The sequence below is a fragment of the Streptomyces sp. NPDC058751 genome (genome assembly GCF_042746485.1).
Classification (GTDB): domain Bacteria; phylum Actinomycetota; class Actinomycetes; order Streptomycetales; family Streptomycetaceae; genus Streptomyces.
This window is the reverse complement of record NZ_JBHYPZ010000009.1, coordinates 57,672-172,341: the sequence shown is the minus strand read 5'-3', so window position 1 is coordinate 172,341 and position 114,670 is coordinate 57,672. Positions and strand designations below refer to the sequence as shown.

The 114,670-nt window shown below is 71.3% G+C and carries 93 protein-coding genes and 5 pseudogenes (2 of these 98 only partly in view); 44 read left to right on the top strand and 54 right to left on the bottom strand.

The window, feature by feature from the left end; genetic code table 11:
- A protein-coding gene (locus ACFW6B_RS11615) for a hypothetical protein (RefSeq protein ID WP_386594570.1) crosses the window boundary here: on the top strand, positions 1–98 show its final stretch. It extends 466 nt beyond the left edge of the window; 98 of the gene's 564 nt are visible here — the last part of the coding sequence; its start codon lies beyond the left edge, outside the window; the stop codon is at positions 96–98.
- An 86-nt stretch (positions 99–184) separates the two neighbouring features.
- Here ACFW6B_RS11615 and ACFW6B_RS11610 read toward each other — a convergent pair whose 3' ends face one another.
- The 6 genes from ACFW6B_RS11610 to ACFW6B_RS11585 all read right to left on the bottom strand — a co-directional run bounded on the left by ACFW6B_RS11610 (position 185) and on the right by ACFW6B_RS11585 (position 6,425).
- Positions 185–730 (bottom strand): PadR family transcriptional regulator, encoded by a 546-nt coding sequence (locus tag ACFW6B_RS11610; protein WP_386594567.1) that lies wholly within the window; start codon positions 728–730, stop codon positions 185–187.
- Between the two features lie 172 nt (positions 731–902).
- On the bottom strand, positions 903–1,352 hold the full coding sequence (locus tag ACFW6B_RS11605) for a spore-associated protein (RefSeq protein WP_386594565.1): 450 nt from the start codon (positions 1,350–1,352) through the stop codon (positions 903–905).
- Between the two features lie 105 nt (positions 1,353–1,457).
- The gene (locus tag ACFW6B_RS11600) at positions 1,458–3,473 is read right to left on the bottom strand and encodes an FAD-dependent oxidoreductase (protein WP_386594563.1); all 2,016 of its coding nucleotides are present in this window, start codon (positions 3,471–3,473) and stop codon (positions 1,458–1,460) included.
- 143 nt (positions 3,474–3,616) lie between these two features.
- Positions 3,617–4,420: an alpha/beta fold hydrolase gene (locus ACFW6B_RS11595; protein WP_386594561.1), complete on the bottom strand. Its 804-nt coding sequence runs from the start codon at positions 4,418–4,420 to the stop codon at positions 3,617–3,619.
- A gap of 111 nt (positions 4,421–4,531) precedes the next feature.
- Entirely contained in the window at positions 4,532–5,326 is a 795-nt protein-coding gene (locus ACFW6B_RS11590) for a putative protein N(5)-glutamine methyltransferase (protein WP_386594559.1), read from the bottom strand.
- 379 nt (positions 5,327–5,705) lie between these two features.
- Positions 5,706–6,425 (bottom strand): GNAT family N-acetyltransferase, encoded by a 720-nt coding sequence (locus tag ACFW6B_RS11585; protein WP_386594662.1) that lies wholly within the window; start codon positions 6,423–6,425, stop codon positions 5,706–5,708.
- Positions 6,426–6,825: 400 nt separating this feature from the next.
- Between ACFW6B_RS11585 and ACFW6B_RS11580 the strand changes: the two genes are divergently transcribed.
- The 4 genes from ACFW6B_RS11580 (at position 6,826) to ACFW6B_RS11565 (ending at position 10,372) form a co-directional block, all read left to right on the top strand.
- Entirely contained in the window at positions 6,826–7,431 is a 606-nt protein-coding gene (locus ACFW6B_RS11580) for a sulfite oxidase-like oxidoreductase (RefSeq protein ID WP_386594557.1), read from the top strand.
- Positions 7,424–8,191, top strand: a complete 768-nt coding sequence (locus ACFW6B_RS11575) for a ferredoxin reductase (protein ID WP_386594554.1) — start codon at positions 7,424–7,426, stop codon at positions 8,189–8,191. The genes ACFW6B_RS11580 and ACFW6B_RS11575 overlap by 8 nt, the downstream gene beginning before the upstream one ends.
- A 104-nt stretch (positions 8,192–8,295) precedes the next feature.
- Complete coding sequence (locus ACFW6B_RS11570) at positions 8,296–9,261, top strand: acetylxylan esterase (protein WP_386594552.1); 966 nt, start codon at positions 8,296–8,298, stop codon at positions 9,259–9,261.
- Between the two features lie 385 nt (positions 9,262–9,646).
- Positions 9,647–10,372 carry a GntR family transcriptional regulator gene (locus ACFW6B_RS11565; protein WP_386594551.1) on the top strand — a complete coding sequence of 242 codons (726 nt, stop codon included), beginning with the start codon at positions 9,647–9,649 and terminating at the stop codon, positions 10,370–10,372.
- On the opposite strand, the gene ACFW6B_RS11560 is transcribed toward ACFW6B_RS11565, so the two are convergent.
- The 6 genes from ACFW6B_RS11560 to ACFW6B_RS11535 all read right to left on the bottom strand — a co-directional run bounded on the left by ACFW6B_RS11560 (position 10,350) and on the right by ACFW6B_RS11535 (position 16,505).
- Positions 10,350–11,135: a class I SAM-dependent methyltransferase gene (locus ACFW6B_RS11560; RefSeq protein WP_386594549.1), complete on the bottom strand. Its 786-nt coding sequence runs from the start codon at positions 11,133–11,135 to the stop codon at positions 10,350–10,352. The genes ACFW6B_RS11565 and ACFW6B_RS11560 overlap by 23 nt on opposite strands.
- Before the next feature lie 47 nt (positions 11,136–11,182).
- Complete coding sequence (locus ACFW6B_RS11555; protein WP_386594547.1) at positions 11,183–11,626, bottom strand: ankyrin repeat domain-containing protein; 444 nt, start codon at positions 11,624–11,626, stop codon at positions 11,183–11,185.
- A gap of 83 nt (positions 11,627–11,709) precedes the next feature.
- The gene (locus ACFW6B_RS11550) at positions 11,710–12,816 is read right to left on the bottom strand and encodes an XdhC family protein (protein WP_386594545.1); all 1,107 of its coding nucleotides are present in this window, start codon (positions 12,814–12,816) and stop codon (positions 11,710–11,712) included.
- Entirely contained in the window at positions 12,809–14,935 is a 2,127-nt protein-coding gene (locus ACFW6B_RS11545) for a xanthine dehydrogenase family protein molybdopterin-binding subunit (protein ID WP_386594543.1), read from the bottom strand. Before ACFW6B_RS11545 ends, ACFW6B_RS11550 begins: the two co-directional genes overlap by 8 nt.
- Positions 14,932–15,924 carry an FAD binding domain-containing protein gene (locus ACFW6B_RS11540; protein WP_386594541.1) on the bottom strand — a complete coding sequence of 331 codons (993 nt, stop codon included), beginning with the start codon at positions 15,922–15,924 and terminating at the stop codon, positions 14,932–14,934. Before ACFW6B_RS11540 ends, ACFW6B_RS11545 begins: the two co-directional genes overlap by 4 nt.
- Positions 15,921–16,505 (bottom strand): (2Fe-2S)-binding protein, encoded by a 585-nt coding sequence (locus tag ACFW6B_RS11535; RefSeq protein ID WP_386594539.1) that lies wholly within the window; start codon positions 16,503–16,505, stop codon positions 15,921–15,923. The genes ACFW6B_RS11540 and ACFW6B_RS11535 overlap by 4 nt, the downstream gene beginning before the upstream one ends.
- A gap of 335 nt (positions 16,506–16,840) precedes the next feature.
- Here ACFW6B_RS11535 and ACFW6B_RS11530 point away from each other — a divergent pair, with 335 nt between their 5' ends.
- Positions 16,841–17,452, top strand: coding sequence for a TetR/AcrR family transcriptional regulator (locus ACFW6B_RS11530; protein WP_386594537.1), 612 nt, complete (start codon positions 16,841–16,843; stop codon positions 17,450–17,452).
- A gap of 67 nt (positions 17,453–17,519) precedes the next feature.
- On the opposite strand, the gene ACFW6B_RS11525 is transcribed toward ACFW6B_RS11530, so the two are convergent.
- A complete protein-coding gene (locus ACFW6B_RS11525) occupies positions 17,520–18,245 on the bottom strand; it encodes a carbon-nitrogen hydrolase family protein (protein ID WP_386594535.1) in 726 nt (241 codons plus the stop codon).
- A gap of 171 nt (positions 18,246–18,416) precedes the next feature.
- Here ACFW6B_RS11525 and ACFW6B_RS11520 point away from each other — a divergent pair, with 171 nt between their 5' ends.
- Positions 18,417–20,036 (top strand): alpha-amylase family glycosyl hydrolase, encoded by a 1,620-nt coding sequence (locus ACFW6B_RS11520; protein ID WP_386594533.1) that lies wholly within the window; start codon positions 18,417–18,419, stop codon positions 20,034–20,036.
- Here the strand turns inward: ACFW6B_RS11520 and ACFW6B_RS11515 are convergent.
- Together ACFW6B_RS11515 and ACFW6B_RS11510 are read right to left on the bottom strand one after the other, a co-directional pair.
- A complete protein-coding gene (locus ACFW6B_RS11515) occupies positions 20,019–20,324 on the bottom strand; it encodes a sulfurtransferase TusA family protein (RefSeq protein WP_386594660.1) in 306 nt (101 codons plus the stop codon). The two genes, ACFW6B_RS11520 and ACFW6B_RS11515, sit on opposite strands and share 18 nt — an antisense overlap.
- 1 nt (position 20,325) lies before the next feature.
- Positions 20,326–21,020, bottom strand: a pseudogene (locus ACFW6B_RS11510) (MFS transporter); the annotation flags it as partial.
- 554 nt (positions 21,021–21,574) lie between these two features.
- On the opposite strand from ACFW6B_RS11510, the gene ACFW6B_RS11505 reads away from it, so the two are divergent.
- The 8 genes and pseudogenes from ACFW6B_RS11505 to ACFW6B_RS11470 form a co-directional block, all read left to right on the top strand.
- Entirely contained in the window at positions 21,575–21,997 is a 423-nt protein-coding gene (locus ACFW6B_RS11505; RefSeq protein ID WP_386594531.1) for a DUF6153 family protein, read from the top strand.
- A 102-nt stretch (positions 21,998–22,099) separates the two neighbouring features.
- Positions 22,100–22,768, top strand: coding sequence for a DUF305 domain-containing protein (locus tag ACFW6B_RS11500; RefSeq protein ID WP_386594529.1), 669 nt, complete (start codon positions 22,100–22,102; stop codon positions 22,766–22,768).
- A gap of 171 nt (positions 22,769–22,939) precedes the next feature.
- Positions 22,940–23,449 carry a DUF4396 domain-containing protein gene (locus tag ACFW6B_RS11495; RefSeq protein ID WP_386594527.1) on the top strand — a complete coding sequence of 170 codons (510 nt, stop codon included), beginning with the start codon at positions 22,940–22,942 and terminating at the stop codon, positions 23,447–23,449.
- A gap of 269 nt (positions 23,450–23,718) precedes the next feature.
- Positions 23,719–24,126 carry a hypothetical protein gene (locus ACFW6B_RS11490; protein WP_386594525.1) on the top strand — a complete coding sequence of 136 codons (408 nt, stop codon included), beginning with the start codon at positions 23,719–23,721 and terminating at the stop codon, positions 24,124–24,126.
- Between the two features lie 224 nt (positions 24,127–24,350).
- The gene (locus ACFW6B_RS11485) at positions 24,351–24,824 is read left to right on the top strand and encodes a hypothetical protein (protein WP_386594524.1); all 474 of its coding nucleotides are present in this window, start codon (positions 24,351–24,353) and stop codon (positions 24,822–24,824) included.
- Positions 24,821–25,276 carry an SUKH-4 family immunity protein gene (locus tag ACFW6B_RS11480; protein WP_386594522.1) on the top strand — a complete coding sequence of 152 codons (456 nt, stop codon included), beginning with the start codon at positions 24,821–24,823 and terminating at the stop codon, positions 25,274–25,276. The genes ACFW6B_RS11485 and ACFW6B_RS11480 overlap by 4 nt, the downstream gene beginning before the upstream one ends.
- Positions 25,277–25,391: 115 nt before the next feature.
- Positions 25,392–25,898: a DinB family protein gene (locus tag ACFW6B_RS11475; protein WP_386594520.1), complete on the top strand. Its 507-nt coding sequence runs from the start codon at positions 25,392–25,394 to the stop codon at positions 25,896–25,898.
- Positions 25,899–26,230: 332 nt separating this feature from the next.
- Positions 26,231–26,395 (top strand): annotated as a pseudogene (locus ACFW6B_RS11470) (IS256 family transposase); the annotation flags it as partial.
- 139 nt (positions 26,396–26,534) lie between these two features.
- Here the strand turns inward: ACFW6B_RS11470 and ACFW6B_RS11465 are convergent.
- Positions 26,535–27,428 carry a hypothetical protein gene (locus ACFW6B_RS11465; protein ID WP_386594518.1) on the bottom strand — a complete coding sequence of 298 codons (894 nt, stop codon included), beginning with the start codon at positions 27,426–27,428 and terminating at the stop codon, positions 26,535–26,537.
- A 113-nt stretch (positions 27,429–27,541) separates the two neighbouring features.
- On the opposite strand from ACFW6B_RS11465, the gene ACFW6B_RS11460 reads away from it, so the two are divergent.
- Positions 27,542–27,763 carry a hypothetical protein gene (locus ACFW6B_RS11460; protein ID WP_386594516.1) on the top strand — a complete coding sequence of 74 codons (222 nt, stop codon included), beginning with the start codon at positions 27,542–27,544 and terminating at the stop codon, positions 27,761–27,763.
- A gap of 127 nt (positions 27,764–27,890) precedes the next feature.
- Here ACFW6B_RS11460 and aac(3) read toward each other — a convergent pair whose 3' ends face one another.
- Positions 27,891–28,739, bottom strand: a complete 849-nt coding sequence (aac(3), locus tag ACFW6B_RS11455; protein ID WP_386594515.1) for an aminoglycoside 3-N-acetyltransferase — start codon at positions 28,737–28,739, stop codon at positions 27,891–27,893.
- 208 nt (positions 28,740–28,947) lie between these two features.
- On the opposite strand from aac(3), the gene ACFW6B_RS11450 reads away from it, so the two are divergent.
- Entirely contained in the window at positions 28,948–29,484 is a 537-nt protein-coding gene (locus tag ACFW6B_RS11450) for a hypothetical protein (protein ID WP_386594513.1), read from the top strand.
- Between the two features lie 55 nt (positions 29,485–29,539).
- On the opposite strand, the gene ACFW6B_RS11445 is transcribed toward ACFW6B_RS11450, so the two are convergent.
- The gene (locus ACFW6B_RS11445; protein ID WP_386594511.1) at positions 29,540–29,794 is read right to left on the bottom strand and encodes a hypothetical protein; all 255 of its coding nucleotides are present in this window, start codon (positions 29,792–29,794) and stop codon (positions 29,540–29,542) included.
- Between the two features lie 515 nt (positions 29,795–30,309).
- Between ACFW6B_RS11445 and ACFW6B_RS11440 the strand changes: the two genes are divergently transcribed.
- Together ACFW6B_RS11440 and ACFW6B_RS11435 are read left to right on the top strand one after the other, a co-directional pair.
- Entirely contained in the window at positions 30,310–31,500 is a 1,191-nt protein-coding gene (locus ACFW6B_RS11440; RefSeq protein ID WP_386594509.1) for a LuxR C-terminal-related transcriptional regulator, read from the top strand.
- Between the two features lie 236 nt (positions 31,501–31,736).
- Positions 31,737–32,708, top strand: coding sequence for an RICIN domain-containing protein (locus tag ACFW6B_RS11435; RefSeq protein WP_386594507.1), 972 nt, complete (start codon positions 31,737–31,739; stop codon positions 32,706–32,708).
- 745 nt (positions 32,709–33,453) lie between these two features.
- Here ACFW6B_RS11435 and ACFW6B_RS11430 read toward each other — a convergent pair.
- Both ACFW6B_RS11430 and ACFW6B_RS11425 read right to left on the bottom strand, forming a co-directional pair.
- Positions 33,454–34,572, bottom strand: coding sequence for a fatty acid desaturase family protein (locus tag ACFW6B_RS11430; protein WP_386594505.1), 1,119 nt, complete (start codon positions 34,570–34,572; stop codon positions 33,454–33,456).
- A 7-nt stretch (positions 34,573–34,579) separates the two neighbouring features.
- Positions 34,580–35,635, bottom strand: coding sequence for a ferredoxin reductase (locus ACFW6B_RS11425; protein ID WP_386594503.1), 1,056 nt, complete (start codon positions 35,633–35,635; stop codon positions 34,580–34,582).
- 86 nt (positions 35,636–35,721) lie between these two features.
- Here ACFW6B_RS11425 and ACFW6B_RS11420 point away from each other — a divergent pair, with 86 nt between their 5' ends.
- Positions 35,722–36,861: a PucR family transcriptional regulator gene (locus ACFW6B_RS11420; protein ID WP_386594501.1), complete on the top strand. Its 1,140-nt coding sequence runs from the start codon at positions 35,722–35,724 to the stop codon at positions 36,859–36,861.
- 434 nt (positions 36,862–37,295) lie between these two features.
- Entirely contained in the window at positions 37,296–38,846 is a 1,551-nt protein-coding gene (locus tag ACFW6B_RS11415) for an alpha/beta hydrolase (RefSeq protein ID WP_386594499.1), read from the top strand.
- A gap of 242 nt (positions 38,847–39,088) precedes the next feature.
- Here the strand turns inward: ACFW6B_RS11415 and ACFW6B_RS11410 are convergent, their stop codons facing one another.
- From ACFW6B_RS11410 to ACFW6B_RS11390, 5 genes are all read right to left on the bottom strand, one after another.
- A complete protein-coding gene (locus tag ACFW6B_RS11410; RefSeq protein WP_386594497.1) occupies positions 39,089–41,248 on the bottom strand; it encodes a permease in 2,160 nt (719 codons plus the stop codon).
- On the bottom strand, positions 41,248–41,931 hold the full coding sequence (locus tag ACFW6B_RS11405; RefSeq protein ID WP_386594495.1) for an ABC transporter ATP-binding protein: 684 nt from the start codon (positions 41,929–41,931) through the stop codon (positions 41,248–41,250). The genes ACFW6B_RS11410 and ACFW6B_RS11405 overlap by 1 nt, the downstream gene beginning before the upstream one ends.
- An 86-nt stretch (positions 41,932–42,017) precedes the next feature.
- Positions 42,018–42,362: a hypothetical protein gene (locus ACFW6B_RS11400; RefSeq protein WP_386594493.1), complete on the bottom strand. Its 345-nt coding sequence runs from the start codon at positions 42,360–42,362 to the stop codon at positions 42,018–42,020.
- Positions 42,363–43,041: 679 nt separating this feature from the next.
- Positions 43,042–43,704, bottom strand: a complete 663-nt coding sequence (locus tag ACFW6B_RS11395) for a fasciclin domain-containing protein (RefSeq protein ID WP_386594658.1) — start codon at positions 43,702–43,704, stop codon at positions 43,042–43,044.
- The gene (locus ACFW6B_RS11390; RefSeq protein WP_386594491.1) at positions 43,704–44,423 is read right to left on the bottom strand and encodes a hypothetical protein; all 720 of its coding nucleotides are present in this window, start codon (positions 44,421–44,423) and stop codon (positions 43,704–43,706) included. The genes ACFW6B_RS11395 and ACFW6B_RS11390 overlap by 1 nt, the downstream gene beginning before the upstream one ends.
- Positions 44,424–45,180: 757 nt before the next feature.
- Here ACFW6B_RS11390 and ACFW6B_RS11385 point away from each other — a divergent pair.
- On the top strand, positions 45,181–45,543 hold the full coding sequence (locus tag ACFW6B_RS11385) for a hypothetical protein (protein WP_386594490.1): 363 nt from the start codon (positions 45,181–45,183) through the stop codon (positions 45,541–45,543).
- Between the two features lie 307 nt (positions 45,544–45,850).
- Here ACFW6B_RS11385 and ACFW6B_RS11380 read toward each other — a convergent pair whose 3' ends face one another.
- The 3 genes from ACFW6B_RS11380 to ACFW6B_RS11370 all read right to left on the bottom strand — a co-directional run bounded on the left by ACFW6B_RS11380 (position 45,851) and on the right by ACFW6B_RS11370 (position 48,199).
- The gene (locus ACFW6B_RS11380; RefSeq protein WP_386594488.1) at positions 45,851–46,855 is read right to left on the bottom strand and encodes a nucleotidyl transferase AbiEii/AbiGii toxin family protein; all 1,005 of its coding nucleotides are present in this window, start codon (positions 46,853–46,855) and stop codon (positions 45,851–45,853) included.
- Entirely contained in the window at positions 46,852–47,475 is a 624-nt protein-coding gene (locus ACFW6B_RS11375) for a hypothetical protein (RefSeq protein ID WP_386594486.1), read from the bottom strand. Before ACFW6B_RS11375 ends, ACFW6B_RS11380 begins: the two co-directional genes overlap by 4 nt.
- A 265-nt stretch (positions 47,476–47,740) precedes the next feature.
- Complete coding sequence (locus ACFW6B_RS11370) at positions 47,741–48,199, bottom strand: hypothetical protein (RefSeq protein WP_386594484.1); 459 nt, start codon at positions 48,197–48,199, stop codon at positions 47,741–47,743.
- Between the two features lie 329 nt (positions 48,200–48,528).
- Here ACFW6B_RS11370 and ACFW6B_RS11365 point away from each other — a divergent pair, with 329 nt between their 5' ends.
- The 5 genes and pseudogenes from ACFW6B_RS11365 to ACFW6B_RS11345 all read left to right on the top strand — a co-directional run.
- The gene (locus ACFW6B_RS11365) at positions 48,529–49,299 is read left to right on the top strand and encodes a hypothetical protein (protein ID WP_386594482.1); all 771 of its coding nucleotides are present in this window, start codon (positions 48,529–48,531) and stop codon (positions 49,297–49,299) included.
- A gap of 157 nt (positions 49,300–49,456) precedes the next feature.
- The gene (locus ACFW6B_RS11360) at positions 49,457–50,203 is read left to right on the top strand and encodes a hypothetical protein (protein ID WP_386594480.1); all 747 of its coding nucleotides are present in this window, start codon (positions 49,457–49,459) and stop codon (positions 50,201–50,203) included.
- 579 nt (positions 50,204–50,782) lie between these two features.
- Positions 50,783–50,923: a hypothetical protein gene (locus tag ACFW6B_RS11355; protein ID WP_386594478.1), complete on the top strand. Its 141-nt coding sequence runs from the start codon at positions 50,783–50,785 to the stop codon at positions 50,921–50,923.
- A 706-nt stretch (positions 50,924–51,629) separates the two neighbouring features.
- Positions 51,630–52,253 carry a hypothetical protein gene (locus tag ACFW6B_RS11350; protein ID WP_386594476.1) on the top strand — a complete coding sequence of 208 codons (624 nt, stop codon included), beginning with the start codon at positions 51,630–51,632 and terminating at the stop codon, positions 52,251–52,253.
- 409 nt (positions 52,254–52,662) lie between these two features.
- A pseudogene (locus ACFW6B_RS11345) lies at positions 52,663–52,912 on the top strand (transposase); the annotation flags it as partial.
- A 14-nt stretch (positions 52,913–52,926) separates the two neighbouring features.
- On the opposite strand, the gene ACFW6B_RS11340 reads toward ACFW6B_RS11345, so the two are convergent.
- Both ACFW6B_RS11340 and ACFW6B_RS11335 read right to left on the bottom strand, forming a co-directional pair.
- Positions 52,927–54,477 carry an esterase/lipase family protein gene (locus tag ACFW6B_RS11340; protein WP_386594474.1) on the bottom strand — a complete coding sequence of 517 codons (1,551 nt, stop codon included), beginning with the start codon at positions 54,475–54,477 and terminating at the stop codon, positions 52,927–52,929.
- The gene (locus ACFW6B_RS11335; protein WP_386594472.1) at positions 54,470–57,256 is read right to left on the bottom strand and encodes a CHAT domain-containing protein; all 2,787 of its coding nucleotides are present in this window, start codon (positions 57,254–57,256) and stop codon (positions 54,470–54,472) included. The genes ACFW6B_RS11340 and ACFW6B_RS11335 overlap by 8 nt, the downstream gene beginning before the upstream one ends.
- A 189-nt stretch (positions 57,257–57,445) precedes the next feature.
- Between ACFW6B_RS11335 and ACFW6B_RS11330 the strand changes: the two genes are divergently transcribed.
- The 3 genes and pseudogenes from ACFW6B_RS11330 to ACFW6B_RS11320 all read left to right on the top strand — a co-directional run bounded on the left by ACFW6B_RS11330 (position 57,446) and on the right by ACFW6B_RS11320 (position 61,777).
- On the top strand, positions 57,446–57,925 hold the full coding sequence (locus ACFW6B_RS11330; RefSeq protein ID WP_386594470.1) for a hypothetical protein: 480 nt from the start codon (positions 57,446–57,448) through the stop codon (positions 57,923–57,925).
- Positions 57,926–58,820: 895 nt separating this feature from the next.
- Positions 58,821–59,395, top strand: a pseudogene (locus tag ACFW6B_RS11325) (transposase); the annotation flags it as partial.
- Between the two features lie 153 nt (positions 59,396–59,548).
- Entirely contained in the window at positions 59,549–61,777 is a 2,229-nt protein-coding gene (locus tag ACFW6B_RS11320; protein WP_386594468.1) for an endonuclease, read from the top strand.
- Between the two features lie 241 nt (positions 61,778–62,018).
- Here the strand turns inward: ACFW6B_RS11320 and ACFW6B_RS11315 are convergent.
- The 8 genes from ACFW6B_RS11315 to ACFW6B_RS11280 form a co-directional block, all read right to left on the bottom strand.
- Positions 62,019–63,229, bottom strand: a protein-coding gene (locus ACFW6B_RS11315) for an IS3 family transposase (protein WP_386594466.1) whose coding sequence is annotated in 2 segments (ribosomal slippage) — positions 62,019–63,004 and positions 63,004–63,229 — 1,212 coding nt in all. Because the reading frame shifts where the segments join, the coding sequence is not laid out codon by codon here.
- 388 nt (positions 63,230–63,617) lie between these two features.
- Positions 63,618–64,052: a hypothetical protein gene (locus ACFW6B_RS11310; protein ID WP_386594464.1), complete on the bottom strand. Its 435-nt coding sequence runs from the start codon at positions 64,050–64,052 to the stop codon at positions 63,618–63,620.
- A gap of 176 nt (positions 64,053–64,228) precedes the next feature.
- Positions 64,229–67,483 (bottom strand): S8 family serine peptidase, encoded by a 3,255-nt coding sequence (locus ACFW6B_RS11305; protein ID WP_386594656.1) that lies wholly within the window; start codon positions 67,481–67,483, stop codon positions 64,229–64,231.
- Between the two features lie 535 nt (positions 67,484–68,018).
- Positions 68,019–68,300 (bottom strand): hypothetical protein, encoded by a 282-nt coding sequence (locus ACFW6B_RS11300; RefSeq protein ID WP_386594462.1) that lies wholly within the window; start codon positions 68,298–68,300, stop codon positions 68,019–68,021.
- A gap of 92 nt (positions 68,301–68,392) precedes the next feature.
- Positions 68,393–69,685: an RNA polymerase sigma factor gene (locus ACFW6B_RS11295; RefSeq protein WP_386594654.1), complete on the bottom strand. Its 1,293-nt coding sequence runs from the start codon at positions 69,683–69,685 to the stop codon at positions 68,393–68,395.
- Positions 69,676–70,017 (bottom strand): YciI family protein, encoded by a 342-nt coding sequence (locus tag ACFW6B_RS11290; RefSeq protein ID WP_386594461.1) that lies wholly within the window; start codon positions 70,015–70,017, stop codon positions 69,676–69,678. Before ACFW6B_RS11290 ends, ACFW6B_RS11295 begins: the two co-directional genes overlap by 10 nt.
- Positions 70,018–70,068: 51 nt before the next feature.
- Positions 70,069–70,815: a nuclear transport factor 2 family protein gene (locus tag ACFW6B_RS11285; protein WP_386594459.1), complete on the bottom strand. Its 747-nt coding sequence runs from the start codon at positions 70,813–70,815 to the stop codon at positions 70,069–70,071.
- Between the two features lie 92 nt (positions 70,816–70,907).
- Positions 70,908–72,131, bottom strand: coding sequence for a cytochrome P450 (locus ACFW6B_RS11280; protein WP_386594652.1), 1,224 nt, complete (start codon positions 72,129–72,131; stop codon positions 70,908–70,910).
- A gap of 392 nt (positions 72,132–72,523) precedes the next feature.
- Between ACFW6B_RS11280 and ACFW6B_RS11275 the strand changes: the two genes are divergently transcribed.
- From ACFW6B_RS11275 to ACFW6B_RS11265, 3 genes and pseudogenes are all read left to right on the top strand, one after another.
- Positions 72,524–73,321 carry a nitrilase-related carbon-nitrogen hydrolase gene (locus tag ACFW6B_RS11275; protein WP_386594457.1) on the top strand — a complete coding sequence of 266 codons (798 nt, stop codon included), beginning with the start codon at positions 72,524–72,526 and terminating at the stop codon, positions 73,319–73,321.
- A 732-nt stretch (positions 73,322–74,053) separates the two neighbouring features.
- Positions 74,054–75,193 carry a transcription termination factor Rho gene (rho, locus tag ACFW6B_RS11270; protein WP_386594454.1) on the top strand — a complete coding sequence of 380 codons (1,140 nt, stop codon included), beginning with the start codon at positions 74,054–74,056 and terminating at the stop codon, positions 75,191–75,193.
- A gap of 188 nt (positions 75,194–75,381) precedes the next feature.
- Positions 75,382–76,242, top strand: a pseudogene (locus ACFW6B_RS11265) (D-alanyl-D-alanine carboxypeptidase family protein); the annotation flags it as partial.
- A 59-nt stretch (positions 76,243–76,301) separates the two neighbouring features.
- On the opposite strand, the gene ACFW6B_RS11260 reads toward ACFW6B_RS11265, so the two are convergent.
- The 11 genes from ACFW6B_RS11260 to ACFW6B_RS11210 all read right to left on the bottom strand — a co-directional run bounded on the left by ACFW6B_RS11260 (position 76,302) and on the right by ACFW6B_RS11210 (position 88,325).
- Positions 76,302–77,996 (bottom strand): glycosyltransferase 87 family protein, encoded by a 1,695-nt coding sequence (locus ACFW6B_RS11260; RefSeq protein WP_386594452.1) that lies wholly within the window; start codon positions 77,994–77,996, stop codon positions 76,302–76,304.
- A complete protein-coding gene (gene mptB, locus ACFW6B_RS11255) occupies positions 77,993–79,399 on the bottom strand; it encodes a polyprenol phosphomannose-dependent alpha 1,6 mannosyltransferase MptB (RefSeq protein WP_386594450.1) in 1,407 nt (468 codons plus the stop codon). The genes ACFW6B_RS11260 and mptB overlap by 4 nt, the downstream gene beginning before the upstream one ends.
- 101 nt (positions 79,400–79,500) lie before the next feature.
- Positions 79,501–80,442 carry a glutaminase gene (locus ACFW6B_RS11250; protein WP_386594448.1) on the bottom strand — a complete coding sequence of 314 codons (942 nt, stop codon included), beginning with the start codon at positions 80,440–80,442 and terminating at the stop codon, positions 79,501–79,503.
- 72 nt (positions 80,443–80,514) lie between these two features.
- Positions 80,515–81,348, bottom strand: a complete 834-nt coding sequence (locus tag ACFW6B_RS11245; protein WP_386594446.1) for an undecaprenyl-diphosphate phosphatase — start codon at positions 81,346–81,348, stop codon at positions 80,515–80,517.
- An 83-nt stretch (positions 81,349–81,431) separates the two neighbouring features.
- On the bottom strand, positions 81,432–81,806 hold the full coding sequence (gene crcB, locus ACFW6B_RS11240; RefSeq protein ID WP_386594444.1) for a fluoride efflux transporter CrcB: 375 nt from the start codon (positions 81,804–81,806) through the stop codon (positions 81,432–81,434).
- Positions 81,803–82,243 carry a DUF190 domain-containing protein gene (locus tag ACFW6B_RS11235; RefSeq protein WP_386594443.1) on the bottom strand — a complete coding sequence of 147 codons (441 nt, stop codon included), beginning with the start codon at positions 82,241–82,243 and terminating at the stop codon, positions 81,803–81,805. The genes crcB (ACFW6B_RS11240) and ACFW6B_RS11235 overlap by 4 nt, the downstream gene beginning before the upstream one ends.
- Complete coding sequence (gene crcB / locus ACFW6B_RS11230; protein ID WP_386594441.1) at positions 82,240–82,710, bottom strand: fluoride efflux transporter CrcB; 471 nt, start codon at positions 82,708–82,710, stop codon at positions 82,240–82,242. Before crcB (ACFW6B_RS11230) ends, ACFW6B_RS11235 begins: the two co-directional genes overlap by 4 nt.
- Before the next feature lie 210 nt (positions 82,711–82,920).
- On the bottom strand, positions 82,921–83,895 hold the full coding sequence (locus ACFW6B_RS11225) for an SMP-30/gluconolactonase/LRE family protein (protein WP_386594439.1): 975 nt from the start codon (positions 83,893–83,895) through the stop codon (positions 82,921–82,923).
- Positions 83,896–83,900: 5 nt separating this feature from the next.
- Positions 83,901–84,188, bottom strand: a complete 288-nt coding sequence (locus ACFW6B_RS11220; protein WP_386594437.1) for an ArsR/SmtB family transcription factor — start codon at positions 84,186–84,188, stop codon at positions 83,901–83,903.
- 190 nt (positions 84,189–84,378) lie between these two features.
- Positions 84,379–85,938 (bottom strand): arabinogalactan endo-beta-1,4-galactanase, encoded by a 1,560-nt coding sequence (locus ACFW6B_RS11215; RefSeq protein WP_386594650.1) that lies wholly within the window; start codon positions 85,936–85,938, stop codon positions 84,379–84,381.
- Between the two features lie 365 nt (positions 85,939–86,303).
- Positions 86,304–88,325, bottom strand: coding sequence for a beta-galactosidase (locus ACFW6B_RS11210; protein WP_386594435.1), 2,022 nt, complete (start codon positions 88,323–88,325; stop codon positions 86,304–86,306).
- A 309-nt stretch (positions 88,326–88,634) separates the two neighbouring features.
- Between ACFW6B_RS11210 and ACFW6B_RS11205 the strand changes: the two genes are divergently transcribed.
- The 6 genes from ACFW6B_RS11205 to ACFW6B_RS11180 all read left to right on the top strand — a co-directional run bounded on the left by ACFW6B_RS11205 (position 88,635) and on the right by ACFW6B_RS11180 (position 93,888).
- Positions 88,635–89,957: an ABC transporter substrate-binding protein gene (locus ACFW6B_RS11205; protein WP_386594433.1), complete on the top strand. Its 1,323-nt coding sequence runs from the start codon at positions 88,635–88,637 to the stop codon at positions 89,955–89,957.
- Positions 89,954–90,928, top strand: a complete 975-nt coding sequence (locus ACFW6B_RS11200; protein ID WP_386594431.1) for a carbohydrate ABC transporter permease — start codon at positions 89,954–89,956, stop codon at positions 90,926–90,928. Before ACFW6B_RS11205 ends, ACFW6B_RS11200 begins: the two co-directional genes overlap by 4 nt.
- Complete coding sequence (locus ACFW6B_RS11195) at positions 90,925–91,830, top strand: carbohydrate ABC transporter permease (RefSeq protein ID WP_386594429.1); 906 nt, start codon at positions 90,925–90,927, stop codon at positions 91,828–91,830. Before ACFW6B_RS11200 ends, ACFW6B_RS11195 begins: the two co-directional genes overlap by 4 nt.
- Positions 91,827–92,858 (top strand): LacI family DNA-binding transcriptional regulator, encoded by a 1,032-nt coding sequence (locus ACFW6B_RS11190; RefSeq protein WP_386594427.1) that lies wholly within the window; start codon positions 91,827–91,829, stop codon positions 92,856–92,858. The genes ACFW6B_RS11195 and ACFW6B_RS11190 overlap by 4 nt, the downstream gene beginning before the upstream one ends.
- A 141-nt stretch (positions 92,859–92,999) precedes the next feature.
- Positions 93,000–93,350 (top strand): VOC family protein, encoded by a 351-nt coding sequence (locus tag ACFW6B_RS11185; RefSeq protein ID WP_386594425.1) that lies wholly within the window; start codon positions 93,000–93,002, stop codon positions 93,348–93,350.
- A gap of 145 nt (positions 93,351–93,495) precedes the next feature.
- Entirely contained in the window at positions 93,496–93,888 is a 393-nt protein-coding gene (locus tag ACFW6B_RS11180) for a MarR family winged helix-turn-helix transcriptional regulator (RefSeq protein ID WP_386594423.1), read from the top strand.
- A gap of 76 nt (positions 93,889–93,964) precedes the next feature.
- Here the strand turns inward: ACFW6B_RS11180 and pqqB are convergent, their stop codons facing one another.
- The 3 genes from pqqB to ACFW6B_RS11165 form a co-directional block, all read right to left on the bottom strand.
- Positions 93,965–94,846 (bottom strand): pyrroloquinoline quinone biosynthesis protein PqqB, encoded by an 882-nt coding sequence (gene pqqB / locus ACFW6B_RS11175; RefSeq protein ID WP_386594421.1) that lies wholly within the window; start codon positions 94,844–94,846, stop codon positions 93,965–93,967.
- Positions 94,847–95,023: 177 nt separating this feature from the next.
- Positions 95,024–95,479, bottom strand: coding sequence for an SseB family protein (locus tag ACFW6B_RS11170; protein ID WP_386594419.1), 456 nt, complete (start codon positions 95,477–95,479; stop codon positions 95,024–95,026).
- A gap of 209 nt (positions 95,480–95,688) precedes the next feature.
- Positions 95,689–98,595 carry a carbohydrate binding domain-containing protein gene (locus ACFW6B_RS11165; RefSeq protein ID WP_386594648.1) on the bottom strand — a complete coding sequence of 969 codons (2,907 nt, stop codon included), beginning with the start codon at positions 98,593–98,595 and terminating at the stop codon, positions 95,689–95,691.
- 402 nt (positions 98,596–98,997) lie between these two features.
- Between ACFW6B_RS11165 and ACFW6B_RS11160 the strand changes: the two genes are divergently transcribed.
- Both ACFW6B_RS11160 and ACFW6B_RS11155 read left to right on the top strand, forming a co-directional pair.
- Positions 98,998–100,008 (top strand): permease, encoded by a 1,011-nt coding sequence (locus ACFW6B_RS11160; protein ID WP_386594417.1) that lies wholly within the window; start codon positions 98,998–99,000, stop codon positions 100,006–100,008.
- Positions 100,005–100,838 (top strand): TIGR03943 family putative permease subunit, encoded by an 834-nt coding sequence (locus ACFW6B_RS11155; protein ID WP_386594414.1) that lies wholly within the window; start codon positions 100,005–100,007, stop codon positions 100,836–100,838. Before ACFW6B_RS11160 ends, ACFW6B_RS11155 begins: the two co-directional genes overlap by 4 nt.
- Positions 100,839–100,880: 42 nt before the next feature.
- Here the strand turns inward: ACFW6B_RS11155 and ACFW6B_RS11150 are convergent, their stop codons facing one another.
- Positions 100,881–101,651 carry a TetR/AcrR family transcriptional regulator gene (locus tag ACFW6B_RS11150; protein ID WP_386594413.1) on the bottom strand — a complete coding sequence of 257 codons (771 nt, stop codon included), beginning with the start codon at positions 101,649–101,651 and terminating at the stop codon, positions 100,881–100,883.
- Positions 101,652–101,924: 273 nt separating this feature from the next.
- On the opposite strand from ACFW6B_RS11150, the gene ACFW6B_RS11145 reads away from it, so the two are divergent.
- The 3 genes from ACFW6B_RS11145 to ACFW6B_RS11135 all read left to right on the top strand — a co-directional run bounded on the left by ACFW6B_RS11145 (position 101,925) and on the right by ACFW6B_RS11135 (position 106,733).
- The gene (locus ACFW6B_RS11145) at positions 101,925–103,637 is read left to right on the top strand and encodes an MFS transporter (protein ID WP_386594411.1); all 1,713 of its coding nucleotides are present in this window, start codon (positions 101,925–101,927) and stop codon (positions 103,635–103,637) included.
- A 313-nt stretch (positions 103,638–103,950) separates the two neighbouring features.
- The gene (locus ACFW6B_RS11140; RefSeq protein ID WP_386594409.1) at positions 103,951–105,063 is read left to right on the top strand and encodes an aminotransferase class V-fold PLP-dependent enzyme; all 1,113 of its coding nucleotides are present in this window, start codon (positions 103,951–103,953) and stop codon (positions 105,061–105,063) included.
- A 158-nt stretch (positions 105,064–105,221) separates the two neighbouring features.
- Positions 105,222–106,733 (top strand): DUF4246 domain-containing protein, encoded by a 1,512-nt coding sequence (locus ACFW6B_RS11135; protein WP_386594407.1) that lies wholly within the window; start codon positions 105,222–105,224, stop codon positions 106,731–106,733.
- 10 nt (positions 106,734–106,743) lie between these two features.
- Here the strand turns inward: ACFW6B_RS11135 and ACFW6B_RS11130 are convergent, their stop codons facing one another.
- Positions 106,744–114,670, bottom strand: partial view of an amino acid adenylation domain-containing protein gene (locus ACFW6B_RS11130; RefSeq protein ID WP_386594405.1) — the 3' portion only. It continues 3,509 nt past the right edge of the window; only the last 7,927 of its 11,436 coding nucleotides appear in the window; its start codon lies beyond the right edge, outside the window; its stop codon occupies positions 106,744–106,746.

Sequence of the window (114,670 nt, the reverse complement as noted above, 5' to 3'; positions counted from 1 at the left end):
GCACGGCCACGGTCGTCGGCGGCGGGGCCCTGGTCGTGACCGGCACGGTGGCCGCGGTCTGGTTCCTGCGCCGCCGCTCCAAGCCCCACCGGCTCTGATCCGGGAGTCCGTCGCGGGGGACGGCCGTTTCACCGGCTCCGGCCGGGGACGGCCGCCTTGTGCCGGGTTCGGCCCCGCGCGCCGCTCAGTCGTCCGCCCGCATGCTCTCGAACTCAGCCAGGGCGTGGGTCAGCCACTGGGTCCAGAAGGTCTCCAGGTCGATGCCTGCGCGCAGGACGAGGTGGCGCAGCCGGTCCTCGGGCGTGCTCTTCCCCGGCGGGAAGTCCCGGTCCTGGATCTCCTCGTACTCGGCCAACTGGTGCCGGTGCAGCGCCAGATGGCGGCGCAGATCGGCCTCGACGCCCTCGGTGCCGACGACGGCCGCGGCACGCAGGCGCAGCAGCATCGTGTCGCGCAGCGGTTTCGGGTCCTGCGAGGCGGCGGTCCAGCGCGCGAGTTCGGCGCGGCCGGCGGGCAGGACTTCGTAGCTCTTCTTCTGGCCCCGGGCGTGCTGCTCGGGGGGCAGGGCCCTGATGTATCCCTCGGTCTCCAGTTTTCCCAGCTCGCGATAGATCTGCTGGTGCGTCGCCGACCAGAAGTAGCCGATCGACTTGTCGAACCGCCGGGTCAGTTCGAGGCCCGACGAGGGCTTCTCGAGCAGGGCGGTGAGGATCGCGTGCGGGAGTGACATGAGGTCATCCTAGGGAGCGTCACGGGAGCCGCCCGGTGAGCGGCCGCACCCCGCGGGACCCGCGGCGGGGACACTCGCCCCGGCGGAACTCGGTGAGTCCGCCGGGGCGAGCCGGGTCAGGCGTCTCCGCGCGTCCGCCGGACGGCTCCCGGCGGTCTTACGGAGCGGCGGGTCAGCGGGTGAAGGTCACCCGCTGCTCCTTGAAGGCGCCGCAGTTCGATCCGGACACCTGCGTGTACACGTTCTTGATCTGGCCGCCCCAGTCCACGCAGTGGCCCTTGCCGTACACGTACGTCGGTCCCGCGTACGACGTGTACAGGCCGAAGTCGTCGTCGTTCAGGCCGGTGTCAGGGATGTAGACCCATGCGGACATCTCCACGGCGGTGCCCGGGCTGTTGCGGATGGTCGTGACGCAGTTCTTGCCGTTCGAGGAGTTGTACGTGAGGTAGACGGTGCCCAGGGAGCCGACGGGCGCCGAGTTCACGGTCTTGTAGGCACTGCCACAGACCTTCTGCGGAGTGGTGTTGGGTGCGGCCGAGGCGGGCGCCGCCAGCGCGGCGGTGGCGCCCACCAACAGGGCGGCGAAGGTGCCGGCCATCAGGGCGGAACGGTTGAATCCCATATTTCCCCCTTGTGATCTTTGGAGGCGTTTGCTCCTGCCTGATGTGACACGCGACACAGCGAAACGGTTGTACTCCGCCGCGGAAGACGCGTCCGGCGCCGGACGTCAGAGCGCCGCCGCGAGCTCCGTGCCCTGCTTGATGGCTCGCTTGGCGTCCAGTTCGGCGGCCACGTCGGCGCCGCCGATGAGGTGGACGCTCCGGCCCGTGGCGCGCAGCGCCTCGTACAGGTCGCGGCGCGGCTCCTGTCCGGTGCACAGCACGATCGTGTCGACCTCCAGGACCTGGCTGTGCCCGTCGACGGTGACGTGCAGTCCGGCGTCGTCGATCCGGTCGTACTGGACACCGGGAACCATGGTGACGCCCCGGTGCTTGAGCTCGGTGCGGTGGATCCAGCCGGTGGTCTTGCCGAGTCCGGCGCCGACCTTGGACGCCTTGCGCTGGAGGAGGTGCACCGTGCGCGGCGGGGTGGGCTGTTCGGGAGCGCCGAGACCGCCGGGTGCCCGGTAGTCCATGTCGACGCCCCAGCTCCGGAAGTACGTCGCCGGGTCCTCGCTCGCCTTGTCGCCGCTGTCGGTGAGGAACTCGGCGACGTCGAAGCCGATGCCGCCGGCGCCGAGGACGGCGACGCGGTCGCCGACCGGGGCTCCGTCGCGCAGCACGTCGAGGTAGCCGACGACGCTCGGGTGGTCGACGCCCTCGATCTCCGGAGTGCGCGGGGTGACGCCCGTGGCGACGACGACCTCGTCGTACGTCTCCAGCGTCTCCACGGTGGCCGGGGTGTTCAACCGGACGTCCACGCCGTGCTGTTCGAGCTGGGTGCGGAAGTAGCGGATCGTCTCGTCGAACTCCTGCTTGCCGGGGACCTTGCGGGCCACGTTGAGCTGGCCGCCGATGTCGTCCGCGGCGTCGAACAGCGTGACGTCGTGGCCGCGTTCGGCCGCGCTGACGGCGCAGGCGAGTCCGGCGGGACCCGCGCCCACGACGGCGACGGTCTTGCGCAGCCGGGTCGGGGCGAGGACGAGTTCGGTCTCGTGGCAGGCCCGCGGGTTGACCAGGCAGGAGGTGATCTTGCCGCTGAAGGTGTGGTCGAGGCATGCCTGGTTGCACCCGATGCAGGTGTTGATGGCCTCCGGGCGTCCGGCCTCGGCCTTGGCGACGAAGTCGGGGTCGGCGAGCATCGGCCGGGCGAGGGAAACCATGTCGGCGTGCCCGTCGGCGAGCAACTGCTCGGCGATCTCGGGGGTGTTGATGCGGTTGGTGGTCACCAGCGGGATCGAGACGGAGCCCATGACCTTCTTGGTCACCCAGGCGTAGGCGCCGCGCGGCACCGAGGTCGCGATGGTGGGGATGCGGGCCTCGTGCCAGCCGATGCCGGTGTTGATGATCGTCGCTCCGGCGGCCTCGACGGCCTTGGCGAGCGTGATCACCTCGTCGAGCGAGGAGCCGCCGGGCACCAGGTCGAGCATCGACAGGCGGTAGATGATGATGAAGTCGTCTCCGACGGCCTCGCGGACGCGGCGGACGATCTCTACGGGGAAGCGCATCCGGTTCTCGTACGAGCCGCCCCAGCGGTCGTCGCGCCGGTTGGTCTGCAGGGCGATGAACTCGTTGATGAGGTAGCCCTCGGAGCCCATGATCTCGACGCCGTCGTAACCGGCCCGCCGGGCGAGACGGGCGGCGCGCGCGTAGTCCTCGATGGTCTGCTCGACCTCGGCGTCGCTGAGCTCGTTCGGCACGAAGGGGCTGATCGGGGCCTGCAGCGCGCTGGGGGCGACCAGGTCCCGGTGGTAGGCGTACCGGCCGAAGTGCAGGATCTGCATCGCGATCTTCCCGCCCTCGCGGTGCACCGCGGCGGTGATCTCGGCGTGCTGCTCGGCCTCGGCCTCGGTGGTCAGCTTGGCGCCGCCCTCGTACGGGCGTCCGGCGTCGTTGGGCGCGATGCCGCCGGTGACGATCAGGCCCACGCCGCCTCGCGCGCGGGTGGCGTAGAACTCCGCCATGCGCTCGAAGCCGCGCTCGGCCTCCTCCAGGCCCACGTGCATGGAGCCCATGAGCACGCGGTTGGGCAGGGTGGTGAAGCCCAGGTCGAGCGGGTTCAGCAGGTGCGGGTAACGGCTCATCGGGCCCTCCGTGCGCGGTGTCGTACGTCTGTTGTAGACGACGGGCCGCGCGTTATGCAACTAGTTGCACAATGAGGAGGATCACTCGGCCGGGAGCGCGGGAAAGGCCCAGCGCGACCGGCCGTGGCCGGCTGGGAGGCGGGTCAGCCGAGGGCCACCCGGGTCACGAGGGCGGCGACCGCCTCCGGCTGGTCGACCATCACCACATGGCCCGCGTCGCGGACCGCGACCATCGTCACGTCGGGGGCGGCCTCCAGCCCGGCCCGCTCCTCGTCCGTGAGGCCGACCTCGTCCCGGTCGCCGCGCACGACCCAGGCGGGCACACCCGCGTCACGGAGCCGGGGGACCAGGTTCCCGTACCGGTCCAGGTAGTCGAAGTAGTGCCGGATCACGTGGCGGCAGAACTCCGGATCGTTCTTCGCCAGGTCGGCACCCAGCGCCTCGCGGCGGTCCGGGGGCAGCATCTGCCCCACGACCCGCGGTGTCGCCCTGACCATGCCGATCCAGGTCAGCGCCCCGATGCCCGGCACTCTCCCGAGGCCGTTGGCGATCGTGAGCGCCTTGTCCTCGTCGGACGCCGAGAACGTCGGGGACAGCAGGACGAGGGGTCCGGTGAAATGCCCTCCGGCCGCCATCTCCAGGGCGACATTGGCGCCGAAGCTGTGGCCGACCACGACACCGCAGCCCCGCTCCGCGGCCAGGGCGCCCGCCAGCGCCGCGTAGTTCTCCATGGAGAGATCGCGCGGCGGCGTGGTGCCCGCGTGCCCCGGAAGGGTCGCGGCCACCAGCCGCACCGGCGCGGCGGCAAGCGGCTGCGCGGCCATCAGGTCGTCGTAGAACGCCGTTCCGCACATCGCGCCGGGCAGCAGCAGGACGCGGCTGTCCGCGTCGGCGGGCCCCGACTCCTTGATGTCCCACGCGTCGAACTTCTCGGGGGTGCTGCTCATGTCCGGGCCTCCCTCTGACACCTGCGGTCGGTCGGAGTGTGGCGCGCGGGGCGGGGCGATCGGCCGACCTGGGGCCGAACGCGGCATGTCGCCCGCGTCCGGCCCGCCGGGTCAGGGCTTCACGCCGATCACCACGTTGGCGTACCTCTCCTCCGGGACGGCGAGCCGCGCGATCAGTCCGGCGCGGGCGAAGGCCTCGACGGCCGTGGGTGCCTGGCGCTCGCTCGTCTCGACGAGGAGGCAGCCGCCGCGGGCCAGCCAGCGCGGCGCCTCGTCGGCGACGCGGCGCACGAGGTCGAGTCCGTCCGCGCCACCGTCGAGGGCGGCCAGGGGTTCGTGGTCCCGGGCCTCCGACGGCAGCAGGCCGACCTCGCCGGTCGGGACGTACGGCACGTTGGCGGCCAGGACGTCGACCCGGCCGCGCAGCGTGGTGGGCAGTGCCGCGAAGAGGTCCCCCTCGTGGACCCGGCCCGCGAACGGCGCGACATTGCGGCGGGCGCAGCGCACCGCGGCCGGGTCGATGTCGGCGGCGTGCAGTTCGGGGCCGCCGAGGGAAGCGGCCAGGGCGGCACCGACCGCGCCCGAGCCGCAGCACAGGTCCACCACGAGGGACGCGCCGTGCGCGAGCGCGACGGCCTGTTCGACCAGGAACTCAGTACGGCGGCGCGGCACGAAGACGCCGGGGTCGAGGCTGATGCGCAGACCGTGGAACTCGGCCCAGCCGAGGACGTGTTCGAGGGGCAGTCCCGCGACGCGCCGGTCCACCATCGCGGCGGCCTCGTCCGGGGTGCGGGCGGTCGAGCGGATCAGTTCCGCCTCGTCCTCGGCGAAGACACAGCCGGCGGAACGGAGCGCGGCGACCACGGGGTCCACCGCGCCGGGAACATCAGGAGAGAGAGGAGGCATGAAGCCGAGGGCCTTTCGACGATCCGAAGGGCGCTCCCACGACCGCCGTCAGACGGCGGCCGCGTGGCCTGGAGAGGAGAGCACCCGACCTGACACAGCGGTAATGGGTCTCACCTCCTCGGCTACGCGTCGGCCGAGTCGGTCCTCGGCCGGGACGGCCACCCTACAGGAACGATCAGCGGACGGGGCCGGGCGGACGGCCGCCGCGCGACCACGCGCCGGGCAGGTCCACGGGGAGCCGCCGGGCGGCGGCGCCGGAGCGGACCGGTCCGACCAAGGCCGGTCCGATCGGAGCGGACCGGTCGGACCGGTCCGACCAAGCCGGTCCGATCGTGCGGCGCACCCGTGCGGCACCCCCGTTCGGCACTCCCGCGCGATGTCAGCCCGCGTCCGCGGTCCTGTCGGCGCCCAGGTGCTCGGGCACCCGCGCGGCCATGAAGCGGACCGTGCGGCGCAGCCGGAATCCCAGCGACTCGTAGAGGCGGACGGCGCCGGTGTTGCTCGCGGCGGTGTGCAGGAACGGGGTCTCACCGCGCTCCCTGATCCCGTGGGCGACGGCCAGGACCAGCCTGGTGGCCAGTCCCTCGCCGCGGTGGCCCGGGTCCGTGCAGACCGCGCTGATCTCGGTCCAGCCCGGCGGGTGGAGGCGCTCGCCGGCCATGGCGACCAGGGCGCCGTTCCGGCGGATCCCGAGGTACGTGCCGAGCTCGACGGTGCGCTGTTCGAAGGGCCCCGGCCGGGTCCGTTCCACCAGGTCCAGCATCTCCGGCACGTCGGCGGGCCCGAGCCGTACCGCCTCGGCGTCGGGCGCCGCGTCCAGCCCGTCGTCCACGAGCTGGACACCGGCGAGGTCGAGGACCATCTCCCAGCCGTCCGGGAACGGCCCGTCGAAACCGGCCAGCGGAGCGGCGCCTCCGGGGCCCACCAGAGCCGCGAGGTCCGCCCAGTCGGCGGCACCTGGGTCGTGGGGCAGCGCCAGCCACGGGGACACGTCCACGGGGTAGCGCAGCACGCGTCCGCGTCGTTCGGCGAAGTGCGCGTGGGGCCCGGTGAGGGAGGCGAGCGCCGGGTTGTCGAGAGGGTGACGGCCGAAGGACATCTCCTGTGTCTCCGGGCCCTCGAACCGTGTGGAGACGTACGCCTCGGTCATCTGCTCCCTCGCTCTCCCTCACCGGGTCACCCCTCACGGTGACACCGCTCACCGGTTGCGCGTGCACTGCCCACCGGAGTCGCCTCCAAGATCAAGGAGGACCGGGGCGCGGCTATTCCCGGACCGCGGGAGAGTTCATACGTACGCAATGGCCGGCGCCGGGCATCGGCTCGGAGCACGATCCACGGGCGCGTACCGTTGAATGGTCAAGCAGCGGTGCGCGCCCGGGACACCGGCCCGTGTCCGTACCCGTACCTGTACCCGTCGCCCTCGATCAGCGGGCCGTCGTCCTGGCGACCACGCTCGATCCGCGGGCCGTCGTCCCCGCGGTCCTGGAGGCACCACCCGTATGAACGTCACGCGAGGCTTCACCGGCCGCCCGCGCGTCCACAACGCCGGACTGCCGCCCGGCCAGTACGACGCCGGCGACGACTGGCCCGTCCTGTCCGCCGAGGTGACCCCCGACCTGGCGCCCGCCGACTGGACCCTGCGGATCGACGGCCTGGTGGCCGAGCCGCGGGCCTGGGACTGGGAGCAGGCGCATTCGCTGCCGCCCTCGTCGTACGCGGGTGACATCCACTGCGTGACGAGCTGGTCCAAGTTCGGGGTGCGGTTCGGGGGTGTGTCCCTGGACACCTTCCTGGAGGCCGTACGGCCGGACCCGGCCGCCACCCACGCGGTCGCGTACGCGCACACCGGGTACACCGCGAACCTCCCGCTGGCCGACCTCACCGGTGGCCGCGCCTGGATCGTGTGGGAGTACGACGGCCGCCCGCTGCCCGCCGAGCACGGCGGTCCGGCGCGGCTGATCGTGCCCCACCTGTACTTCTGGAAGAGCGTCAAGTGGATCGCGGGCATCCGCGTCCTCGACCACGACGAGCCGGGATTCTGGGAGCAGAACGGCTACCACGCCCGCGGCAACCCCTGGGAAGAGCAGCGTTACTCCGGTGACTGAGACCACGACCACGACCTTCGTGCCGCCGACGCGGTTCGCCGTGCCCGGACGCATCGCGGTGACCACGCGGACGGCCACCGTCTGGCAGACCGCCACGCTCACCGAGATCCGCCGGGAGACCCCGCAGGCGGCGACGTTCCGGTTCGCCGTGCCCGCGTGGGAGGGGCATCTGCCCGGCCAGCATCTGATGCTGCGGCTCACCGCCGGGGACGGGTACGTGGCGCAGCGCCACTACTCCATCGCGTCCGCGCCCGACGACACCGGCCACATCGAACTGACCCTGGACCACGTCGACGGCGGTGAGGTCTCGGGCTGGTTCCACACCGTGGCCAGACCCGGCGACTCCGTCGAGGTCCGCGGCCCGAACAGCGGTTTCTTCGCCTGGCCCGGGGACCGGCCGGCGCTGCTCGTCGGCGCCGGTTCCGGTGTCGTACCGCTGATGGCGATGCTGCGGCACCACCGCGCGCGCTCCCTCGACGTGCCGTTGCACCTGCTGGTGTCCGCGCGCAGCCCCGAGGAGCTCATCTACGCGCGGGAGTACGGCGACGAGACCACCACTGTGTTCACCCGTGCGGCCCCGGAGGGTGTGCCCGTCGGACGTATGACCGCCGCACATGTGGCGGCCCTCCTGGCCGAGCAGCCGCCCGGTGGATGGGAGGCCTATGTCTGCGGTTCCAACGGATTCGCCGAGCACGCCTCACGCCTGCTGGTGGAGGCCGGGCAGCCGGTGGACAGGATCCGGATCGAGCGGTTCGGGTAGGGGTGCCGGCCGGGGGTCTCGCCGTTCCCGGCGCGGCCTTGGCGGGTCCCCGGGCGCGGGTACGGTGTGATCGCCCGCGTCCGTGTGCCGAAAGGTGGTCCCCGATGGCCCTGTTCGACCTCCCGCTCGACGAACTCCGCACCTATCGCAGCGCGTCCGCCGAGCCCGAGGACTTCGACGCCTTCTGGGCCAAGACCCTCCAGGAGGCCCGCGAGCACGACCTCGCCGCCCGCTTCGAGCCGGCCGGGACCCCGCTGAAGACCGTCACGGTCCACGACGTCACGTTCGCCGGGTTCGGCGGGCATCCGATCAAGGGCTGGCTGACCGTGCCGGCCCGGGCGAACTCACCGCTGCCCACGGTCGTCGAGTTCATCGGGTACGGCGGCGGACGCGGGCTCCCGCACACGCACCTGCTGTGGGCGTCGGCCGGCTTCGCGCACTTCGTGATGGACACGCGCGGCCAGGCGAGCGCGTGGGGCGGCGGCGAGACCCCGGACCCGGTGGGCAGCGCGCCCGCCTTCCCCGGGTTCATGACACGGGGGATCGAGGACCCGGAAACCTACTACTACCGGCGGCTGTTCACGGACGCGGTGCGCGCGGTGGAGGCGGCGCGCTCGCATCCGCTGGTGGACGCGGGGCGCGTCGCGGCGCTCGGCGGAAGCCAGGGCGGCGGTATCACCCTCGCCGTCGGCGGTCTGGTGCCCGACCTGGCGGCGATCGCCCCCGACGTGCCGTTCCTGTGCGACTTCCCGCGCGCCATGGTCCTCACGGACCGCGCCCCGTACCGGGAGATCGGCAACTACCTCAAGACCCACCGCGGCCGCGCGGAACAGGTGCGGCGCACGCTCTCCTACTTCGACGGGGTGCACTTCGCGGCGCGCGGCCGGGCACCCGCCCTGTTCTCCGCGGGCCTGGAGGACCAGACCTGCCCGCCGTCGACGGTCTTCGCGGCCTTCAACGCCTGGGCGAACGAGGACAAGGAGATCGAGGTGTACGACTTCAACGACCACGAGGGCGGCGGCCCTTACCAGCAGGCCGCGCAGTTGCGCTGGCTGCCCGCCCGGGTCTGAGGTCCGCGACGGACACGACCGACGTCCGCTTCTCCGTACCCCTCTCCGGCCGAGCGCACGGGCCGACGGCTCGTATACACAGGCCGAGAACTTTCGGACACGGCGGGTCCGGCGGGTCTCACGATCCGGGCGGCCCGGAAACACGGTCCGGTCGAGGTGGGCGACGAGCCGCGCGGGTCCGCGCATCGCAGTCGGCCCAAGGGAGTCGGCACCCGTCGGCACCCGGGCCCGCACGCCCCGGTCCCGGCCCGCGCCGGGCGGGAGCGCGGACCGGAATCGGCCGAAGTCTCCGAACACCCTTTCCTGCTGGTTTAGACCAATGCTAGATGTGGTGGCGCACCGAGCTCACACGGCTACTTTTTGTCACCATCCAGGAGGCGCGGTCATGGCCCGCACCACCCATCCGTCCGACCACGAACCGCTCTACGCGCGGATCGCCGCACAGCTGCTCGGCGAGCTGCGCGACGGGACCATTCCGCCCGGCGAACGCCTGCCGGGGGAACGCGAGTTGGCCACGCGTTTCGGCGTCAGCCGGGAGACCGTACGGCAGGCGCTGAACATGCTGCGGCGCGACGGCCAGGTCTCCACCGACCGGCGGGGCAGTCACGCGACGCTGTCCGGCACCGGCGCCGAGCACGTCCCGTCCCTCGACTTCCCCGTCGGCGCGCACACCGGCGAACCCGACGGATGCCGGCGGGCCACCGTGACCTGGGAGACGCCCTCGCCGGAGCACGCCGAGGCCCTCGGACTCTCCCCGCTGCGGGCGACACTGGTCCACCGCTACGAGTCCGCCGCGGCCGACGGCAGCGGACTGCGCTCGGCCGTGACATCGTTTTCCGCTGTCGCCGTGACCGAGGTGGAGGAGCTCGCCCGCTACCGCGACCGCGCGAACGGCCACTCCTCGGCGCAGCTGTCACGCGCCTACGACTGGATGCGCAAGGCGGGCCTGACCCTGCACCACCGGGACGCCATCACCAGGCTCCCCCAGTCGGTGCGGGTCACCCGGCGCGTGCACGACCAGTACGACCGGCCCCTGGAGATCACCGACCTGACCGTGGACGCCCGGCAGGACGCGCTGGTCTACGAGTTCACGCTGCCGGCGGCGACGTAGGGTCCGGGCGGTCCGCGCGCGTGGCCACGACCATCCGGGCCCGCGGACTGCCGTCCCGCCCGCGGCCGAACCCGGTCAGCGCGTGCAGTTCCGTCCGGAACCCGGCCCGCGTCAGCTCCCGCTCCACGTCACCGAGCCGGAACGTGCGGTAGTACATGACGAAGGTCGGGCGCCGGACGGCGTTGCGCACCCGCATCACCGTGTCGAAGCCCAGCAGGGCCCAGTACCCGGGCGAACCGGGCCGCGGCGGGGCCATGACCGGGAAGGCGAAGCGTCCACCGGGGCGCAGGACGTCATGGACGCCGGAGAACAGGCCGGGCAGCTCGCGCGGCAGGAAGTGGCCGAAGGCGCCGAAGCTCACGACCAGGTCGAACACCGGCCCGAAGGGCAGGGCGCGGGCGTCCGCGCGTACGAGGGCGACCGACGGTGCGGGGTCCCCGCCCGCCGGGGACGGCGAACCGGCGCCCCCGAGCCGCGAGCGTCCGACCGTGAGCATGCCCGTGCTGATGTCGACACCGGTGACGCTCTCCCGGCACAGCTCCCGCAGGACCTCCGTGCCCGCGCCGGTACCGCAGCAGAGATCGAGCCCCGTGGCGAACGGCCCCATCGGCGCGAGTGCCTTCCCCACCGCCTCGAGGATCGCGTCCGGGGTCCGGAACGGCGTGTGGTCGAACTTGGGCGCGAGCAGGTCGTAGCCGTGCTCGATCGACGAGAGGGCCTGCACGGTCAGTTCGCGGAGGGTGGGACCTTGCGGGGTGAACACCTCGCCGAGCTTAGACCGTGGCGGGGGTGAGGTTCGGGTCTCATCGCCTACGGAGCCGGATCGGCTCTCGGTGTTCCGTGTGCTCCTGCCGCCCTGAGGACTTCGACGGTGTCGAGGTGGGCGCCGTTCTCGGCCCAGTCCAGTGGGGACCAGCCCGCGCCGTCGTCCTCGCGCAGGTCGGGATCGGCGCCGTGCGCCAACAGTTCCCGGACCGTTTCGGTGTGCCCCCAGCAGGCGGCCGCGCACAGCGGTGTGCCTTCCGAGCCGGGGCCGCTGCTTTCCGTGTCGGGGAGAGCAGCGGCCTCCATGAGCAGACGAGCCACCTCGGCCTCTCCCTGTACCGACGCCAGGTAGAGGGGCGTGGTGCCGTAGCTGTTCCTCCTCTGCGGACTCGCTCCGCCGCGCAGCAGCGCCTTCACGCTCCTGGCGTCACCGGACAGGATCGCCTCGAAGAGACGGTGGGAGAGTTTCTTCTGCCGCCGCTGTTTCATGGTCGGCGAGGCTAACGATCACGGGACCGCCCGAGCCACTCGATTTCGTCCGTCGATCGCACGGCCGGGGCAGTGGCACGGGATCAGTGGATCGGGGTTCCCGCTCCTGTCAGGGGGCGGCCCGTTCCGCCTCTGTGGACCGCGACGATCTCCGCCGCGATCGACAGGGCGGTCTCCTCGGACGTACGGCCCTTGAGGTCGAGCCCGATGGGCGACCTGAGCCGCGCCAACTCCTCCGTACGTAAGCCCACTTCACGCAGCCTGCGGTTTCGGTCGGCGTGGGTGCGACGTGAACCCATCGCGCCCACGAAGGCGACCGGCAGCCGCAGCGCCACCTCCAGCAGGGGGACGTCGAACTTGGCGTCGTGCGTCAGGACGCACAGCACGGTCCGTTCGTCGGTCCGGGTCTCCCGCAGATAGCGGTGCGGCCAGTCCACGACGACCTCGTCCGCTTCGGGAAAACGGGCCCGCGTGGTGAAGACCGGCCGGGCGTCGCACACCGTGACGTGGTAGCCCAGGAACTTCCCGGCCCGCACGAGAGCCGCGGCGAAGTCGATCGCGCCGAACACGATCATCCGTGGTGGCGGCGTACGGGCCTCCACGAGCAGGGTGGGTCCGCCGGGGCGGTGCGATCCGTCCGGCGACAGGCCGGCCGTACCCGTGCGGCCCGCGTCGAGCGCGGCCCGGGCCTGCGCCGCGGCCGTGCGGTCGAGGTCCTCGTGGATCCCGAGGCCGCCTTCGGTGGAGCCGTCGCCGTGGACGAGCAGGGCGGCGCCGAGGTGTTCGGGCCGCCCGTCGACCACTCGGGCCAGGGCGACCGGCTCGCCCCTCTCCACGGCGTTCGACGCGGATCGCAGCAGTGCCCTGACCGGCGTGCCGGCGAACACAGGGGTGACCATCACGTCGAGGACGCCGCCGCAGGTCAGGCCCACGGCGAAGGCGTCCTCGTCGCTGTAGCCGAACCGCTCCACGACGCTCTGCCCGGTCTCCAGCGCCTGAGTGCACAGCTCGTGGACCGCGCCCTCGACGCAGCCGCCCGACACCGAGCCGATGACGGTGCCGGCCCGGTCCACGGCGAGGGCGGCACCGGGACCGCGTGGTGCGCTGCCGCTGACGGACACGACGGTGGCGACGGCGACGTCACGGCCGTCGTCGAGCCAGTCCTTCAGTTCCGGGAGCAGGTCAAGCATCGTCGCCCGCCGCCGTGAGGACGCGGTCCGGGCGGATGGGCAGGTGGCGCTGCCGTACGCCCGTGGCGTGCCAGACCGCGTTGGCGACGGCGGCCGCGGCACCGACGATGCCCACCTCGCCGATGCCCTTGATGCCGACCGGGTCGTCGGGGTCGGCGTCGTCCACCCAGTCCGCCTCGATGCGCGGGACGTCGGCGTGTGTGGCCACGTGATAGCCGGCCAGGTCGGCGCCGACCGGGCCGCCGAACGCCGGATCGCGCACGGCCTCCTCGTGCAGGGCCATGGAGATGCCCCAGATCATTCCGCCGGTGAACTGGCCGCGCGCGGTCAGCGGGTTGACGATGCGGCCCGCGGCGAAGACGCCGAGCATGCGGCGCACGCGCACCTCGCCCGTGGCCGGGTCCACGGCGACCTCGGCGAACTGGGCGCCGTAGGAGTGCCGTTCCATGTTCGTGAGCGCCGCGATCTGGGCGGTGGTGTCCGAACGCACGGTGATTCCCTCGGCGGGGATCACCGCGCCGGGAACGAGGCGCTCCCGCAGGGTGGCGGCGGCCGCGGTGACGGCCAGGGACCAGGAGCGGGTGCCCATCGAACCGCCGGCGATCATCGCGAAGCCGAAGTCGCTGTCCCCGATCCGCACGGTCACCCGGTCGGGTGTGACGTCGAGGGCGTCGGCGGCGACGAGGGTGAGCGCGGTCCGGGCGCCCGTTCCGATGTCGGCGGCCGATATCCGCACGGTGAAGCGGCCGTCGGCCTCGGCGGTGATGGCGGCCGTGGAGGGGGCTGTGCCCGCGGGGAAGGACGCGGCGGCGGTGCCGGTGCCCAGCAGCCAGCGGCCGTCGCGCCGCGCACGGGGGCGGGGATCGCGCCGGTCCCAGCCGAAGCGGCGGGCGCCCTCGTCGAAGCAGGCCCGCAGGTTGCGGCCGGCGAAGGGCAGGCCCGAGACGGGGCCCTTGTCGGGCTCGTTGCGCAGGCGCAGTTCGATCGGGTCGATCCCGCACTTCTCGGCGAGTTCGTCGAGCGCGGACTCCAGGGCGAAGGCTCCCGGCGCCTCACCGGGCGCGCGCATGAAGGTGGGGCTGGGTACGTCGAGCCGTACGACGCGGTTCTCGGTGTGGTGGGCGTCGGCGTCGTACATCGTCCGTGCCACACCGGCGCTCGGCTCGACGAACTCGTAGACCGTGGCGGTCCGGCTCACCGAGCGGTGGTCCAGGGCGCGCAGCCGCCCGTCGGCGTCGGCTCCGAGCCTGATCCGCTGGACCGTGGGGCTGCGGTGGCCGGCCAGGGCGAACATCTGGGACCGGGTCAGGGCCACGCGCACCGGCCGGCCGAGGACCGTGGCGGCCATCACGGCCGCCACCTGGTGGGCGCGTACGCCCTTGCTGCCGAATCCGCCGCCGACGTGCTCCGAACGCACGCGCACCGACGCGGGATCCAGTGAGAACAGGTTGGCCAGTTCGCCGACCACCCAGGTGGCGCCCTGGTTGGAGTCGACCACTTCCAGGCGGCCGTCCTCCCAGCGGGCGGTCGCGGCGTGGGGCTCCATGGGGTGGTGGTGTTCTTCCGGGGTGGTGTACTCCTCGTCCACGACGGCGGCCGACGCGGCCAGTTCGGCTTCCAGGTCGCCCTTGTCCGTCACCCCGGGCATGTGACCGTCCGCGGGGTAGGAGTCCGGGTGGTCCCCGTGGAAGTCGGTGTCGTGCGGCAGCACCTCGTAGTCGACGACCAGGGCTTCGGCCGCTTCCCGTGCCTGCTCGGGCGTCTCCGCGACGACGAGGGCCACCGGCCAGCCCAGGTGGGGCACGGTGTCGTTCTGGAAGACGGCGCAGGTGGGGTCGGGCCTGATGCCCATCAGGCCGGCGTAGTCGGTGTTCAGGCGTGGGGCGCCGCGGTGGTCCAGGACGGTGAGGACACCGGGCATCCCGAGGACGGGTGCGCTCGCGATGTCACGGATGCGGCCCCGCGCGACGGTGGACAGCACCAGCCATCCGTGGCCGAGTCCGGTGAAGGGGACGTCACCCGCGTAGCGGGCGGCGCCGGTGACCTTGTCCCGCCCTTCCACCCGCACGTGGGCGGTGCCGACCGCCCGTACGGCGGTCTTCCGTACGGTGGTGGTCATCGTGCGGCCTCCTCGCCGAGCTCACTGAGCACGGCCACGGTCAGGTTGCGCATCAAGGTCACCTTGTATCCGTTGTGCGGCAGCGGCCGGGCCGCCTCCAGTTCGGCCTCGGCGGCGGCCGCGTACGTCTCGGCGGTCGCGGGCGCCCCGATCAGGGTCCGCTCGGCTGTCCGGGCGCGCCAGGGCCGGGAGGCGACCGCGCCGAACGCGAGGCGTGCGTCGCGCACGATCCCGTCGCGGATGTCGAGCGCGGCGGCGACGGAGCCGATCGCGAAGGCGTAGGAGGCCCGTTCGCGTACCTTGCGGTACCGGGAGCGGGCCGCGACCGGCAGCGGCGGCAGTGAGACACCGGTGATCAGCGCGCCCGCCGGCAGGGCCGTCTCGCGGTCCGGTGCGTCGGCGACGGGCAGGTACAGCTGCTCCAGCGGCAACTCGCCCCGCCCATCGGCGGTTTCGTAGTGCACGACGGCGTCGAGGGCGGCCAGGGCGACGGCCATGTCCGAGGGGTGCACGGCCACGCAGCTCTCGGAGGCGCCGAGGATGGCGTGGTTGCGGTGCTCGCCGCCGAGGGCCGGACAGCCGCTGCCGGGGTCGCGTTTGTTGCACGGCTTGGCCGTGTCGGTGAAGTAGGCGCAGCGGGTGCGCTGGAGGAGGTTGCCGCCGACCGTGGCCATGTTGCGCAGCTGGCCGGAGGCACCGGCGAGCACGGCCTGGGTCAGCATCGGACAGCGGCTGCGGATGTCGGGGTGGGCGGCGAGATCGCCGTTGGTGACGGTCGCGCCGACGAGAAGTCCGCCGTCCGGGGTCGACTCGACGCGGTCCAGGGGCAGTTGTCGTACGTCGACGAGACGGGAGGGGCGCTCCACGCCGCTCTTCATCAGGTCGACCAGGTTGGTGCCGCCGGCGAGGTAGCGCGCGTCCGGATCGGCGTCGAGGAGGGCGACGGCACCCGGAACGTCGGGAGCCTTGCGGTAGTCGAACTCCTTCACGCTGCGGCCTCCCCGGACCGCGCCGACGTGTCCGCCGCCGACGGGGCGCCGACGGCGGCGTCGGCGGCTCGTGCGACGGCCTCGACGATCGACGTGTACGCGCTGCACCGGCACAGGTTGCCGCTCATCCGCTCACGGATCTCCTCGGGGGTCAGCGGTGCCGGGCCGGCTGCCGGACGTACGTCCCCGGAAGCGGCGCTCGGCCATCCGGCGGCGTGTTCCGCGAGCATGCCGATCGCCGAACAGATCTGCCCGGGCGTGCAGTAGCCGCACTGGTAGCCGTCGAGATCGAGGAACGCCTGCTGGACCGGGTGCAGCCGGCCGCCGGTCGCCACGCCTTCGACGGTGGTGATCTCACGCCCTTCGGCCGCGACCGCGAACTGCAGGCAGGCCACTGTCCTGCGGCCGTCGACCAGAACGGTGCAGGCACCGCACTGGCCTTGGTCGCAGCCCTTCTTCGTGCCGGTCAGGTCGAGCCGCTCGCGCAGGGCGTCGAGCAGGGTGGTGCGGTGGTCGACGGGCAGCGTGTGCTTCTCGCCGTTGACGTGCAGGGTGATGACGCTGGACGTCGATAAACCCATGAGCAACTTCTTTCAGGTGTGCCGTACTTGGGGTGTGCCGGCCTCGGTACCGAGGCCGGGTGGCTTCTTGGCGTGCGCCTGCAGCGATGGCAGCGTCGCCAACAGCGCGACACCGCAGGCGACATGGAGTGCGTGAGGGAGTGAGGCGTTCGGGTGGAACGAACGCGGCAGGGCCACCCATGAGCAGCCCCGACGGCCTCGGCGGGCTGACGTGCGGACCGTGGCTGCGGCTAGGCTGGGCCCGAACCGGACAGCCGTCCACTACCCGGAAACGTAACGGACAGCTGTCCGCTTATCAAGGACGCTATCCGGCCACATGACTTGAGGAGCGACGAGTGCGGCACGAGAAGGACCCCCCTCTGCGCTCGGACGCGCAACGCAACCGCGAACGCATCCTCCGCATCGCCCTGCACGAGCTGACACAGCGTCCGGACGCACCGCTCAGCGCCATCGCCAAGAAGGCCGGTGTCGGCCAGGGCACGCTCTACCGGAACTTCCCCAACCGCGAGACCCTCGTCCTGGAGATCTACCGCCACGAGATGCGGCAGGTCGCCGACAGCGCGCCCCGGCTCCTCCAGGAGTTCCCACCGCACCAGGCCCTGCGCGTCTGGATGGACCGGCTGGCCGAGTTCGCCATGACCAAAGCCGGTCTGGCCGACGCGATCCGCCTCGCCACCAGTGCGCCCGGAGGCCCCTCGAGGCCCTCTCCCACGCCGGTGACCGAGGCGGCCGAACTCCTGCTGCGCGCCGGCGAGGAGGCGGGCACCATCCGCCCCGGGGTCACCGCCGACGACTTCGTCCTCGCCATCGCGGGCCTGTGGCAGATGACGCCGGAAGAGGGCTGGCGGCCGCGCGCCACCCGCCTCCTCGACCTCGTCATGGACGGGTTGCGGGCAGGCGCCCCCCGGCCGCACCCCATCGTCGAGCAGCACGGACACCCGGGCTGAGCGCATCCGGCCGTGGACGCCGACGGCGGTGCGACGCCGGCCGGGCGGGCGGGGATCGAACCGCCCGTCAGTCGAGCAGGGCCGCCGTGATCTCGCCCGCGTCACAACCGGCCTGGGCGACCAGCTCTCCGCTCCGCCCCCAGACGCCCGAGCCGCCGGAGGTCCGCGCGTAGGAGCCGCTGGGGCCGGCTGCGGTGGAGAGAACGACCCAGACGCCGTGGGCGGCGGCGCGCTCCCGCACATGGGCGTCCCGGCGGGCCGCGGAGTCGGGTCCAGGCCCGTAGAGGGTGCTCGCCACGTAGGCGTCGATGCCGAGCGCCGCCGTGTCGGCGGCGTGCTCGGGCACGGCGGCGTCGTAGCAGATGGCCAGTCCGAGCCTCCAGCCGTCGACGGTGATCACCGCCGGTTTCCCGCCGGGGCTGAACCGGTCGAACTCGGCCCCGTGCAACCACATCTTCCGGTACACCACCGTCACGCCGTCACCGGTCACGGCCAGAGTGGCGATGTGGTCGCGACCGTCCTCGTCACTGACCGGCGCGCCGACCAGCGCCACCGAGCCGACGGCACGGCAAGCGTCCACCAAGGGCCCGAGACGACCGTCGTCCACGGCCAGCGAGGGCGCGTCGAGGTCGTATCCGGTGAGGGAGAACTCGGGGAAGACCACCAGTCGCGCGTTCGCCCGCCCGACGGCCCGCGCGTGTTCCCCGACGTTCGCCGGGACATCCGCTCCGGCCCACACCGGCTGGACGGCGGCCACCGCCAGCGGCTCCCTCTTCGTTCCACTCGTCTCCACACCATGGATTGTCCAGGCCCCGGCCGCACCGTCCGGAACCGGCCCGCCGGACGGAACAGGCGCTTTCCCGGGCCAGGTCCCGCACCCGCGCCCGCGGCACGATGGCCGACGGCGGCCGAACGGCGACCCGCGGGGCAGCGGACACCCGGTGCGCTGATCTATCGTCCCGGTATGACCTCGTTCCGCCCCGCCCCCGCATGGCTGGCCGACGCCGTCTTCTACCAGATCTATCCGCAGTCGTTCGCCGACTCCGACGGCGACGGCATCGGCGACTTCGACGGAATCACCGAGCGCCTCGACCACCTCGCGTGGCTGGGCGTCAACGCCGTATGGCTCAACCCGTGTTTCGTGTCCCCGTTCGGCGACGCCGGGTACGACGTCGCCGACTACCTGCGCGTCGCACCCCGCTACGGCTCCTCCGACGGCCTCGCCCGCCTCGTCGACGCGGCGGGCCGCCGCGGCATCCGCGTGCTCCTCGACCTCGTGGCGGGCCACACCTCCGACCAGCACCCCTGGTTCCGGGCCGCGATGGACGATCCGGCCGACGACCGGTACATCTGGGCACCCGAGGGACACGCGCCGGACGGATTCGTCCCCTCCCCCGGGACCCGCCAGGGGTCGTACCTGCCGAACTTCTTCGCCTTCCAGCCCGCCCTCAACTTCGGTTACGGGCGCGCCCGTCCGGACGAGCCCTGGCGGCTGCCGGTCGACGCGCCGGGCCCGCGCGCCAACCGCGCCGCGCTGCGCACGGTGATGGACCACTGGCTGGGGCTCGGAGTGGCCGGCTTCCGCGTGGACATGGCCGCCTCGCTCGTGAAGGACGACCCGGACAAGCGGGAGACTGCCGCGATCTGGAGGGAGTTGAGGCACTGGCTGGACGGCGCGCACCCGGAGGCCGTGCTGCTCGCTGAGTGGGGCGACCCCGAGGTGTCCGTCCCGGCGGGGTTCCACGCGGACTTCTTCCTCCAGTTCGGCGGCCCCTCCGACGGGCTCGCCCTGCGCTCGTTGTGGAGCAACGGCGAGGGCACGGTCAACGAGGCCTGGGATCCGCTCGACTGCTTCTTCGACGCCGGGGGCCGCGGCTCACCGCGCCCGTTCCTGGACGCCTGGCGCGGTGCGGCCGACGCGCTCGGCGAGCGGGGGTTCATCTCGCTGCCGACCGCCAACCACGACTTCTCCCGCCTCAACTGCGGTCCGCGCACGGCCGGTCAGCTGCCCGTCGCCTTCGTCTTCCAGCTCACCTGGCCGACGCTCCCGGCGATCTACTACGGCGACGAGATCGGCATGCGCTACGTCCCCGGGCTGCCCGAGAAGGAGGGAAGCGTGCTGGGCCCGCGCTACAACCGCGCGGGTTCCCGTACGCCGATGCAGTGGGACGAGGGCCCCAACGCCGGTTTCTCCACGGCCCCCGCCGACCGCCTGTACCTGCCCCTCGACCCGGCCCCGGACCGCCCGACGGTGGCCGCCCAACGGGCCGACGAAACCTCGCTCCTGCACCTCGTACGCCGTCTGGTCGCGTTGCGCACCGGCGCGCCGGAGCTGGGACCGGCCGGCTCGGTCGAGGTGGTGCACGCCGGGTACCCGTTCGTGTACGTGCGGGGCGGCAGGTATCTCGTCGTGGTCAACCCACGCCGGGAGCAGGCGAGTTGTTCGGTGGAGCGGGTCACCGGCGTCCGCGTCCTGGAGTCGGACGGCGTCGGGATCGACGTCGGTACGGTGAGCGCCCGGGGATTCGGCTACGGCGTCTTCGAACTCGTCGGCACGCGGGGCGGGTCAGCTCCCCAGGCGTAGCCCGGCGAGCCGGACGTCCGGAGTGTTCGGGACGGCTTCGGCACGCGGGGACACCGGCGCGGTGCCCGGACCGGTGGCGGGGTGCCATGGCGCGTCGGCCCGGGTGGGCGGTGTGTCGGCGGCCGGTCGGAGCGGGGCGGCCGGGTCGGTGGTGATGACGTGGACGACGGTGCCCGGTCGGGCACCGTCGATCTCCTCGCGCAGGCGCAGCAGGAGGGTGACGCGGAGCAGGCCGGTGCCGTCGACGGTGAGACAGGGCGATGGAGTCGCAGGATTGGCGGGGTTCATCGGCGGTCGCGGCGACGGCGGGCAGGAGGGCGAGGGAGAGGATGCCGCCGGTGAGGGCGAGGGCGGGGTAGCTGGTGGCGGCGACCATGATGCCGGAGGTGATGCCGCCCATGGCTCCGGCGATGGCGATGGAGACGTCGACCAGGCCCTGGGTCTTGGCCCGGGTGGCGAGCGGGACGGTGTCGGTGATGATCGCGGTGCCGGAGACGAGACCGAGGTTCCAGCCGAGGCCGAGCAGGGCGAGCGCGAGCGCGAGCAGGGCGACGGAGTCGTCGGGGGCTGCGGCGGCAAGGAGGGTGATGCCGGAGGCGGCGGCGATCTTCATGCGGCCGTGGCGGTCGACGAGCCGGCCGGTGAGGGGTGAGGGCAGGTACATGGCGCCGATGTGGACGGCGATGACGAGGCCGGAGGCTGCGGTGCCGTGGCCGTGGTCGTGCATGTGGACCGGCGTCATCGTCATGATCGCGACCATGACGAGCTGGTGAGGACCATGACCAGCGCGCCGAGGACCACGCCTCCGCGGCCCTCGCCGGTGTCATCGGTGCCGGCGGCGGCCGGGTCGGTGGCGGCGGCTTCCTCGGCCTGGGCGAGGGTACGGGCCAGCAGCAGCGGGTCGGGGCGCAACCAGAGGGCGAGGACGAGTGCGGCCAGCGCGTAGGCGGCGCCGGAGAGGATGAAGGGCCCGGCGTACAGGGGCCCGGCCGGAGTGAGCACGGCAAGGCGGCTCCCGTCGTCCGGGTGGACGGCGGTGACGGGTGTGTTCAGCCGCAGAGTGCCGGTGGGCAGGGCAGGGGCTGCGGCCAGGCCGGAGGCGCCCGCGCCGATCACGATCACGTCGTGGGTGTCCCGGAGGGGCATGCGACGTCCATCAGGTCCTCCACGGCTTTGAGACCGCGGCCGACGCCGAGGCACACCTGCTCAGCGGCCTGTTCACCCGCGACGTGGTCGGCGGCCTGCCACCGCTGCCGGAGACGGATTCCCGCCACCGGACACGCCCTCTTCCCGATCCGCTCGGCGGCTCAGCGGGGTGTCGCCCCCTCATGTCCTGCGGGAGCTCGGTCCGCCTCCGTTCGAGCGGAGGCGGACCGAGCTCCTCCAGGGCGACGGTGCCCCCGCCCGGGCGAGCGGCGCGCCCGGGGATTCGGTCACGGCGTCTTCGAACTCTCCGGCGCACGAGACGGATTGAACGACCGCCGTTCCCTGCGGAGCGTTTGGCTGCCGGACCGGAGAAGATCTTCTACGATGAGCTCATGATCTCCAGCGCCCGCACCGGTTCCGGGGCGAGCTCCGTGCGCTGGATGTGGCTGGTCCTGGCCCTGGTCGCGGGGGTGCTGGGCATGCACGCCCTGTCCCCCGCCGGTATGCCGGCTGCGGGCCGGCACGACGTGATGATGTCGGCCGAGTCCCCCGGGCACCGCCCCGCACCCGTCCATGTCGCCGGAGCGGACTGCCGTCATCTGTCCGACGCGCACGACGGCGGCATGACCATGGACCACGCCGGCGGGACATGCGCGGCGGGCGGTACGTCCACCGCTTACGTTCCGCCCGCCCTGACGCCCGGCCTGGCCGTTCGTGTCGGATCCGTCGCGGCCGTCGGAGGCGGCCCGGCCGCCGGACCCGTCGACGGCCGCGCACCGCCCGATCTTTCCGAGTTGCAGCTCCTGCGGATCTAGAGGCTCCCGCACGCCACCCTCCTGACGGGGTGGCGCGCTCCGGCCTGCATGCATCCGTTTTCCCGCGCGTGGGCGCGGGCACTTCAAGGAGTTGCACCTCTCATGGCACCTCGCCGTTCCCTCTTCCGCCGGACTGCCGTATCGGCCGCCATCGCAACCGCAGCGACGGTGCTGGCCGCCTGCAGCAGCAGCGGTTCCTCCTCCCCGTCGTCGGAGCACACGGGCCACAGCAGGGAGGCGATGTCCACCGCCACCCCCTCGAGCACCGCGTCCGCCGCGCAGGGCGGCCACAACGCACAGGACGTCTCCTTCGCCCAAGGGATGATCCCGCACCACCGGCAGGCCGTGGCCATGGCCGAACTGGCAGCCTCGCGGGCGAAGTCACAGCAGGTGAAGGACCTGGCCGACAAGATCGAGCAGGCGCAGGATCCGGAGATCGACACCATGTCCGAATGGCTGAGGACCTGGGGCGCGAAGGTCCCGGACGCCGGCATGGAAGGCATGGAGGGCATGGAGGGCATGGATCACTCCGGCTCTCCGATGCCGGGCATGATGTCGGACGATGAGATGGACAAGCTGAAAGGCTCGTCCGGTGACGCCTTCGACAAGGCGTTCCTGCAGATGATGATCGACCATCACGAAGGCGCGATCGCGATGGCGAAGGCCGAGCGTGCCAAGGGCGCCTACGGCCCCGCCACGACGATGGCGAAGTCGATCGTCACCTCGCAGTCGTCCGAGATCACCGGCATGGACAAGATGCTCGGCGAGTAGCGGAGCACTCGACCTGCGGGCTCGGAACCGTGGCAGAACAGCCGCCCCGGGCCCGCAGGCCGACCACCCCGGCCCGAGGCGTTCACGTGAACTCGTTCCACCCACACCGGAATACCCCCAGGGGGTATACGGTTAGGAGGGTGACACGATCCGGCGAAGGGGAGGCCGACGATGGACCACACCGTGCACCAGCACCAGCACCAGCACCAGCACCAGCACCAGCACCAGCACCAGCACGATGGTTCCGGGACGTCCTGGAGCACCGCCGCCCGGGCGACGCTGCACTGCCTGACGGGCTGCGCCATCGGTGAAGTCCTCGGCATGGTCATCGGTACCGCCGCGGGCCTGCACGACGTGACCACCGTCGTCATCTCCGTCGCGCTCGCCTTCGTCTTCGGTTACGCGCTGACCATGCGCGGCGTGCTGCGTGCCGGGCTGCCGGTCCGTCAGGCGCTCAAGGTCGCGCTGGCCGCGGACACCGTGTCCATCGCCGTCATGGAAATCATCGACAACACCGTCATCGTGAGCGTGCCCGGCGCGATGGACGCCGGCCTCGACCAGTTCCTCTTCTGGGCCGCGCTCGCGTTTTCCCTGGCCGTGGCTTTCGTGCTCACCACACCGCTCAACCGGTGGATGATCAGCCGAGGCAAGGGACACGCCGTCGTACACGCCTACCACTGACACCGCCGTCCACCGCCCGGCCCGGACCTCATGGTCCGGGCCGGGCACTGGGCGGCTTCGTCCCTCCGGTGAACCGATCGGCACCACGTTCCGGCCGACCGGGTCTCGGCGAGATCGCTCATGACGTTCTCCGGAAGAGGCAACCGCAGGGTGTCCGTGCCGTCGACTCCGGGCATGGTTTCCCTCACGAGCCAGACGGGGGGGCAGTCGTGGCAGGTCATTCCTTTCCCGCAGATCACTCTGATCTCGACGGGCCGGAAGAACGAAGGATGCAGTACATCACGGCGTTGATCGAGATGGCCGGTGAAGACGCGAAGCACGTCAACATGTACGTGACTGTCTCCCTCACGGCCATCCTGGTGACCCTGACGCAGCTCCCGTTCCCGCGGCTGCTCGGCCTTGCCCTGGCTCTGCGGATCGTCTTGGCGCTGGGCGTCGCCGTGGCTCTGAGCGGGACCACGCTCTTCTTCAGGTACGTACAGGCCATACATCGAACCCGGATGGGGTTGGTCAGGTGCCTCGCATCAGGTGATGCCAAGCATGCTCGCGAGCTCTGGGCCGGCAGCATGGGTGTGTGGGCACGCCACAGAGGTCAGTACATGTGGGGAATGCGCCTGACCGTGACCGGACATGCATTCGTCGCCTTCGCCGTCACCTGGTTGTTCCTTGCCGGTTGACGGGTCTGGGGGCTGAGGCCGTAGGACCGCCCGCGTGATCAACAAAGTTCGGACGGCCAGGGCAGGCCAAGAGCCCGCGCTCCTCTCTTCAGGACGGCCTCGAGCGAGGCTGCCGTGGTGTTGCGTCCCGTGATGTGAACCGGCCGGGAGCCGGAGTGGAAGGTGAGAGGTCGGTACGCGGTGGGGCCTGCTGTACGATCTCGCCCAATTACCCAAGGGGGGAAGTGCAACAGGACCAGAATGCCGACACGGACGACCTCACGCGCGGAAGAGCATCCTTCCGAACCTGGCTGACAAGAGGAAAGTACCTCCTCTTGGAACTGGGAGCGCTGGTTCTGGCACTCGGCTTCCCTGGGTACATCACGCTGCTGCTGTCCGCATTCCCGTGCATGGCGCCCGGCCAGGATGAAACTGAAGGACGTCCGTTCGTCGTCCATCCCGCGGACTTCGACCCTGTCGTGCCTTTCGCGGTCATGGTGCTCATGGCGCTGGCCGGCATCGCGGTGTGGGGCGCCTACCGCGCGAAACCGATGGTGTGGAAGACCCAGGCAGTACTTGCTTTGGTCACTGTCGTCGCGGCGTTCGCTCTTCATGACCCTCACCCGACGTGTACGCGCTACAGCGGCGCCAGTGCTGTGACCACATGGTTTCACCAGCTTGGTGGAGTGTCGGCGGGGCGGGCTACGTTCTCGGCATGAACGATGCCGATGTCGCTTCACTCCTGGCCGGATGCGTTTGCTGCCCGTACCACGGGGTGTGGCAGGCCCCTCCTTTTGCGGAACGCACGATCAACGGCGTGCGGCACGCCCTGGTCGCGGTCGACCCGGGGTTGAGCGCGCTCGCCCTGCGGCGTGACGACGGCTCGCTGTGGTTTCTGCCCGAAGGCGATGCTCCCCGACTGGTGAACTCCGGCGTGGAGGCGTTCGTCGCCTTCAACCGCGCTTACGAGGAAGCCACCGCCGAGGCCGACGCGTACGAGGGCCCCGGCGACGACCTGAGCGAGGACGAGACCGTGGACCTGATCGAGCAGGCCGGCGACGCGCTCACCGAAGCATTGCTGGAACGGTTCAGGACACTTGACGCCGAAGCCGTCGCCGACGAGAACTCCTTCTGGCACATCGGGGCCGAGGAACTCGGCTACAGCATTTAGCGGCCACGCAGAACACCAGGGCAGGCAGCGCGACTACGAGGGGCGTCCGCCCCGCAACTGGAACGGCGTCTAAATGCCTCGACATCGGTTGCGGTGATCGGGGACGCTTCGCACGATGACCAGAATCGACGACACGCCGCCCGCGTGGGACGAGCGCACCCAGCTCACCACGTTCCTCGACTACGCCCGTGACACCGCCCGCGCCAAGTGCGACGGCGTCTCCGAGGAGAACGCCCGCAAGGCCCTCCTGCCGGGCTCACCGCTGATGACGATGAGCGGAGTGATCAATCACCTCCGCTGGGTCGAGTACTACTGGTTCCAGGTGGTCTTCCTCGGCGAGGAGGACCAGGGCCCCTGGACCGAGGAGGACCCCGACCGCGAGATGCGTATCGCCGTCGACTTCCCGCTCACGCAGTTGCTCGGCGAATACGCCGAACAAAGCGCCGGCTACCGCGAGCTGGTCGCCGGGAGCGGCCTGGACGACCGGGCCGAGCGGGCCGTCCGCGACGGCCTCCACGTCGACCTGCGCTGGATCCTCCTCCACCTCACCGAGGAGACGGCCCGCCACAACGGCCACCTGGACATCCTGCGCGAGATGCTCGACGGCACGACCGGCGACTAGGAGCTGTCCAGGCGATCACGGGCGAAGCCAGAGTCGGATCAGGGACTGTAAGACGTTCGGTGTAACTCCCGATCATGGAAGATGCATCGATGACCAGTGAGAACGTGTCCGAGTCCGGAGCCGTCGAGCCCTCGAAGGCTGTGTCGGTGAAGGCCGTGGATGACCAGTTGATCGACGAGCTGGTGCACCGGGCCCAGGCGGAGGGACTGCGGCTGACCGGTGAGGGCGGGCTGCTCCAGCAGCTGACCAAGCGGCTGCTGGAGTCCGCCCTGGAGGGCGAGATCACCGGCCACCTCGGCTACGGCAAGCACGACCCGGCGGGCAAGGACGGCGGCAACTCCCGCAACGAGCAGGCCGCGTTGAAGTGCGTCTACATGGCGATCATGTCGCTCGATCCCACCGGCAGGGGTCAGGCCCGCTGGACCATGCGCTGGAAGACCGCACTGAACGCCTTCGACATCACCTTCGACGGCCGCCTCTCAGCCGCCCGCCAGTAACCCTCGACCACCCCAGTTACACCACTCGTTTGAAAGTCCCATCCAGCGCCGTCTCCTTCGCTGTCGAGCGGCCGGTCGTCCTTCCTCACGTCCGGCGCTCATGTGGTTGAGCCAGCGTTCGTGCCCGTCAATGACGTCGTCATACGGTGTCGGCCTGCCATCTTTTGGCGCGTGGCAAAGGCACGGCACGACGTGGTCGGTCTCGGGGGCGTTCAAACACGGGAGTGGCGTTCGCGTCGTACGCCAGGGTGGAGATCACGTCGGCGTAGCCCCGGTCCAGCGCCTGCCGTTCACGGGCAGTGCGTGGGCTCGCCGGGCGCTCGGCCAGTCGCGCCACTCGTTCCTCGTGCGCCTCGGTGATCTCCTCGGCGGTCGCCCGCCAGTCGGCGTCGTCCGGTACGCGGACCAGCTCCACGCAGGCCGGTTGCGCGCCCTCGGCCAGAGCGGCGGCAGCCCGGGCATGACCGTCGAGGAGCAACCAACCGTCCAGGAAGGACACCCACCACAGCAGGACCGGGGCGAGGGTGCCCTCCCGGACGTGCTTGCGGTACGCCTTCACGCGCGAGGCGTCCGGTGCCGACAGCGGACGCAGCGGCAGGACACCGTGCCAGCCACCCCCGCAGAGCAGTTCGAGGGTGGCGTCCGGCCAGTCCTGAACGAGGTCATGATCCCAGATGCCCGGAGCGAAAGTGGAGCGCGGAGTCAGCAGCCAGCGCCCGTGGTGCAGTGGGCCGAGCCCCGTCTCCTCCAGCCACAGCGCGTATCGGTGCGGCCAGTCGGCCCCGGTCCGCATCACCGCGGCGGTCAGAGGCGGCAGTGGGGAGCGGTGGCCGGGAAGGCGGCGCAGGTGGAGGTCACGGCAGCAGCCGTCGCCCTCCGATCGGGCCTGGATCAGCGGTCGTTCGCCCTGCCGGAGGATCCACTCGCGGTCCGCGGCCCGCTCAAAGCGCAGTGAGGGCGGGCCTGACAGCCCGTCCGGTACGGCGAGGACGACACCGCCTCCCGGTAGAGGTTCCCTCGTCGCCCTGGCCATGGGATCAGTGTCGGCACGAGGGCCCCTTCCCGGCAAGGGATTACTCCGAGACCGTACGCCGAATCCCCGTTCTCCTCCGCCGTGGTCGGCCGTATCCAGTAACAGTGCTGGTCATGGAGACCGATGCGGTGTTCTGGGACTCGCTGGTGTTCGACGGGATCGACGACGTGGGCACAGAGGCGGTGACCGCCGCCTTCTGCCCGGTGCCGTACAGGAGCCGGTCGGGTCCAAGTGGCTTGGCCGGCCGGGGCCCGAGGAAGCCGTTCAGCGCCGCACTGCGCACCGACGGGCAGACCGTCTGGTTCACCGGGCACGGTCCGGGCGAACGGTGGTGAGGTTCGCCTCCGTTCGAGCGGAGGCGAACCAGTCTCACGTCGGCGTGGCGGTCCGCCGTCGAGGTGCTTCCGGGCTTCCGGGCTTCCGGCAAGAGATCACGGATGGGCGGATTCCTCTGCAGCGCGCCTACCCGCCCAGTTCGTCTTCCATCCAGGTGGTGGCGAAGTCGATGACTTCCGCGGCCTCGAACAGATGGCTGTCGGCAGCGCCGACCCTGCCCCGCCGGCCGATTCCCCCGGCGAGCATGTCCCGGGCGATGACTTCGAACGGTTCCTCCCCTTCGGGCACCGCGGCCGAGTAGTCGAAGGCCCCGTTCTCCGAGTCGATGTCGTGGAAGCGGCGCCAGACCCGTCGGCCCTGCACGAGGACGGGCTGTTCGTAGTCCACGAACCGTTTGCCGGGGACTTCGGCGAGCGCCTCGGCGTGGTGCAACAGCGTCATGGCGTCCAGGGGAGCGCCGAGCAGCAGGACCCGGCCGCCGTGGGCGACCAGCCGGGCGAGGGGGCTGTCGGGGCCATGGGGATCGTCCCAGGGGTGGTCGGTCATCAGCTCGGCCGCCGCCGCTCCAAGGGCCGCGAAACTGACGTCCGGGTGACGGCTGCGGACGGCTCCGGGCCGGCGGCGCAGCGCCTCCGGGAGGCGGCCGTTGTTGTGGTCGGCCTCGCTGAGGACCGGGTCGTAGGCGGGATGTTCCGCGCGCAGGGCGTCCTGCCAGTCCTGCGGCCAGGTGACGAAGTCATACGGGGGTGCGTCGTTCCAGCCGCAGGTCACCATGAGGGTTCCCCGCGTTCCGACGACGTCCTGGAGGGCGCCGATGACGGTCTGCGGTCCGCCCGCCACGTAGCCGATGGCGGACATGCGGGTGTGGAACATGACGACGTCGCCGTCTCCGAGACCGAGCGCGGCCAGGTCACGGCTGATCCGGCTTCGGGTCACGGGACCGCTGGAACGCTCGAGCAAGTCCATTTCGCCCATGGTCACGAACCTATCCCCGGGCCACGGACCCCGGGCAACCGAATTGACTCCTTTTGACGTCGTCCACTCGTCTTGACGTCGTCCACTCGTCGTCGGTGATCGGCCTGCCGGAGACCCCGGAGAGGAAGAACCGGGTTTCCCGGCCCGGGGGTGGACCCCCTCTCCCGGCTGCCCCATGATCAGTTCATGACGACCCGACGAAAGGCCAGTGCCGCGTAGACGGCCCGGCGCCCTGCGCGCCCGACGCTTCAGGCCCCCGCCCGCCGGCGTTCCGCCCTGGGTGGACCGGATCGACCGCCTCAGCCCGCGGACGGTGTCCGCCGTCCACCGGGCGGAGTGCCTCCACGCGGAGTCCCCGGGCCTGCTCGACCCGGACCTCCACGCCGGACATCGGCAACAGACCCCGTACACCGACCGGCTCGTGTCACCGGGGACCACCAGGGACGCTCTCGCCTCGCTGCGCCGGTTCCTCTCCGCCCCGGGCCGGTACCTGTACATGCGCCGCAACTACTGTTCCTGCACGCGCTGCGACCTGGAGTGCGATCCCGCCGTGGCCCGCGACGTCCTCGACGGGATACTCCCGCTGCTCCCCCGGTACGCCCGGCGCGACCTGGAGCACCTGCTCGCGGAACTCGACCGGGAACTGCTGCGCAGGACCCTGCCGGACGTGTTCGCGCACCGCGAGCCCTGGCGCAGGGGCGCCTGGTGGCACGAACGTCTGTACGACACGAGCGATCTGATGTGAATCCCCGGCCAGGGACGGTGCGGTCATACGGTGCCGGGCCTTCCCCTGCCGGGCGTCAACGTCGGGCCGTGCGACGGCGGACCAGCACTACCGCGCCCGCACCGGCGGCGAGGGACGCGGCGGCCGCGCCCGCCCGGGACACCGTCTCGTCGACGCGCAGAGTGAAGGCGAAGGCGAAGGCGTCGGTGGGGTTCTCGTTGACGAAGCAGTACTTGCGGGCAACGCAGTTGTAGCCGCCGGAGCCGGTCTCCTTGCACGAGCGGTCCGCCTTGGCCACCGTCGTTCCGGCGGGCAGCTCGACCAGCCTCACCGCGGGTCCGGTTCCGGGCGTGCAGGCAGCACCGGACTCGACTCCAGGAGGGGGCGTGCGCAGATGCCGTCGAGGCGTCGGCCCGGAGCCGGCAGGATCGCGAGCGGACGGCCCCGGCCGTCGCGGGCGAGGTGGATCTTTGCGGTCAGGCCCCTCGGGATCGGCCGAGGGTGTGATCGTCCGGTTCGCAGGTTGTCGCCGCGGTGGAGGAGCGCAACGGCGGCTGCCGACGGCCGTGGAGGCCCGTGGGCTGGGGCATGGCGGGGTCCGGGGCGACGCCCGCGCCCCGGCACGGCGCACGGCGCCCGCCGCCGGAAGCCGGGCGTGGAGGGCGGGAATCCGGGACCGTGCCGCCCGCCGCGCGACGCTCTCGGGACCGGCCGTCGCCGGGAAGGCCGTCCTCCCGACGTGGTGCAGTGGTGCGTACCGTACGGCGGTGCGCACCGCGCTCGAGGAAACGGTTGGACATGTGCGTGTCACTGTCGATGCGCCGTGGCCGTCGTTACCCTGATCCCATGTCCGAGGACGGGGGGCGAGTCGGGCGGGCCCGGAGGGCGGCCGTGCGCGCGGCGACGGCCGCGCGGAGTGTCGAGGAGTTCTTCGACGTGGTCATGACCGCGCTGGCCCCGCTGCTCCCGTTCGACATCTGGGCCGGTGTCACCGTCGACCCCGCGACCCTGATGAACACCGGCGGCAACTACCGCAACGCCGTGCCCGAGTCGCTGATGCCGCGGATGCTGGACATCGAGTACCGCGAAGGCGATGTCAACCTGCTGCCGGACCTGGCTCGGCGCCCGTCCCCCGTCGGACTGCTCAGCCGCGAAGCCGGTGATCTGCTGGCGCACAGCCCCCGCTACCAGGACATCGTCCGTCCCCTGGGCTACCGCGACGAGTTGCGTGTGGCCCTCCGCGACCGGCACGGCGTGTGGGGCGCGCTGGTCCTGGGCCGCGAACGCGACGCCCCGGCCTTCGACGACACCGATCTCGCGACGGCGGCGACGCTCGCGCAGCCTCTGGGGGACGCGTTGCGCCGGCTCCAGGTGACCCGGCAGGCGTGGCGGCCCCCCTCGCCCTCGGCCCCGGGGCTGCTCCTTCTCGACGTCGGCTACCAGGTGCTGCACCGGAGCCCCACGGCCGGACTGTGGCTCGACGAACTGCTGGGCGGTGACCGCGCCCCGCTCGGCGAGCGGCGTACCGGTCTGCCTCCCGCCCTGTGCGCCGTGGCCGCCGCGGTCCGCGCCCCGGCGGCGGCCGGTGGATCGTTCACGTCCTGGGCGCACACCCGCACGCTCGGCCCGGCGCGGTTGCACGCGTGGTCGCTGTCCGAAGGCCACGGCCGGTCCCGTGCCGCGGACCGGGACGGGAGCACGGAGCGGGAAGGAGCCGCGGACCGGGAGAGGGCCGTCGTCGCGGTCGCGATCGAGTCGGCCCGGCCGGAGGAACGCGCCTCGTTCCTGGTCACCGCCTACGGGCTGACGCCCCGGGAACGCACGGTCACCGAACTCGTCCTGCGGGGGCACTCGACCGCGGAGATCAGCCGCCTCACCCGCGTGTCGCCGCACACCGTGCAGGACCACCTGAAGGCCGTGTTCGACAAGACGGGTGTGCGCAGCCGCCGGGACCTGGTGGCCACCCTGTTCGCACGGCACTACCGGCCCGCCCTGGGACAGGACACGGACGCCTCGGCGGCCGGCCCCGGAGCCTGACCCCGGTCCACCGGCAGGCCGTGCCGCCATCTGCCCGGGCCGACGCGTCCCGCCTCCCGGTCGGGCCGGTCCGGCGGCCCCCACCTTTCTGGGATGGCGACGCCGCGTACCGCTTCCTAGGTTGGCAACGGCTCCGGACACGGCACGGGGGACTCCGGAGCCTCGCGGAAGCACCTCTCGGCCGGCACCCGGCCGGGATCCTTCGCGCCCCCTCGAGACACGAGGAAGCAGATCCCATGCATGTTCGCCCGACGATCCGGTACCTGTCGGTCCTGATCGCCCTGATCGTCGCCGTCCTGCCCTCGACCGCGGCGAGCGCCGCCCCGGCCGGACCCGCGGCGGTCGGCGGGACGTCGTCGGCCGCCGCCCAGGGAGACGGTCTGATCGCCCTGAAACTCGGCGGCCTGATAGCCGCGGACCTGGAGGAGGACTCCATGTCCGGGGACGGCGACGAGGTTCGCGTCCTGGTCAACGGCCACCGGGTGTGGCCCTGGAACGACGGCGCCTTCGACATCTCCCACGCCGGAACCTGTGTCCAGTTCGTCGAGCCGTGGGTCGAGGGCACCGGCACGTGCGGGCAGCCGTTCGGCGCCAAGGGCGGGGGCTACGAGCAGTTGTACTTCAAGGTCGGCGAACAGGTCACCGTCCGGATCGAGGAGGACGACCTCGTGGGCGACGACGACCTGGGCACCGCGACAGTCACCGTCGACGGCACCCGCCAGGTGTTCACCGCCGCCCGGAAGGACGGGCGGTGGCCGAACACCGTCGACTACAGCACCACCGCGGCGCTCGAACCCGTGACGGGACTCGGCGTGTGGAACCTCAACAGCGGCAAGTGCCTGGAGATCCGGGAGTCCTCGGACGTGAACGGTGCCGTCGCCCAGCAGTGGGGCTGTGTCGGCCAGGACGGCGCCCGGTGGGTCTTCGAGCGCACCGGCTCCGGCGTCCTCGTCCGGCGGGCGGGCAACGGCAAGTGCCTGGAGATCGACAACTCCAAGGACGACAACGGGGCCAGGGCCCAGCAGTGGGACTGCAAGGGCCAGGACGGTACGTACTGGAAGCCCGTGTCCGTCCACTTCGGCGCCCTCTATCTCGTCAACGAGAGCGGGAAGTGCCTGGAGGTGCAGAACTCCTCCGAGGACGACGGCGCGAGGATCCAGCAGTGGGACTGCGTGGGACAGCCCGGCGCCGTCTGGTACAGGAGTTGACGCCGGGACCGGCGGGCCCCGTCCCGGTGTGACGCCGGTGGTGTGACGTTCCGTCGTCCGCGGCGGGACGGCACACCACCGCTCCGCCGCGGTGTGCCGTGGCACGTGGCCGTGATCTTGGACGGAGGACGACGTCCGGTCCCCAGAGGCGCACGAAGCGCGGTCGCGTGCCGGCGCACGCCTCCCTGTGTGCGCGTGCCCGGCGCTTCCGATACGTCCGAATGGTGGGTTCACTGTCGGGAAAAGCAGGGAATGAGACGAACGATCCCCGACGCGGCCGGCGTCGAACGGGTGCGCGGACCGCTGCGGCAGACCGGTGCCGCCGACGCGGTCGAGGACATGGTCCGGCAGCGGCACGTCCACGCGGTGGTCGCGCTCGCGGCCGCCCCCACCGACCCTGCCGTCCGAAGAACGCCCGCCGTCTTGATCGAGGCCGCCTTGTGGCGGACCCGATGGCCTCCTCGCGGCTCAGGGGCGGCCGCTTCCTGCGGCGGCCCCGTTCACCGTCCGGTGGGAACTGCGGCGGTACCGCGTCGCCGGATACGGTCCTGGAGCCGCTCGAAGGCCGGCCTTCCGCGTTCCCGTACGACCGGCTCCCCGTCCGATGCCGTCGCGTCCGGGCAGCCGGCTGCCCGGATCCCGTGTCGTACGGTCCGATGTCCCGGCCGCCCGACGTCCGCGACGGATCCCACCGGACCCGGCGGTGCCGCCGGTACGGCCGAAAGACCTGAACCAGTACCGGGAATCAGGCCGCGACGAGTTCCTGCCCGCGGTCCGGCGTCTTGAGCTTGGGCTTCTTGTTCGGCAGCGAGAGCCGGACGACCTTGTGCCACGCGGAGAACACCTGCTTGGGCAGCGGCCCGGTGACGTACTCCAGCTCGTACTTCTCGAACAGCGCGCGCACCTTCACCGCGACCTCGGCGTACCGGTTGCTCGGCAGGTCCGGGAAGAGGTGGTGCTCGATCTGGTGCGAGAGGTTGCCGGTCATGAAGTGCATGGCCTTGCTGCCGCTGATGTTCGCCGAGCCCATCATCTGGCGCAGGTACCACTGGCCGCGCGTCTCGCCCCTGATCGACCGGCGCTCGAAGACCTTCACGCCCTCGGGGAAGTGCCCGCACATGATCACCGAGTGGGACCAGATGTTGCGGACCAGGTTCGCGGTGAAGGTGGCGGCGAGGGTGGTGAGGAACGACGGGCCCGACAGCAGCGGGTGGATCACGTAGTCCTTGAGCACCTGCCTGCGGATCTTGCGGCCCACGGCCTTGGCCCGCGCCCGGAACTCCGGGTTCTTGCGGCGGCGCTTGCTCAGGTTCCGGCCGAGCTCCAGGTCGTACGCCGCGATGCCGTACTCGAAGAAGCAGGCGTTGATGAAGTTCCACAGCGGCTGGCCGAGGTGGAACGGGTGCCACCTCTGGTCCTCGTCGACGCGCATGATGCCGTAGCCGAGGTCGTTGTCCTTGCCGATCACGTTGGTGTACTTGTGGTGCAGCTCGTTGTGCGAGTGCTTCCACTGGTCGGACGGCGAGACGTGGTCCCACTCCCAGGTGGTGGAGTGGATCTTCGGGTCCCGCATCCAGTCCCACTGTCCGTGCAGGACGTTGTGGCCGATCTCCATGTTGTCCATGATCTTCGCCACGGACAGCCCGGCGGTGCCGATCAGCCACGCGGGCGGGAAGAACGAGAACAGCAGCACGCCCCGGCTGACCAGCTCGAGCTTGCGCTGCGCCGAGATGACCTTGCGGATGTAGGCGGCGTCCTTCTCGCCGCGACTGGCGAGCACCTCGTCGCGGATCGCGTCCAGCTCGCGGCCCAGCTCCTCGATCTGCTCCGCGGTCAGGTGGGCGGTGGGGTCGATGGCGGTCAAGGTGTTCCTACCGTTCGATGTCGCAGGGGCCCGCCGCGGCGGACACACAGGTCTGGATGAGGACGCCCGGTTCGGCCTCGGTGATCTCGCCGGTGCGCAGGTCGCGGACGGCGCCCGCCTTGAGCGGCGTGGTGCAGCCGAAGCAGATGCCCATGCGGCACCCGGAGGGCATGAGCACGCCGGCCTCTTCGCCGACGTCCAGCAACGGCGTGGCGCCGTCCGCGTCGACGGTCTTGCCGGTGGTGCTGAACGTGACCTCGCCGCCGTCGCCGGCCACGACGATGCCGGGGCGGAAGCGTTCGGTGTGCAGGCGCTCATGGACGCCGTGCTCGGTCCAGTGCTCTTCGGCCGCGTCGAGCAGGCCCGCGGGCCCGCAGGCCCAGGTCTCGCGCTCGGCCCAGTCGGGCACGAGTTCGCCGAGACGGGTGATGTCGAGCATGCCGTCCGTGTCGGTGTGCACCTCGGTGAGCCGCAGCTTCCCGTCCGCGACCAGGCCGTGCAGTTCGTCGCGGAAGATCACGTCCTGCGGCCGTGGCGCGCAGTGGACCATGACGACGTCGTCGAACTCGGTGTCGCGCAGCATGCCCATCACGGGCGTGATGCCGCTGCCGGCCGTCAGGTAGAGCACCTTGGCGGGCTTGGCCCGCGGCAGCACGAAGTCACCGGTCGCCTGGTCGAGCTGGATCAGCGTGCCCGGTCGCACCTTGCGGACCAGGTGGTTGCTGACCTTGCCGTCCGGGATGACCTTCACGGTGATCGTGAAGCGGCCGTCCCGGCGGTCTGTCGGCGAGGTGACGGAGTAGGCACGCCACAGGCGCACCCCGTCGACGTCGACCCCGATCCGCACGTACTGACCGGCCGTATGGCCGCGCCAGCCCCGTCCCGGTCTGATCACGACGGTCGCGGCGTCACCCGTCTCGGGGTGCACGGCCTCGATGCGTCCCCGCAGGTCAGCGCCCGCGCGCAGCGGGCTGACCAGGTCGAGGTAGTCAGACGGCAGCAGCGGTGTCGTGACCATCTCCAGTAGTTTCCACGACCTGCTGCGGAGGGCTGTACTCGTCATGGCTCCAGCTTGCTGTGCCTCAGGGCGTAAAGTCCTGACCGCAGGACGTAAATCTGGTCGGCTGAATTGTTCGCAGGGAATAAAACGTGAGCCATGTGATCCGGAGGGCCAGCGAGCTGGCCCTGGACGAGACGACGGTCACCGTACTTCGGGCCGGGCTGAAGGCCACCGCCGACGAGGTCGTCCAGGCGATCATCGACGAGGTCCCTCCCTACGCCAACGCCCTCACGGGCCACATGGGCGCCACCATCCGCCGAGCCGTCCGCACCGCCCTGGGGCACTACCTGGACCTCGCGAGCGGGAACGCCACGGGCGGCGACGGCGGTGACGCGGCCTACGAGCTGGGCCGCGGCGAGGTCCGCGACGGCCGTTCGATGGACGCCCTGCTCAGCGCCTACCGCGTCGGTGCCCGCGTGGCCTGGCGGTGCCTGGCGGCAGGTGCCGTACCCGCGGGTCTGCCCGCCACCGAGGTCGCCAAGTTCGCCGAGCTGACCTTCGCCTACATCGACGAGCTCTCCGCCGCGAGCGCCGCGGGCCACGCCGACGAACTGGCCGCCCGGGGCAGGGACCACGAGCGCCACCTGGAGCACCTGGCCCGCGACCTCCTCGCCGGCGCGGGCCCGGACGTGCTGCTGGTCTCCGCTCAACGGGCCGGGTGGCAGCCTCCGGTCTCGCTGACCGCGGTCCTGCTGCCCGCCGCCCAGGCCCGGCCCGCCTACCGCGCGCTCGACCCGAGCACCCTCGTCCTCGACGATCTGCCGGACGCCACCGGTGTGCTGCTCGTCCCCGATGCCGACCGAGCACGTCTCCTGCGGCAGCTGACCGACCGCACCGTCGTGGTCGGTCCGGCCCGGCCATGGACCCGTGCGTCCGCCTCGTACGCGCGAGCCGTCCGCGCACGCTCCCTCTCCCCCGATATCCGCGACACCGAGGACCACCTGCCCGAGCTGGTGCTGAGCGCCGACGTGGACGCGTTCGCGGACCTGCGCGCCCGGGCCCTCGCACCGTTGCGGACCTTGCCCGTCGCGACCGCGCGGCGGCTGGAGGAGACGCTGCGGGAGTGGCTGCTGCACCAGGGCAGGCGGGAGGAGGTGGCGGCGGCGCTGTTCGTCCATCCCCAGACCGTCCGGTACCGGATGTCGCAGCTGCGGGAGCTTTTTCCGGATCTCGCGTCGCCGCAACGGGTCCTCGAACTGACGCTGGCGGTCGGTCCTCGGGTCGGCTGACGCGTTCTTCGACCGTCCACGACCACGTCCGCGTCCGCGTCCGCCTGTTCGATCATTCGTGCCCGCAACCAGGCATTCTGTCGGGCCGTGCGCGCTCGGTCCCACGGGTCCTCGCCATGCATACGGGCATTGCCCCGCAAGGACAACTTGGCCCACCGCTTCCGCAACTCCGGGCTGAGACGGTGGTCTGCCGACAGGATCCCTCACGTCAAGGACCGTCAGGCCGAACTCCATTGGGCGGTTCATGAGTCCATGACCGGTTCCGGTGCGGCAGGGACCGTATCGGCCGACACTGAACTGGCCCTGGGGACAGGCGACTTGCAGGCGGGCGGAGTCGAGGCTTGTACCCTGAACGCATTCGGCGATCAGACGATCATGGGTGCGGGCGTGCGGGAACGGGGCGGGCGTCCAAGGGCGGGAGCACGGGGATCCAGATGAGTGACGCACATCCGATACGAAGCCGCAGAACGGGCCTCTCGGTCGGCGCGCGCATCATCGCCGTGATCGTCCTCACCGTGTTCGGGGCCGTCAGCGCCTGGCTCCAGCACGACGCTCCCGGCCGGAGTACGGAGCCGCGTACGGAGTTCACCGCGGACAACCCGCCCGCCGGTCTGCCCACCGCGCTCACCACCGGCCAGCACCTCCGCTGGGCCGGCTGCGCCTCGCCGCCCACCGCGCGCACGGGCTACGACTGCACCACCATGAAGGCTCCCCTCGACTACCGGAAACCGGACGGCAGGACGATCGACGTCGCCCTGATCCGCCGCAAGGCCACCGGCCCGAACGCCCGGCGCATCGGCTCGCTCGTCCTCAACTTCGGGGGCCCCGGCGTGTCCGGCGTGAGCGGACTGCCCGAGTTCCTCAACCAGTACGGGTCGCTCCTCGACCGCTACGACCTGGTCTCCTTCGACCCGCGCGGCGTCGGCGCGACCATCCCCGTGCGATGCGGGAAGACCGCGGACGACACCAGCTACGACGGGGCCGCCTGCGCCAAGTACTCCGGGGGGCTCCTCCCGTACATCGGCACCTCACACACCGCGCGCGACCTCGACCTGATGCGCTACCTCCTCGGCGACGAGCAGCTGCACTACTTCGGCGTCTCGTACGGAACGGCGCTCGGCGCGGTCTACGCCCACCTGTACCCGTCGCACGTCGGACGGCTCGTCCTCGAGGCGTCCGTCGATCCGACCGAGGACCTCTACGAGAAGGGACTGTCGCAGGTCAAGGCGGCCCAGGCGGCGTTCGACCGGTTCGCCGCGCACTGCGCGGCCCGTATCCGCCGCTGCCCCACCGGCGACGGGCCCGAGGAGGCCGCGCGGCGCATGGCGCGCCTGGCCGACCGCCTGGAGAAGAAGCCCGCCCCGGCCGGCGCCGGCAAAGACCTCGACGCCGACGGCCTCGCGTACGCCGTCAGCGAGCACCTCGACCTCGGCACGGACGACTGGACGCCGCTCGCCAAGGCCCTCACCGCGCTGATCGACCACAACGACGGCCGTCCGCTGAGCAAGGGCGTGGACGGCATCGGCTCCGCCGACCGCGCGGCGACCCCGCGCGACAACAGCCGCGCCGCCCTGATCGCGATCACCTGCGCGGACTCCAGCCTGCGCCCCGACTTCGAACACCTCGACCGGGACGAGGCCCGCTTCAAAGCCGCCTCGCCCGTCTTCGGCGCAGCCCGGTCCGCCAGCGCCTACCTCTGCTACGACTGGCCGTTCGACGGCGAGCGCACCACGCTCCAGGTGAACGCCGACGGCGCGGCCCCCGTCCTGGTGGTCGGCGGCACCGGCGACCCGAACACCCCCTACCCTGGCGCCCGCCACATGGCCCGTGCCCTGGGCGACGGCGTCGGCGTCCTCCTGACGGCCCAGGAGGAGGGCCACGGCACGTACCCGCAGAACCGCTGCGTCATGGAGAAGGTCGACCACTACCTCCACACGGGCCGCACCCCGGCTCCGGGGACGGTGTGCCGGGGCAGCATGTCCTGAGGCCCGTACGGATCCGCGGGGCGGCTTCGAGCGCCCCCTCACGATCGCCGCGGAGCCGGATCCGTTCACGCTCATCACGCTCACCGTGGGCAGACGGCCGGCGGAGACCGTTCTCACGGCGGCGACAGATCCTGCGGCCCGGCCCACCGTCCTGGCTTCACCACCGCTCGCCCGGCGAGGAGCGGGCCGGGCGCTCGGTCCACGACGAGGCACTCGGCGCAGCCGTCGGGAGACCCTCTCGTTCAGTCGGCCGCCGGCCTCCACTGGTCGGCCTCTCGCGCAGCCGCGCGAGCGCCGAGGAACCCGACGGCGAGAGAGACCAGGGCGCAGGTCGTGACGCCGGCGGCCAGGACGGTCCAGGAAACGGAGCCCTCCTGCACCAGGGCGATGAAGAACACCGAGTGCCATGCCGTCACGGCGCCGGTCATGACCGTGGCGATCAGGAGGGGGAAGGTCAGGTGCCAGGAGCTCACGGACCGGAACACGCGGCGGCGGCCGGTCAGGACGGCCAGCGGGGCGAGTGCGTGGCGGATGCGGACGAATTCCGCCGCGGCGCTCACGGCGCCGGCGACCAGGAGGAAGAGAAGACCGGTGACGCCGAACAGCTGGATCCAGTTCGGAAGGCGGGTCCGCGAGGAGCCCAGCCAGGTTCCGCCCAGTTCGGTGACTTGCACCGAAGGGTTGGAAAGTGTGTACGCGGCCTTCTTCACCGCGGCGAGGTGCCCCGGTTCGGGGGTCACGACGAGGAGGGACTGCATGCCGTCCGGCTTCACCGTGATCCGGGATGCCTGGATGAACTTGACGTCGCCGTACCAGCGGCGCAGCTCGTCCACCTGGGCGCTCTTCGCCGCCGGGCGGTTCGTGTCTGCGGCGCAGGCCACGTGCAGCGCGCGAAGGTCCTGGCAGGAGCCCTCGATCGACACCCACGGGTCTCTGGGCGGTCCGGGATCGTGCATGGTGCGGGTCAGCAGAAGCGATCCGGCCGGCAGCGAGGAGCGGAACCGTTCGGTCTGTGCCGAGGTCATGCCGCTGGTGGTCAGCTCGATCACCGTGTCCTTGATGCGCTGGTGGGTGGCGACAGCCGCCTTGGAGTGCTCCCCGAGCCTGCTGGTCCACACCTGCATCTGGGCGACGATCCCGATGCCGATCACCATGGCCAGTGCGAGGCGCACGATGACTCCGGGGTGAGCGTGTGTCCATCGCCCACCGATGAGGCGGCCCGCGTGGCCCCGGCGTCTGCCGCTCTCGGCGAGCCAGGCGCCCAGGTGGCGGGTGGCGAGGGCCACGACGGAGGACAGGAACGCCCACATCACGACGGTTCCGCTCGTGAACACGACCAGCTGCGCTTTGCGGGGCACGTACTGGCTGCACAGGACCAGCGCGACACCGACTCCGCACACCAGCAGGCGCCATGCCGGAACGCTGGACGTGAACGAGGTCGGGCGGGTGGATCTGCCGTCCCGGTGGACGCGGTGCGTGGCCACCACGATGGCCACCACGGCCAGCAGGGAGACGACTCCCGCCCCGGCGGCCATGGGCCAGGCGTCCCGTACGTCGCGGTGGTCGAGGATGTATCCGGTGGGACCGAGGCGGATGTCGCGCAGGGAGGCGACGGCGTACGGAAGGAACGCGACGAGGGTTCCCAGGGCCACGGGGAACGCGGCTTCGCCGATGTTGACCATCATCCGGTGCCGCGATGTCCCGCCGAGTGCCTGCAGCAGGCTGCTGCGTCGGTCCCGGGAGCGGGAGCCGACCCGCGCGCTGATCACGGCCAGGGAGAGAGCGGGCAGACCGGCCAGTGCCCACAGTGCCGTGAGCGGGGACGTCACCGGGGCTTGATCGGCCATTTCTCCTGTCGCGCCGCCGCCGCCCCCGAAGGCGGCCACGGGCAGCCACCGGTGGTCGCTGGCCGGCGGAGTGTCGGCCACCCGGACGTAAGCGATCCGCTCGGAGGGGGTGACCAGGCCGTCGGCGGTGATGGTTCCGGCGAACGAGCCGTACCGGGTGCGGATCCCCTCCGCATCTCCGGTGCGCAGGAGTTCGGGAGACAGCAGCACCCCGCCGGGCTCGGGCCAGTCGGTGACGCCGGCCGGGACCGGGGCCTTGGAGGTGAGGGGGTGGACGAACACGACGGACACGGGCCGCGTGCCGATGGAGTCCGCACCCTCCCGGTACAGCAGGGCCGCGTGTTCGCTGCCGGTGATCACTGGCCCTCTGGCGTCCGCCCGGGTCTCGCGGCCGTCATAGGTGGCGAGGGTGGCCACGGTCGCCAGGACGACGAAGGCGACGGCGAGGGACGCGCCGAACAGACCCCACCTGCGCAGCCGGTCGCCGGGGCTGGAGCGGCCCGCGGCGAGGCCGATCCTGATCAGTGTGCCCGCAGTGCGCATGCGCGTACGCATCAGAGCGCTCCTACTTCGGCCAGGATCCCGCCGTGGAGTTCGTGGCGCCGGTCGGCCCGCTCGGCGACCGAGGGGTCGTGCGTGACCAGGAGCAGCGCGCAGTTCCGGTCGCGGGTGGTGGTGAACAGGAGGTGGGCGACTCCCTCTTTGGCCTCGGGGTCGAGGGCGCCGGTGGGCTCGTCGGCGAGGAGGACGGCGGGCTCGGTGATCAGGGCGCGGGCGACGGCGGTGCGCTGGCGCTCGCCTCCGGAGAGCATTCCGGTGGGGGTGGAGCCGACGGGGACGCCGAGTTCGCCGAGGAGTTCTTCCGCGCGCCGGTAGGCGTCCTGGTGGCGGCCCCCGTCGAGCAGCACCGGCAGGGCGACGTTCTCCACCGGGCTGAGTTCGGGGAGGAGTTCGCCGAACTGGAACACCATGCCGAGGGTGTCACGCCGTGCCTGCGCGAGTTGCGCGGCCCCGAGCCCGGTGAGCTCCCGGCCTCCGGCGGTGATCGTGCCTTCCTGCGGCTTGATCAGGCCGAGGACGCACATGAGCAGTGTCGACTTGCCGGACCCGCTGGGGCCGGTCACCGCGACCGACTCGCCGGGGGCAACGGACAGTTCCACACCGTCGAGGAGGGTTCGGCCCTCGACCTGATAACACAGGCCGCTCACCCGAAGCCCGGACGAATCAATTGGTTTCACAGAATCTGGCCTCTTGTGTCAGAAAAAGGGGTACGCCGCACCAGCCCGGACGGGCTGGTGCGGCGAGGCATCCGTGGATGTCCTGCTTACGGGATGACCCACCCGGAGCAGTCGTCCGGGTCGCCGTAGTTCTCGTCACAGGCCTTGAACTTGTAGATCCGGGAACCGTCACCGGACGTGGCGGTGGTGCCCGGTCCACTGTGGTTCCACAGCGTCCGCTTCGTGTCAGGGCTTTCCGACCGGTAGTACTCGGCCTTGACCGGGTCCCCGTCACGGCTGTTGTCCTTGACGGATATCTTCCCGCTGTCGCCGCCGGCGGGCGACCAGGCGTGAGCACCGCCACCGTAGGCGTCAGCGGCGACGGCCGTGGCCGTGGGCACCGCGAGCGCGGCGGTGAGCATCGCTGCGGCGACGAACCTGACTCTCTTCATTGCGTTCCCTCCGTTGGTCATCTTCCTGGTGGATCAGCGGACTTTCCGTGGCATGGCGCCGATGCCACGGCCCCGCGCCGCTTCCCCAGGCACCACAACGATCACACGGACGCACTCAGGAAACCGGGAATTTACGACGGGACGGCTCAATACCGACCCCGGCCACCGATCGGAACGGCCCAGACATTCACGGTAAGTTTTCGGTGAAAACGGAATGACTTGTGAACAATGCTCCATCTTCGCGGAGTTGCCGTGCCGAACCGAAACGGATCACGGGAGGGGGCTGCGGCACGACGGTGCGGTGACCGGCACCCGGTCGGCAGTCGCAGGTGGCCATTTGACGGGAATTGATCGACCGCACCGGGTTCACGACGCCTCTCCGCACCGTAGTGTCCATGGTGTTCCCGTTGCTCACCGTCGCCGGTCACCTTTTGTCTGTGCCCAGGTTCGGAATCGCGGTGCGGACGCGTCTGCGCAGGCGGACACCGGACCCGGTGACGGTGCGGACACCGGACCCGGTGACGGTGACGGTGACGGTGCGGACCTACCGGCCGGCATGCCGGTGATCGATCACGAGTCGGCGTTCGAGGCGGTCCTCGCCCTCGTCCTGAACGGCCTGGTGCACCACACCGGGGTGTCAGGGCGACCGGGCAGGGCGTGCGCCCTGGCGGCGCAGGTGTCAGTTCTTGGGCATCAGGACGGTGTCGATGACGTAGACGTTGGCGTTGGCGGTCTTCACGTTGCCGCAGACGACCTTGGCGGAGTCGTTGACCGTGTAGGACTCGCCGGAGCCGGAGGTCGTGAGCTTCGACTTCTCCAGGGTGGTGAAGGAGCCGTTCTCCAGGTCCTTCGGGGTGAGCTTCTGGCCGACGACGTGGTAGGTGAGGATCTTCGTCAGCTGGGCCTTGTCGTTGAGGACCTTGTCCAGGGTCGCCTTCGGGATCTTCGCGAAGGCGTCGTTGGTCGGCGCGAACACGGTGATGTTCTGCGCGTTGTTGAGGGTGTCGACCAGACCCGCCTTCTCCACCGCCGTCACCAGGGTGGAGAGCGCGGGGTTGTTGGAGGCGGCGGTGGCGACCGGGTCCTTGGCCATGCCGTCGAAGGAGCCGGCGCCGTCCTTCGGAACGGAGGCGCAGGCGGGCCCGAACGGCTGGTCCGTACTGCTCGCGCTGCTGCCCGAACCGGCCATGTCGTCACTGCTCTTCGTCGCCGCAGCCGCGGCCGTGCCGGCGGAACCGGACTTGTCCGAGTCGCTGCCGCCGCTGGAACAGGCGGTCAGCGCCAGGGGCACTACGGCGGCAGCGGCGAGAAGGCCGGTGGAACGACGGGCACGTGTGTTCATCATGTTCTCCTGTGGAACGGCGCAGCACGATGCGGCTGCGTTCGGGGGTTGTGGAAAGACGGGTCTCGAAGAGGGCTCAAGGCCTTCGTGGTCGGGGATGGAAGGGTCGGTCCACGGTCACGACGACGGAGCGCCAACCGCTGGCGCCAGGTGTCCCGGGTGTCCTCGGCGGCCAGGTGGGCCTGTTGCCAGGGGGCGTCGTCGATGCGGACTTCGGCCTCGTCGATGCCCCGGTACTGGGCCCAGGCGACGTCGGCGATCATCGCCGTGCCGGCCTCGGGTACCGGCCGCGCCGGGGACCGGGGATTCGGCAGCACGACCTTCGTACGAGAGGCGATCGCGCCCTGGCCACGCGAGCCGTTCAGCGACCGGCCGACCGCACCCACCACTGCGGAGGTCGCGGCGGCGGACGCGGCCGCCAGGACGAATCCCCGCCGGTCCCGTCCCGCGGGCCCCGGCAGACCGTCTCCGGCCTCCTCCGTCATGGACTTCGACGTCGGTGACCGCCTCACCCCGGTCGGACGGTCCACCAGTACATACAGGAGCAGAGCCCCGGCGATGGCGCCCGTGACGACCGGACCGGACTGCGGACGCATCGCCGCCGCGACCGCTTCGGCCACCACGAGCGCGGCGAAGCCGGCCAGCACCCCGCTCGGCGCACCCAGCGCCAGACGCGGCAGACCAAGCCGTGCTCGCTGGTCCTTCTCCTCGTCCCTCACGTGGGGAATCCGGTTCTGCACACCGAGGCGGATTGGTCCTCACCGGATCAGGTGAGAGGAGAGTCCCCGCCGATCCATCACGCGTTCGGCAACGGATCACCCGGACGGCATGTCACGCCCGACCGTCCGACGAGCGAGCAGCGGTACGGCGGGCGGACCTTCGAGGGCGTCGTCCCCCGGATCCCGGCGACCTCCCCGACAACTTCCGTCGCGGGGCGGCATGTCGGGATGAAGTCCTCCCCCGGAGATCAGGAACTCCGGCCGCAGCCTCCAGGGGCTGCCGTCCTCGGTCTCCACCGCGTAGAGCGGTCCGACGTGGCCGTCACGCTCGTCCTGCTCGATGACACACGCGACGATCGCACCGCGGCCGCCCACGATCTCCGGCCCGAGCCGGCCCGGTTCCGGAATCGGCGGGTGTGGCGTCGCCCGATGGGGCGGTTCTCACGTGCCCTCGTCGGGCGGACCGTATTTCGCTGTCCACCAACAAGATCGACTATGTTTCGGTGCCATGAGGGGCGGAGAGCAGTCGGTGGACATTGCCGGACTCGATGGTGCCTGGGGCAGGTCGTGGCCTGAGTGCCCGCCGGAGGCCCGCCGCTTGCGTCACCGGTTCCCGGAGCGCTGGGTCCGCTTCCACACCCTCCCCGAGGGCAAGAGGTATGCGACCTCGGACGCAGAACACGCCGAGATCTTGGATCGTCTCCACGCGCTTCTGGGGGATCTCCCCGGCGCCGCCCCAGTCGGCGACGGAGGACTCGTGGCGATCACCTGTTCCTGGTCCGCGACCGGTGCCCCGACCCCACGGGACAGCGCGGTTGCCGCCACCACGCCCGGGGCCGCACACTGGCGAAGCGATGACCTGGCCACCGAGCCGGGTTTCCACTCGTGGTGGCACTTCTACGTCTCCGCGACGGGCCTGCGCGATTCCGCACTGGACCGGCTCCTGCTCTGTGTGGCCGACGACATGACGGACGGCGTCGTCCTGACCGAGCCCGCCTGCTCCTGGGCTGTCCACCCCTATGACGGCGGCGTGGACGTCTTCGCGGAGAGCATCGGGATGCGTGATGAGCTCGCCGGCGCCTATGCCGCGTGGCTGCCGTCGACGCTGCGGGGGTCGTGATCCGCATGCGGGCCGAGTGGTCCGGTCGGATGTCGTGCCCGATTCGGCAGGTCCGGACAGGGAACGGCGGCACGGACCCCACCTCCGCCCGGTTCCGGCCGTCGGACTCGAACGGTGTGAGGCCGGCCCGTGGCACCGAGCCGGGGTCACGCTCGATCGCCCGCCGGGCGGCCCGCTGCCAGGACCCCCGCTTCGCGAGCGCGGGTGCACCGCGGGGAGGACGGTCGTGGCAGTCCTGCCGGCTGGTCCTGGCCGGCTCTCCCCTGCCGTGCTCAAGCCGCGTCGGGAGCATCCGAGCCCGTGATCGTCAGCCGCTGTCGGCGGCCCCCTCGAACGTCTTCGTCACAGCCCGCACCAGCCGGTCCGCGTACTCCCGCTCGGCATCCCCGAACTGCGGGTATTCAGTGACGAAGTGGTTCCACTCCACGTACCCGACTGCTTGGACCACGTCCTCGAGCAGGATCCTCTCGCGCTGCGGACACGGCCACTCGCCCGACAGCCGGAACACCTCGTGCAGCAGTTCGTAACGGAGCGGATGCCGCTCGGCCAGCAGCACGGCGTCGTACAGATCCTTGCCTTGCCCGTGCATGTCATTGACCAGCCACATCAGCTTCCAGGCGAGGGACAGCCCAGGCGTAGCCGCCTGTACGACGGTGCCGCCCGGCAGCTCGGTCGGCTCGGGAGCCTCGGGCAGGTGCTCGTTGAACACGAAGTCGAGCTGGACATGACCGCCCGGCAACCCGGGTGAGGCCCACGGCAGGACCATACGGCGGCCCGGTACCCGGTCGTACGTCCAGATGTCCTCGACCACCGCGCCCCGTGCCGAGATGTCCATCTCACCTCCGCACGTCCCGGCCAGCGTCTGTGCGGCCTCGGCGATCCCGCGCAGCATCCGGTCCGTGCGGCCGTCGTCGATCCGCCAGGTGTCAGGGACGACGACGAAATCCAGGTCTCCGGGTTCACGGGCGGTGTCCGGGAACCACGCCGACAACAGCACGCTGCCCCTCAGCACCAGCGCGTCCACCCACTGCGACGCGGCGATCGCGTCCAGCACCAGGAACAGGGCCCGGCGCCGGGCCGCCCGCCATTCCTCGCCCCGCGCCGGATCCCCGAATCTCGGATCGGTCGCGCGATAGGCGTTCTGGTGGTGCTTCAGCGACGGGTCGAAGACGGGACGCTGCACCACGTCGTCCCCCGGCACCCACTGCAGGGTCTTCGGCAGGTCCTCGGCTGCGCGGGTGGCCTCGTCCAACGGTTCCCGGGGCAACTCGGCGCTCCGCCGGCCGAACCCGTCCCACGCCGTTCCGCTCATGTCCGAACCCCCACAGGCTCCTCGATCCAACCGTCGTCCACGGACAGGTCGCTGTCATGGAGCACGAACTCCCGCTCCACGCCCAGCACCGCGAAGTCCCCCAGCTCCGTCAGCAATCGGTCCAGTGCCCGCCCCGCCCCGTCGGCACCCGTCCCGCGGCATCGCTGCGTCACGAACCGCTCGTGCCGCGTGCCGGCCCGCACCCGTGTGGCGTTCCACGACAGATGGGCACCGTGCGGCACCACCCGGGCCGCGAGCGCGGCCAGGTCCGTGCCCGCGTCGAGCAGCAGTTTCACATGGTGCTCGAAGTACCGCTCGTCGTCGCCGTCGAGCCGAGCCGGTACCTCCGCGGCCCACGGCGTGCACTCGGTCTTCACCCGTACCGGCTCGAAGCCGTTCGCATGAAGCCCCGCCACCACGTCCCGCACCCGTTCGGCCTGCTCGACGTACGACGACGAGCCGGACAGCGTGAGCATGGGCTGCTCGGGCATCCTGCCGCGTGCCAGCACGATGTGCGTCAGCTTCAGCCCGGCCGAGACCGCCCATCGACGCAGCCGCAGCCAATCGGCGGGATCGGTACAGCGGACCGTCACATGCGATTCGTACTGAGATGCGGACACGTGCGGATCCTGCCAGACCACGGCCTCTGCCCCGCCATTCGTTTTCGAGGCCGGACGCCACCGTGATGCGCTACCGGGCGTGGAAGGGATCATCGCCGGCGCCACAGCCGTGATCGGCACCTTCAGGTTGCCGCCGCCGGACCGGCGCGAGAGCACCTCGACGGGTGACCGGGCGAGCCCGCGGGACGGTCCCGTTCCGCATCCCCGCCGTCTCGATCGGGGTCCGGGCCGACCAGGGCACCGGGCCCTTTCGTGTCCGGGCCGGTCAGGTGGTGTGGCGTACCACGTAGGCGGTACCCACCTTTTCCGCCGCGGGCGAATCCGCCTGGATCGTGAGACTCGGCCCGGCCGTGGTGAAGTCGAACCTGCCCGTCGTCGACTGCGCGCAGTCGACGCGCACGGCCTTCTCCGCGGTGCCCGAGACGGCCGTGAAGGTGACCGTGCCCTCCCCCGCGCAGGCCACCTCCACCCGCAGGACGGTGCCGGACTTGACGGTCTCGTCCACGTTCTGTCCGGGGATCGCGAGGGAGCCGGACGAGACGAAGCCCTCGTCGTCCGCGTCCAAGGGGTCCGTCCCGGTGAGCAGGTCGCGGGCCTTCTCGTCCAGCCGCTCCCTGGCGGACCGGGGCGCAGCCTGCGCTGTTGGCGCTGCGGTGGAGCTCGGCGTCTTTTGGGGCTGTGGAGTCTTCGACGTGGCGGGCGAGCCCGAACACGCGGTTGTCATGCCAGTGAGCAGCGCGACGGCAGCCAGAGCTCTGAGGGTACGGCGGGTGAAGCGGTACATGAGATCCCCCGGAGTGCGATCAGAAGCCGGCAGCGTACAACGATCCTCTAGGTGCATGTCGATCTCGGCGGGTCGTTCTCGGACAGCACGAAGACCGGGGAGCCGGGTGTGGCGCGAAGCGGTGAGAGGCCGTGCCCTCCTTCTGCGCCCGGGTGAGTGAAGGGCCCCCTGGGTAGGGTGAGTTGTGGCGGAAGGGCTGCCGGGAAAGCCTCACATCGGACATGGGCTGCCGAGAAGGAGACGTGCGTGGACGACGGAGACGCGTTCTGATGTCGGACGAGACGCGGATACCGGGGAGCCGGGGCGGTACGGGAGCACGTGAGAAGAAGCGGCGCCTCACCCCCGGTACCTGGTGGGTCGGGCGGCGCTTCCGGCACTCGCGGCGGCCGGCGGCGCGAGCCTGGCCGCAGGTGCACGAGGATGTCGCCTACCTCACGCGGGAGTTGGGCCGCTGGCATCCCAGGACCCTCACCGCCCGCTCCAGCGTGTCCCGCTGGCTGGTCGACGAATGCCTGCACGCCGACGCCCTACGATGCGCCGAGGCCGAAGTGGCCGACAGGATCGCTGAGTTCGGGGCCGACGCCCCTGAAACCCTGGGCTGGCGCAGTGGGCTCGCCTGGGACCGCCGCAGGCTCGGTGACCTGGACACAGCCGTCGCCGAGGCGCGGGCGCTCGCGGACGACTGCGTCCGGGTGCTGGGCTCCGACCACGTCGACACGCATTACCGCAGAGCGACACTCGGCCAGTTCCTCGCGGAGAACGGTGAATCGGCGGAGGGCGTACGCCTGGCGCGCGCCGTATATGCCGAGTCCCAGGCCTTCGGCCTCGACCGGTGGCGCGAGACCCGTTCCCTCCGCAACGTCCTGATCACAACACTGGAACTCAACGGCGACGTCCAAGAAGCACTCGACCTCCTGGACGAGGAGATCAAGGTCGAATCGGGGACGCTGTACGGCATCGACGAGAACCTCGGTGACTACGAGATGAAGCGCTTGGAGGAGTGGCGCAGGCGCCTTGTCGCCAAGGTGGCTTCCCTGTAAGCCGCTTCGGGAAGTGAGCCCGCCTCCTTTCCCGAAGCCTCCCGACCCCGGAGTCGGACAGCGCGTAGATCCCGCGCCGGGGTTCTCCGTCGGTCGGCGGAGAACATCCGCGAGAATCGGTGTGACGCCCAGGTCCGGCAGGTCCGACAATCGTCCGATGACTGACAAGAAGCGTTGCCTCGCCCTCCATGTCGTCGTTCCCGATCTTCCGGAGAGAGGCGCAAGCGTGGAGGTCCGACCGTTCGTCGACGGTGAGGACATCCTGGCCGAGGTGTTCACGGAGGGACCGGGTGCAGATCCCAAGTACCTCCTGCTGCCGGACAGCCCTCTCACGGCCGGTACTGAGCCACGCGAGGTGCGGCTGGCCGAGGCGACGTGCACCGAAGGGTGCTGCGGCGCTCTCTACGTGACCATTCGGCGTGACGGCGACCACGTGATCTGGAGCGGGTGGCGCAACCCCGACGCGAACCGCGTCGACCTGCCCGAGTTCTGGTTCGATGCCCGGGAGTACCAGGCAGAGGTCGAACGAGCCGTCGCGGACCACAGCTGGGAGTGGCCGGCGCGCACCGTCGCCCGGCTGCTGGAGCTGAAACTCGGAGAACACACCGACTGGCTCGCACAGTGGGAATGTGAACTCGGCGGTGTCTCCGCCTGGCTCTGGGAGCCCGACCGGATCAACCTCTTCCTCTTCCATCCGGGCCTCTCGGTCATCGGGGAAGGCCGCCCATGGCTGCAGTTCCAGATGGTGCTCAACGTCTCCGGCGACGACCCCGAAGAACAGGCCGAGGAACTCGCCGAACGACTCGTGGCAGGTGACCCGCGTCGGACAGCCGAGGTCTGCGGCGGATCGCCGGAGTACGCCAGCCGGCTCGGCCACCCTTGGCCACAGCGGCGGAGGACCTAAACGCTGTGGCCGACGAAACCGGCTCGCCGGGTGCGCTCCGTCTCCGGCACGGCGAGGTCGAACCCGGGGAAGAGGCGAGCACGGTGAGCGCCCGGGAATCGGTTACGGCGTCTTCGAACTCGCCGACGTGCGAGCCGGATCCTGAACGACCGCCGTTCTCGGCGGGGACCCGCCGAGGCGACCGCGAGGCCCCACCCGGTCAGCCTCCCAGCCGAAGGCCGGCCAGCCAGACGTCCGGAGCGCTCAAAGCAGTATCCACGCCGGAGCCGGGGGCCTTCGAACCGGAAGCGGTCAAGCCGGAGGTGATCGGACCGGCGGGAATGCCCGCCGGGGGCATCGGGGCCGACGAAGCCGTGGGAGCCGGGGCGGTCATGGAAGGAACCTCCTGAAGGGGGCGGAAGAGCCGCGTCGTCGCTCCCGGTGGACGCCGTCCGAGAGCTGGTCTCGCCCCACCGACGAACGCCCCTACGCCGATCGACACTCCGCGAGCCGTTTCTCCAGGAATCTCCGCTCGGCCGCGTTCTCCACCAGTTCGAGGGCCCTCTCGTCGGACTGGGCCAGCGCCGTCCGCGGGGCACGGTGGAACCGCCCATCGTCACCATCGGTCAGGACCTGGACATTCTGCGGCACATCTCCCCGGAGGGCGAGGAGTACAGCGCCGAAACGGTGGTGCGGTGGCTGTCCGACGGGCTGATGGAGGCGGCGCCCGAGCCCGCGTGAGCACCGTCGTCCTCAGCGGGCAGCCGACCGGCGCTCGGCCCGCCCGCTGATGCGGCAGGGCTCTCCAGCCATCGTTCCTGATCGCTCGGTCAGGACGCGTATCGAGTCGTGGTCAATTGGCGGGATTCGCTGTCGCGGCGGGGCCTCGTCCGGCCCCTGCCTGGGCTGACCAATGGCCAACCCACGTGCCCATCAGCCCTACTCGTCCCGCGGCAACCGGGCCCACCTGCGTCAACACGGCGTCAAGACGGCGTCAAGGCGGTGATTTCGGAGAAGAAGGAGCCGATCGGCGACTACGAGAACGTCGGGCCGGATCGGCGCCTGGTGCTGTGCTTGCGGCGAGCCCCTGGGGCGGTACGTGTCGAAGGCTCTCTGACCCCAGACTCCGAGGTACTGGCTGCCCGGGCCCGCGCAGCTGCCCACGACCCCGCAGCCGGGCCAGCACGGGCGCGGTCTACAGTCATCCGGGCCGACCGGAGCGTACGGACGGCGTATCGCGAAGTAGGCCATGTCCGGCAGCGACCTGCCCTGTGTTTCGCGCGTGTTGCAGACGAGGAGGGGATCATTGACCGACGGAGCGGAGCGGGGAGTCCGGCTGCGGCTGGCTCGCCGTCGGACCGCGCCGCAAGTGGTGCGGTCGCGGGTGCCGGAACCGAGAGCGCCCGAGCCCACAGCGCAGCCTGCCGCTGAGCCCGAGGCGCTGAGTGTGCGTGAACGGCTGCGGAGCGTCGGGTGGGCCCACGCCATCACCGTTGCAGGAGCGGGCCTTGCCGCGGTTGCCGCGATCGGCGGGCTCTGGGCGCAGGCGGTTGCCACATACTGGGCCCAGGAGACGGCGAAAGACCAGCTCAGCCAGTCGCGAGAGGACAGCCTGCGCGAGAAACAGGCCCAGGCGTCACAAATCACATTCTGGTCGGAGGACTCGGAGGCGGGAACGGGGAGTGAGTTCCACGTCCTGAACCGTTCGCTCGCCCCGGTGATGGCCGTCAAAGTTGGAGCGCAAGCGCGGCGATCTTTCAAGGAGCCCTTCTACCTGGGTGAGTGGGGTACTCGCGAATTGCCCCCGTGCACAGAAGTGATCTTCGAGACTCGGAAGATGTTCCTGCTTGCCGGGGCTCCGGGTGGAGACCAAGGTCGAGTGAGCTTCGACTCGGAGAAGTTCGGGTTCGAGTACCTGCGGTTCGTCGACAGTCATGGATTGACGTGGGCGCGATGGCCGACCGGCCTGTCCGACAAGGAGCCCGGGATGGTTCAGGAGGCCGTTGGCGGGGTCGAGATGGGCAAGCCTCGTGTGAAGAAGGCCGAGCACTGCGGCGACGAGCACGGATGAGCTGGGCCGGCCGGGACATGCGAGTGCAGGCTGTCCAGACGCCGCAGGAGAAGCTCCAGAAGGACGGCACGATCCCATGAGCCAGATCCAAGCCCGTACGTGCCAAGCAGGGCGAACTGCTGCGCGCCGAGCCCGTGACCCAGCCGATAGTGCAGGACATGGTGCGGCTGTGGAGCGCATTCGTCACCTGGAGTATGAGTGGGCGGCCTGGCAGCCGACTGCCCCGAACTCGCCGGGCTGTATCGACGGGTCGTGTTTCCTGGCGTACGGCCTGGCCTCGAGGCGAACAAGGGTGGATTGACCACGCACCACTGCCCACGGCCCCGGTTACCGTCTTCGCGGCTCCGCAATGGGGCCTCCGGCCTTCGGGTCCAGCATGACTTCCCCCTCCTGTTGTTCATGATCTGGAGGGGGTGGTGTCAGGACCGAAGCCAGGATCCTGATCGAGGTCGGCAACGGCAGCACCTTCCCGACCGCCTCGTCGCCTACACCGGCCTCGCCCCGGCCATCCGGAGTTCGGACTCCTCGATCCGTGGTGAACAACCCTCCCGGCGGGGAAACAAGCAGCTCAAACGGGCTTCCTCCTCTCCGCGTTCGCAGCCCAGGGCAAGCACCGCACCCAAGCAGTGCTCTGCCTCACACGACGAGCCGACGTCTTGCGTCCGGAGCGTGGTCAGCTCCCCGGCAGCCACTCGGAGAGGCTCGCGCGGACCTGCCCGTCCCGGAAGAAGCCGCTGTGGACGACGGCGCTCGCCGAGGGGACGACGAGCGGATCGGACACGACGTACGAGCCGGCGCGGTGGACGCCCTCGGTCGGTACGACGAGGTCGTTGCCGACACCGAACAGCCGGTCCACCAGCCCGTCGAGCGCGCGCATCGCCAACGCCGAGTCCCGGGCGGGCTCGAAGTCGGACGTCACCGCGCGCACCGAACCCTCGGTCGGGACGGCGGAGGCGTTGAGTTCACCGAGCCCCTGCGAGGCGGGGTCCATCGCCGCCAGACCGTCCAGCCCGCCGAGGACACCGGTCGCACCGTGCTTCACGACTTCGAGGACGACCTCCAGGGTGGTGCTCACCAGCTCCTCCGGGAACAGCCCGAGCAGATTGGTGAAGACCCCGAGCAGATCGCTCAGTCGCTGCTTCTCGGCGAGGGCCGTGCCCGCGTTGGGGGTGGCGACATGGACCAGCATGCGGATGGAAGGGGCGGGCCGTCCCGCGCCCGCCAGGCCGTTTTGGCTCAGGTGGCGGGCGACGAGACCGCCCCGGGAGTGGGTGACGATGTCGAGGGTGAGTCGCCGGTCGGCGGGCAGGTGCTCCAGGAGCCAGCGCGCGTTGTCGGCCGGGTCCAGGTGGACGGTCGGATGGTCGAAGACCAGGACGCGGCCGTCGTAGCGCCGGTGGAGGTCGTGCAGCAGCGGCTGGTCGTCGGCAATGCCGCGAAAGCCGGTGCGGCACCTGCTGAACGTGCCGTGGACGAAGAGCAGGAAGGGCCGGTCGGCGAGTTCGGCGAGTCGGCCCGCGCTCACCTGCACGCCGGACCCCTCACCCGCCTGTTCTCCTGCCGCGAGGAACGTCTGCGGGGTGGTCAGCCGGAGCCCGTACGGGCGGTGCTTCTTCTCCCACCGGCTGACCGCGAAGTCGGCCGCGAGACCGGCCGCCCGCTCGATCGGGAACCGCAGCAGGTGCAGGACCTTGCCGACACCGAACCCGACGATGCCCCGGTCCGCCGTCGGCCCGCCCGCGGGGAGCGCGAACTGCTCCGTCGGAACACGGAACGTCTGGGCCCCGGCGGCCCGGTCCGGGCGGCCGCCTTGCACCGCCGCCTCGGGGAACACCCAGCGCACGACGCCGGTCGCATCTGCCTCCAGCAGGACCTGCCCCTCGCCCGGCGGGGGCATGGGCGCCTCCAGCAGGAGGTGCGGACCCGGAGCGCCGCTCCGATCGGGCCCGCCTGGGCGGCGCGGCACGGCCAGGTCGCTCAGCGGCACGGTGAGCACCGGCCGCATCCCGGCCTCCTGCGCCGCGGTGCCCAGCAGGCGCGCGGCGGGCTCAGGGACGTGGTCGGCGAGGAGTTGCTCGGGCAGCCCGCCAGGGGCCGCGTCGCGCACCGGCGTCCCGGCCGTGGCCCATCGGCGGACCTCACCGACGCGGCCGCCGGCCTCCGAGGAGCGCAGGACCAGACCGTAGGGGAGTTCACGGCGTCCGTCCCGTTCGAGATCAGGCATCGGCTGTTCCTTCCCGTTCCGCTGAAGCGCCTTCCGCGGTCCACTGGACGGTCAGCCGTGGGTGGCCGAAGAAGAGGTAGGCGAACGGGGTCGACAGCTCGGCCCCGGCCGCGCCGAGCGTTCCGGCACGCTGCCTGCGCAGGTACTCGGCGGGGGCCGTGCCGCCCTTGAGCACGGCCTTGTAGAAGCCCTGGGCAAAGTTCTTGGCGACCTTGTCGTCGACGTTCCACAGCGGGGCGACGGCCGCCTGCGCCCCGATGCCGAGGAAGGCGGGCACCATGCCCGCGTACGCGCCCAGCTCGCTGCGGCCCTGCCCGACCTGGCAGGCGTTGAGGAACACGAGCCGCACCCCGCTGGCCTCCACTCCACTGACGGACCGTCGGCTCAAGTACGTGCCGTCCACCATCTGCAGACCGTCCTCCAGCTCTTCCGTGCTGAACTTCCCGTGCACGGCGAGGTGGAGGATGTCCGGCCCCCGCTCGCCCTCCAGGGCCATGAGCACCTGGTCGGTGGTGGCGTCGACGGGGTTCGCGCGGTAGTGCCGGATGAGGTGCTTGGCCTCGGCCTTCGCCTCCTTGAGTTCGGCGACGGCGTAGTCCCCGGTCACCACGGACATCGTGCGGGGTCGCAGATGCGCGGGCGGGGCCGGGGTACGCTGCCGGTCGCCGTAGATCCAGCGGCCGACGACCGCCTGGGCGCCGAGGCAGGCCGGGGCCGCCGGGTCCAACGGCTCGGACAGCAGGGCCAGTTCCCAGGGGACGTACGGGTCCCAGGTGGCCAGGAGCACGCTCGGCGGACCGGCCCGTTCCCCTGCGGCCCGCAGGGCGGCCCACACCTCCTCCGGCACGGCGCCGCTCGCCTCACGGCCGACTCCCTTGAGGTAGTGGGCCAGGTCGTAGGCGTCCTTGCGCTCCTGCACGCCGCGCATGACGGAGCGGGCCCAGTCGGCCTCACCGCCGAGCGTGGTCACGAGCGGCTTGTCGCAGGCGCCGACGCCCGGGTGCGGCGAGCGGTACAGCCAGCAGTGCTGCCGCCCGTCGCCGTCGTTCCCCGGGGCCACGACGATCTCCAGATCCGGCTGGGTGCCGACATCCGCCGCTTCCGGCAGCACCCATACGCCCCCGGCCGCCTGCATCCGCGGCTCGTCACCGACCGGCTCCCCGGGCGCCTCCCCCACCCTGACGGTCCGGTGGGCGACCCCGATGACACCGCCGGCGACCGCGTACACCGCGGTGATCACCCGCTCCGCGGCCAGGGACGGATCGTCCACCGCCCGGAGCCTGAGCATCCGGTACGGGTACGGGTCGTCCGGACCGGCCCGCATGCGCAGGGTGAGCGGGTCCTCGCCGACCACGGCGAAGCCGTGCGCGAGGACGGAGACGTCGAGTGTGAATGCGTCGGCGGGGACGGTGAGGGGGGCGGGCTGGACGACCTCGGGTGTGGGGAGCGGGGCCAGCCCGACGCGCAGCTCGAAGGCCTCGCCTGGCACGACGTGCTGGGGGGCGTCGAGACGGGCGTAGGCCTCGCGGGTGGTGGCGGTGGCCGCAGGCGCAGACTCCTCTGCTGAGACGCGAACCCTGTGATCGACTATGTCCTCGGCCCAGCGCTCGGCCCTGCGCTCGGCGTGGTCGACGTGATCGGCCCTGTGCTTGGCGTCCCTGCGCCTGAACCAGTCCAGGACGCGACCAGGCCCTGGGCGGCGGCCTGTCCTTTCGTCTGGTGCCCAGTGCCTGGTCGCGTCCCTGGGGTACGGGGACGGTGCAAGGGGCCCGGTCGGCGGGCCCGACGGCCGCGCGGTCTTCGGGCGCTGCGGGGGCGCGGGCGCTTCGAGAGAGGGTTCTTCGAACGCATGCTTGGGGGGAGCGGCGCCCTGACCGGCCGGGGCCGACTTGTGGGCTGCCCCGTATCCGGTCTGCGGCTCCAGCAGCCACGTCAGGTGGGCGAGTTCGCCGGGGCGGGAAGTCGGCTCCGGCCATAGCACGGGAGGGCGGCCCAGGTGGGGCGCCGCCCTGGACAGTTCTCGCAGCGTGGCGAGGCGCTCGTCCGAACCCTCGTCCCTGAGCCGTGCGACGGCACTGCCGACCACCTCGGTCGGCGGCGCGAGGCTCAGCACCGCGCCGAGCCAGTCGGCCCGGCCGTCGGGCACCGCCCGAGGGAGCTGGGGGAGATCCGCCGCGAGCGTGTCCGGCAGCGCCTCGACGACCTGTCCGAGGCGCTCAGTGGCAGCCCGGAGGGTCTCGTCGTCCTCGTCCACGGCATCCACGAGGGTGGCGATCAGCACCGACAGCAGCCGCTGCCTCCCACTTTCGAAGAGAGAGGCGAGCGGGGACAGGTCGGACGGGAAGCCACGACCGTCCAGGAGTCGTTCGGTCACAGCCAGTTCCACGGCCGGTGCAGAGGCCGGTGGAGAAGCCCACTCGCCCGGATCGCCCCGTATCGAAGGTGCGACGGCAGGCCGGTCAGGGGTGGCCAGCGCCCGCCGCGCCGCGTCCTGATAGGCCGAGCCGTCGTCAGCGGCCCACCCTTCCAGGACGGCCCGCACCTCTACCACAGGGAGGTGTCCGGCCGCTTCGACCAGAGAGTCCGGCACTGGGGGCTCTGCCCGGAAACGGCGGAGGACCAGCTCCGCGACCTCCTGCGCCGCCGGTTCGTCCAGCGGGAGCGCGGCGCACGCCGCGAGGGCTTCGGTGCGCAGGCTGCGGTTGTCCTCATGGGTGGCGATGCGCAGCAGAGGTCCGAGGTCGTCCGGCGTCAGGAAACGGTGCGAGCGTGAGGCCACTGCTCAGCCCTCCGGGAAGATCGGCCCCACCACTCACGGTAGCCCGGGGAACCTCCCCGGTCTTCTTGTGCGTCGCGGCCCGGCCCCTGCCCGGGACGGATACCCGCAGACGACACCTGGCCGTGACTATACGAGAACCGAGCCAACTACTCTGGCGGCAGATCTTCTGAACCGGAAAGGGAGGCCGCCGTGCCCGGCCCGAGCACCCCCGACGGGGACCGCGAAAACCCCTACTCTGTCGAGGCCGCTGAGCCCCTGTCCAGGAAGAAGAAGATCCTCCTCGGCATCGGCATCGGCATCGGCGCCGTGGCCGTCGTCGCGGTCGGCGGCCTGCTCGTCAGGCTCGCCCAGAAAAACTGTGCCACCGAGGAGGTCGAGACTGACAAGTCACTCGATGCCAGGGTTCCGACACCCGCGGAGCTTGAGTTCGCCGCCGTCGTGAGCGCTGCCGCAGAAAGCGTGGGGAAGATCATGCGCGTCTCCACGAGCGACTTCACCGTGGAAGCAAAGATCCGATCCAACTCTGGCAGGGGAACGTGGCCAGCGTACTTCGAGTTTGATGAGGAGACAGGTCACTGCCGCTACTCCCATCCCCATCGAGGCGCGACCGCGCCTCTGTTCTTTATCGAGGAGGTCCAACGGCGACTCAGCGAAGCAGCGGCCGTCTGACAGCCAGTTCGCCGCTCAGCCGGGACAGCCAGCGGTACGGGATCCTCCCTTCACAGCGCGGGAGACGGCCATCTGCCGCGCCCAGCCAGCCCGGTACGGGATCTCCCGCTGCCCGTCCCAGATGAACGTGCGCACTGCGGCCGCGCCCGTACCGGGTGACAGCGCGGGACGCTGTGCATGCCCCCTGCATGAGACGGTGGCGCGGGCCGGGCTCCGGGTGGTGCGCCAGGCCTTGAGGATGGGGTTGGTCTCCTCAGCGGTGGCCGCCGTCTCGATGGCCGCGCTCGTCGTCCAAGGCCTGTCCCGTTAATCCTTGGCTGCGTAGGTGTGGGGCTGGCACGATGTCGGCCATGACCGCAACCCGAAGGGTCGATGCCGCGTAGACGGCCTGGCGACCTGCGCACCCAGCGCACCCAGCGCCATGGTCCTCGGATCTGGGAGGACTCGCCGCCGAGTCGGATCCACGGGCTCTCCGCTCGTACCAGCCTGGCGATACACCGAGCAGAGCACCTCACGGGCGACTATTACGTCTTCCCTGGTGCCACGGCCCGCGCACTGCGTCGTTATCAAACGTTCCTGCAGCCGCCGGGGCGGCGGCCATTGTATCCCCAGGATACCCACTGCTCGTGCCGCGACTGCTCCTTCGACGATGTGTGTCACGCCCGTGACGTGCTCGAAGAAGTTTTGCAAAAGCTGCCCTTCCGGTCCCGCGCCGAGCTGAAGCGCCAGGTGGCCTCCCTGGACGCCGTATACCTCGACCGCACTCTGCCTGATCCCTTCGCCGATCGTCAGCAGTGGCGTGCTGACCTATGGTGGCGTCGTCGTCTCACGGCAGACGGAGAGGCGATGTGAGCTTCGTGGCCCGATCCAGGACCGAGAAGATCACCGCGTGACGTTCGGGGCGTCGAAGTCGGCGGCGGATCGCATCGTCGATCACCTGGGGCCGATGCTCGCTCTCCAGCCCCGCAAGTGGTTCGCCAGGGACACCGTGCTCATCGTGGACGGCACTTTGGTTCCCACCCGAGACCACACCATCGCCGAGCGGCCGAAGAACTACCGGTACTCCACCGCCCACCAGGTCGTCATCGACGCCGATACCCGTCTTGTCACCGTGGTCGGCCGACCGCTCGCAGGAAACCGCAACGACTGCAAGGCGTGGGAGGAGTCCGGCGCCCAAGCCGCCGCCGGCAGAACCCTCACGATCGCCGACAGCGGCTACCCGGGCACCAAACTATCCCGCACCGCCGCGAGCGCGGCCAGACCGAGCTCGCGGGCTGGAAAGAGGAACACAACAAGTCCCACAAGCAGGTCCGGGCTCGCGTCGAGCACGTCTTCGCCCGCCTGCACAACCTCGCCCTCAGCCGACGCCGCAGAGCAGGGTGTTCCGCACCGCGCCACGACCCAGTGAACCTTCAACCACCAGGCTCGCTGGGCGGCTTTGCACATATTTCCCATGTCTGCAAGCATTGATAGCAGGGAAACGTGTGCGGAAAGCGGCCAGCGGGGCACCGCCCGCCCGCACCTCGGCAGAGCCGACGCCTTCATCCGACGCCATCTCGTCTGCCACACACACCGTGTCTCTCAGACACGACCGCCACAATTGATCAGGCCAGGAGGCACATCATGGCCACGGCGGAACTCGCTTCCGAACGGGAGTCGGACTATCTGTCGCAACTGACGATGGCCGCGGCACGCTACGAGAACCGGACCGAACAGCGGGAGAGGAACCAGACCGTTCTCGAGACGCGCGGCGTGCTGTACGCCGACACCCCCCAGCGGGTCGAGAAGCGGCTGGCGCGGCTCGGCGCCGACTGGGCGATGGCGCGGGCGATCGAGCAAACGCCCACGGAACCCGCCAGTAGCGCGGGAAGCACCCTGCAACTGCCCCCGGATGCCTTCACCAGTGGCGTGCTGGGCCTGGAGCGCATCATCGGTCGCAACAACCTCGCCCCGGTGGCATTCCTGGAGGAGGGATTCCAAGTCTCCCGCTCGGTCGGCCGGGTGACCATCACCGGACCGGGCGGCGGACACGGCACCGGCTTCATGGTTTCCCCGTCCCTGCTGCTCACCAACAACCACGTGCTGCGTAACCCTGAGGACGCACACCGCAGCAGGGTCGCGTTCGCGTTCCAGGACGGCGTCGACGGTGGCCCGCTGGTACCTGCGGTCTTCGGGCTGGAGCCACAGCGGTTCTTCGTCACCGACCGGGCGCTGGACTACAGCCTCGTCGCGGTGGCCCCGGACGGCACGCGGGGGGAGGCGCTGTCGTCGTTCGGCCGGCTGGTCCTCAGCGAAGCACAGGGAAAGGTCATCATCGGGGAGTTCGTCAACATCATCCAGCACCCCCGGGGCGAGCCGAAGCAGATCGCGCTGCGCGACAACCAGATCGTCGACGTGCTGGAGCGGTTCCTGCACTACGAGTCCGACACCCGTGAGGGCTCGTCGGGGTCGCCCGTCTTCAACGACCAGTGGGAGGTCGTCGCCCTGCACCACTCGGCCGTCCCGAAGACCGACGACCAAGGCCGACCGCTGAGCATCGACGGCTCAGTGTGGCGCCCGGACATGGGTGACCAGCAACTGGCGTGGCGGGCCAACGAAGGCGTGCGGATCAGCCGGGTGCTGAATGCGCTGCGCAAGGTCAACCTCACCGGTGAGGCGGCTCGGCTGCGGGACGAAGTCTTCGCTCCCGGACTCACACCGTCGCCCGTGGAGGGTACCCCTCCGATGCCCACCCTCACAGCGGACGGCGGCTCCTCTCCGGTGGGCACCAACGGGTCAGGGGCCCAGGCGCACTCGAAGGCGCAGGCACAGGGCCTGCCGTCGCCGGTGGCCGACGGGGCCGCGCAGTTCACCATCCCGCTGAGGATCACCGTCGACTTCGGCACTTCGTCGGTCTCGCCGGCCGGCCTCCTCGCCTCGATGCCTGTGCTCGCGCCGACGCCTGCGATGGGGCCGCAGCCCTCGGCCGGGCGGACGAACGTCGTGTCAGCGGTCGAGAGGGACGTCGACGCCGCGCTGATCAACCACCGGCTCGCGCAGGAGCGGCCGTACTACGACCGCGGCGCCGACGCGGCGGCACGCGAGGCGTACTACGCGAGCGTGGACACCCAGGACGGTGACGCTCTGCGCCGTGCGCTCACCGCGCTGCTGGAGGAGACCCACACCCCGCGGCCCCGCTACAAGCCGATGCGGCTGGTCTACCCTTGGGTCGACCTGCACAAGGACGGCCGACTGCGCAGCATCTACTCGGGCAAGGACTTCTCCCCCGAGGAACTGATAAGGGCGGACGCGGCCGTCGCCGAGGCGCGGCTGGCGAGGGTGCAGGAGCTGCTGCTCCAGGAGAGCACGGCGGGTCCGGCCGAGTTCGAGGCGGAGTTCGACGCGCTGGAGGCGTCGATGCCGTTCAACTGCGAGCACGTGGTACCGCAGTCGTGGTTCGCCAAGCAGGAGCCGATGCGGGGTGATCTCCACCACCTGTTCGCCTGCGAGGTCGGCTGCAACAGCTTCCGCGGCAACTTCCCGTACTTCGACTTCCCCGACTTCGAGGAAGTGGTCCGGGACGACTGCGGGATGCGCGAGAGCGTGGGATTCGAGCCGGAGAACGGCAAGGGAGCGGTCTCCCGGGCCACTCTGTACTTCCTGCTCCGGTATCCGGGACAGGTCGGCGACGCCGCGCGCGAGTTCCCCGAGGACCGGCTGCCCGTGCTGCTGAAGTGGCACGAACGGGAACCGGTCACCGAATACGAGCTGCACCGCAACGCGGCCGTCGCCGAACTCCAGGGCAACCGGAATCCGCTGATAGACCATCCGGAGTGGGCCCGCCTGATCGACTTCTCCGGGGTCTGGCCCTGAGGGATCCAGCGTCATGGCTGCACCTGTGCCGCGACGCCACCCGGTCGGCGAACGCGGTACGGGCGCGGGCCACACGATCGGCCCGGACATCGTCGCAGGCAATATCGCTCGCCGGGCCGAGGTGGACGTGGGCCCCACAGGAGCGGCGCACGGAACGAGGCCCGGAGCAGCCGGGGCGCCGTGTGCACGGCCTGGGCGACCCCGAAGGGTGAGGTTGATCCCCGGGAGTGGACACCGGGTTTCATGCGGCAAGTGACAGAGTATGTGATGCGATCAGACGCTGTTCGAACTCGACTGGTGTGAGGTAGCCGAGTGCGGAGTGCCGACGGCGTCGGTTGTAGTACGACATCCAGCGGAACAGTTCCAGACGGGCCTGAGCCTTCGACGTCCAGCGCCGTCCGTGCAGCAGCTCCCGCTTGAGGCCCTGGAAGAACGACTCGGCGAGGGCATTGTCATAGCTGGACCCGACGCGTCCCATGCTGCGGCGGATTCCGTGCCGTCGGCAGACATCGGCGAAGGCCCGGCTCACATATTGGGCGCCCCTGTCCGTGTGGAAAATGACGCCGTTCACCTGGCCGCCGCGGGCGGCCACGGCCATCTCGATGGCGTCGGTGACCAGGGACGCACGCATGTGGTCGGCGATTGACCAGCCCGCAACCCGGCGCGAGCAGATGTCGATCACCGTGGCCAGGTACAGCCACGTCGAACCGACGGGTATGTAGGTAATGTCGCCGCACCACTTCGTGTTCAGCGTGTCGGCGGTGAAGTCGCGCATCATCAGGTCCGGGGCCGGCGGGGCCGTCTTGTCCGCGATCGTCGTCCGCCTGGTGCGGCGCAGGTGGCGCCCGACGATGTGGTGGATGCGCATCAGCCGTGTCACGCTCCCCCGCAAGCGGGGGTACCCCCAGCGGTTGATCTTCCGTCCTCGGGCCCTCAGCTCGGCGTGGACGCACGGGGCGCCGTAAGCACCTCGGTGCTCGGCGTGAATGGCACGGATCTCGGCGACTGCAGCCGCCTCGCGGGCCTGGCGTTCGACGCGGCCCTCTTCGGTGGCCTGGCGCCGGTAGTAGCCGGAGCGGGAGACCCCCAGGACCCGGCACAGCCGCTTGACGCCGAAGTCGGTGCGGTGGTCGGAGATGAAGTCCCAGCGGCGGGTCCTCACTTCACCTCCCTGGCAAAATACGCGGCCGCCCGGCGCAGGATCTCGCGCTCCAACTGCCACTCCTTCTCAGCCTTCAGCAGCCTGGCGTTCTCGGCCCGCAGTCGGGCCGGCTCATCGGCCTGACTCTCCGGGCCACTCCCGCCCCGGACGGCCGACCCGTTCGCCCCAGTGTCCTTGCGGACCCATATGCGCAGTGTCTCCCCGGTGATCCCGAGCTCGGCGGCCACGGCCACGGCCACGTACGTGCGCTTGCCGCCGCCCGCGGGATCAGCCTCATTGGGCGGTGTCATCGACCTTTGGCCATTGGTGGCGATCCCGTCCTTGTCCGGTGCACCATCGTCATCCGACGTGTTCGACTGCTGGGGGGCGACAAGGTGGGACGACGGGGCTTGGCCGGATTGGCGGCGGGCATCGCTGTTGCGAGCAGCGTATTGATCACAGGGCCTGCCCAGGCGACTCCATCGCCGTACTGCTGGGCCGGAATCACGGCAACGAACGGTGAAGGAAGTTGTAACGGCGCTCAGTACGGCGGCAGTTCGTACCAGGTCTGGGTGACGTGCCGCGAGCCCATGGGATTCGGTTTCGCCTTCACCACGAGGAGCAGCCGGATCCAATACGTTTCACCGGGCCAAAGGGGCATCGTGATCCAGACCGCGTCGTGCGCGCCGTTGGGGACGCCTACGAACGCCTGGGTGAACAGCTGGTGACCTCGAGGTCGTAGAACAAGGCACGGCTTGTCCGTTCATGGCTGCGCAGGTCGACGCGGTGGTGTACCGCTTCGCCGCGGACGTGGCCGTGTTCGCGGATGCCGACGCCTTGGTCGAGGCGGACGTTCGCGGAACTGTTCCAGCAGGAGAGGCAGGCCGAGGGGGCTGTGGGCCAGTGACGAGGCAGGTCTGCGGGTGGCCCGCCGGTTCCTCGCGGAAAACGGTCTTCGAGGAAGAACCGCGTGCTCGCTCCGGACCGCTTGAGGCCGTGGATGCGTTCGTCGGCGTGGCCGAGGCCGTTCAGGGTCGTCCTGACCTCGGCGGGGGCCGGGTCCTCCAGGTTCCAGAGCGCCTGGGCGATGCGTTCTTCATGGAGAGCGCTCGCGCACCAGTCGCGGGCGTTCAACTCCGCTTCCGGCCCGGCCGGCGGTGCCTCGGGCGGGGCGCTCGGGGGACACGACCGTGCGACACGGTCCAGCATCGCGGTGAAGGCCGCGTCGGTCCGGCTTCCTGCCTCGACCGCGGAGTCGGCCCGTCGGCAGCCGAAGCTTCCGACGGGCCGCCATGCGCATGCGCTGCCGCTTACTTGCCGTAGTACGCGTTGTAGATCGAGATCGTCGATTTGTTGCCGTTCTTGTCGGCGATCTTGGCGTGGAAGGAGATGGCCTTCCCCTTCGCCGGGTTCTTGACGCTCACCTTGCCGTCCTTGACGGTGAGCTTCTTCCAGGTCTTGCCGTAGTCGTACGACGCGTACACCGACAGCGACTTCAGGTTGCTGCCCTTGGCCGCGCCCTCGACGGTGACCGGGACCTTGACGGTCTTGTCGGCCGGGGCCTTGCTGTCCAGGCTCGTGGCCGCGAGGAAGCGGACCGTGGAGACGGGCAGTTTCGTGATGCCGTCGGTCTTCTTCGAGCGGAACGTCCAGCTGGCGTCGACGCGGGTGGAGGCTGCGGCGACCTTGACGCTGCGCTTGACCGACGTCGTCAGCTTGTACTCGGCTCCACCGGCCGGGACCGTGAACTTCTTGTTCCCGAACAGCGGGTCGTCGTTGTCGGCGACCTTGGTGCCGTTGCGGTACAGGGCCGTGTTGACCGACGAGAACTCCGACCAGCCCGTGTTGCCCTTGCCGTCGGCGAACAACGGCAGGGAACCGTAGATCTGGTTGCCCTCACGGATGACACCGAAGTCGCTGGTCAGATGCGGTCCGAAGACGGCCGTGTTGACGGTCTTCGAGTAGCTCTTGCCGGCGGTGAACTTGTGCGTCCCCAGTGTGTAGGCGGCATCGCCGACAGGGAAGCCGTCCGCGTCCACGCCGGCGTACTGGCTGAACTCGAGCTGCCACTTCACGCCGCCCTGGGCGGACAGGTGGAGCGTGCGCGTGCCGGGCAGGGTCTGCAGTATGCCGATCGATGATGCGCCGGAGCTCCACGGCATCCAGCCCACCGCGTTGACCGCGCCTTTCTTGCCGCTCGCCGAGGCGCCGAGGCCGGCCTTCACCGTTGCGAGTTCGCTCGCCTTGTAGTGCTTGGTGAAACCGGTGGCGAGCTGCCTGACCGGACCGCCGGTGACGACGTCGTACTCCTCCTTGTCGCCCTTGGACCAGTGGCCGTCCCACTGCTGGGTCATCGAACCGTCGGTGACCTGCGGGCCGATGTGGGCGGTGCGGAAGTTGTCGTACGAGTCCAGCCACCAGCCGTAACCGTAGCTGCTGTCACCGGCTTCCAGCGTGTAGTCGACCGAGGCGAACTCCGACTTGACGCCCGCGGCCGGAACGGTGATGTCCACCGGCTTGGCCTTGCGTGCGTCCAGCGTGATCGTCGTGTTCTTGCCGACGTTCAGCTTGGGCTGGACGAGCCAGTCGGCGCCCTCGAACTTCTCCGGGTCGTCGCCCGCGTAGACGCTCGTGTTGAGGATGTAGGTGCCTTTGGGGACACGGGCGGTGACGGTGCCGTCCTCGTCGTACGGCATGGTCTCCTTGCCCTTGCCCAGGCCCGCGATCCCGGTCAGGCCGGCGTTGTAGTACCTCGCCGCCTTGCCGTCGCGGTCCAGGAACTTCAGGGTGACGTCGTAGGACTCGACCTCGCGCTGGACCGCCGCGGCCGTGCGGACGGTCTGGCCGCTGCCCGTCGCCGTCACATACGCCGAGTACGCGCCGTCGACCGTGCCGCCGAGCCTGGTGTCGACGGTGAACGGCACGGATGCCTTGCCGCCGGCCGGGACCGTCACCGAGGTGGCGCCGAGCCTGAAGAAGCCGGCCGGGACGGCCTGACCCTTCGGGTTGGCGGCCGTCGACGTCAGCTTCAGCGTGACGTCCGTCGTGCCGAGGTTGCGGTACGTCAGTTCCTCGGTGACCGGCTTGTCGTCGGTGTGCGGCCACGGCTGCACACCGAAGCTCACCGAGACCGGCTCGGCGATCACGGACTGCTTGATGGCCTTGTCGACCTGGATGCGGCCCGAACCCTGCTGGAAGGGGGTGTACTTGCCGCCCTTGGTGGAGCCGCTGAGGGCACCCTTCAGTTCGGCGTACTTCCAGGCCGGGTGCTGCTGCTTGAGGATCGCCGCCGCGCCCGCGACGTGCGGGGTCGCCATCGACGTGCCGGAGATCGTCATGTAGCCGGCCGGCTTCTCGCCGACTTCCTGGGCTATCAGGTTGCCCGGGGCGGAGGCCGCGGTGATGTCCACGCCGGGCGCGGTCACGTCGGGCTTGAGGGCGCCGTCCATGCCGGGGCCGCGACTGGAGAAGTCGGCCAGCTCGTCCTTGTCGTCGACCGCGCCGACGGTCAGGGCCGTGGCGGCGCTGCCCGGGGAGCCGATGGTCTGATCTCCGAAGTCACCCTCGTTGCCGGCCGCGATGGCGAACAGGATGCCCTTCTTCTCGGACAGCTTGTTCACCGCCGCTTCCAGCGGGTCGATCGCGGGCGTGTCGCGGCCGCCCAGGCTCAGGTTGACGACGTCGGCGCCCTCGGCGGCGGCCCACTCCATGCCGGCGAGGATCTCTGAGTCGCTGCCGTATCCGCCGTCGTCGAGGACCTTGCCGTTGAGGATCTTGGCACCGGGCGCGACGCCCTTGTACTTGCCGCCGGACTTCTTACCGGTGCCTGCCGCGATGGAGGCGACATGCGTGCCGTGGCCGACCTTGTCGGAGGCGTCGGGCGCGGTGGTGAAGTTCTTGGCGCCGATCACCTGACCCTTGAGGTCGTCGTGGGTGGCGTCGACACCGGTGTCCAGGACGGCGATCTTGACGCCCTTGCCGTCGTAACCGGCCGACCATGCCCTGGGCGCGCCGATCTGCGGGACGGACTTGTCGAGGCTGGCCTTGCGGACGCCGTCGAGCCAGACGTGCGCGACACCGGAGGTGGTGTCCTCGCCGTTGGTGAGCGCGTCCCAGAGCTCGGGCGTGTCCTCCTGCGGTGTCTGCACCGCGTCCGCGTTCACGGACTTCAGCGCGTGACTCAGGGTGCCCGCTTCTCGGACGTCGGCCTTGGTGGCCGCTGCGCTGCCGCGGTAGCCGACGATGACCTTCAAGCCCTTCTTCTGGGCCTTGCGGGTGGTGGACTTGTTCAGCTCGGTGACGTCGAAGAGCCGCTGGTCCAGCTTGCCGGTGGCGACCAGGCGGGCCGCGTCGGCCGGGATGGCGAGGGTGTGGCCGTCGAGCTTGCGGATCTGGACGGGGACGTGTTCCCGGCCCTTGGCGTGCTCCAGGCCGATGACACGGCCCTTGGCGTCCAGGACGACCCGGTCGCCGGTGATCAGTGTGACGCGGTGCTTGGCGGTCAGCGACGCCGGCTTGGCCGTTGCTGCCGCCTGCTCGCCGTTGGCTAACGCCGGGCTGGTCATGCCCGCCGCCAGGGCCACGGCCGCCGCGGTGGCGACTGTGGCGGCGTACGCCCTTTTCACTTGTCTGCGCAAGTTTCCCCCTTGCAGAAGAACCGGGTGAATTCCCTTTCATCCGGCCGGGGGTGGTCTCGTACACGTGTCCGTACGCCCCCGGATTACGCAGTATGCCGAGGGGTGATCAAGGGCTCAACAGGCGAGAGGGCAGTAAGAATTCCGTCGGCCGACTGTTACACGGGCGCCGGAACTCCGTTACAGGATAGGGGTGTTGCACACGCGTGTTCTCCTTGACGCCGATCCGGGCGGCACCGACCGGCCGGCGGGTGGCAGAGCATTGCTCGCCCGACGAAGCTGGGTAGGTTGGGGGACGCGACCCGAGGTGGACAACTGTGAGCACGCGGCCGTATCCCTTCCATGAGGGAAGGAACGTCGCATGGGACCTTGTGGTCTGGCGCGGTGACTTCGAGCGGGTTGTGGTCGCCGTGCTGAACCGAGAGGACATCTGCGACGTGATCAGGCTACGGCGGTCTCCTCGGCGTCAGCCTCCCAGGCGTAGCCCGGCGAGCCAGATGTCCGGGGTGTTCGGGACGGCTTCGGCGGGTGGGGGCACCGGCGCGGTGGCCCCCGCGGGCCGTGCGCGACGGGCGAGCAGCCGGCCGCGGGCACGTGGCGCCGGGGTGGGCCCCGTCGCCGGTGCGGCCGGGCCGGGGGCGGGAGTGCCGGGGGCGGGAGCGACCGGGACCGCGGCGGCATCCGGGATGGCGGCGGTATCCGCCGGGGACAGCCGGGCCGACGAAGTCGTGGGAGCTGGTGCGGTCATGGGAAAGAACCTCCTGAAGGGGCGGAAGAGCGGTGGCGGCGCTCCCAGCGGGCAACGGCCGGGAGGCGCCCTCGTCCCACCGACGAACGCCCCTACGCCGATCGACACTCCGCGAGCCGTTTCTCCAGGAATCTCCGCTCGGCCGCGTTCTCCACCAGTTCGAGGGCCCTCTCGTACGCCTCGGCCGCCTCCGTCCCGCGTCCTGCGCGGCGCAGCAGGTCCGCGCGGGTGGCGGGCAGCAGGTGGTACGCGTCCAGTTCGCCCTCCTCCTCCAGTCCGGCGACCAGGGCGAGCCCCGCGTCGGGGCCTTCGGCCATGCCCACGGCGACCGCCCGGTTCAGCCGGACCACGGCCGAGGGCACGAAGCGCCGGAGCTCGCCGTAGAGGGCGGCGACGTCGGCCCAGTCGGTCTCCTCGGCCGTGGCGGCGGTGGTGTGGCAGGCGGCGATCGCGGCCTGGATCTGGTACGGGCCGGGACGCCCGCGGCGCAGGGCGGTCTCCAGCAGCGCGGCGCCCTCGTCGGCTTCGGAGGTGTCCCAGGCGGTACGGTCCTGGTCCTCCAGGGTGACCAGGTCGCCCAAGGCGTCGACGCGGGTGCCGCGGCGGGCGTCGTGGAGCAGCATCAGCGCGAGCAGTCCGAGGACTTCGGGCTCGTCGGGCATCAGACGGGTCAGGACGCGGGCCAGGCGGATCGCCTCCGCGGAGAGGTTCGCGCGCACCAGGTCGGCGCCGGCCGTGGCGGCGTACCCCTCGTTGAAGAGCAGGTAGAGCACGCCGAGGACACCGGTGGTGCGTTCGGGCAGGAGGTGTGCGGGCGGTACGCGGTAGGGGATGCCCGCGTTGCGGATCTTCCGTTTGGCGCGCACGAGCCGCTGCGCCATCGTCGCCTCGGGGACGAGGAAGGCGCGTGCGATCTCGGGTGTGGTCAGCCCGGCCAGGGTGCGCAGGGTGAGCGCCACCCTGGCCTCGACGGCCAGCGCCGGATGGCAGCAGGTGAAGATCAGCCGCAGCCGGTCGTCGTGGACCCCGCTCCCGCCGTCGGGATCGGGGTCGTACGGCTCGTACGGGTTGTCCGTGCCGTACGACCCGTACGACCCCTCGTCGCGCGCCGACACCGCCACCTCCCGCAGCTTCCGTGCCCCCGCCGCCTCGCGGCGCAGCACGTCCAGGGCGCGGTTGCGCGCGGTCGTGGTCAGCCAGGCGCCGGGGCGGCGCGGTACTCCGTCGCACCGCCACCGGTCGAGCGCCCGGGCGAAGGCGTCCTGCGCGCACTCCTCGGCGAGGTCCCAGTCACCGGTCGTCCGGATCAGGGTGGCGACGACCTGGCCCCACTCCTCGCGGAACGCGGCGGCGACCGCCTCCTCGACTCCGTCGTTCACTCCCAGAGCGGCCGCACCTCCACCGAACCGCCGTCCAGCGCCGCCGGGTGCCGGGACGCGAGCGCGACGGCCTCGTCGAGGTCGGTGGCCTCGACGATGTCGATGCCCGCGATGTACTCCTTAGATTCGACGAACGGCCCGTCGTCGAGCAGGACTTCGTCGCCCCGGACCCGGACCGTGGTGGCGTCGGTGGCCGGCCGCAGCCGGACGCCGCCGGTCACGACGCCGTGCTCGCGCGCCTCCTGGAGGTACGAGGTGAACCGGGGGTCCCCGGCCGCCTCCTCGCGACCGGGCTCCTCGCCGTCGACCGCGGCGCAGATGAACAGGGCGTACTTCACGACCTCGCCTCCCCCGACTTCACGACCTCGCCTCCCCTGTCTCCCCGGACTTCACGACCGCGCGTCCCCGGCGGACGGGTGGTCCGCGGCGGCCGGCACGGACGTGTGCTGGTGGACGATCCGCCAGCTGTCACCGACCGCGCGGTAGCCCGTGGTGACGCGTGCGGTGGTGTCCAGTGCCGTGCCGTCGACGAGCGGGGCGCGCAGCCGCACCAGGGCGTGGCTGAAGGCGACGCTCTCGTCGACCCGCAGCCGGAAGTCGAGCACCTCGCGCTCGGCGGGGCCCGCGAGCGTCGCGAACCACTGTTCCTCCGCCTTGCGCAGGGCGTCGGCGCCGCTCCCTTCCCTGCCGGCCTCGGGGTGGAACACCTCGACGTCGGGGGCGTAGCAGGCCATGGCCCGGTCGACGTCCCGTTCGCGCAGGGCCTTCGTGAGCTCGGAGTCGAGGCGGCGGATGTCGCCCTCGGGGTCCTCGTCGTACCAGAACGGGCGGATCTCCATGGCGCCGATCGTCGCGACGGGGTGCTTCGCCGCGGCCTCGACCGCCTCCTCCATGTCGGCGCACTCGAGGAGGTCGAAGCCGGCGATGTACTCCTTGGTCTCGGCGAACGGCCCGTCGGTGCGCAGCACTTCGCCGTCGCGCACCCGGACGGTGACCGCGTCGGCGGGCAGCCGGAGCCGGTGGCCGTGCAGCCGGACGCCACGCTCGGCGCCCATCTCCTCGACCCACGGTTCGACGGGCGCCATCCCCGAGGCGTCGGCCGTGTCGTCGCCGCAGACCAGCAGCATGTACTTCATGGTTCCTCCTGGTACTCGTGAGCTTCCTGCACCCCACCGACGAACGGCGCCCGGGCGGATCGACGGGCGGCGAGAACTTTTTCCGTACGCCGTCAGCCGCGGGGGGTGCCGGGCCGCACGGGAAGGACCCGGACGCTGTTGCCGACGAAGCTGGCCTGCTGGGTGAGCTCCGTCTCCGGCACGGCGAGGTCGAGACCGGGGAAGCGGGTGAACAGCCGCTCCAGGGCGACGGTCGCCTCCATCCGGGCGAGCGGCGCGCCGAGGCAGTAGTGGGCGCCGTGCCCGAGGGAGAGGTGGCGGACGGCGCCGGGCCGCCGGGGGCGGGTGACGTCGAAGCGGTCGGCGTCCGGTCCGTGGGCGGCCCGGTCGCGGCCCGCCGCCGAGTAGCCCGCGAGCACGGGTGTGCCCCGGGGGATGACGGTCCCGTCGACGGTCAGGTCGCGCACCGGGTAACGGAACGGGAAGTAGCTGACGGGCGCGTTCCAGCGCAGGGTCTCCTCGACGACGTCCTCCCAGCTCGCCTCACCCGCGAGGACCGACGCGAGCTGGTCCCGGTGTCCGCACAGCGCCCGTACGGCGTTGGTGATCAGGTTCAGGGTGGTCTCGTGCCCGGCGATGATCATGAGTACCAGGGTGCCGAGGAGTTCCGGCTGGCTGAGCCGGTCGCCGTCCTCGTCGCGGGCGGCGATCAGCGCGCTGGTGAGGTCGTCGCCCGGGTCCTTCGCGCGAGCGGCCGCGACGGCGCTCAGCACGGCCACCATCTCACGGTTGGCGGCGACGGCCTGCTCGGGGCCGATGTCGGTGGCGACGACCTGGTTCGTCAGGTGGTGGAGCCGGTCGCGGTACTCGGCGTCGACGCCGAGGAGTTCACCGATGACGCCCATCGGCAGCGGGAGCGCGAAGTGAGCGCGCAGGTCGGCCGCTCCCCCGCCCTCCAGGGCCGCGACGTGCAGACCGTCGAGCAGACGCGAGGTCAGTTCTTCGACACGGGGCCGTAGTTGCTCGACCCTGCGCAGGGTGAACGCCTTGCTGACCAGGGACCGCAGGCGCCGGTGGTCGTCCCCGTCGGCGGTCGTCATCCCCTGCACGGTGGCGAAGGTCATGAGCGGCCAGCCGTCGGCTATGCGTCCCTCGCGCAGGGCGGTGAAGTGCTGGGCCCCCTTGGCGACTTCGGGGTGCGCGAGGAATTCCTTCAGCGCCTCGTGCCCGAGCACCACCGCGCCTTCCACCTCACCGGGCAGTACCACCGTCGCGACGGCACCGCGTGCGAGCAGCCGCGCGTTGTCGGCGTGCGGGCAGCCACCCGCGGGGTCCATTCGGTGCGGTGTGACGGACGAGGTGTCCACCGTGTTCTCCTTGCTGCTGGGCCGAGTTGACGGTCGTACGACCCCACCGGGCGTCGTACGACGACCGATTGTGCCTGCTCAGAGCGGCGCGCGCAGCAGCTCGGCGAAGCCCCTTCGGGCGGGTCGGGCCGCCGTTGCGACCGCCGGGGAAGCGGACGGCCGAGCGGCTGTCGCCGGACGTCCTCGGACACCCGCGCCGGCGCCGGACGGCCCGGCGGCCGCACCCTTCGGAGGGGGCCGGAAGACCCCGCCGGGGTCACGGCCGTGGGCGGCTACGGGGAGCGGGAAGCGCGGGTGTCTCCTTACGCTCGTAGGGACGGGTTTCCTTGGGCCGCGCGGACGCGGTCCCGGAGGTGAGAGCCATGCGTGCCTCGCTGGTACAGCTGTCCGTGGACTCCTCGGACAGCGCGGACGAGCGCCGCCGCCGGGCGGCCTCGCTGGTGCGTGACCGGGCGGGCGACGACCTCGTGGTCCTGCCCGAGCTGTGGGCCGCGGGCGCGTGGGCCTACGACCGCTGGGAACACGACGCCGAGGGGGTCGACGGCCCCACCGCGGCGGCCATGTCGGCCGCGGCCCGCGAGGCCGGGGTGTGGCTGCACGCCGGATCCGTCGTCGAGCGGGACGAGGACGGAACCCTGTACAACACGGCCCTGCTGTTCGACCGGTCAGGCGACCTGCGGGGCCGGTACCGCAAGATCCACCGGTACGGCTTCGACACCGGCGAGGCGACCCTGATGGGCGGGGGCGACGACATCGTCACCGTGCCCACCGACTTCGGCATGGTCGGCCTCGCCATCTGCTACGACCTGCGCTTCCCCGAACTCTTCCGGGGCCTGCTCGACGCGGGCGCGGAGCTGATCGTCGTACCCGCCGCGTGGCCCGCGGCCCGGCTCACCCACTGGCGGTTCCTGACCCGCACGCGGGCCCTGAAGGAACAGGTCTTTCTCCTGGCCTGCTGTGCGACGGGCACCCACGGCGACATGCTGCAGGCCGGCCACAGCGTGGTCGTCGACCCCTGGGGAACCGCCCTCGGCGAGGCCGGCACCGCGGAGGAGACCCTGACGGTGGAATGCGACATGGCCCAGGTCGCCCGGATGCGCTCCGAACTCCCCGTCCTGCGCGATCGCGTGCTCGCCATCGAGGCTCCCGGGCGGCGGTGAGTCCGGCGACCGGCCGTGCGGGCCGAGGACCTCGCAGAGGCCGCTGCTCCCCGCCCGCACGCCCGACCGACCCCGTCGAAGGCACCTGGGCAACGTGAGTGGCCGCGGTCCTCGGCCGGGACCACCCGGGTTCCCGCGAACCGATCGGCCAGGAGCCGGCGCTGCGGTCCGGCTCTGAGGAACAGGACCAGGTCCACGGCCCTGACCAGGACGAGCCACGAAAATCCGTGCAGCACCCGGAAGACCAGCGCCCTCAGTGCTCCGCGGGCCCGGGCGTGCTCCGCCTTCCTCCCCGACCACGCGCAGGCCGACCGCCCGCTTCCCCATCGTGCGCCCGAACAGGGCCGGCGCGCCGCTCTCGTGGACTGCGGAGGACACCCCGGCACGGACGGCCCGCGGCCGATCGCACGGCGCGGTGCCGGACACCGTACGTCCGCCTCCTGAGACGCGGACCGCACCCGGACCGCTCCAACTGGTGGTACTCTGCGAGCAGCATTCGTGTACGCCTCCTCTTCAGGCGCCGGTGCCAGTTCCCTCCTCCCGCCGCCACGCCGTCGATTCCGACCGGTGGACCGGCTTCTTCACACCGCCTCCCGCATACCGCCGGGGATTCCTCCCGTCGCGTCCGAGGTGGTGTTCCCGCCCCGCCGAGGTGCGCCCCGCGCCCTGTCCCAGCGGCCTCCTCCCTTCCCCACGCACGCCCGTGCGACTCCGTCCGTGAGAGGACATCCCATGACCACCACACTCGAACACCCCCCTGCGCGGCAGCGGCCCCAGGCCCGGACCGCCGCCGGTGTCCTCGACATCGACGGCGACGGGAAGGGGCACCTGCGCTCCGCGGACCTCCTGCCGTCACCCGACGACCTCCAGGTCTCCCCCGCGCTGATCCGTCGTCACGGACTGCGCAAGGGCGACGCCGTGGAAGGGCTGCGCGGCGGGCCCCGGACCCTCACCGAGGTCGAACGGGTCGACGGCCGCACGCCCGAAGAGCGGCGCCGCCGCCCGCACTTCAAGGACCTGACCCCGCTGCACCCGCGTGACCGGCTCCGGCTGGAGCACCCGGCGAGCGGTCTGACCGGACGCGTCACGGACCTGGTCTCGCCGGTCGGCAAGGGCCAGCGCGGACTGATCGTCGCCCCGCCCAAGACCGGCAAGACGGTCCTGCTCCAGCAGATCGCCGCCGCCGTGGCGGGCAACCACCCCGAATGCCGTCTGATGGTGGTGCTCCTCGACGAACGCCCCGAGGAAGTCACCGACATGCGGCGTTCCGTACGCGGCGAGGTCTACGCCTCCACCTTCGACCAGACGCCCGGGCAGCACATCGCGCTCGCCGAGCTCGTCGTCGAGCGGGCCAAGCGGCTCGTCGAAGCGGGCCAGGACGTCGTGATCCTGCTCGACTCGCTCACCCGGCTGTGCCGGGCGCACAACAACGCGGCCGCGGGCAGGGGGCGCACGCTCAGCGGCGGAGTCGACGTCACCGCCCTCCAGGGCCCCAAGCGGCTCTTCGGCGCGGCGCGCCTCGCCGAGGAGGGCGGCTCGCTCACCATCCTCGCCACCGCCCTGGTGGAGACCGGTTCCCGCGCCGACGACCTCTTCTTCGAGGAGCTCAAGAGCACCGGCAACATGGAACTCCGGCTGGACCCGGCCCTGGCCGCCCGGCGCGTCTTCCCCGCGGCCGACATCACCTCCTCCGGCACCCGCCGCGAGGAACTCCTGCTGCCGCCGGCGGAGTCGACCGCCGTACGGGGGCTGCGCCGCGCCCTGTCGACGCGGGACGGGCGGACCGGCCTGGAAACGCTCCTGGAACGGCTGCGCGCCACCCCGGACAACGCGGCCTTCCTGCGCCTGATCCAGCCCACCCTGCCGTCCTGACCCCGCCCCCACGCGCCGCGCCGGTGCGGGCCCGCGTCCCGGGCCCGCATTCCGAACCCGAGCCCCGGGCCCGTATTCCGAACCCGCGTTCCGGGGCCGTGTTCCGGGTCTGTGGCATCCGGGTGCTCGATGCCGCCACTCGGCCCGGCCACCCCGGCGTGTCCCGCATCCGTTCCTACGTTTGCGGTATGACTATCGGATTCTCATTCCGGACCGTCGCTTCTCACTCCTCGGTCACGCGCGCCGCCCTGACCTGCTCCGCCGTCTGCGCGGCCGGTCTGCTGGCCGCGGCGCAGAGCCCGGCCACCGCGCTCGCCGGGGCGGGCCCCGCGGCGCCCCGGCCCGCCGCGCCGCCGCGTTCGCCGCTCGACCAGCCGGGTACGCAGGTACGGCCCCGGCCCGGCGCGCCCGGGGTCCCCGAGAACGTCTCCGCGCTGTCCTGGGTGGTGGCCGACGCCCGCACCGGCGACATCCTCGCCTCGCACGACGCCCACCGCAGGCTGGCGCCCGCGAGCACCCTCAAGACCCTGTTCGCCCTCACCCTCCTGCCGATGCTGCCCGGCAGCACCCTGCACACCGTCAAGGAGCAGGAGTTGGAGGGCATCGGCGCGGGCAGCAGCATGGTCGGCGTGGCCGAGGGCATCACGTACCGGGTCGCGGACCTGTGGCGCGGTGTCTTCCTCAATTCCGGCAACGACGCCGTGCACGTGCTCGCCTCGATGAACGGCGGCTGGACGAGCACCGCCGCCCAGATGCAGGCCAAGGCCCGTTCCCTCGGCGCGAACGACACCCACGTCGTCTCGCCCGACGGGTACGACACACCCGGCCAGGTCTCGTCCGCGTACGACCTGGCCGTGTTCGGACGGGCCGGACTGCTCGACCCCGACTTCGCCCGGTACTGCTCCACCGCCGAGGCGACGTTCCCCGGCGAGGGCGACTCCTCGTACGGGATCCAGAACACCAACCGGCTGCTCACCGGGGCGAACGGGGTGGAGCGGTACCCGGGTCTGATCGGTGTCAAGAACGGCTACACCACCAACGCGGGGAACACCCTGGTCGCCGCCGCCGAGCACGGCACGCGCACCCTCGTCGTCACCGTGATGAACCCTCAGGCGGGCGGCGGGACGGCCGTGTACGAGGAGGCGCGCTCGCTGCTCGACTGGGGCTTCGCGGCGGCCGGCCGTGTCGATCCCGTGGGGACGCTGCCCGAGGCACCCTCCGTCCCCGCGGCCGGGCCTTCCGCGGCCGGGCCCTCCGCCGCCGGATCCGCCGGGCGACCCGGACGCGCCCCCCGCCCCGCGGCCACCGCACCCACGGGATCGGCGCGGCCGGCCGCCGCGGCCTCCGAGGAGCCGGGACCGGGCTGGTCCGGCACGGCCGGGATCGCCGGTGCCGCCGTGCTGGGCACGGCGGGCGTCGCACTGGCCCTGCGGCTCAGGGCGGGCCGGTCCGGGCGCGGCTGACCCACCGGCAGCCACAGCAGCAGCCCGAAGGTGATCCACGCATAGGTGTTGCCGCCGAGGAAACCGTCGAGTCCCGACGCGTCGTCGAACCACAGCCACACCACGCTGCTGCACAGCACCGCGTACAGGGCCGCCGCGACCCGCGGCCTGCGTCGCCGCAGCAGAACGGCGAAGGACGGCAGCAGCCAGACGAGGTGGTGCACCCAGGTGATCGGGCTGACGAGACAGGCGGCCAGCCCGGTCAGGGCGAAGGCGGCCGTCCAGTCCTCGCCCGCGAGGGCGCGCGAGGTCCGCCGCGCCCAGACGCACAGGACCAGCAGGGCCACGGTCGCCCACAGCGCCCCGCTCGGCTCCTCCGGCGCCACGAGCCGGGCCAGCACCCCTTGCAGCGACTGGTTGGAGACGTAGTCCAGGCGCCCGATGCGGGTCGTGTCCCACAGCGCGTCGGTCCAGTAGAAGCGCGAGGCGCCGGGCGCCGCCCAGGCCGCCAGCGCGGTGGCCGCCGCGGCGACGGCCGTGGCGACTCCGGCGGCCCGCCGGCGGCGGCCGAGCAGCAGCAGCGCGATGAACAGCGCGGGCGTGAGCTTGATCGCCGCGGCCAGACCGATGCCGACACCCGCCCAACCGATACCGACGCCCGCCCGGCGGCCTCGCCCTCCGGACAGCAGCCAGGCGTCGCCGAGCACGAGGGCGAGCAGCACCAGGTTGACCTGGCCGAAGCTGAAGGTGTCACGGACCGGTTCGAACAGCGCCAGCAGACAGGCGGCCAGAGCCCAGCCGAACCAGCCGTAGCGGCGCAGTTCGGGCCCGACCAGGACGCCCACGATCAGAGCCAGGGCCGCGAGGTTGAGCAGCAGGGCGACGGCGATCGCCGTGCGGAGCCCGACCAGCGCCATCGGCAGCATGCCGACGGCCGCGAACGGCGGGTAGGTGAATCCGTACGTCGTGCCCGGCACCCGGTAGTCGTAGATGCTGCCGCCGTGGTGCACCCAGGTGTCGACCGCCCCGTAGTACACGCGCAGGTCGAACCAGTCGCGCAGCAGCGGCACGGTGACCGTGAACACGCCGACGGCGAGCACCAGCGCGAGGACGAGGAGGAGTCGCCTGCGGTCGGTGCCCGACAGCGCCGCCGTGCCGCCGAAGGCCCCTCTACCGGCCGGTGCCCGCGCTCCCGTCGTCCCCGTCGTCGTCTCCGTCCCCGTCGTCGTCTCCGTCCCCGTCGTCGTGCTCCTCGCGCCCGTCGCCCTCGTCCCGGTCGCCCTCGGCCCGGTCGCCCCGTTCGTCTCCCCCGCGCCTCTCGTCCCGCCCGGGTCCGTTCCCCGCTCCGTGTCCTCCGTCATGCCGTCCGCTCCAGTGCCGGTGCCTGCGGCCGCGCCGCCTGGTGGGCCTGCCAGAGCACGACGAGCGCGAGCAGGCCCCCCGAGACGGCGAGGACCACCTGTCCTGCGTCCGCCGGCGACCCGCTCGGCAGTACGGCGAGCGCGAGCACCGCGCTGACGGCCGCGACCCGGCCGCGCACCGAACCGGTGGGCGCGGCCGCCGCGATGAGGAACAGGCCCCACAGCGCGTACCACGGCCGGACCGCCGGACCGAACACCGCCACCGCGGCCAGGCTCAGGCCCAGCGCGTAGACCGGGTGCGGGCGCAGCCGCAGCCATATGAACAGCAGCAGCCCCACGGTCACCAGGAGTCCGGCGGTGTGCCAGGCGGGCATCGCGAACGGCGCGAGTCCGCTGCCGAGCTTCTGGAGCAGGGTGCCGGTGGCACGCCCGAGGACGCTGGTGGGTGACCAGTTGTGCGGCGAGACCGGGGTCTTCAGGGCTGCTAGCCAGCCGTAGCCCGTACCGGCCACGGCCGTCGCGGCGACGGTCGTCGCGGCCGCGGCCGCCACGGTGACCGCCGTGGCCCGCGCGATGCCCGAGCGCCCCCGCCCGCGCCCGCGCAGGGCGATCACCGCCACCAGGCCGAGCGCGGCGGGTGCCTTGACGAGGGCCGCGAGGGTGACCAGGACGACGCCCGCGACGGGCCACCGGCCTCGCGCGGCCAGCAGGCCGACGCCGAGCAGCCCGAGCATGACGGCGTCGTTGTGGGCGCCGGCCACCAGGTGCAGCAGGACCAGGGGGTTCAGCACGCCCAGCCACAGCGCGGCGGCCGGATCGGCGCCGCTGTGCCGGGCGAGGCGGGGCAGGGCCGCCGCCATCAGGGCGACGCCGAGCAGGGCGACCACGCGCATGCCGAGGAGCCCGGCCGGTATCTCCCCTCGGGTCAGCGAGGACAGTCCGCGGGCGACGGCGAGGAAGACCGGGCCGTACGGCGTCGTCGTGCTCCGCCACACGGGGGCCACCTCGTCGGCGAGCGGACCGCCGAGCCGCGCGGGTCCGTAGACGTAGACGTCGATGTGGGCGTCGACCATGGCGCCCTGCGCGAGATAGCTGTAGACGTCCCGGCTGAAGAGCGGTGGCGCGAGCAGCAGCGGCGCAGCCCAGGTGGCCAGGACGAGCAGCAGGGCACGCGGGGCCGGCGGTTCGGGCCCGCGCACGACGGTGCCGAGGAGCGTCCAGGCGGCTATCAGCAGGACGACCCCGAAGTACACCCCGACCAGGCCGAGTACGGCACGCCCCGACCCGGGGGCGAGGAGGTCCCGCGCGGGCAGGGCCCCCGCGGTCCCGCCGCCCAGCGCGAGGACGGCGGTACCGGCCAGCCCCAGGGCCTGGCAGCGGCGGAGATCGACGGGAAAAGCCATGGCCGACACTCCGCAAGCGTGTCGACGCCGAGTGGCCGGAAGGCGACGCGGCCCTCTCCGGACGGGGTCCGGGGCGTGACCTCCGTGTGGTGTGACGGGATTCAGAACACCGACAGGCCGGTGAGGGTCGTGAAGCGGTCCAGGGCGGCCACGCCCGCCACCGAGTTGCCGCGTTCGTCGAGACCGGGGCTCCAGACGCACAGGGTGCACCGGCCGGGCACCACGGCGATGATGCCGCCGCCCACCCCGCTCTTGCCCGGAAGCCCGACCCGGTAGGCGAAGTCGCCCGCGGCGTCGTAGGTCCCGCAGGTCAGCATGATCGCGTTGACCTGCTTGGCCTGGCTCCGGGAGAGCAGCCGGGTACCGTCGGAGCGGATGCCGTGCCGGGCCAGGAATCCGGTGGCGAGGGCGAGATCGGCGCAGGAGGCGGCGATCGAGCACTGCAGGAAGTACTGGTCGAGCAGGACCGGCACCGGGTTGTCGATGTTGCCGTACGACGCCATGAAGTGGGCGAGTGCCGCGTTGCGGTCGCCGTTCGCGGTCTCGGAGGCGGCGATGTCCCTGTCGAAACCGAGCCGCGCGTTGCCGCTCTCCGCCCGCAGGAACTCCAGCAGGACGCCGGACGCGTCGCCGGTACGGGTCTGCAGCCGGTCGGTGACGACGAGGGCCCCGGCGTTGATGAACGGGTTGCGCGGGATGCCGTTCTCGTACTCGAGCTGGACCAGGGAGTTGAACGGGTTGCCGGAGGGCTCCCGCCCGACGTGCTCCCACAGGGTGTCGCCCTCGCGGGCCAGGTCGAGGGCGAGCGTGAAGACCTTGGTGATGGACTGGGTGGAGAACGGCTGCCGCCAGTCCCCCACGCCGTACACCGTGCCGTCGGGTTCCGCGACGGCCATGCCGAAGCGGCGTGGGTCGCAGGCCGCCAGCGCAGGGATGTAGTCGGCGGGCCGGCCGCGTCCCGGGGTCTGCGCGATCTCGGTGGCGATGCGCTCCAGGACCGGCTGGAAGGTCTGGGAGGACGGGTACGGCGTTTTCCCGGGCATGATCGCCATTGTGCCGCCCGCCCGGTCCGCCGGCCTTGTGGCCCGGTCCGCCCGCCACCGGGGCGGGCGGTGTCAGCTCTCGAGCACTCCCGTGCCCAGCAGCCCGAAGAGCAGCACGCCGATGACGATCCGGTAGATCACGAAGGCGTTGAAGGAGTGCTTGGCGACGAACTTCAGCAGCCAGGCGATGGAGGCGTAGGCGACCACGAACGACACGACGGTGCCGGTGATCAGCGGAACGGCGCCCACACCGGCGCCCGCGTCCTTCAGCTCGTACAGGCCGGCACCGGTCAGGGCCGGGATGCCGAGGAAGAAGGAGAGCCGGGTGGCGGCGACGCGGTCCAGGTCGAGGATGAGCGCCGTCGACATGGTGGCGCCGGAGCGCGAGAAGCCCGGGAAGAGCAGGGCGAGGATCTGGGAGCTGCCGACCAGCATCGCGTCCTTGAACGAGGTGTCGTCCTCACCGCGCTTGTGGCGGCCCATCCGGTCGGCCGCCCACATCACACCACTGCCGACGATCAGCGAACCGGCCACCACCCACAGCGAGGCGAGCGGACCCTCGATGAGGCTCTTGGCACCCAGGCCGACGACCACGATCGGGATCGTCGCGTAGATGACCCACCAGGCGAACTTGTAGTCGTGGCTGTGCCGCTGCTCCTTGTCCCGCAGGCCGCGCCCCCAGGCGGAGACGATCCGCACGATGTCCTTGAAGAAGTACAGGAGCACGGCGGCGATGGCGCCGACCTGGATGACCGCGGAGAAGCCGACGACGGCGTCGTTCTTGACAGGGATCCCCATCAGACCCTCGGTGATCTTGAGGTGGCCGGTCGAGGAGACGGGAAGGAATTCGGTCACCCCCTCGACGATTCCGAGGACGACGGCCTGACCGACGTTGATGGCGCTCATGGCATCCAGTTCTGAGGAGTTGGTCGACAGTGCTGTAGACGGTGCAGGGGACAGTGTTACCCAATCCCGAGGTCACCCGGCAACTACGTCCACAAAGCTTGTGCGACCGAAACCCCGGCGAACGCCGCGCCCAGGCCCGCGGTCACACTCACGATCACGTTGGCGGCAGCGTAGAACGCCGCACCCGTCTCACTCAGCCGAAGGGTCTCGTAGGAGAACGTCGAGTACGTGGTCAGCGCCCCGCACAGACCGGTCCCGATCAGCAGTCGCAGGTGCTCCGGCACCTGCCCCGCCGAGGCGGCGCCGGTCAGCAGCCCGAGGACCAGGCACCCCGTCACGTTCACGACGAGGGTGCCCCAGGGGAAGACCGTGTCGTGCCTGAGCTGCACCGCCCGGTCGGTCAGGTACCGCAGGGGTGCGCCCACCGCGGCACCGATCATCACCAGCAGCCAGTTCACCGCGGCGCACCGCCTTCCGCGGACGGACCGCCGGCCGCGCCGGAGCCGTCGTCGGGAGCACCGGAACCGTCGGCCGCGCCGGAGCCGTCGTCGGACGCTTCGCGGCGGCCCGTGTGACGGATGACTTCGCAGGGGTCGAGGACCACCGTGCCCTCGGTGACGAGTTCGTCGAGCTGCGGCAGGAACGCCCGGACCCGCTCCTCGGTGTCCACGACGACCACGGCCACCGGCAGGTCCTCGCTCAGCGAGAGCAGCCGCGAGGTGTGGACGAGCGAGGAGGCGCCGAACCCCTCGATGCCCCGGAAGACGCTGGCGCCCGCGAGGCCCGCCGCGTGGGCGCGGTGCACGATCTCCGCGTAGAGCGGCTTGTGGTGCCAGGTGTCGTTCTCGCCGATCAGCACCGTCAGCCTCAGGGCTCTGCCGGTCGTCCTCGTCATCGCCGCCTCCGTGCCAGGGCGCGGCGGGTGACCGTGGTCCCGAGCCACACCGCCGCGAGCGCCGCGCACAGCGTCGCGGCGAGATAGCCGAGCCCGGTGCCCGGGTGGCCCGTGTCGACCAGGTCGCGGATGTCGACGGCGTACGTCGAGAAGGTGGTGAATCCGCCGAGGACTCCGGTGCCGAGGAAGGGACGCACGAGGCGATGCACCGCCCGTACGTCGGTGACCACCGCCATGAGCACGCCGATGGCGGCGCAGCCCACGACGTTGATCGTGAACGTGGTCCAGGGGAAGGCGCCGTCCGGCGTGGGCCACAGCAGTCCCGCGCCGTAGCGGGCCGTGGCGCCGATGGTGCCGCCCAGCGCGACCGCCGCGACGACCGGGCCCTGGCCGTGCCGGAAGGACGCCCTGCGCGCGCGGACGGGGCTACCGGGCTCGCCGACGTGTTCGGGGTGCGGGACCGTCATGGGCTCGGGTGCTCCTACTCGCCGGGCCGGTGCGGGCACACGGCATCGCAAGCAGGGACCGTTGGCGGCATCCGCGCCGCGGTTCGGGTACGGCGGGCCCCACCGCCGTGCCGCGCTGCAAGATCGCGGCTCGTGACCAGGGTAACGCCGGGCGCGCGGGCCGCGCACACCCGGTCCGCGCACTCGGCCTCCCCCGGAGGGCCGGGCCGCTCAGCCGGTGGCACCGGGAAGATCGCAGACCGCGAGGCCCCTCTCCCAGATGCTTCCGAGGATCAGTCGGCCCTCGGACTCACAGGCACTGGTCACCATCCGGAACCGCGCCCGGCGGCTCTCCAGGTGGTGCACGACGGTGCCGTCGTCGTCGACCGCGAGGACGCCCGTGGTGCCCGGCGGCCTGAAGGGCGCCCGTACGGCGATGCGGGCCGCGGCACGCCGGACGGCCGGGCCCCGGCGGTGCAGGAGTTCCAGGGCGCCGACGCGGGGACCCGCCAGTGCCACCCAGATCGGTCCGTCCGGGGCCCGCCACAGGTTGTCCGGCTGGCCGGGGAGGTCGTCGGCGAAGGCCTCGGACCGGCCCGCGAGCGGCCCGGTGAGCCAGTGGCGGACGAGACGGAACCGGCCGGTCTCCGCCAGGACGAGGAACGACTCGTCGGCCGAGGAGGCGAGACCGTTGGCGAACTGCAGTCCTTCCAGAAGCACTTCGGGTTCCGACTCCCCCGGCGCGAGACGCAGCAGACAACCGGATCCGGTGTGCTCGACGAGATCTCCGATCCACCGCTTCAGGGGGTAACTCCGGCTGGAGACGGTGAAGTACACGGTGCCGTCCGAGAGGGCGACCACATTGCTGCAGAAGCGCAGCGGGACACCGGCGACCCGGTCGGCGAGGACACGGACGACTCCGTCCCCGAGGCCGACCCGCAGCAGTCCGCGTTCGGCGTCGCACACCAACAGGGCGTTGTCCGGAAGGAGTTCGAGACCGAGCGGTCTGCCGCCCGTCTCGGCGACGACCCGGACCGTGGTGCGGTCGGGGTCCCCGAGTCCTTCGACGCGTACGATGCGGCCGTCCTCCAGACCGGTCAGCACCCCGCCCCTGGAGTCGGCCACCACGTCCTCGGGGCCGCGGCCGCCGAGTGCCACCGCGCGCCGGGGCGAAAGGGCTGTGGCCGTACCGGACCCGTCTCCCACGTGCTCTACCAGCCCTTCTCGAAGTAGCAGCTCACTTCGGCGATACGGTACTCGTCGCGGCGGTAGTAGGTGTGCCGCCCCAGCTTCTTGGCACGCAGGAGACCGACTCCGGCGAGGAGGTCGAGGTGGGTGCGCGCCACTGCCCGGCTCACTCCGAGTTTGACGGCGAGGGCCTCGGGGCTGACACCGTCCTCGACGGGGTCGGCGCCGCGCTGCGGCGGGAAGTGCGCCGCGGGGGTGCGCAACCACTCCAGGATGTCCAGTCTGTGGCCGTTGCCGGGTCCTCTCAGCATCTCGTCCCCCTCCGTCGTGGCGGTCTCCCGCCACTGTCCCGCAGCCGGCGGCGGCACGCACGGACTTCCCGCGACCCTGGCCGGAGCCGGACGGCCCGGAAAACGCGCGGGGTCCGGCCGCACCGGCGGCCGGACCCCGCAGGTCCTGTCGTCACATTCCCCTCTGCCTCGCGACGACAGGCCTGGACGCTCAGCGGTGGCCGAACAGGGACATGGCCGGAAGCGCCTTGTCGTCGAAGCCGAACAGGGCCTGGTTCTCCCATCCGTTGCCGGAGGAGGCGTCGGCCGGGTCCCAGCCGTTGCCGGTGACCGCCGTCCAGGTGGCCTCCCAGTAGAAGACGCCGAGACCGCGGCCGTTCGGCACGGCCTCCACGATGTTCATGACGTCGCGCAGCCAGTTGGACTGCCCGGTGGTCGTGGCCGCGTAGCCGGAGACCAGTTCGCCGGTCGTGTCGATCTGGTTGACGAGCGCGTCGTCGCTGTCCAGACGGAAGGGGTAGGCCGTCTCGGCGAGGAACACCGGCTTGGCGTAGCGGGAGGCCGCGTCGTCCAGGGTGGTCTGGAAGTCGTAGAGCGAGCCGTGCCAGTAGCCGTAGTAGGACAGGCCGATGGCGTCGAACTTCACGCCGTTGGCGAGGGCGGTGTCGAACCACCAGCGGGTGCCGGTGAGATCGCCGCCCTTGGCGAGGTGCAGCGCCACGACGGTGGAGGAGCTGACCGCCTTGGCCGCGTCGTAGCCGGAGTTGAGGAGTCCGGCGAGCTGCGCGAAGTTGTCCGTGGAGCCCTCGGACCAGAGCATGCCGCCGTTGATCTCGTTGCCGATCTGGACCATGTCGGCCGTGGTGCCCTGCGACTTGAGGGCGTTCAGTACGTCGTACGTGTGGCTGTGGACGTCGGTCTTGAGCTGGCTGTACGTGTGTCCGGCCCAGGCGGCGGGCTTGGTCTGGGTGCCGGGGTCGGCCCAGGTGTCGGAGTAGTGGAAGTCGACCAGGAGCTTCATGCCCTGCGCCTTGACGCGCTTGGCCGTCGCGAGGACGCGGGCCTTGTTGTTGTAGCCGTCGGCCGGATTCACCCAGACCTTGAGGCGCGCGTAGTTCATCCCGGCGGACTTCAGGATGGCGAGCGCGTCGCCGGTGGTGCCGGAACTCGTCTTGTAGACACCGCCGTAGGCCTCGCTCTTGGCGAGGGAGGAGATGTCGGAGCCCTTGACGGACAGTCCGGTGGTGCCGGAGGTGAACGCCAGGTCGTCGACGTTGATCCAGTTCCCGGCGTTGGCGTCGGAGTAGACGCTGATCGTGCACTGGTTGTTCGTCACGGAGACGGGCACGGCGAGGTGGATCCATCCGCTGGTGGAGACCGGCAGGTCGGTGCGCTGCTCGGTGCCGCCGCAGTTCTTCAGGGCGAGGTAGGCGGAGTTCTGTCCGCCGCCCGAGCGCACCCAGGCGGTGAGCTTGTAGCTGCCGTTGGTCAGCCCGGTGAGGGTCTGGTAGGTCTCGGCCTTGTAGGCCGAGGCGGAGTAGTGGCTGAGGCGGTAACTCCCGCCGTGGCCGCCGGCCTCGACGTACGAGGCGCCGGTGGAGCCGGACTCCGACCAGCCGCCGGGCACGGCGACGCCGGCCCCGTCGGCCTCGAATCCGGCGTTGGTCGGGGTGCTCGCCGCGTGCGCGGTCTGCGCGGGGAGCGTGGCCAGGGCGAGCCCCGCTGTGAGCGGGAGCAGCAGGGCCCTGAGTGTGCGTCCGGGATGGAACAGCATCGTCCGTCGTCCCTTCGACGTGGTGGGGAGAGGTGCCCCCAGGGGATCCGGGGTGGATCGGGGGTGGAGCGGGGGCGAACCCCTCCGCCCGCGGCTTCACGGCTCGCACGGGCGGAGGGGAGTCGGGACCGCCGTCGAGTGCGCTGACTCGGAGGGCGGATGAAGGGCCCGTTCCGGCGGGCGGGGACAGGGCCGGAAGAGGCAGGGCCGGCCGGACCCGTGCCGGACGAGCTGGCCGGGCCGGAGCGGGGAGACGTCTTTTCTGCGGAGCCGGGTCGACCGAGGAACCCGGTCGAGTCCCGTACGTCACGGGCTGGTCTGCCGGGCCGCACGGGCGGACTCCCCGTACGGCCCACGGCCCGTCACGCGTCGAGGCGTACGACCCGTACCGCGCCCGCCGGGACCGCCAGCCGGCCCGCGGCGCGTTCGCCCGTGAGGAGTTCGGTGCCGTGCGCGTCCAGCGGCACCTTGGCGTCGGACGCGGTGTGGTTGACGGCGAAGACGTAGGTGCCCGAATCCCCCGTGCGGCGGACCACTTCGACGTCGCGGGGCACGTCGGCGCGCGGGGCGACGCGCGCGTCGTCGGCCACCCGGCCGATCAGGGCGTCGAGGCCCTCGGCCGCGAGGCGCGTGGACACGTACCAGGCCGAACCCGATCCGCTGCGGTGCCGGGTGACCGCCGGATGCCCGGCGGCGAGTCCGTTCGCGTACGTCCACACGGTCTCGGCACCGCGCGGCACCACGAACTCGGACCACACGTCGCCGGTGAGTTCGGAGCCGTCGGGCCCGGTGATCCGGACGAGTTCCCCCTGGAGCAGTGGGGAGAACTCCTCGACGGTCAGGCCGAGTACGTCCCGCAGGGCGCCGGGATGAGGACCTTCGTGGACGGCGTCGTGCTCGTCGACGATGCCGGAGAAGTAGGAGACGAGGAGGGTGCCGCCCCGCTCGACGTACTCCCTGAGGTTGTTCCCGGCGGCCTCGGTCATCAGGTAGAGGGCGGGGACGACGACAAGGGGATAGGCCGACAAGTCGGCTTCGGGGTGGGCGAAGTCGACGGTGAGGTGACGGTCGTAGAGGGCCTCGTAGAAGGCGTCGGCGCGCTCGCGGGCGTCGTGGTCCTCGCTCGGGCGCCACTGCAGGCTCTGCGCCCACCAGGACTGCCAGTCCCACAGAACGGCCACGTCGGCGACCGTCCGGGTGCCCTTGAGGGAGCTCAACGAGTCGACGGCGGCGCCGAGTTCGACCACCTCGCGCCACACGCGCGAGTCGGTGCCGGCGTGCGGCAGCATCGAGGAGTGGAACTTCTCGGCGCCGCTGCGGGACTGCCGCCACTGGAAGAACATGGCGCCCTCGGAGCCGCGGGCCACGTGGGAGAGGGAGTTGCGGGCCATCTGGCCGGGTGCCTTGGCGGGGTTGCGGGGCTGCCAGTTGACGCCCGAGGTGGAGTGTTCGAGGAGCAGCCAGGGCGCGCCGCCCGCGACGGAGCGGGTGAGGTCGGCGGCCATCGCGAGGTTCACGTGGGTCCGGCGCCCGTCGGTCATCAGGTAGTGGTCGTTGGTGACGAGGTCGACCTCGCGGCCCCATGCCCAGTAGTCGACCGAGTCGCACTGGCTGAGGGCCGTCATGAAGTTGGTGGTGACGGGGACGCCGGGCGCCAGGCGGTGGAGGACGTCCCGCTCCGCGGTGAAGTTCTCCCGCATGGTCGCGTCGGCGAACCGCCTGTAGTCCAGCGCCTGCGCCGGATTGCCGACGGTCGGGGTCGTGCGCGGCGGGTCGACCTGGTCGAAGGCGGTGTAGTGCTGGCCCCAGAAGGCCGTTCCCCAGGCGTCGTTGAGCTCGTCGACGCTCCCGTAGGTGTCGGCCAGCCAGCGGCGGAAGTGGGCCGCGCAGGAGTCGCACCAGCAGGCCGAGACGGGGACGCCGTACTCGTTGTGGACGTGCCACAGGGCGAGGGCGGGGTGGCCGGCGTACCGGGTCGCGAGCCGGGTCGTGATGGAGGCGGCGGCGGCACGGTAGTGGGTGTTGCTGTGGCAGATGGCGCCGCGTGAGCCGAAGGCGTAGCGGGTGCCGTCGGCGGCCACGGGGAGCGCCTCGGGGTGTTCGCGGTAGAACCAGGCGGGCGGCGCGACGGTCGGGGTGCCCAGGTCCGCGCGGATGCCGTTCTCGTGCAGCAGGTCGAGGACGCGGTCGAGCCAGCCGAACTCGTAGGTGCCCCGGGCCGGTTCGATCAGGGCCCAGGAGAAGATCCCGACGCTCACCATCGTGACGCCCGCCTCGCGCATCAGCCGGACGTCCTCGGGCCAGACGCTTTCCGGCCACTGCTCGGGGTTGTAGTCCCCACCGAAGGCGAGCCCGGTGAGGCCCTTGGGGTTGGTCTCCGGCATGGATCTCTCCCGTGTAATCGATCATTTGGGAACGTGCACACACAGCGCCAGCGGCGTGAGCCCAACATAACCGCACAGCAACAACCATTGACAAGTGTCCGGGATGTTTCTCTACTGTGAACGCTCACAGAAGCACGGCAAGTGAGCCGAAGGGGTGCTCAGGTGTCGGCGGGCGAGCGCGCGGGGCCCGAAGAGCCCGGCGCACGCTCGCGGTCCCGGTACCGGCAGGCGCACCCCCGGAAGCGAACCGCGCAAGAACAGGGCAGGCCTCCGCAGCAGGCGGAGGCCCAGGTCAGGGGAGAACGTTCCATGCCCATCACGAAGCACGACCGCCTCGTGGCCAGCACCATCGCCGTCGTCCTCGGCGCCACCTCGCTCGTCGCCTGCGGCTCGTCCGACGACGGCGGCAGCGAATCCCAGTCCGGACCCGCGACACTGACGTTCTGGACCTGGGCGCCGGGCATGGACAAGGTCGTCGACCTCTGGAACGAGGGGCCGGGCAAGCAGCAGCGGATCACCGTCGAGGTGAAGAAGCAGGCCTCGGGCGACGCGCTCATCACCAAGATCCTCACCGCGCACAAGGCGAAGAAGGCGCCCGACCTGGTCCAGGCCGAGTACCAGGCGCTGCCGACGCTGGTCAGCAACGACGCGCTCGCCGACATATCCGCGGAGTCCAAGGACGCCGAGTCCAAGTTCGCCGAGGGCGTGTGGCAGCAGACGACGCTCGGGACGGACGCGGTCTACGCGATCCCGCAGGACATCGGCCCGATGATGTTCTACTACCGCGCCGACCTGTTCAAGAAGTACGGCCTCACCGTCCCCACGACCTGGGAGCAGTTCGCCGAGACCGCCCGCGCGCTGAAGAAGAAGGCGCCGGACAAGGCGCTGACCACTTTCTCCGCCAACGACTCCGGACTCTTCGCGGGGCTCGCGCAGCAGGCGGGCGCCAAGTGGTGGACCGCCTCCGGCGACAAGTGGAAGGTCGGCATCGACGACGCGGCCACCCGCAAGGTCGCCGACTTCTGGGGCGGTCTCGTCAAGGAGGGCGCGATCGACAACCAGCCGATGTACCAGCCGGCCTGGAACAAGGCGCTGAACACCGGCAAGCAGATCGCCTGGGTCAGCGCGGTGTGGGCGCCCGGCACCCTGACCACGGCGGCCCCGCAGACGAAGGGCAAGTGGGCGATGGCCCCGCTGCCGCAGTGGTCGGCGGGCGAGAACGTCACCGGCAGTTGGGGCGGCTCCTCGACGGCCGTCACCACCGACTCCCGGCACAAGGCGGCCGCCGCGAAGTTCGCCGCCTGGCTGAACACGGATCCGCAGGCGGTGGCCGCGCTGGCGAAGGAGAGCGGCATCTACCCGGCATCCACGAGCGCGCAGACCGGTGACGCGTTCGCACAGCCGCCGGCCTTCTTCTCCAACCAGCCGGACTTCTACACCAAGGCCTCGGAGATCGCGAAGACCACCGCCCCCTCCGCCTGGGGCCCGAACGTGAACGTCGCCTACACCTCCTTCAACGACGCCTTCGGCGCCGCCGCCAAGAACAAGTCGGACTTCGGTGCCGCCCTGAGGACCATGCAGGACACCACCGTCGCCGACCTGGAGAAGCAGGGCTTCGGGGTCGCTCGGTGACCAGCGCACGCCGGAGGCCGTACGGGGCCAAGGGGGCCCCGTACGCCCTCCCGTCTCCCACCACCACCCTCAAACGAGCGCGAAGCGCCCCCTACTTTTTCCTCCTCCCCGCGACGGTCCTCTTCGTCCTCTTCTTCGCGCTGCCCATCGGCTACGCGGTCTGGCTGAGCCTGCACAAGGTGCGGGTCAAGGGCCTCGGCCTGGGCGCCGGAGCCCGCACCGAGGTCTGGGCGGGCCTGACGAACTACACCGACGCCCTGACCGACGGCGAGCTGGCCGACGGCGCGCTGCGCGTGGCCGGCTACGGCGCCATCGTGGTGCCGGTGATGCTCGGCCTCGCGCTCCTCTTCGCGCTCATGCTCGACGCGGAGAAGGTGCGCCTGGCCCCCTTCACCCGGCTCGCGATCTTCCTGCCGTACGCCATCCCCGGCGTCGTGGCCGCCCTGCTGTGGGGCTTCCTGTACCTCCCGGACGTCAGCCCCTTCTACTTCGTCCTCGACGAGCTGGGCCTTCCGCAGCCGGACCTGCTGGACGGCGGCCCCCTCTACCTCGCCCTGTCGAACATCGCGGTCTGGGGCGGCACCGGCTTCAACATGATCGTCATCTACACCTCGCTCCGGGCCATCCCCGCCGAGGTGCTCGAAGCGGCGAAGCTGGACGGGGCCGGCCCGCTGCAGACCGCCCTGCGGGTCAAGATCCCGATGGTGGCGCCCTCCCTGGTGCTCACCTTCTTCTTCTCGATCATCGCCACGCTCCAGGTGTTCAGCGAGCCGACCACCCTCAAACCCCTCACCAACTCCGTCTCCACGACCTGGAGTCCGCTGATGAAGGTCTACCGGGACGCGTTCAAGACCGGTGACGTCTACGCCGCCGCGGCCGAGGCCGTGATCATCGCCGCGGTCACGCTGGTCCTGTCCTTCGGCTTCCTGCGCGCCGCGAACTCCCGTACCAAGCAGGAGGAAGCACGATGAGTTCCCTCGCCCTCCGCGAGGCCGCACCGGCCGCGGGCACGGCTTCCGGCACCGCCCAGGGTCCGCCGCCGCGCGGCCGGATCGCGCTGGTGCCGACGCTGACGCTGCTGCTCGGCGCGCTCTACTGCCTGCTGCCCGTCGCCTGGGTGGTGATCGCGGCCACCAAGTCGGGCCGCGAGCTGTTCTCCACGTTCACGTTCCTGCCCGGCACCGGGTTCACCCAGAACGTCAGGGACCTCGACGCCTACCGCGACGGTATCTACTGGAAGTGGATGGGCAACTCCGCGCTCTACGCCGGTCTCGGCGCCCTGCTGTCGACGGGCGTCTCGGCGATCAGCGGCTACGCCCTGGCCGTCTACCGCTTCCGGGGCCGCGAGACCGTCTTCAGCGTCCTCATGGCGGGCGTGCTCATGCCCCCGGTGATCCTCGCGATCCCGCAGTACCTGCTCCTCGCCGAGGCGGACCTGACGGATTCGTACGCCTCCGTGCTGCTGCCGCTCGTCCTGTCCCCGTACGGCGTCTACCTCGCCCGGATCTACGCGGCCGCGGCCGTCCCCGGTGACGTGGTCGAGGCGGGCCGGATGGACGGCGCCGGGGAGTGGCGGATCTTCACCCGGATCGCGCTGCCCATGATGGTGCCCGGTCTGGTCACGGTGTTCCTGTTCCAGTTCGTCGCCGTCTGGAACAACTTCCTGCTCCCCTACATCATGCTCAGCGACGACGAGAAGTTCCCGATCACCCTCGGCCTGTTCACGCTCCTCGAACAGGGCTCCAACACCCCGGCCCTGTACACCCTGGTCATCACCGGCGCCCTGCTCGCGATCGTCCCGCTGGTCGCGCTGTTCCTGGTCATCCAGCGCTTCTGGAGCCTCGACCTGCTGTCAGGAGCCGTAAAGTCGTGACCATGAGCAACACGGGGGGCCGGCGCAAGCCGCCGACGATCCACGACGTCGCGCGTGAGGCGGGTGTCTCGCGGGGCACCGTCTCACGCGTGCTCAACGGCGGGCACTACGTCAGCCCCTCGGCGGCGGAGGCGGTCAACGCCGCCATCCGCAGGACGGGCTACGTCGTGAACCGGCACGCCCGTTCACTGATCACCGGGCGGTCGGACTCGGTCGGCTTCCTGCTGACCGAGCCGCAGGAGCGGTTCTTCGAGGACCCGAACTTCAACGTCCTGCTGCGCGGCTGCACCCAGGCGCTCGCCGCGCACGACGTCCCCCTCCTGCTGATGCTCGCCGGCACCCAGGACGAGCGTCGGCGCATCACGCGGTACATCACGGCCGGCCACGTCGACGGGGTGCTGCTGGTCTCCAGCCACTCCGGCGATCCGGTCGCCGAGGAACTGCGCGGGGCGGGTGTGCCGCTCGTCGCGTGCGGCAAGCCGATCGGCCTCGGGTCCAAGGTGAGTTACGTGGCCGCCGACGACCGCGACGGCGCCCGGGACATGGTCACGCACCTGCTCTCCCTCGGGCGGCGCCGGATCGGCATGGTCACGGGACCGCTGGACACCCCCGGCGGTGTCGAGCGTCTGGCCGGGTACCGGGAGGTGCTCGCCGAGGCGGGCGTCGAGGCCGACGACCGTCTCGTCGTCTCCGGCGACTACAGCCGCGCCAGCGGTGAGGCGGGCGCCGAACGGCTCCTCGACCGCGCTCCGGACATGGACGCCGTGTTCGTCGCCTCGGACCTGATGGCCCAGGGCGTGCTGACCGCGCTGCGCAAGGCGGGCCGCCGGGTCCCGGAGGACGTCGCGGTCGGCGGCTTCGACGACTCCCCCGCCGCCACGGCCGCCACCCCTGCCCTCACCACCATCCGCCAGCCCTGGGACCGCATCAGCTCCGAGATGGTCCGGGTCCTGCTCGCCCAGATCGGCGGCGAGGACCCGGCGGCGGTGATCCTGCCGACGGAGCTGGTGCGCCGCGAGTCCGCCTGAGGAACGCGCCGGCGGTCCCGCGCACCGGTCAGGATTCGAGAAGCCGTATCCGGCTCCCCCGGCCTAGCGTGAGAGGACCGCCGGAACCACGGCGGCACGAGACCGGCCGAGACGGCCGCCACGCACCGCACAGGAGTCGCCATGACCGCCGGAGTCAAGACCGTCATCTACCCCGTCAAGGACATCGAGAAGGCGAAGGCCCTGTTCACCCAGCTGCTCGGGGTGGAGCCCTATGTGGACGAGCCGTACTACGTCGGCTTCAAGGACGCGGGCCAGGACGTCGGCCTCGACCCGAACGGCCACGCCAAGGGTCTGACCGGTCCCGTCCCCTTCTGGCACGTCGACGACATCAAGACGACCCTGGCGGCCCTGCTGGCCGCGGGCGCCGAGACGCTCCAGGACCTCCAGGACGTGGGCGACGGCAGGCTGGTCGCGTCGGTGAAGGACGCGGAGGGCAACATGTACGGGCTCATCCAGGACCCCACCGGCTGACGACCGGGCGACCGGAGGGCTCGGGTGCCGCGAACGGGTGTCGCGAACGGGTGTCGCGAACGGACGGACGGGTGGACGGGCGGCTGGATGCAAGCGCACTAGTTGCACACTCAACTAGTGGCTGGATCTCTGTTACCGTTCAGTCATGGCAACGCAGACGCCCGGCTCCCGGCTGGAGGAGCGGTGGCGGGACATCCTCTCGGTGCACGCGCGCACGATGTGCGAGATCGACCGCGCGCTGCATCCGCACGGCCTGGGGGCCAGTGACTTCGAGGTCCTGGACATCCTCGTCTCGGAGACGGTCGCGGAGCCCGGCGAGCACTGCCGGGTGCAGAACATCGCGGACCGGGTCCATCTGAGCCAGAGCGCGCTGTCCCGGCTCATCGGCCGGCTGGAGAAGGACGGCCTGGTGGAACGCACTGTCTGCCAGGAGGACCGCCGCGGGGTGTGGGTCGCCCTGACCCGGAAGGGCCGCGAGCTGCACGCCGAGGTCCTCCCCCTGCAGCGGTCCGTGCTCGCCCGCATGCTGCACGGCTGATCCCCGGACCCGTCCTGCTCCGCGGGCTCCTGCCCGCCGCCCGGCTGCACCGTGAAGGCTCTCGCCCCCCACCCGGCTAGACCGTGAGCTCCGCCCCGTCCGGCAGGATCTCGGCGCCGGCCCCGGTCACCGACGCGCGGGCGTCCGTGGCCGGATCGAGCAGCGGGTTCGCGCTGTCGAAGTGGGTGTAGACGACGCGCGGGCCCGGGTGACGGGCCAGCGCCGCCAGACTGCCGTCCGCGCCGGAGACCGGGAGGTGCCACGTGGCCGCCGTCCGCCCGCGGGGCGCCCGTACCGCGGTGTCCGTCGTGCCGGCCGCGTAGAGGGTGCCGTCGAGCAGGACGCAGGTCGCCCCGGCGAGCAGCCGGTCCAGCGCGGGCGTCCACCGGCCGACGCAGGGCGCGTAGACGAGGACGCCCCCGCTGGCCAGGTCCTCGATCCGGTACGCCGTCACCCAGCGGTCGTCGGCGGGGGCCCCGGTGATGTGCCCGGGGGGCCTGGAGCCGAGCGCGTGGGCACTGACGACGAGGCCTCCGGCCAGGACGAACCCGCCCTCGGTGAAGCCGTCCGCCCACGCCCAGGCGGCGGGGTGGTCGAGGAGGGGGCGCAGGGGGGAGAGCGCGGCGAGGACGGGGGGCGAGGCGTAGACCTTCAGTCCCGGGGCGCCGTGCAGTCCGGTCAGCCCCGTCGTGTGACCGGCCCCGGCGTCCGTCAGCAGGACTCCGCGCACGGGTGTGCCCCCGGGCCCTGGTGCGAGCGCGGGGGTGGCGTCGATCTGCGTACGGATGTCGGGTGAGGCGTTGAGCAGCCACCAGTCGCGGGAGTTGCCGCTGACGGCGACGCATTCCTGGGTGCGTGCGGGCAGTTTTCCGTCGCGGGCGGCCGAGCACTGCGCGCAGGCGCAGTTCCACCGAGGGAAGCCGCCGGCGGCGGCCGTACCCAGCAGGACGACTCTCAAGGGAACCCCACTCCTCCGCGGCGGCTTTCCAGGGATCTTCCCTTCCGGGCGGTCCGGGCCACTCCTCTCCGAGGAACGGATCCGGACATCCTTCGCCCGGCCCCCGGCCCCCGGCCCCCAGCCCCGTGGATCCCGGCGCCGGTGCCGTTGTGGGGCTCGCCGCGCGGCCGGGCCCCGCTACCGCGCCAGCAGCGTGCGCACGCCCTCGGAGGTGAGCGTCAGACCGTGCGGCGAGGCGGCGTCGATGACGAGGTCCAGATCGCCCGACGGCCACTGGGAGGCGAGCGCGGCGAGCGGCACGAGGCGGTAGCGGGAGACGGAGGGCAGGAGTTCGGCCAGTTCCAGCTCCGAGGTGAACACCGGCACCACCTGTCCGCCTTCGGGGTCGTCCAGGACGGGCAGGGCCACGGCGTGGGGATCGGCGACGTCCGCGTCGGTGGCGTCGTCGGGCACGGGCACCAGGACGTCGCTCCCGGCGAGCGTCTCCAGCGCGGCGGCGTCGGCGGTGTTCTCGGCGAGGGTGTCCAGGGCCTCCTGGGCGGGCGTCGCCTCGGGGGCGCCGGGGTGGTGGTTGTTCAAGGGCGTCGCCTCCGGGGCAGCGCGGTGGTGGTTGTTGTTCAAGGGCGTGTCCATGGCAGATCCCGGGATCGTGGCGGGCGGGCGGCCACCCGGGCCTCGTGCTCCCGGGCGTGTCGACGGTCACGTACCCAACGCTCCCCACGCCATTCATCCCGGCTCCCCGCCGGCCGCGGTGGCGGCGGCCGCTCCGTCCCGCCCGGGTGTGGGGCGCCCGGGCGGGACGGCGGCGACCGCCGTTCCCGTGGCTGTCCGCAGGTGGCGGACTACTTGAGGTAGGGGCCGTCGGTCCCGATCCTGCCGGGACCGTTCAGGACGTAGACCCGCAGGTTCCCCTTGCCGGGCGCGGACACCGACAGGGTGCCGCCGGAGACGGTCTTCACGTCACCGGTGACGGCGTCCGTGTACGTGCCGTTCGGTACGCCGGTGAAGGTCGCGCCGCCGGTGACCGTGACGAGGGCGAAGCTGTCGGTCGACCCGCTGGTGTAGCGGCGCTTGTAGGCCATCGAGCCGCTGATGCCGTCGGTCGAGTACTGGCCCGACTGCAGGGCCGGGATCGCCCGGCGGATCTGGTTGAGCCGCTGGAGGTGCTTGACCAGCGGCTGCGCGAGGGTCGTGGCGACCTCGCCGCTCGCGGAGTCGGCCTTGCCGAAGTCGGAGGCCGTGACGCTGCCGGCGAGACGGTCGCCGTAGTAGGCGCGCCCGGTGGTCGCCAGCGGGCAGGTCGGGCCGCAGTCGATCTGCTTGCCCTTCTGGAACTCGATCTCCGATCCGTAGTAGAGCGTGGGGATGCCGCGGAAGGTCCACATCAGGGACATGTTCTCGGCCCAGGCGTCGGTGCCGCCGCTGTAGCGGTTGCTCGACTTGTTCGGGCCGTAGTCGTGGCTGTCGACGTAGACGACGTTGTACGTGGCGTCGTTGACGGAGTCGTCGGAGTCCTTGCCGTTGCCGTAGGCGTTCTGCGCGTCACCGAAGTTCATGTGCATGCGCATGTCGATGATGTTCATGCCGGAGAACCGGCTGTGGTCCGGGGTGTGGTAGCTGTTGCCGCTCAGGAAGGCGTTGGTGGAGGTGGGCTGGTTGCCGGTGCCGAGCTGCTCCTCGTAGTCGTACTGCTCGATGGCGGCCGTCTCGTCGTCGGCGCTGTAGTCCTTGCGTTCCTTCCAGGTGTAGAACTGCGCGGAGTGGTTCACCGATCCGCGGTTCCACTTGTCGTTGACGAAGGCGGCCACCTCGCCGAAGACGAAGAAGTTCTTCGCCGCCTCCGTGCCGAACTTCCGGGTGACCCGGTCGTAGATGGCGGGCAGGAAGCGGCGGTTCCAGGTGACGCGCGGGATGTGGACGGCCGTGTCGACGCGGAACCCGTCGACGCCCATGTCGATGTACTTGTCGTAGGCGCCGATCAGGTAGTTCTGGACGGTGGCGTTCTCGGTGTCGAAGTCGGCCAGGTCCTCGTGCAGCCAGCACGAACGCGAGTCCTCGCCCTCCCAGTTGCCGATCCAGCACTGGTGGTAGTACGCCTTCGGGAACATGCCCGAAGTGGGGCTCGGCCACTGGCAGTTGTACAGGGTGTAGCCCTCGGCGCTCTTGCCTCCGGTGGGCTTGCCCCAGTTGACACAGGTGTTGCCGGTGGGTTCGGCGGTCGACCACAGGTCGCCGTTGTAGTACGACTTCCCGGACTTGGGCTCGACGGTCAGGCCGTCGTACTCGAAGCCGTCGTTCTTCTCGTCGTAGTACCAGCTCCACTGGGAGTCGCGCACGCCGTAGACCTTCGGGGTGAACAGGCCCTTGGCGCCCCAGCGGGAGCTGTGGTTGTAGACGACGTCCTGGTAGATCTTCATGCCCTTGGCGTGGGCCGCGTTGATCAGGTCCTGGTAGGAGGCGCCGGCCGACTCCAGGCGCGGGTCGACCTTGTAGAAGTCGTAGCCGTGATAGCCGTGGTAGTCGTAGTCCGAGCGGTTGAGGACGACCGGGGTGATCCAGACGGCCGAGAAGCCGAGCGCCTTGACGTAGTCGAGCTTGTCGACCAGGCCCTTGAAGTCACCGCGGAACATGGGGTCGTTGCCCGCCGCGTTGCCCGACTTGACGTGCTGGCTGCCGCCGCGGTCGTTGGAGCTGTCGCCGTCGTAGAAGCGGGCGGTGAGGACGAAGTAGATGGGGTCCTTGCGCGGGTCGGTGCCGAGCGGTGTCCCCGCGGCCGGCGCGGGAGCCTTCTCCCCGGTCGTGACGGTGGCCGCGGCGGAGGCGGGCGAGGTGTTCCCTGCCGCGTCGACGGCCTTCACCGTGTAGGTGTAGGCCGTCTTCTCCTCCAGCCCCGTGTCGGAGTACACCGTCGAGCCGACGTCGGTGACGACCGTGCCCTTCGTACCGCCCGTGCGCGTGAGCTGGTACTTCGTCACGGCGGTGTCGTCGGTGGCGGGATCCCAGCTCACCACCACCGAGGTGTTGGTGGCCGTCGCCTCGACCCCGCCGGGCGTGGTCGGCGCCTGGGTGTCGGGCGTCTGGGCCGCGCAGGGGTCCTTGGCGTCGGCGGTGACGGTCCGGTCCTTCACGGTCGTGGTGCCGGACGGGATCGCGTAGTCGGCGCTGTTGTTGTTGTCCCAGACGCCGTTGCCGTTGTTGAAGGCCGCCTTGAGCGAGGTCGCCGTCCCGATGTCGAGGGTCTTCTTCCACCATCCGGTGCAGGCGCTCTCCATGCCGACGCCGGGGGCCGTCGTCCAGGAGCCGCCCGTGGGGGCGTAGTGGATGTTGGCCGTGGTCCAGCCGGAGGTGGCGGTGGAGTAGTACACGGTCGCCTGGTTGCCGGTGCCCGTGCCGGTGTCGGCGCACGGGTCGCTGTGGGCGATGACACCGTCCTTGACGGTGATGGTGCCGGTGCCCAGCGCGTAGTTGCCGCCGCCGTTGTTGTCCCAGGTGCCGCTCCCGTTGTTGAAGGTCGCCTGCAGCCCGGTGGCCGAGCCGAGGTCGACGGTCTTCTTCACCCAGTCCGTGCAGGCCGCCTCCATCTGCGTGCCGGGCACGGTGGTCCAGGACCCGCCGTCCGGGGCGTAGTGGAGGTAGGTGGTCGGCCAGTTCTTGGTCTTCGTGTAGTAGAAGACGGTCGCCGTCGTGGAGGTGGCGGCCGTGCTCTCCATGGGGACGGACCCGGCGTCGGGCGGGGTCAGTCCGAACATTCCGGTCACCGCCAGGAGCGCCACCAGGGCTCTCGTGGGCGGACGTCGGCGTACGCGGTTCATGGGGCGGCTCCAATGCGGGTGCGGGGAGGGGGAGTTGCCTTGCAAGAAGAACCGGCAAGTTCCTGAAAGGACTTGCGGCCCGGAAGCTACAGGTCCATGACAGCCACGTAAAGGGATGTGACGACGGCCGTCGCGCTCGGTGCGCACCCGCACCCCACCCCGAGAGGAGGACCGCGGCGCCCGGTGAGCGCCGCCCGCCCCTGGTCAGGCCGAGGTCAAGAAACTCCCGGGCGCGGGCAATGCCCTGGTCGCCCGGTGAGAAGCTGTGGCCGGGCCGGCGTACTCAAGGCGGAAGGGCATCCGCAGCCGCGCCCTTCCCCGACCGGAGGTACCTCGAGCGTGACCGTCACCAAGGAAGCCCCGCCGCCGGCCCGGCGACGGGACGAGGAGGACCGGCAGGGCTGGAACCTCGACTCCCCGCTCGCCCTGACCATGCTCCTGCTGCTGGTCGTCGCGGCACAGGGGCCGATCCGCGGGGTGCTGGCCGCACCGGTGATGCAGAGCTGGATGACCGTGTTCGTCGCGGTGGTGGTCCAGGCCCTGCCCTTCCTCGTTCTCGGCGTCCTGCTGTCCGCGGTCATCGCGGTGTTCGTCCCGCCCTCGTTCTTCGCCCGCGCGCTGCCGAAGCGGCCGGCCCTCGCGGTGCCGGTCGCCGGGATGGCCGGGGCCGTCCTGCCCGGCTGCGAGTGCGCCTCCGTACCGGTCGCCGGGGCGCTGGTCCGCCGCGGCGTCACTCCGGCCGCGGCCCTGGCGTTCCTGCTGTCCGCCCCGGCGATCAACCCGATCGTGCTGACCGCGACCGCCGTCGCCTTCCCCCGGAACCCGGAGATGGTCCTCGCCCGCTTCGTGGCCAGTCTCCTCGTGGCCTGCGCGATGGGCTGGCTGTGGCAGCGCCTCGGCCGCGCCGACTGGCTGCGCCCGCCGGCCCGCCCCGCGCACGACGGCCTCGGCAGGGGGGCCGCGTTCTGGGGGTCGGTGCGGCACGACATCATGCACGCGGGCGGTTTCCTCGTGCTGGGCGCGATGGCCGCCGCCACCCTCAAGGCCGTCGTACCGGCGGACTGGCTGCGCGCCGCGGCCGGAAACCCGGTGGTGGCCGTCCTGGCCCTGGCGGTCCTGGCCGTCCTGCTGTCGATCTGCTCCGAGGCCGACGCGTTCGTGGTCGCCTCGCTGACCCAGTTCTCGCTCACCGCCCGGCTGGCGTTCCTGGTCGTCGGCCCGATGATCGACCTGAAGCTCTTCGCCATGCAGGTCGGCACGTTCGGCCGCGGCTTCGCGTCACGGTTCGCGCCCGCCACCTTCGCCCTGGCGATCCTGATGTCCGTACTGACCGGGGCGGTGATCCTGTGAACCGGCAGGCACAGGCAGCCGTGCTCTTCCTCGTCGGCGCCGCGGTGCTGCACGCGGGCGTCACGGACCTCTATCTGCGGTACGTGAAGGCCGGGTTGCGGCCCCTGCTGCTCGTGGCCGGCGCGGTGCTCGTCGTCACGGCCCTCGCCACGGTCTGGTACGAGATACGCGAACACCGGAAGACCTCCGCGGACGGGTCCGGCGACACGGGGCACGGGGGCGCGGACACGGACGGACCCGCGGACGGCGACGTACACGGGCGCGACGCCGGGCCCGGACTCGCGGGAACGGACGACGACGGGCACGGGCATGGACACGGGCATCGCGAGCCGCGCATCTCGTGGCTGCTCGTCCTCCCGCTGCTCGCGCTCATCCTGGTCGCCCCGCCCGCGCTCGGCTCGTACAGCGCGATGCGCACCGGCACGGCGCTGCAGGCGCCCCTCGGCTACGCCGAGCTGCCCGCGGGTGACCCCGTCACCCTGGGCCTGGTCGACTACGCGGGCAGGGCGGCGTACGGCCACGGCCGTTCCCTCGGCGGCCGGCAGGTCAAGGTCACGGGATTCGTCGCGCTCGACCGCGCCGGCACCCCGTACCTCGTCCGCATGGCCCTCAACTGCTGTGCCGCGGACGCCCAGCCGGTCAAGATCGGCCTGTCTGGGCGGACTCCGCCCGTCCTGCGGCCCGACACCTGGCTGGAGGTCACCGGCCGCTACACCGCCAGGCGCACGACGGACCCGGTCAACGGCGGCGTCGTCCCGTACCTCGACGTCACTTCGTCGAGACCGGCCCAGGCGCCGCGCGATCCGTACGACGAGAGCTGGAACAACTGAGCCGAGCGGGACGGGACGGGTCCGCGCCGGCCCGCCCCGGGCTCAGGCCCTCCCGTCCGGGAGATAGCTCGCCAGGCCGCGCAGGATGATCTCCAGACCGATGTCGAACCTCTCGTCGGAGGACTCCGTCACCATCGCCCCGGACAGGGCCCGCAGATGGGGGAAGTCCGCTTCGGGCAGGGACGCGAAGTAGTTCTGCATCTCGTCGGCCATCTCGCGCCAGTCGGGGCGGGCCAGGGATCCGCTGCCGGCCTGCTCGGCGGCCCGGTCCTGCCACATGCCCTCCTCCAGGACGAACCCGTCGATGTAGGTGGAGATGAGGTCCCCGGCCTCCGCCGCGATGCGGTCGGGCAGCCCGGCGGTGCGGAAGATCGCGAGCAACGACTCGACGTACGGCAGCAGTTCCGCGGTGAAGGGGACGTGCGCCATGGAGATCCTGGCCATGTCGCGGTGGGAGAGCAGACGCCACCGCCAGGAGCGCGCGTAGTCCCGCACCTGCTCCCGCCACCGCTCCGGGTCGGGTTCGGGCAGCTCGAAGTCGGCGAACAGCCGGGTGTACATCAGCTCCAGGAGGTCGTCCTTGGAGCGGACGTAGGCGTAGAGGGCGGAGACCGCGACCTCCAGTTCGGCCGCCACCTGACGCATGGACAGCTTGTCGAGACCGGACCGGTCGAGCACCACGAAGGCGGCCTCGACGATGCGTTCGCGCGACAGCGGCTCGCGCGCCGGGGTGGCACGGACGCGCGCGGGACGCTCGCGCTCCCAGGGGGACGGCGGGGGTGGTTCGGGGGTGCCGGCGGCCGCGTCGCTCATGACCACAGTCTAGGCGCCGGAGATCAGTGTTCTCTCGCGGAGAGCGTCGTTCACCCCAGCCCAACGCGATATATCTTGTCGCCGTCGCGAAGTTGCGCTATATCTTGATGAACGTCGTTCTCTAGATGAGCAGTGTTCTGTTACGGTGAACAGCGTTCTCCGGCGTCTCGTCCCCTGCTTCTCCCTCCGTGACGGCGGAGCCGGGCAGTCTCACCCATCCGTCCCACCGCACCCGGTCGTACCCCGGTGCGGCCTCTTCACGAGGAGTTCCCGATGTCCACCACCGGTGTCGCGTCCACCGAGACGCCCATCGACTCACCAGCGCCCTACCGGTGGCGCTGGGCTGCGCTGTTCGTGATCCTCGCGGCAGAGGTGATGGACCTCATCGACGCCGTCGTCACGAACATCGCCGGCCCCTCCATGCGGGCCGACCTCGGCGGCAACGCCTCCACGCTGCAGTGGCTCGCCGCCTCCTACACCCTCTCGATGGCCGTCGGGCTCGTCACCGGAGGACGGCTCGGGGACATCCACGGGCGCCGCACGATGTTCCTGGTGGGAGCCGCCGGCTTCACCGTGGGTTCGCTGCTGTGCGCGATCTCCGTGTCCCCCGGCATGCTGATCGGAGCGCGGGTCGTCCAGGGGCTGTTCGGCGCCGTGATGCTGCCGCAGGGCCTTGGCATGATCAAGGAGATGTTCCCGCCGAAGGAGTCGCAGAAGGCCTTCGGCATGTTCGGGCCGGTCATGGGCCTGTCCGCGGTGTGCGGGCCGATCCTGGCGGGCTGGCTGGTCGACGCCGACTACTTCGGCACCGGCTGGCGCATGATCTTCCTCATCAACCTGCCGCTGGGCGCCGCGGCGATCCTCGGCGCCGTGCGCTTCCTGCCGAGGGGCCGGTCCGAGAGCAAGCCGCGCCTCGACATCCCCGGCATGATCCTGGTCTCCCTGGCCGCGCTGCTCCTCATCTTCCCGCTGGTCCAGGGCCGTGAGTACGACTGGCCCGCGTGGACGTTCGTGATGATGGGCGCCTCCGCCGTCGTCTTCGCCGCCTTCGCCCTGTACGAGTCGCGCCGCAGCAGGGCCGGCCAGGACCCGCTGGTCGTCCCGAGCCTCTTCCGCAAGCGCGGCTTCAGCGGCGGCATGGTCCTCGGGCTGGTCTTCTTCTCGGCCATGCAGGGCTTCATGCTCGTCTTCAACCTCTACACCCAGATCGGCCTCGGCTACTCGCCGCTCAAGGCGGGCCTGGTGATGGTGCCCTGGTCGGGCGGCATGATCGTCGGCTTCGGTGTCGCCCAGGCCGTGGTCCGGTTCGGCCGGACCGTGCTCCAGGCGGGCGCGCTGGTCATGGCGCTCGGGGTCTTCGGCGTGTGGCTGACCCTCGACCAGGTGGGGTCCGGCGTCGGCCCCTGGCAGCTCCTGCCGTCGCTGCTCGTCACGGGCATCGGGATGGGCCTGCTCATGGCCCCGTTCTTCGACATCGTGCTCGCCAGCGTGGAGCAGCACGAGACGGGTTCGGCGTCCGGCACGATGACCGCGGTCCAGCAGCTCGGCGGCGCCTTCGGCGTGGCCGTCCTCGGCACGGTGTTCTTCGGTCTGCTGGGCGGCGGGATCGCCGCCGCCGTCGACCACCGCTCGGAGCACCTGCGCGGACAGCTGACCGCCGCGCACGTCGCGCCCGCGGCCCAGGACCGTATCGTGGCGGACCTGCGCACCTGCGCCTCCGATCGCGCCACCGCCAAGGATCCCGCCGCGACCCCGGCGTCCTGCGCGCGCCTGGAGAAGGACACCCGGTCCGCCGTGACCTCGCCCGAGGCCGGCGCCCGGATACCCGCCGCGCTGCGGGACACGGCCTCGTCGGCCTTCCGGAGCGGTTTCGGGTCCGTCATGCAGACGGTGCTCTGGATCGTCGGCGGCATGCTGGCGCTGACGTTCCTGCTGGCCTTCCTGCTGCCGCGGCACGCACGGCCCGAGGAATCCGCGGGTCACTGAGCCCAGCCCCGGGGCGGGCTCCGGCTCCGGCTCCGGCTCCGGCTCCGGCCGACGGGACGGCCGGGTACCTCCAGAGGTGCCCGGCCGTCCTCTTTCCCGTGAAGTCGTCACCTGGGCGCGGCAGCCGGGTGCCGACACCCCGGTCAGGTCCGCGCGGGGTGCGACGCGTACCGTGCGAGCGGGTGGAGACGCGCCCGGGACCGCGCGGAACGGACGCCGGCCCGTCGAGCCCGCGGCACCGCTCTCCCGACGAGGCCGCCTTCACACCTGGCCGGCCTCGACCGACCCTTACCGTCCCGGAAGGACGAGTCCCGTGCTCACGTCGTACGCAGCCCACTTCGACACACCCGCCGGGTACCTCGACTTCGCACGGTTCGGTCCCCCGTCGAGGGACGCCGTGGCCGCCACCGCACGCGCCATGGAGGAGTCCGCGCGCGCCGGTCACACCACCGTGGACGGCCTGATGCGCGCGGAAACGCTCGCACGGGACACGGCCGCGCGTCTCGCGGGCACCGACGGCCGGCACACCGTGCTGCTCCCGAACGCCTCCACCGGCCTGTTCCACGCCGCCCTCGGCATCCCGGAGGGCGTGGTCCTCGCGCCACGCACCGACTTCCCCGCCAACCACTATCCCTGGCGCCGCACCGCCGGCCTGGGCCGGGCCACGCCGCGCTGGCTCGACCCGGTGCCCGGCGGCGGGGTCACCCCCGAACTGGTCCGTGCCGCGCTGACCGAGGACGTCGTCGCCGTGTCCGTCAGCGCGGTGGACTTCCGTACGGGATTCCGCACCGACCTCGCGGCGCTGCGCGAGGCGATCGGACCGGACCGGCTGCTGATCGTGGACGCCATCCAGGCGTTCGGCGTGGCCGCGATGGACTGGGACGCGGCCGACGTGGTGGTGGCGGGCGGCCAGAAATGGCTGCGCGCGGGCTGGGCCACCGGCTTCGCGGCCCTGTCCGACCGCGCGCTGGAGTCCCTGGAGCCGGTCCTCACCGGCTGGACGGGGGTCAAGGACGTCGGCCTCTTCGACGGGGCGGAACACCCGCCCGCGGCGGACGCGCAGCGGTGGTCGATCACCAACCTCAGTCCGGTGACGGCCGCCGCGTTCGCCGCCGCGCTGGACCTCGTGGAGCGGCACACGGTCGCGGCGATCGAGGCCGCCGTCGCGGAGCGGATCGCCGAACTCACCGAGACCGTCGCGGAACACGGCGGCCGTGTGCTCTCCCCCGCCGACCCGGCGCGCCGCGCCGGCATCCTCTCCTTCACGATGCCGGACCACGATCCGTCGGTCGTCGCGAAGGCCCTGCACTCCGAGGGCGTCACCCCGACGGTGCGCGCCGACTCGCTCCGCTTCTCCCCTCACGCCTCGACCCCGCCGGAGGCCTCCGAAAGAGTGGCGGCGGCCTTGTCGTCCCTGGGGAACTGAACCCACGGCCGTCCCCCGGCACGACGTCGGAAACGAAGGAGATCCCGTCGGTCCGCGCCGGTCCCGGGCGAGTTCCCGGGACCCCGGACAGGGCTGCGTTGTCAGTCCGCTGAAGTAGCCTTCCCACCACCGCACACCGACCGGGAAGACCGAGAGAATTGACTGACCTGACTGCTTTTCCCCTGCCCTTTCACGCTTCCCGTTCCATATCGTTCGCGACGCCGCGAACGCTGCGGGAACTCCAGATGATGGAGTGCAGTTCACACATCAGGGCGAAGCCCGGATGGTTCGACAAGATGAACGACGCCGGCATCGTGGCCAGGTGGACACAGGAGGCGGTCGCCCAGGGCCTCACCGAAGCCCAGGTCCGTTACGTGCTCGACGAACTCGCGCACTACGCCGCGCTGCGGGACGGACGAACCGGCGTCGAGGTGTCCGCCGTCGACGGGGTGTGGCAGTCGGACACACTGGTCGACGACGAGCTCGCGTCCCGGCTGCGCGAGGCGGTCCGGGTTCTGGAGGAGGTCCCCGAGGCGGAGAAGGACTGGCATCCCGGATCCGACGGCCAGGTGCTGGACCTGGTCCATCCCTCACTGTTCTGTCTGGTGAAAGAAGCGAGCGGCGCACCCGAGCACGCTTGGCAGAACCCGACGAACCGCTACTCGAAGTACGAATTCTCGGAGAAGTTCCAGTGGCTGCCCACGGACGTCGACGTCAGTGACGACGGCGATGTCGCCTTCCGCTCGTACGTCAACAACGTCCACCCCGAGACTCACGGCGAACTGGCCTCCGTCCTGCCGGACTTGTTCGCGCGCATGCGCCCCCTGCTGGAGAACGTGCTGACCGATCTGCGTCATCCGCGGCCCCTGCGGATCGAGGCCGATCCTTACGGGTGGTACGGGTCGGAGGAGCCGAAGTATCCGGACAAATCCTCCTACGGTGATGACGACGCCTACACGGAAGCCATCCGCGTGTGGGAAGCGGCTCAGGACGACTGGTGGGAGAACCGCCGCCCGGCCGTCCCGGACGCCCCGGCCTTCACCCCGCCCGGGTCACCCGACGGATCCGCCCGGGTCGACCTGCGCGGCAGCCGTCTCCAGGTCATCGTCAAGCTCGCCACCATTCATCTCACCCCGGACAAGCCCGAGTACGCCGGGGGCTCCTGGCACGTCGAGGGGATGCTGAACGAGCGGATCGTCTCGACCGGCATCTACTACTGGGACAGCGAGAACATCACCGAGAGCCGGCTGAGTTTCCGGGCGGCGCTCGACGACCCGAACTACGAACAGAACGACGACAACGGTCTGCGCGAGGTCTACGGCCTGGAGGACGAGGACGCGCTGAACCAGGTGCTGGGATCGGCGGCGACCCCGGCGGGCCGCTGCCTGGCGTTCCCGAACATCCTGCAGCACCGCGTCGGATCGTTCCGCCTGGCGGACGAGACCCGCCCGGGACATCGCAAGATTCTCGCGTTCTTCCTGGTCGACCCGTCGGAAAGGATCGTCTCGACCTCCGATGTGCCGCCGCAGCAGCCGTGGTCGGACACCTCGACCATGACGCTCGAACAGGCCGAGGAGTACCGCGAACAGCTCATGAAGGAACGCAAGTTCTTCGTCGACGAGCACAACGAGCAGCTCTACGAGCGGGAGTTCTCCCTCTGCGAGCACTGAGCCTTCCCGGTCACTGCGCCAGCTTGCGGGCGATCACCTCCATGATCTGGCCCGCGGGCCTGGGCATGTGCAGGTCGTGGTGCGAGGCGTCCACGTCGTACTCCTCGACGGAACCGAGGACGTACGGCCTCCACAGCGGCCCGTACGACGACTGTCCGTCGGTCTTGTCCGACTTCGCGTTGAAGTAGAGGATGTCCCCGCGGTAGACCGGTGACGCGAAGACGGCCATCTTGTTGAGGTTGTTGGCGCCGACCTTCGACATGTCCTCCAGGAAGCCGTCCAGGTTGTCGGTGTTCATGTACTGGCCGAAGACCTCCTCGACGTCACCCCGGTACATCGCCGCCGTCCTGCCGGCCACCTGCTTGAACGGGCTGTCCGGGGCGGTGGTCGCCGGTGGGGCGTCCAGGACCGCCACGAGGCCGACGCGGTGGCCGCGCCGGTCCAGTTCCGCCGCGGCGGCGTGCACGACGGGGCCGCCGAAGGACCAGCCGATCAGGTGGTACGGGCCTTCCGGCTGGACGGCGAGGATCTGGGCGAGGTAGTCGTCGATCATCTCCTCCACCGAACCGGCCAGCGGGTCCTTGCCGTTGGAGCCGCGGGACTGCAAGGAGTACGCCGCCCGGTCCCGCAGGTACGGCGCGAAGGTGAAGAACGCCCAGCCCAGGCCGCCGCCCCCGTGGAAGAACCACACCGGCGGCTTGCCCGTCCCGGGGTCCCTGTTCAACGGCAGTACGACCCCGTACGAGTCGCTCTGGTCGTCCGGGGTGCCGCCGACGATCACCAGCCCGCCCAGTTCGGCCACCGTGGGATGGTCGGTGATCGTCTCGACGGGCAGGTCGACGCCGAACTCCTCGAGGATGCGGACGCTCAGGCGAGTGGCCAGGTGGAGACTCCCCCCGAGCGCGAAGAAGTCGTCGTCGACGCCGACCCCGTCCAGGCCGAGCAGGTCTCCGAAGAGGGCGCACAGCTTCTCCTCGTGGGAGTTGCCCGGCCCACGGCCGCTCCGGGTGGTGGCGCGCCGCGCGGGCAGTGCTCGTGGGTCCTCCGGCACCTCGACCGCGCCGACCGGCGACCGCGGGTCGGCGGCCAACCGCTCCAGCACCGACACGAATCCGGCGGCGACGGCCTCGGCCGTGCCCCGGTCGAACAGCCGGGTCGCGTAGACGAGGTCGCCTCGCAGCGCCCCCGAGCCGTCCTCGGCGAGACTGAACTGCAGGTCGGCCAGGGCGGTGGGCGTGAGGTGCTGCTCGAACTCCACCCCCAGTCCGCCGAGTTCGAGCTCCCGCTTCTCGAAGTTCTGCCAGGCGAACATGACCTGGAACAGCGGCTGGTAGGCCGCGGAGCGCTCCAGGTCGAGGGCCTCGACCAGTATCTCGAACGGCAGGTCCTGGTGTTCGTAGGCCGCCAGCGCCTTGTCCCGCACCCGTACGAGCAGGTCCGCGAACGACGGGTCGCCGGAGAGGTCCACCCGCAGCACCTGGGTGTTGACGAAGAACCCGATCATGTCGGCCAGTCCTTCGTCGGTGCGGCCGGCGATCGGGTTGCCGATCGCCACGTCCTCGCCGCCGCCCAGCCTGCTCAGCAGCACGCCCAGCGCGGCCTGGACGACCATCGACAGGGTCATGCCGCGCTCGTCGGCCAGCTTCCGCAGCCGGGCCACCGGCTCCGGTGCCACCACGATGTCGACCATGTCGCCCTCGGAGTCCCTCACCGCGGGCCTCGGCCGGTCCAGCGGAAGGTTCAACGGCTGTGGCACCCCGTCCAGTTCCTTGCGCCAGTACTCGGCCTGCGCCGCGGCCAGGCTGTCCGGGTCCGCCACGTCACCGAGCAACTCGCGCTGCCACAGCGCGTAGTCCCTGTACTGCGCGGCCAACGGCTCCCACCGCGGCTCCCGACCGTCCAGACGCGCGCTGTACGCCTCCGCCAGGTCGCGTGCCAGCGGCGCTCCCGAGCTGCCGTCCGTGGCGATGTGGTGGACGACCAGAACCAGGACGTGTTCCTCGGGAGAGCGGCGCAACAGGGTTGCCCGGAAAGGTATTTCGACCGCCAGGTCGAACCGGTGCGCGACGGCCTCGTCGATCGCGCGGGACTCGTCCTCGGGCGCCACGTCGACCAGCGGCACCCGCACCGGCGCCTCCGGGAGGATACTCGGCCGAGGCTCGCCGTCGTCATCCGTCACGTACGTGGTGCGCAGGATCTCGTGCCGGGCGACCACGTCACCGATCGCGGCGGTCAGGGCGGCCTCGTCCAGCGGCCCGGTCAGCCGGAACACCGGGGAGACGTTGTAGGTGGCCGCGCCACGGTCGAGTTGGTGCAGGATCCACATGCGGCGTTGCGCGAAGGACAGCGGAGTCGCGGCGTCCGGCCGTGTCCGGTCGCGCCGCGCGAACGGGAGCCGACGCGGAGCGGCCGTGCTGTCCGCCCACTCGGCGAGCGCGGCCACCGTCGGCAGGTCGAAGACCGTGCGGATGGGTATCTCCGTTCCCGTCTCGGCCCGGACCCGGTTGATCAGCCTGGTGGCCAGGAGCGAGTGCCCGCCGAGGGCGAAGAAGTCGTCGTCGACGCCGACCCTCTCCAGGCCGAGCAGTTCGCCGAAGAGGGCGCACAGCTTCTCTTCACGGGCGTTGCGCGGCCCCTGGCCGCTCACGGTGGTCGTGTGCTTCGCGGGCAGCGCCCGTCGGTCGATCTTGCCGGCCGGGGTGAGCGGGAGCCGCGAGAGCGGTACGACGGCGGCCGGGACCATGTAGTCCGGGAGGCGTTCGCGCAAGTACTCGGGCAGTGCGGCCAGCAGCGGACCGATCGCCTTGGCGAGCGCGGGGGCGTTCACCCGGATCCGGCCGACCGCACCGCTGGGAACGAACCCTCCGGTGACGGCCCGCCGCCGCCCCTTCCGTCCCTTCCGCTCGGGCTGCTCGGGCTGCTCGGGCTGCTCGGGCTGCTCGGGCTGCTCGGGCTGCTCGGGCAAGAGGATCGCGTCGAAGCAGTGGACGGTCTCGCCCGACCAGGTGAGGACCGTGTCCAGACCCTGCCGCCGCGCCCAGGCGGCGAGGTCCTCCGGATCGAGCGGCTCGCCGGAGGAGGCGACCGTGCCCCGGCCGCCGGTGGGGTTCGCCGCGGCGGCCTCCCCGGTCAGGCGCGCGTTGGGGATGCCGGTCACCCGCAGCGGGCCGCCCGCCCGCGCCACGCGGTCCGCCAGTCGGGCGAGGCCGGACACCTCGCCGCCCCACGCCACCGCGGGCACGTCCGACAGGTCCAGGACGTCGGCCGGTTCCTTGTGCAGGACGACCTCGTAGCGGTGCCGGGTCAGCTCGTTGTGCGCCTCCCCCGCCTTCAGCCGGATGTCCACCCCGCCGGCGTGCTCCCGTGCCCACTCGGCGAACCACTCCGGAGCGACCACCAGCTCCCGTTCGGCGAGCATCGCCTGCTCCGCCAGCGTCCGCACCTCGCCCGAGGACGCCTGCGGGTGCGCCGCCCCCTGGACCGCGGTGGCCAGGATCCGCTGGGTGGCGGCGTTGCGGACGTCACCGACGATCAGCCGGCCGTCCGGGGCGAGGAGTCGCATGGCCTGGCGCAGCACCCGGTCCAAGTACTCGGCGCTCGGGAAGTACTGCGCCACCGAGTTGATGATCACGGTGTCGAAGGTGCCCTGGGGCAGACCCGTGATGTCGTCGGCCGCCTGGGCACGGAGCCGGACCCGGCCGCCGTGTCCGGCTCCGTCGGCCTGGGCCCTGACCCGGTCGACGACCGTGGGCGAGAGGTCGGTGGCCCAGTACTCCTCCACCTCTCCGACGATCCTCGCCAGCAGCAGGCCGGAACCCACGCCGATCTCCAGCACCCGGCGCGGGGCGAACCGCAGCACCTGGGCCACCGCCGCGTCCCGCCACCGCCACATCTGGTCGAGCGGAATCGGCTCACCGGTGTAACTGGAGTTCCAGCCCTGGAAGTCCTCGCCCAACGTCACTTCGTCCGAAGCGGTGTAGGTGTCGTCATAGACGTGGCGCCATTCCTCGACCTGGGCGGCGGCATCGGTGACGGCGGCGTCGGGGTCGGGTTCGACGTAGGCGACCAGGCGCTGGTCGCCCTTCTGGTCCTCGCGGACCACGACGGCGGCCTGCGCGACCGAGGGATGTCCGCTGAGCACATGCTCGATCTCGCCGAGTTCGATGCGAAAGCCGCGGACCTTGACCTGGGAGTCGGTGCGGCCGAGGTATTCGACCTGGCCGTCCCTGTTCCACTTCACCAGGTCGCCGGTGCGGTACATGCGGGCGCCGGCCGGGCCGAAGGGGCAGGCCACGAACCGCTCGGAGGTGAGCCCGCTCTGGCCCAGGTAGCCGCGGGCCAGGCAGGTGCCCGCCAGGTAGAGCTCGCCGGCCACGCCCGGGGCGACGGGGCGCAGCGCGGCGTCGAGGATGTAGACCTGGTTGTTCCAGATGGGGGTGCCGATGGGGACGCGGTCGGCGCCGGGGACGTGCTGCCAGCCGGTGACCTCGACGGTGGCCTCGGTGGGTCCGTAGAGGTTGTGGGCGGCGCAGGCGGGGAGCAGGTCGGTGAAGCGGTTGGCGAGGGCGGCGGGGAAGGCTTCGGCGGCGACCTCGATCCAGCGCAGGCTGGTGCAGGTGGCGGCGGCGGGTTCGGTGACGAACGCGGAGAGCAGCGAGGGCACGAAGAACGCGGCGGTGACGTGTTCGCGGTGGATCAGGTCGGCGAGGTAGGCGGGGTCGCGGCGGCCCTCGGCGCTGGCGACGACGACGCTGGCGCCCATCTGCAGGTTGGAGAACATCTCCGGCACCGAGGCGTCGAAGCTGGCCGAGGTGCTCATCAGCATCCGGTCCTCGGCCGTGACGGCGAAGTGTTCCAGGCCCCATGCGATCCGGTTGGTGATCGAGCGGTGGGCCACCGGGACGCCCTTGGGGCCGCCGGTGGAGCCGGAGGTGAAGATGACATAGGCGGCGTTGTCCGGCGACAGGTCCCGCCGCGGGTTCGTGTCCGGGTAGCCGGACACGTCGGGCAGGGTCCCGTCCAGGAGCAGCAGCGGCTTCGCGCTCGCCAGGACGTGGCGTACGCGGTCCTCGGGCAGTTCGGTGTCCAGCGGCACGTAGGCGGCGCCGGCCTTGACCACGCCGTAGACCGCGACCAGCAGGTCCACCGAGCGGGGGATCTTGACGGCGACCAGCTGCTCGGGACCTGCGCCCTGCTCGATCAGCCAGTGCGCCAGTCGGTTGGCGCGGGCGTTGAACTCGGCGTAGCTCAGCCGCTCGTGCTCGCCGATCACCGCGATGCGGTCCGGGGTGCGGGCCACCTGCGCCTCGAAGGCGTCGGGCAGGGTGGTGTCGGCGACCGGGCGGGCGGTGTCGTTGACCTGCCGCACCAGACGCTCACGCTCCTCCTGGCCCAGCACGTCGATCGCACTGAGCGGGGCCCGGGGCGAGGCGGCGACCTGCTCCAGCACCCGCACGAACCGAGCGACGATGTCGGCCGCCGCGTCGTGGTCCAGCAGGTCCTTCTGGTACTGCAGGACCAGTTGGAGCTGCGGATCGGCCGCGGCGGCCAGGATGACCGGGTAGTGCGAGCCCGCGAACGGGCGCAGCCCGGTGATGGCGACACCGGCCGAGGAGTTGGCCTCGCCGATGGCCTCCCGGTCGATGGGATACGACTCGAACACGACCATCGTGTCGAAGAGTGTGCTCAGCCCGGTGGCCTGCTGGATCTCCGCGAGGCTGTGCTGGTGATGGTCAAGGAGGCCCGACTGCCTGTCCTGCAGCTCTTCGAGCAGGCCGGCGAAGGTGGTCTGCCCGTCGCAGCGCACCCGGACGGGAATGGTGTTGATGAACAGCCCGACCATGCCGTCGACGTCCTTCACCGCGGGCGGGCGCCCGGACACCGTGGCTCCGAAGACGATGTCGGAGTGCCCGGTGAGATGCGAGAGGAGAACGGCCCAGGCACCCTGCACGAGGGTGTTGAGCGTGACGCCGAGTTCCGCGGCCCGTCGGGACAAGCCCTGCCTGCCCTCGAAGGCCACCTCGATGTTTCCGATGCCCGCGGAATCGTGCCGGGTTCCCGCGTGCGGCACGAGCAGGGTGGGTTCCTGGACGCCGTCGAGCTCGGCCGCCCACACGCGTGCGGATTCCTCGTGGTCGTGCCGGGAGAGCCAGGTGAGGAAGTCGCCGTAGTCGCGGGCGGGGGTGAGCGCGGCCGGGGCGCCGTCGGTGGCGTAGAGCAGCAGCAGGTCGCGCATCAGCAGCGGCGTGGACCAGCCGTCGAACAGCACGTGATGGGCGGTCAGGACGAGTTCGGACCGGTCGGGTTCGAGGACGGCCAGCGCCAGCCTGATCAGCGGCGGGGTGTCCGTGTCGAAGTAGGTGCTCCGGTCCCGGTCGAGGAAGCGCTCGAACTCCTCGGTGCGCTGCGGCTCTTCGGCCGCGGTCAGGTCGAGGTGCTGCCACGGCAGCGTCACCGATTCCGGTATCACCTGGACGAGATCACCGTCCGCCCGGTCGACGAACGCCGCGCGCAGGGCGGGGTGGCGGTCCAGGAGTGCCTGTCCGGCCCGCCGCATCCGCTCCGGGTCGACCTCGCCGGACAGGTGGAACACCAACTGCATGTGGTAGGCGTCGAAGGACGATCCGGCGAGCATCGCGTGGAACAGCAGTCCGGACTGCGCGGGGGTGGCCGGCCATACCTGGGCGAGCGTGCCGAAGCGGTCCTCCCAGGTGTCGATCTCGCGCTGGCCCACCGTGACCAGGGGCGCGTCGCCGGGGGTCAGTCCGCCGGCGCCGTCGGTGGTGGTGTGCCGGGCCAGGGCGGTCAGCGCACGGACCCACAGACCGGCCAGTTCGCTCACCTCGTCGCGGGAGAGGACGCCGGTGGGGAAACCGAAGTAGGCGGTCAGTTCCTCGCCGTCACCGGTGTCGGCGGCGACCGCGTTGATCTCCAGCGCGGACAGCACCTCCATGTCCGGGTCGGGCGCGGCGATCAGGTCGGTGCGCGTGGTGTCCGGGGCCCAGCCCAGGCCGCGCAGTTCCTCGGGGATGTCCGTACCGGAGGTCTTGCCGAGGTAGTTGAACCCGATCTGCGGACGGCGTGCCGCGGCCAGCACGGCGGCGGTCTCGGGGTTGAGACGGGCCAGCAGGCCGTAGCCCAGACCGGCGTCCGGTACCGCGCGCAGCTGTTCCTTGACGGCCTTGACCGCCTGCCCCGCGGCGGGACCGCCGGCGAAGGCGTCCGTCAGGTCGATGCCGGTGACGTCCAGGCGTACCGGGTACATGGCGGTGAACCACCCGAGTGTGCCGGAGAGGTCCGCGCCGGGCACCAGGTGCTCCTCACGGCCGTGGCCCTCCAGCCGGACCAGCGCCGACGACGCCGGGGTTCCGGGTACGCCGCGGGTCCGGCGCCAGCGCGCGAGGGCCAGGGCGAGGCCGGTCAGCAGGCCGTCGTCGACGCCGCCGCGGAAGACCGTGGGCAGCGTGTCGAGCAGGATCTCGGTGACGTCGGCGGGGACGCTGACGCGCACCGTGTCCACGGTGGCGGCGACATCGCGTGCGCCGTCCGGTTCCCGCGCGCCCAGGACCGGTTCGTCGCCTTCCAGGATCCGCTGCCACAGAGGCAGTTCGGCGACCCGCTCGGGACGGGCGGCCTCCTCGGCCAGGGCGTGCGTCCAGCGGCGCAGCGAGGTGCCCGTCCCCGCCGGTCGCGGGGCGGTGCCGGAGCGGACCCGCTGCCAGGCGGCCACCAGGTCGGGGACCAGGATCCGCCAGGACACGCCGTCGACGACGAGGTGGTGCAGCACGATCAGCAGTCGCCCGGTACCCGCGCCCGGGTCTGCGCCGACACCTGTACCTGTACCCGTGCCCGTGGCCGTATCCCGGTCCGTATCCGTATCCGTATCCGTGCCTGAGCCCGTGTCGGGGGTGAACCACACGAACTGCGCCATGACCCCC

What these genes read in the sequence shown, in the direction of transcription:
- ACFW6B_RS11610 (WP_386594567.1), bottom strand. Translation starts at nt 730, where the DNA reads ATGTCACTCCCGCACGCGATCCTCACCGCCCTGCTCGAGAAGCCCTCG.
- ACFW6B_RS11605 (WP_386594565.1), bottom strand. Translation starts at nt 1,352, where the DNA reads ATGGGATTCAACCGTTCCGCCCTGATGGCCGGCACCTTCGCCGCCCTG.
- ACFW6B_RS11600 (WP_386594563.1), bottom strand. Translation starts at nt 3,473, where the DNA reads ATGAGCCGTTACCCGCACCTGCTGAACCCGCTCGACCTGGGCTTCACC.
- ACFW6B_RS11595 (WP_386594561.1), bottom strand. Translation starts at nt 4,420, where the DNA reads ATGAGCAGCACCCCCGAGAAGTTCGACGCGTGGGACATCAAGGAGTCG.
- ACFW6B_RS11590 (WP_386594559.1), bottom strand. Translation starts at nt 5,326, where the DNA reads ATGCCTCCTCTCTCTCCTGATGTTCCCGGCGCGGTGGACCCCGTGGTC.
- ACFW6B_RS11585 (WP_386594662.1), bottom strand. Translation starts at nt 6,425, where the DNA reads ATGTCCTTCGGCCGTCACCCTCTCGACAACCCGGCGCTCGCCTCCCTC.
- ACFW6B_RS11580 (WP_386594557.1), top strand. Translation starts at nt 6,826, where the DNA reads ATGAACGTCACGCGAGGCTTCACCGGCCGCCCGCGCGTCCACAACGCC.
- ACFW6B_RS11570 (WP_386594552.1), top strand. Translation starts at nt 8,296, where the DNA reads ATGGCCCTGTTCGACCTCCCGCTCGACGAACTCCGCACCTATCGCAGC.
- ACFW6B_RS11565 (WP_386594551.1), top strand. Translation starts at nt 9,647, where the DNA reads ATGGCCCGCACCACCCATCCGTCCGACCACGAACCGCTCTACGCGCGG.
- ACFW6B_RS11555 (WP_386594547.1), bottom strand. Translation starts at nt 11,626, where the DNA reads ATGAAACAGCGGCGGCAGAAGAAACTCTCCCACCGTCTCTTCGAGGCG.
- ACFW6B_RS11550 (WP_386594545.1), bottom strand. Translation starts at nt 12,816, where the DNA reads ATGCTTGACCTGCTCCCGGAACTGAAGGACTGGCTCGACGACGGCCGT.
- ACFW6B_RS11545 (WP_386594543.1), bottom strand. Translation starts at nt 14,935, where the DNA reads ATGACCACCACCGTACGGAAGACCGCCGTACGGGCGGTCGGCACCGCC.
- ACFW6B_RS11535 (WP_386594539.1), bottom strand. Translation starts at nt 16,505, where the DNA reads ATGGGTTTATCGACGTCCAGCGTCATCACCCTGCACGTCAACGGCGAG.
- ACFW6B_RS11520 (WP_386594533.1), top strand. Translation starts at nt 18,417, where the DNA reads ATGACCTCGTTCCGCCCCGCCCCCGCATGGCTGGCCGACGCCGTCTTC.
- ACFW6B_RS11515 (WP_386594660.1), bottom strand. Translation starts at nt 20,324, where the DNA reads ATGAACCCCGCCAATCCTGCGACTCCATCGCCCTGTCTCACCGTCGAC.
- ACFW6B_RS11505 (WP_386594531.1), top strand. Translation starts at nt 21,575, where the DNA reads ATGATCTCCAGCGCCCGCACCGGTTCCGGGGCGAGCTCCGTGCGCTGG.
- ACFW6B_RS11500 (WP_386594529.1), top strand. Translation starts at nt 22,100, where the DNA reads ATGGCACCTCGCCGTTCCCTCTTCCGCCGGACTGCCGTATCGGCCGCC.
- ACFW6B_RS11495 (WP_386594527.1), top strand. Translation starts at nt 22,940, where the DNA reads ATGGACCACACCGTGCACCAGCACCAGCACCAGCACCAGCACCAGCAC.
- ACFW6B_RS11490 (WP_386594525.1), top strand. Translation starts at nt 23,719, where the DNA reads ATGCAGTACATCACGGCGTTGATCGAGATGGCCGGTGAAGACGCGAAG.
- ACFW6B_RS11480 (WP_386594522.1), top strand. Translation starts at nt 24,821, where the DNA reads ATGAACGATGCCGATGTCGCTTCACTCCTGGCCGGATGCGTTTGCTGC.
- ACFW6B_RS11475 (WP_386594520.1), top strand. Translation starts at nt 25,392, where the DNA reads ATGACCAGAATCGACGACACGCCGCCCGCGTGGGACGAGCGCACCCAG.
- ACFW6B_RS11465 (WP_386594518.1), bottom strand. Translation starts at nt 27,428, where the DNA reads ATGGCCAGGGCGACGAGGGAACCTCTACCGGGAGGCGGTGTCGTCCTC.
- ACFW6B_RS11460 (WP_386594516.1), top strand. Translation starts at nt 27,542, where the DNA reads ATGGAGACCGATGCGGTGTTCTGGGACTCGCTGGTGTTCGACGGGATC.
- ACFW6B_RS11440 (WP_386594509.1), top strand. Translation starts at nt 30,310, where the DNA reads ATGTCCGAGGACGGGGGGCGAGTCGGGCGGGCCCGGAGGGCGGCCGTG.
- ACFW6B_RS11435 (WP_386594507.1), top strand. Translation starts at nt 31,737, where the DNA reads ATGCATGTTCGCCCGACGATCCGGTACCTGTCGGTCCTGATCGCCCTG.
- ACFW6B_RS11425 (WP_386594503.1), bottom strand. Translation starts at nt 35,635, where the DNA reads ATGACGAGTACAGCCCTCCGCAGCAGGTCGTGGAAACTACTGGAGATG.
- ACFW6B_RS11415 (WP_386594499.1), top strand. Translation starts at nt 37,296, where the DNA reads ATGAGTGACGCACATCCGATACGAAGCCGCAGAACGGGCCTCTCGGTC.
- ACFW6B_RS11410 (WP_386594497.1), bottom strand. Translation starts at nt 41,248, where the DNA reads ATGCGTACGCGCATGCGCACTGCGGGCACACTGATCAGGATCGGCCTC.
- ACFW6B_RS11400 (WP_386594493.1), bottom strand. Translation starts at nt 42,362, where the DNA reads ATGAAGAGAGTCAGGTTCGTCGCCGCAGCGATGCTCACCGCCGCGCTC.
- ACFW6B_RS11395 (WP_386594658.1), bottom strand. Translation starts at nt 43,704, where the DNA reads ATGAACACACGTGCCCGTCGTTCCACCGGCCTTCTCGCCGCTGCCGCC.
- ACFW6B_RS11380 (WP_386594488.1), bottom strand. Translation starts at nt 46,855, where the DNA reads ATGAGCGGAACGGCGTGGGACGGGTTCGGCCGGCGGAGCGCCGAGTTG.
- ACFW6B_RS11370 (WP_386594484.1), bottom strand. Translation starts at nt 48,199, where the DNA reads ATGACAACCGCGTGTTCGGGCTCGCCCGCCACGTCGAAGACTCCACAG.
- ACFW6B_RS11365 (WP_386594482.1), top strand. Translation starts at nt 48,529, where the DNA reads ATGTCGGACGAGACGCGGATACCGGGGAGCCGGGGCGGTACGGGAGCA.
- ACFW6B_RS11360 (WP_386594480.1), top strand. Translation starts at nt 49,457, where the DNA reads ATGACTGACAAGAAGCGTTGCCTCGCCCTCCATGTCGTCGTTCCCGAT.
- ACFW6B_RS11340 (WP_386594474.1), bottom strand. Translation starts at nt 54,477, where the DNA reads ATGCCTGATCTCGAACGGGACGGACGCCGTGAACTCCCCTACGGTCTG.
- ACFW6B_RS11320 (WP_386594468.1), top strand. Translation starts at nt 59,549, where the DNA reads ATGGCCACGGCGGAACTCGCTTCCGAACGGGAGTCGGACTATCTGTCG.
- ACFW6B_RS11305 (WP_386594656.1), bottom strand. Translation starts at nt 67,483, where the DNA reads ATGACCAGCCCGGCGTTAGCCAACGGCGAGCAGGCGGCAGCAACGGCC.
- ACFW6B_RS11300 (WP_386594462.1), bottom strand. Translation starts at nt 68,300, where the DNA reads ATGACCGCACCAGCTCCCACGACTTCGTCGGCCCGGCTGTCCCCGGCG.
- ACFW6B_RS11285 (WP_386594459.1), bottom strand. Translation starts at nt 70,815, where the DNA reads ATGAAGTACATGCTGCTGGTCTGCGGCGACGACACGGCCGACGCCTCG.
- ACFW6B_RS11280 (WP_386594652.1), bottom strand. Translation starts at nt 72,131, where the DNA reads ATGGACCCCGCGGGTGGCTGCCCGCACGCCGACAACGCGCGGCTGCTC.
- ACFW6B_RS11275 (WP_386594457.1), top strand. Translation starts at nt 72,524, where the DNA reads ATGCGTGCCTCGCTGGTACAGCTGTCCGTGGACTCCTCGGACAGCGCG.
- rho (WP_386594454.1), top strand. Translation starts at nt 74,054, where the DNA reads ATGACCACCACACTCGAACACCCCCCTGCGCGGCAGCGGCCCCAGGCC.
- ACFW6B_RS11260 (WP_386594452.1), bottom strand. Translation starts at nt 77,996, where the DNA reads ATGACGGAGGACACGGAGCGGGGAACGGACCCGGGCGGGACGAGAGGC.
- mptB (WP_386594450.1), bottom strand. Translation starts at nt 79,399, where the DNA reads ATGGCTTTTCCCGTCGATCTCCGCCGCTGCCAGGCCCTGGGGCTGGCC.
- ACFW6B_RS11250 (WP_386594448.1), bottom strand. Translation starts at nt 80,442, where the DNA reads ATGCCCGGGAAAACGCCGTACCCGTCCTCCCAGACCTTCCAGCCGGTC.
- ACFW6B_RS11245 (WP_386594446.1), bottom strand. Translation starts at nt 81,348, where the DNA reads ATGAGCGCCATCAACGTCGGTCAGGCCGTCGTCCTCGGAATCGTCGAG.
- ACFW6B_RS11235 (WP_386594443.1), bottom strand. Translation starts at nt 82,243, where the DNA reads ATGACGAGGACGACCGGCAGAGCCCTGAGGCTGACGGTGCTGATCGGC.
- crcB (WP_386594441.1), bottom strand. Translation starts at nt 82,710, where the DNA reads ATGACGGTCCCGCACCCCGAACACGTCGGCGAGCCCGGTAGCCCCGTC.
- ACFW6B_RS11220 (WP_386594437.1), bottom strand. Translation starts at nt 84,188, where the DNA reads ATGCTGAGAGGACCCGGCAACGGCCACAGACTGGACATCCTGGAGTGG.
- ACFW6B_RS11210 (WP_386594435.1), bottom strand. Translation starts at nt 88,325, where the DNA reads ATGCCGGAGACCAACCCCAAGGGCCTCACCGGGCTCGCCTTCGGTGGG.
- ACFW6B_RS11205 (WP_386594433.1), top strand. Translation starts at nt 88,635, where the DNA reads ATGCCCATCACGAAGCACGACCGCCTCGTGGCCAGCACCATCGCCGTC.
- ACFW6B_RS11195 (WP_386594429.1), top strand. Translation starts at nt 90,925, where the DNA reads ATGAGTTCCCTCGCCCTCCGCGAGGCCGCACCGGCCGCGGGCACGGCT.
- ACFW6B_RS11185 (WP_386594425.1), top strand. Translation starts at nt 93,000, where the DNA reads ATGACCGCCGGAGTCAAGACCGTCATCTACCCCGTCAAGGACATCGAG.
- ACFW6B_RS11180 (WP_386594423.1), top strand. Translation starts at nt 93,496, where the DNA reads ATGGCAACGCAGACGCCCGGCTCCCGGCTGGAGGAGCGGTGGCGGGAC.
- ACFW6B_RS11170 (WP_386594419.1), bottom strand. Translation starts at nt 95,479, where the DNA reads ATGGACACGCCCTTGAACAACAACCACCACCGCGCTGCCCCGGAGGCG.
- ACFW6B_RS11165 (WP_386594648.1), bottom strand. Translation starts at nt 98,595, where the DNA reads ATGTTCGGACTGACCCCGCCCGACGCCGGGTCCGTCCCCATGGAGAGC.
- ACFW6B_RS11150 (WP_386594413.1), bottom strand. Translation starts at nt 101,651, where the DNA reads ATGAGCGACGCGGCCGCCGGCACCCCCGAACCACCCCCGCCGTCCCCC.
- ACFW6B_RS11145 (WP_386594411.1), top strand. Translation starts at nt 101,925, where the DNA reads ATGTCCACCACCGGTGTCGCGTCCACCGAGACGCCCATCGACTCACCA.